The organism is Sphingomonas sp. PP-CC-1A-547, assembly GCF_003610375.1.
Classification (GTDB): domain Bacteria; phylum Pseudomonadota; class Alphaproteobacteria; order Sphingomonadales; family Sphingomonadaceae; genus Sphingomonas.
On sequence record NZ_RAPZ01000012.1, the window covers coordinates 342,465 to 454,721 of the forward strand.

Below are 112,257 nucleotides of genomic sequence, written 5' to 3' on the forward strand. Positions count from 1 at the left end.
TCGACGTGCTGCGCGTGAAGCGGCAGGCCTTCGCGGGCGAGTCGATCGGCGATGCGGCCATGCACGCCACGCAACCGCCGGATCGCAGTGAACAGCCCGAGCGTCCCGCCCCGACTGGCGACGATCAGCTGCGCATAGGCGTTGGCAAGCGCGCCGATGTCGCCGCGCTTCACGTCGGTGACGATCAGAACTTCGGCTTGGCGCGTATAATCGAACGGGCTCTTCGCCTCGAACCGCGCGGCGGGGCGGAGGAGATGCGGCGCGCCGCTCCGAGCTTCGGCCACCTCCCAGTCGCCGCCGCCGGTGAGCGTTGCCGACGTGACGAGCGCACCGTGCGCGGGCTTCAGGACGATCTCGGCGAACGGCCGAGTCGGGTCGAGCCAGTGGCGGTGGAGACCGATATCGAACTCGCGGCCCTCGATACGGTCGACCGCGAGCCAGTCGACGAAATCGCCATCCACCGGCCCGCCGACGCGCGCGAGCAGCGACAGCCAAGACGCCACCGTCTCCGCGCGCCAGCCGATCGAGGCAATCGCGCCTTCGACCCGGGCTCGTGCAGGCGCGTCCATCCAGTCAGGGGCTTCGGCGAGCACGGCTTCAAGCCGGCGGCCGAGCGTGACGAGTGGGCGGACCAGTCCATCCAGCGCGGCGGCGGCGGGGGCTGCGGCCTCGATCAGCGTGGCGTCGGGTTCGGCGAGTTCGGTCTCCAGGCCGTACCCCGCGTCGCCCGGCTGCTCGGCCCGCGCGTAGGTGAGGCCACGGACGGCGGCGAGCAACGTCTCGATCGGCCCGAACGGCGCGCCTTCGCCGAGGCGCTGCAGCCAGCCGTCGGACGCCAGCGCCCCCGCCGCGGTCACCGCATCGCTGATCGCCCTCGCCCCCTGCTCGTCGTAGCTGGCGAGGTCGGAGAGGCGTGCGGCAAGTCCTCGCCTGCGACCGCGACCGCTCGATTCGGGGCCGAGGATCCAGCGGCGCAGTTCGATCGTCTCCGCACCGGTCAGCGCGGTCGCGAACATCGAATCGGCCGCGTCGAAGATGTGATGGCCCTCGTCGAACACGTAGCGCGTCGGTCGGGTAGCGAGTTCGCGCCCTCTCGCGGCATTGACCATCACCAGTGCGTGGTTGGCGATGACGATGTCGGCGTCGGACGACGCGCGGGCAGCGCGCTCGATGAAGCATTTCCGGTAGTGCGGGCAGCCCGCGTACACGCACTCGCCGCGCCGGTCGGTCAGCGCGGTCGAGCCGTTGCGGCGGAACAGCGTCGGCAGCCAGCCGGGCAGGTCGCCGCCGACCATGTCGCCGTCCGCGCTGTAGGCGGCCCAGCGCGCGACGAGGTGCGCGAGGATCGCCGCGCGGCCTGCGAACCCGCCTTGCAGCGCGTCCTCCAGGTTCAGCAGGCAGAGGTAATTCTCGCGGCCTTTCCGCGTGACCACCTTCGCCTTGCGGATCGCCGCGTCGGGGTAAAGGCGAGCGGTTTCCTGCCCAAGCTGGCGTTGCAGCGTCTTGGTATAGGTCGAGATCCATACCGCGCCGCCGGCCTTTTCCGCCCATAGCGAGGCGGGGGCCAAGTAGCCGAGCGTCTTGCCGATCCCGGTCCCCGCCTCGGCGAGGACGAGGTTCGGCGTGTCGCGCATCGCTCGCGGGGCGAAGGCGGCGGTGGCGGCGCCGGCATAGGCGCGCTGGCCTGGACGCTCCTCGGCGCCGTGGCCGGTGAGGTCGACGAGTCGCGCCTCAGCATCGCCCGGCTCGATCGTGACAGTACGTGGCGCAGGTCGCGGCGCGTGCTCCTCCCATTCGGGGAGCGACGAGAACAGCCAGCGCTCGTTGACGGACGGTTTCTTCAGCCGCTCGGCGACGACCGGCGCCCAGGGCCAGCGCAGGCGGAACAGCGATTGCGCCGCCGTCCACGCGCCCTCACGCTCGGGCCAGTCGCCATCGGTAAGCGCCAGCATCGCCTCGGCCGCGCGGAGGAGGAACGGCGCGACCTCCGCGTCCTCGGTCGGCACGTCGAGGCCGGTGACCCGCGCGATCCCCTTCGGCGTCGGCACCGCGAACTGCGCGGGGCGGAGGAACGCGTAGAGTTCGAGCAGGTCGAGCCCCGACAGATCGGGATATCCGAGTCGCTGCCCGACCAGCGGCGCATTGAGCATGATGACCGGCGTATCGGCCGCGATCCGGATCGCCTCGCCCCGCCCGATCGGACGCGCGCCGTCCACATTCGCGATCCAGATGCCGGCATGGCTGGCGTGGAGGGCAGGATAGCGAAGCACCGCGCGACCTTGCTGCAGTGAGAACGAAAGGGCAACCTTTTGTGCCGTGAACTCGCGTATTTGAAGGTGTCGCCGTTAATAAAGCGCCGCCGCCGATCATCCAAATGCAAACAAGGCCACGGACTCCGGCCTGTTACGCAACCGACATGAAGCGCGTGCGTTGCGCCTGTATCGATACCGAACTTTATCTACATCATCTACACCAACAGGGACGATCATCATGCGGAAGTTTCTCATGGCGCTGAGCGCGCTCTCGCTCGCAATTCCCGCGGCTGCCGTGATCCCCACGGGCAAGGCCGAAGCACGCTCGAAGCGCGAATATCGCGGGCATGACCGTCGTTACCGCGCCAAGCGTTGCCGTCATTCGAGCGGCACCACCGGCCTCGTCGCAGGCGGCGTCGGTGGCGCAGTGCTCGGCAATGCGGTCGGCGGCGGCTTGCTCGGCACGCTGGCCGGCGGTGCAGCGGGTGCGCTCGGTGGCCGTGCGGTCGACCGGACGATCACCGCGAAGGATCGTTGCCGCTGAGTCGCGAGCGGCGGTGGGGGTGACGGACACGAATGCACGCGCTAGTCGCGCTGTATCATGACCGACGAACTCCGCACCGCCGCCCTCGAGTCCAAAGCCTGGCCGTACGAGGAGGCGCGTAAACTCCTCAAGCGGTATCCGAACGGCAAGTCGGGCGATCCGGTGCTGTTCGAGACGGGCTATGGACCGTCGGGCCTGCCGCATATCGGCACGTTCAACGAAGTGTTGCGCACGACGATGGTGCGCAACGCTTTTCATGCGCTGAGCGATACGCCGACGCGGTTGATCGCCTTCTCGGACGATATGGACGGTCTCCGGAAAGTCCCGGACAACGTCCCCAACGGCGACATGCTGCGCGAGCATCTTGGCAAGCCGCTGACGCAGATCCCCGATCCGTTCGGCACGCATTCGAGCTTTGCCGCGCATAACAACGCGATTCTCCGCGAATTCCTCGACCGCTACGGCTTCGACTACGAGTTCGCTTCGTCGACCGAATATTACACGGGCGGCCGCTTCGACGAGGCGCTGAAGGGTGTGCTTCGTCACTTCCAGGGCATTCAGGACGTAATGCTGCCGACGCTGCGGGCCGAGCGTCGTGCCACCTATTCGCCGGTGCTGCCGATCTCGCCGACCAGTGGCATCGTGCTACAGGTGCCGATCGAGGTGATCGATGCGGAGACGGGCCTGATCGCGTTCGAAGACGAAGGCCAGCGGATCGAGCAGGGCGTGCTGGGCGGCAAGGCCAAGCTCCAGTGGAAGGTCGACTGGGCGATGCGCTGGGTCGCGCTCGGCGTCGATTACGAGATGGCGGGCAAGGACCTGATCGATTCGGTCACCCAGTCGTCGAAGATCGCACGCGTGCTCGGCGGGCGCCCGCCCGAGGGCTTCAACTACGAGATGTTCCTCGACGAGAATGGCGAGAAGATCTCGAAGTCGAAGGGCAATGGGCTGAGCCTCGAGCAGTGGCTGACCTACGGCCCCGAGGAATCGCTGGCGTTCTACGCGTATCGCGAGCCCAAGAAGGCGAAGTCGCTGCACATGGGAGTGATCCCGCGCGCTGTGGACGAATATTGGCAGTTCCGCGGCAATTACGCGGGCCAGGACCTGAAGCAGCAGCTCGGCAATCCGGTCCATCACATCCACGACGGCAAGCTGCCGACTGGCGAGCTGCCGGTGACGTTCGGGCTGTTGCTCAATCTCGTCGGGGTGATGGGCGATGCGAGCAAGGAGCAGGTCTGGGGCTATCTGGCGAACTATGTGCCCGATGCGTCCGCGACCAAGTATCCCGAGCTCGACCGGCTGATCGGCTATGCGCTGGCCTATAGCCGCGATTTCGTCGCGCCGACGCTGAAGCGCCGCGCGCCCGAGGGTGTCGAGGTCGCGGCGCTGGAACGGCTGGACGCGGAACTCGCCGCGCTGCCGGCGGAGGCGAGCGCGGAGGACATCCAGAACATCGTCTACGAGATCGGCAAGACCGGTGGGTTCGAGAACCTGCGCGACTGGTTCAAGGGGTTGTACGAGACGTTGCTCGGCTCGGAGCAGGGTCCGCGGATGGGGAGCTTCATCGCGCTGTACGGCGTGGCGAACTCGCGGAAGCTGATCGCGGAAGCGCTCGCCCGGTAAGACGACGCGTTCGAAGAAGTACCACCCCGGCGGAGGCCGGGGCCCAGTTGGGGGACGTTCATAACTGGACGCAGAGCGCCGTTACCACGACCTTTTCAACTGGGCCCCGGCCTTCGCCGGGGTGGTGGTTTCAGGTTGGCCGAGCGGCCGTATCGCCTCGACAGCTTAACGAGAACATATTAGCAACAGGTCCGCCTCCCCCGATCCGGAAACCGGCATGTTTCATCGACCACTCGCGCGTCATCGCCTATTCTTCGCGCTCCGCCCGCCACTCCCACTAGCGCGCCAGATTACCGCCGCAGCGTCATGGTTCGAGACCGACAGCGACAAGCTGCGCCCCGAGCATCTGCACGTCACGATCGATATTCTCGACGACCAGGACCGCGTGTCGACGGCGTTGGAGCGCGACCTGAAGGCGATCGGCGATGCGGTCGAGGCGGTGCCGTTCGCGATCGAGTTCGATACCGTGATCGGCAGCGATCGATCCATTGCTCTGCGGCCGCGCCGCAAAAATGCATCCTTCGCCGCCTTGTACCAGCGGATCGCCGTAGCGCGTGAGGCGGCGGGGCTACGCGCCCGCGCTGGCTTTCGCTCGAGTGCTCACATGACGCTCGGCTACCGCGACGGCGCGCCGTTCACGCAAGACATCGCGCCGATCGGCTGGACGGCGGATGCGTTCGTACTGGTCCACAGCCATGTAGGGCGAACGCGACACGACGTGCTCGGCCGCTGGCTGCTCAGCGGCGACGACGATCGACAACTGGCGCTGTTCTGAGCCTTCGAATTTGCCGAACGCGCGAGATCCCGTAGGACCCAGGACGCGATCGGTTGGTTCTGCCCTCGTGACCGCGCACCAAGGAGCGAACATGCGGCTGTTTTTCGACGACGCCCAGCGGACCCATGCACCAGCGTGGGAACTGCATAACGGCGCGTTCACGGCTTATGCGGAGACGCCTGCGCGCGTCGATGCGATCCTGCGCGCGCTCGGTCCGGTCCAGGCGCCAGAGGATCGCGGCGAGGCGCCGATTCTGGCTATCCATCCCGCGCCGTACCTTACCTTTCTAAAGGATGCCGCGCGACTGTGGCGCGAAGCCGGTCGCGAAGGCGATGCGATCCCCTACACCTTCCCGATCCGCGGCCGCCGTCCGCTCGATCTCACCCGGATCGACGCGCTGATCGGCGCGCACAGCTTCGATGCGACCACGCCGATCACCCCCGAGACCTGGGCCGCCTCCTATGGTAGCGCGCAGTCCGCGCTCGCCGCGACGCACGCCGTCCTCGACGGCGACCGTGCCGCGTTTGCGCTGTGCCGCCCGCCCGGCCACCATGCCGGCGCAGACTATTGCGGCGGATATTGCCACCTCAACACCGCCGCGATCGCCGCGCAGGCCGCGCGCGACTCCGGCGTCGCACGCGTCGCCATCCTCGACATCGACTATCACCACGGCAACGGCACGCAGGACATATTCTACACGAGAGGCGACGTGTTCTACGCCTCGGTCCACGCCGATCCCAAGACCGATTACCCATTCTACTGGGGCCATGCCGATGAGATTGGCGAAGGCGAAGGGCTCGGCACAACGCTGAACCTCCCCCTCCCCCACGGCACGCAGATCGATGCATTTCGGGCCGCGCAAACGGCCGCGCTCGACGCGATCGCCGCGTTCGAACCGGGCCTGCTCGTCGTCAGCTTCGGCGCGGACACGTGGGAGGGCGATCCGATCTCGCACTTCAAGTTGACCACGCCAGATTACGCGGTCCTCGCGCGCGATATCGCGGCACGCAACTGGCCGACCGTCATCGTCATGGAAGGGGGCTACGCGGTCGACGCGCTGGGCCACAATGTCGCGAGCTTCCTCGATGGGTTCTGACGCGCGTATCGCGATCGGCACGCCCGCCTATCGTCGGCTGACGCTGGCGATGCTGTTCGCGGGGTTCTCGACCTTCTCGTTGTTGTACTCGGTGCAGCCGTTGCTGCCGCTGTTCGCTGCCCAATTCGGGCTGACCGCGGAGGGCGCGTCGCTGGCGGTGTCGCTGGCGACGGGTCCGCTCGCGATCGGCATATTGTTCGCGGGGTTCGTGTCGGACCGCGTCGGGCGGCGGCCGCTAATGATCGTGGCAATGTTTGCAGCCGGTGCGCTGACGCTGGCAGCGGCGGTCGTGCCGGGTTGGAGCGGATTGCTCGTGTTGCGGTTCCTGACCGGCGTCGCGCTTGCGGGCGTGCCGGCGGTGGCGATGGCCTATGTCGCGGAGGAGGTCGACGCCGGCTCGGTCGGGGCGGCGATGGGGCTGTATATCGCGGGCAGCGCGCTCGGCGGGATGGCGGGGCGACTGGTCGTGAGCGTCGTCGCCGATCTCGAAGGCTGGCGCTGGGCGCTCGCGGCAGTCGGCGTCGCTGGCCTCGCAATGGCGGAGGCATTCCGCCGGCTCGCACCGCTCTCGCGCAATTTCACGCCGAGCGTGGGACGTCCCGGCGCGTTGCTGCGGAGTGCCGGATCGCTGTTCACCGATCGCGCGATGCCGCTGCTGTATCTCGAGGCGTTCCTGTTGATGGGCGTGTTCGTCACGATCTACAATTATGCGGGGTTCCGGTTGATGCGTCCGCCTTACGGCCTCAGCCAGGCGGCGGTCGGCGGGGTCTTCCTGCTGTATGTGCTCGGATCGGTGAGTTCGGCGAAGTTCGGCACGCTGGCGGGACGGCTCGGGCGGCGGAAGGTGTTCTGGATACCGGTCGTGTTGCTGATCGCCGGTGTCGCGTTGACCGCGATGACGCCGCTGGTGCTGGTGATCGCGGGGATCGCGGTGGTGACGATCGGCTTCTTCGGCGCCCATTCGATCGCGAGCGCCTGGGTCGGGCGGCGGGCCCAGGTTGCAGGCGGCGGCGGCTCGCGCGGGCAAGCGGCGGCGTTCTACCTGTTCTTCTACTATATGGGGTCGAGCGTGCTGGGATCGGCCGGCGGGTTTGCGTGGACGCATGCCGGATGGCCGGGGGTCACGGCGTTCTGCCTTTTGCTCGGCGTGGCGGCGCTGGTGATCGGGCTGGTGTTGCGCACGGTGCCCCCACTGATGGTGGAGCCGCCGATGCCGCAGCGGATGCCGGATCCTTGAAGGGCGAATTCTCCCCTCCCTGGAAAGGGAGGGGCTGGGGGTGGATTGGCGAGTGTGAGTCATCAGCCCTGGTATTCGAGGAACCAGACCCACCCCCGCCCCCTCCCTTCCAGGGAGGGGAGAAGAAGTCCGGCTTTGCGCCGACTTGGGAACGGGAACCTGCTCTACCGAGACGCCACGTCGGTCGCGTCGATGGGCGGCATACCCGCCATGCTCTTCGCGACCGCTTCGACCCGCTCCATGACGCGCAAGACGTTGCCGCCCGACAGCTTCGCCAAGTCGCCATCGCTCCACCCCCGCCGCGCCAGTTCGGCGAACAGCAGCGGATAGCCGTCGACGCCCTTCAAGCCGATCGGCCCGGTCCCCTGGATCCCGTCGAAATCTCCGCCGATCCCGACATGATCGTGACCAGCGATCTTCGCGATATGCTCGACATGATCTGCGACCGTCGCGGCGGTGACCTGCGGTTCCGGATGCGCCGCGTCCCACGCCACCAGCGGCGCAGGCGATTTGGCGCCATAGACGTTCGCCGGAACGCCGACCGACTTCGCATAGGCCGAGCGCGCGATGTCCCAGGCACGCCACTCGGCCGACAGGAACGACGGGTAGAAGTTCACCATCACCACGCCGCCGTTCGCGCCGATCGCGCGGAGCAGGTCGTCGGGGATATTCCGCGGCGCATCGGCGATCGCGCGTGCGCTGGAATGCGAGGCGATCACCGGCGCCTTGCTCGCCACCAAAGCCGCCGCCATCGTCGCGTCGGACACGTGCGACACGTCGACAATCATCCCGATCCGGTTTATCTCCGCGACCACCTGCCGCCCGAAGTCGCTCAGTCCGTTCGCACGTGGCGCGTCGGTCGAGCTGTCCGCCCAGTTCAGGCTCTTGCCGTGCGTCAGCGTCATATAGGCGACGCCGAGCGCGCGATATTGGCGCAGCACCGACAGCCGCCCATCGATCTGGTGCCCGCCCTCGACGCCGATGAGCGAGGCGATCCGCCCACCCTTCTCGATCCGCCGGATGTCCGCGGCAGTGGTGGCGAGTTCGAACGTCCCTGGGTTCGCCGCGACGAAGCGGCGGACGATGTCGATTTCCTCCAGCGTCATTTCGACCGCGTGCGGCGCGTCGGCGGGGATGTAGACCGACCAGAACTGGCCGCCGACATGACCTTTGCGCAGGCGGGGAATGTCCGTCTGGAGCGGGTTCGGCAGCCGCGCGGTGTCGGCAGAGAGATCGACCGACTCGACCTTGGCGTCGTGCAGATCGCGGATTTCCCAGGCGAGGTCGTTATGCCCGTCGATCACCGGACTACGCTCCAGCACGCGTTCGACGCGTCGCGATAGGGCAGCGTCGGGGCTCGCCTGCGCGGCCAGCAGCAGGAATGCGGCGATCATGTCTTGGTCCCCCATGGCGTCCACTCCATCCTGAAGGAGGTGTTCGCGCGCGACAAGCCGGGTAAGGCGCTCGCCGAACGTGAGAAGAGGGTCGGAATTGTACACGGGAATGGCCGAACCGGCGCGCGAGGCGGATGGCCGGCTCTCCACCGCGATCGCGATCGCGCGGCTGATCGGGATCATGGGAATCGTCTACGTCCACGCCTGGACCGGACGCACTGCCGAGGAATTGGCGGCAGTGGCGTTCAGTTGGCAGGCGGTGATGCGAACGGTGCTCGGCGAAGTGTTCGGGCGTAGCGCGGTGCCGCTGCTCGGGATGATCTCCGGCTGGCTGGTCGTCTCGACCGCGGCGCGCCAGGGCTACCGCCCATTTCTGCTCGGCAAGGCGCGGACGATCCTGCTGCCGATGGTTCTGTGGAACGCGATCGCGATCCTGCTGGTGGGGGCGGCGGCGACGTTCGGCGATCTGAAGGCGCCGACGCCGACGAGTATCGGTTGGACGCTCAACGAACTGGTGCCGCTCGTGCAGGCGAACGACGTCAACGTGCAGATGCCGTTCCTGCGCGACCTGTTCGTCTGCATGATGCTCGCGCCGGTTCTGGTACGCGCGTCGAGTATCTGGCTGGCAGTGGTCGCGCTGGTGGTGGTCGTGTGGAGCGTGTCCGGGGTGCACATCCCGTTGCTGCTGCGGCCACAGATCCTGCTGTTCTTTACCGCTGGGATCGCCGCGCGGCGCTTTGGCGTGGCGGAGCGTGTGGCGGGGTGGTCGGTCGCCCTGTGCGCGCTGCCGTTTGTGGTAATGATCGCGCCACGGCTGTGGACTGCGTTGCTGGGGAATGCGTTCTTCGATGCGCATCCGCATGTGATGGCGGCGTTCGATATCGTGTTCCGGTTGGCGTCGGCGGTGCTGTTCTGGCGGCTCGCCTGGACGCTGGCGGGAAGCGGCGTCGCGGATCGGTTGCGCGGGATCGAGCGCTACGGGTTCCTCGCATTCTGCGATCACCTGGTGCTGTTGTGGCTGTTCGGGCCGGTGATCGGATTGGCGACCGGCGTGCTGGGGGCGGGGCTGTATCCGGCATATCTGCTGGTCCAGCCGTTGCTGGTGCTCGGCGTCACGATCGTGCTAGGACAGGTGCTGATGGCGCTCTCGCCGACGGTCGCGCGGGTACTCAGTGGCGGGCGGCTGGGAGGATCGGCTTCAGTTACCGCGTGACGGCGGCGGATCGAGCTGGTTCACCCATTCCTGGTTGTGGACGACGGTCGAGCGCACCGGGCGACCAGCGGCGTCGAGCCACGGGCGATAGCGGAAGCGCAATTCGATCAGGCGGCAGGTGGTCGCGTCGAGCACGCCGTTTCCGCTGGAGCGCGTGACCATGCAGTGCGTGACGCTGCCGTCGGTCTCGACGGTGTAGCGCACGCCGACGATCCCGCCCGCACCGATCACCGCCTCGGCATTGGGAAAGTCCTTGTTCTTGAAGCGGCCTTTTAGGAGGCGGGGCCGAGTCTCGTCGCCACCGTCGCCGTCGCCATTTCCGGCGCGCCCGCTACCGGTGCCGTTCCTTTCGCCGCCTGCTCCTGTGCCGGGTCCGGGGATGGGAGCCGCGCCCGTGGTGACGTCGCTGCCAGGGCCTGGTTTCAGCGTGGCGATGACCGGGGGCGGTGGAACGATCGGGAGGATGATCGGCTTGGGAACGACGAGTTCGGTTGCCTTCGAGCGGAGGTTGGCGGGGGAAGCCGCGCCTTCGTGACGGTGGTTGTTCGCTGGGCGGGGGATGATCTTTTCGGGCGGCGGCGGTGGAGGGGCTTTCGGGCTAACCGCGAACGTCTTCAGCGCGTCGGGGATAGCGGTGGGAATGCTGACACCGAGCCCGATGATAAGCGCGTAGCCGATGACGGTGCAGAGTAGCGCGGCGCTGGCGGCGGATATCAGGCGGTCGCGCGGGTTCGAGTGGACGCCGTACATGCTGGGTAGTTGGGGAGGCGCGCGGCGGGCGGCAACTGCGCGTGAGAGCGCGAGAACGATCTCGGTACTTCGGACGTATTCGGGACTTATCCCGCTTCGACAGATGCACCTCCCCGGCGCAGGGCGGGGTTCAAGTGGAAAGGTCGATCTAACGAAGCACCGTCTGTCGTTACCTCCGTTTCCCAATTGGGCCCCGGCCTTCGCCGGGGAGGTGGTCACTTGGGTCAGATAGACCGCGGTTTGTAAGCGTATGGGTTCGGCGTCGGCAGACCTGTGCGTTCGGCAGACGCTAGAACGGGCGGCGCGACCGAAATCACACCGCCCGTTCGTGGCGCGCGACGCGGGAGTAAATCCCGCGTCGTCGGTCGGCGCTGGAGCGCCGCCGGCCGGGCTTGCTGTTGCGCTTGGCTTCGCCTTGCGCAGCGGCTTTGCCTACAGCTTCGCCGTCAACTCCGGCACGATCTTGAACAGATCGCCGACCAGGCCGATGTCCGCGACCTGGAAGATCGGCGCGTCCTCGTCCTTGTTGATCGCGATGATGACCTTCGAGTCCTTCATGCCCGCGAGATGCTGGATCGCGCCGGAGATGCCGACCGCGACATACACTTCCGGCGCGACGATCTTGCCGGTCTGGCCGACCTGATAGTCGTTCGGCGCGTAGCCAGCGTCGACCGCCGCGCGCGAGGCACCGACGCCGGCGCCGAGCTTGTCCGCCAGCGGATCGATCATCGCGTGGAACTGGTCGCTCGAGGCAAGCGCACGGCCGCCCGAGACGATGATCTTCGCGCTGGTCAGCTCGGGACGCTCGTTCTTGGCGATCTCCGAGCCGGCGAAGGTCGACAGACCCTTGTCACCGGTCGATGCGACCGCCTCGATCTCGCCCGAGCCACCCTCGGTCGCGGCCTTGGCGAACGCCGTGCCGCGCACCGTGATGACCTTCTTCGCGTCGGTCGACTGCACCGTTGCGATCGCGTTGCCGGCATAGATCGGCCGCGTGAACGTGTCTTCGCTTTCGACCGACAGGATGTCGCTGATCTGCATGACGTCGAGCAGGGCTGCGACGCGCGGCGCGATGTTCTTGCCGTGCGTGGTCGACGGCGCGACGAACGCATCGTGGCTGGCCATCAACTCGACGATCAGCGGCGCGACGTTCTCCGCCAGCGCATGCGCGAACACAGCGTCGTCCGCGACGTGCACCTTGCCGACGCCGGCGATCTTCGCGGCTTCCGCCGCGACTCCGTCGACGCCCTGGCCGACGACGAGCAGATGGACTTCGCCAAGCTGCGAGGCGGCAGTCACCGCCGACAGCGTGGCATCCTTGACGGCCTGACCGTCATGTTCGACCCAGACGAGCGTCTTCACTTGGCGACTCCCATTTCCTTGAGCTTGCCGACCAGCGCGTCGACATCGACGACCTTGATCCCAGCCGAGCGCTTGGCGGGCTCGACCACCTTCAGCGTGGTCAGGCGCGGCGTCACGTCGACGCCGAAATCGGCCGGCGTCTTCTGCGCCATCGGCTTCGACTTCGCCTTCATGATGTTCGGCAGCGAGGCATAGCGTGGCTCGTTGAGGCGGAGATCGGTGGTGATGATCGCGGGCAGTTTCAGCGTGTCCGTCTCGGCACCGCCATCGACTTCGCGCGTCACGTTGACCGAACCGTCGGCGATCTCGACCTTCGAGGCGAACGTGCCCTGGCCCCAGTTCAGGAGGCCGGCGAGCATCTGCCCGGTCTGGTTGTTGTCGTCGTCGATCGCCTGCTTGCCGAGGATCACGAGGTCGGGCTTCTCCTCCTCGACGATCTTGGCGAGAATCTTGGCGACGCCCAGCGGCTCGACCTTGGTCTCGCTGACGACGAGGATCGCACGGTCGGCACCCATCGCGAGCGCGGTGCGGAGCGTTTCCTGGCTCTTCTGCTCGCCGATCGAGACGACGACGATCTCCGTCACGCCCTTGTCCTTGAGACGGATGGCTTCCTCGACCGCGATCTCGTCGAACGGGTTCATGCTCATCTTGACGTTCGCCAGATCGACGCCCGTTCCGTCCGCCTTCACGCGGGGCTTCACGTTGTAGTCAAGCACGCGCTTGACCGGCACCAGCACCTTCATCGGGGTTCCTTCCAAGGTGAAATCATTCGTTTCGATCACCGTCACAGTATGGCGGCGTTGGCGCGACAGATGGCCGTTTCGAGCCGTTTTCGCAAGTCCGGTATGGAAACATCGCTATGCCGTAGCGTCACGGCGAGATGCCGATCGGACCACCTGCCGAACAGTGTGCGACATCAACGAAAAAGGGCCCGGACGTTTCCGTCCGAGCCCCGCTTTTCGCAGAATCAGTATGCGTCGTCGACAGCGGTTAGGCCGCGACCTTCTGCACCTCTGCGACGATCTTCTTCGCAGCGTCGCCAAGGTCGTTCGCTGGGACGATCGCGAGACCCGAGTTGGCCAGGATCTCCTTGCCCTTCTCGACATTCGTGCCCTCGAGGCGGACGACCAGCGGCACCGACAAGTTCACTTCCTTCGCCGCGGCGACGATGCCGTCGGCGATGATGTCGCACTTCATGATGCCACCGAAGATGTTGACCAGGATGCCCTTCACGTTCGGATCCGCGAGGATGATCTTGAACGCCGCCGTCACCTTCTCCTTATTGGCGCCGCCGCCGACGTCGAGGAAGTTGGCCGGGAACATGCCGTTGAGCTTGATGATGTCCATCGTCGCCATCGCCAGGCCTGCGCCGTTGACCATGCAACCGATGTCGCCGTCGAGCTTGATGTAGGCGAGGTCGTACTTCGACGCCTCGAGCTCGGCGGGATCTTCCTCGGTCTCGTCGCGCAGTTCGAGCAGGTCCTTGTGGCGGAACAGCGCATTGCCGTCGAACGCGACCTTCGCGTCAAGCACCATCAGCTTGCCGTCGTTGGTGACCGCGAGCGGGTTGATCTCGATCTGCTCGGCATCGGTACCCATGAACGCGTCATACAGCTTCGACGCGGTGTTCGCGGCCTGCTTGGCGAGATCACCGGTCAGCTTCAGCGCGGCAGCGACGGCACGGCCGTGATGCGGCATAAAGCCGGTCGCCTGGTCGATGTCGATCGACTGGATCTTCTCGGGCGTGTCGTGCGCGACGGCCTCGATGTCCATGCCGCCTTCGGTCGAGACGACCATCATCACCCGGCCGGTGGTGCGGTTGAGCGTCAGCGCGAGGTAGAATTCCTTGTCGATGTCGACGCCATCGGTGACGTACAGGCGATTGACCTGCTTGCCCGCGTCACCCGTCTGGATCGTGACGAGCGTGTTGCCGAGCATGTCGGTCGCGGCTGCGCGAACCTCGTCCTCGGTCTTGGCGAGGCGGACGCCGCCCTTCGCATCGGGGCCGAGCTCGACGAACTTGCCCTTGCCGCGGCCGCCGGCGTGGATCTGCGCCTTGACGACATAGAGCGGTCCGGGAAGCTTCTTCGAGGCCTCGACGGCCTCCTCGACGGTCAGTGCCGCGAAACCGGCAGGCACGGGGACGCCGAACTTGGCCAGCAGTTCCTTGGCCTGGTATTCATGGATGTTCATCGGGAAGGCTCCACGCAATTTTTAGGAAACTCGGGAATTGGTTGGGCGTAAAGCACAAGGCGGCCAGCAAATCCACCCTTAAGGCATTTGCAGTTGCGTGTCGTTATCAATAGATGGATTTATCGACCGCGAATGGCCTGATCTAAAGCAATTCCTTTGGCGTCGCGCCCCGCCGCCTCTACAGCAGGACCATGGCGATCCGACTCCGCATCATTGCGTTCCGAACCTACTTTGACGGTGCCAATGGTGCATCCGCTCAGTCACGCGCGGCTAAACCTCAAGCGGCCGAATCGTAAGGCGTTTGGAGATTAGTAACCACTTGGGGAGCAGTGTTCCGGACATGACACAGCCCGTCCCCATCCCCCCCGCCGAACCGACCGGCGAGGAGCTCCGTCAGGCGCTACGCAAGGCCGTCAAGATGCGCGCGCATTTGCGCGATCGGGGTCAGACGCGATTCGAGATCGAGGTGACGGATTTGTCGCTCTCGGGCTTTCGTGCGGAGACGAGCTTTACGTTGTGGCCGGGGACGGTGGTGTGGCTGACATTGCCGGGGTTGGCTGCGCTCGAGGCGGTGGTCGCCTGGCGTGACAAGTTCAAATATGGCTGTGCATTCGCCAAGCCGCTGCATCCGGCGGTGTTCGAGCATATTGTGGCACTGAGCCAGCGATAGGCGCGGCTACGTCCGCGCCGATGCGCGAGCGTAGCGATGCGCAATCGCAGGCTCGGCCGGTGGGTCGCCCAAGCGAACCCATCCGATGGCGGCTTTGCCGACCGTAACTTGCCTTAATGCGTTCTCCCGCGAAGGCTGAAGCCCAGCCTGGGTCCCCGCCTTCGCGGGGAAACAACTTTTCTTCAGTCGAACAAGCTCGACACCGACGTTTCATCTGCAATCCGCTTGATCGCTTCACCCAGCAACGGTGCGATCTGGAGATGGCGGATCTTGCCGTGGGCGTCCTTAATCACTTCGTGATTCCCGATCGAATCGGTGATCACCAGTTCACGCAGTTCCGAGCCCTCGACTCGAGCTACCGCACCACCTGACAGCACGCCGTGCGTGACATAGGCCACGACATCCTCCGCCCCCGCTTCCTTCAACGCCGCCGCCGCATTGCACAGCGTGCCCGCCGAATCGACGATATCGTCGACCAGGATGCAAAAGCGCCCCTCGACCTCGCCGATGATGTTCATCACCTCCGACTCGCCCGCGCGCTCGCGACGCTTGTCGACGATCGCGAGCGGGGCGTTGTCGAGTCGCTTGGCGAGCACGCGGGCGCGAACGACGCCGCCGACGTCCGGCGACACGACCATCAGGTTCTTGCCCTTGAACCGTGCCAGAATGTCCGCCGACATCACCGGCGCCGCGTAGAGATTGTCGGTGGGGATATCGAAGAAACCCTGGATCTGGCCGGCATGCAGATCGACCGACAACACGCGGTTGGCGCCCGCGACGGTGATCAAATTGGCGACCAGCTTCGCCGAGATCGGCGTGCGCGGGCCCGGCTTCCGGTCCTGTCGCGCATAGCCCATGTACGGGATCACCGCGGTGATGCGGCGCGCCGACGCACGCTTCAGCGCGTCGATCATGATCAGCAATTCCATGAGATTGTCGTTGGCGGGATAGCCGGTCGACTGGATCACGAACACATCCTCGCCGCGGACGTTCTCGTTGATCTCGACAAAGACCTCCTCGTCGGCAAAGCGCCGCACGCTGACGTCGGTCAGCGGGATCTCGAGATAGGCGGAGATTTCCTGCGCCAGCGGCAGGTTCGAATTGCCGGTCATCAGTTTCATGAAGCTATTTCCCGCTCGATATTCCGCACCCCTTAGGCGCACGAATCGCGTGGTGGAAGGGTTTGCCCGTCGACGCGCCGCTCCGTACAGCGGCAGGATGACCGTGATCACCCGTTTCGCCCCCTCGCCCACCGGCCGGCTGCATGTCGGCAACATCCGCACCGCGCTCCACAACTGGATGTTCGCGCGTGCCAATGGCGGGAAGTTCGTGCTCAGGATCGACGATACCGATCCCGAGCGCAGCGAAGAGCGCTTCATCGACGCGATCCGCGCCGATCTCGACTGGCTCGGGATGACGCCGGATGCGGAGGAACGGCAGTCGGCGCGGTTCGCTCTGTACGAGGCGCGGTTCGCGGCACTGGTTGCGAGCGGGCACGTGTATCCGGCGTACGAGACCACGCAGGAGCTCGACCTGAAGCGGAAGATTCAGGCCGGGCGCGGGTTGCCGCCGATCTACGACCGCGCGGCGCTGGCGTTGGACGACGATGCGCGGGCGAAGCTGGAGGCGGACGGCGTGAAGCCGCATTGGCGGTTCAAGCTCGATCACGACTCGGCGATCGCATGGGACGACCTGATCCGCGGCGCGGCGCATTTCGAGGCGAAGACGATGAGCGACCCGGTGATCCGGCGCGCGGACGGGTCGTGGCTGTATATGCTGCCGTCGGCGATCGACGATGCCGAGATGGGCGTGACGCACGTGGTGCGCGGCGAGGATCACGTGTCCAACACCGCACTCCAGTTGCAGATGTTCGCCGCGCTCGGCGTGACTCCGCCGCAGTTTGCGCATGAGGCATTGCTGACCGGCGCGGAGGGCAAGCTGTCCAAGCGGCTCGGGTCGCTCGGCGTCGATCATTTCCGCGAGGTCGGGATCGAGCCGCAGGCGGTACGCGCGCTGCTCGCGCGGATCGGGACGAGCGATCCGGTCGAGCCGATCGCCGACGCCGCGCCATTGATTGCAGGGTTCGACTTCGCGCGGTTCGGGCGGGCGCCGGCGCGGTTCGACGAGGCGGAACTGGCGGCGTTGAACGCACGGATCCTGCATGCGCTGCCGTTCGAGGCGGTGGCCGAGCGGTTGCCGGAGGGCATGGACGTGGCGGCGTGGGAGGCGGTGCGGCCAAACCTCGTGACGCTGGCGGACGCGGCGGATTGGTGGGGGGTGATCGAGGGGCCGGTGGCTGTCGAGGGCGATATCGACGCCGCGTATCTCGATCAGGCGCTGGTGGCGGCGGGTGAGATCGACTGGTCGAGCGATCCCTGGCACGCGCTGACCGCTCGGTTGAAGACGGAGACGGGACGTAAGGGGAAGGCGCTGTTCCTGCCGTTGCGGCTGGCGTTGACAGGGCGCGATCACGGGCCGGACATGGCGGCGTTGCTGCCGCTGATCGGGCGTGAGCGGGGGCTGGAGCGTTTGGCGGCGCGCTGATTTCGCGTTCCTGAAAATCCGGTCCCCGAGAAAGCATGTTCTCCCGCGAAGGCGGGAGTCCAGCCTGGGCTCCCGCCTTCGCGGGAGAACAAGGAAGGGCGGGCCAACCCGCGAGCAGGTGCCAATAAACGTCCTTTGGCAGCATTTGATAGAATGCCGCACGTAATGAAATGTCTACGACAATAAGACCGCCAAAAGACCTTGTGTGGCCCAGTTGTATTTTGTGAATGCCGCGCGCGAGTGGCACTGGCGTTCGATTAAGTATCCTTCTTGATAGCCGCTATGTTATAATTGGCTATATGATGGACGCCTTCGCGGTCTGCCCATACCACTCCACAAGTATTGTCGTTTCCGATCCATTGCACAGTCATGGCCCGGCTACCGGACTTCAGTACGACCACATCTCCGGCCTTGATGTCTTCCATGCCTATTCTCCTTAAAGACTCACCGTGACGGCGGTAGCAGCGCTCGTCCACCCCCGTAATTCGCGTCCAATGATCTTCACGGACCATTTTGTGCCCGACGCACCGCCTCCAGACCCCTTGCCCCGCAAATGTAATGATGTACCATCGCGTCCGGCGGTACCTATCTCGCCGCCATCCTCGAGGAGATACAAAGGAGACGGTAATGTACGCGGATCGACTGAACCGGACGGGCGGATTCAATCCCGGGAGCCTCGGCGTCGCGCTGGCGATCAACTGCGCGGTGATCGGAGCCTTGTTCTTCGCAGCGCCTAACGTGCTGCCGTTCGTGCCCGACAAACCGCTCGTCACCTACGTGCCGTACACCCCGCCACCGCCGCCCGAGCCGGTGCCGCCCGCCGATCCTCTGATCCGCCAGCAACCGCGCCCCGCCCCGCGTCCCGACGCACCAATTACGGTAGTGCAGATACCGCAAACCGGCTTCACGGTCGCCCCCGATCCGCTGCCCTACACGCCGCCGATCGGAGTCGAAGGTACCGGAACGGGCACCGTCGCGGTCGATCCGCCGAAACTGCCGCCGCTGTTCGTCCAGCCCAGGATCGACCCGCGCTATGCCGCCGAATTCCAGCCGAGCTACCCGTCTGAGGAACGTCGCGCCGAACGCGAGGGTCGCGTCGTGGTGCGCGTACTCGTGGGCATCGACGGTCGCGTGAAACAGGTCGAGCGGGTCAGCGCGACCACCGACGCGTTCTACCGCGCGACGCTGGACCGGGCGCTGGCGAAATGGCGGTTCAAGCCGGCCACACGCGACGGCGTTCCGATCGAAGCATGGCGATCGATGGCGCTGACGTTTGTCCTCCAGAACTAAAGCTTGAGGGGCGCGGGGCTGGCCTAGCTGGCTCCGCCCCCCTATCTTGGCGCGCATGGGCTTTTTCAGTCGTTTCTCGCCGATCGCGGCATATCAGGACCTGCGGCTCTTCTTCAGCCAGCGCCGGCCGTACGAGCTGTTTTTTCTCGTGGCCGCGCTCGGCGTCACCAGTTTCCTGATCTACGCGTTCATGAAGGACTCGTACGTCGAGAAGGAGTACCGTCCGAAGATCATCTACGTCGAGCAATGGCCCGCCGATCGCACCGATGCGCAGATCGAAGCTCAGCAGAAGATCGACGCACCGATCAAGGCCAAGGCGGTCGCCGAGCAGAAGGCCCGCGAGGACGCGCAACGCGAGTCGTTCAAGCGGCTGGACGACAAGCTGAAGGCCATGGGCATCTGACCCAGGCCGACACGCGCTGGATGGGCGCTGCGCTGGCACTCGCCGAACGAGGCCGAGGTCGAACCGCGCCCAACCCCAATGTCGGCTGCGTGATCGTGCTCGAAGGCCGGGTGGTCGGGCGCGGCTGGACGCAGGTTGGCGGACGTCCGCATGCCGAGGCGATGACGCTGGCCGAGGCTGGCGCGGAGGCTCGGGGGGCTACGGCTTACGTGACGCTGGAGCCGTGCGCACATCAGTCTCCGCGCGGGCCTGCATGCAGCGACCTGCTGATCGAGGCAGGCGTTGCGCGTGTCGTTGCCGCGCTCGAAGATCCCGATGCACGAACGGCAGGGCAGGGTTTTGCCCGGCTGGAGGCCGCTGGCATCGCCGTGACGCGCAGCGTTCGCGCGAACGAAGCTAGACGTTCGATGGCCGGCTTTCTCACCCGGCAGGCGCTCGGCCGCCCGCACGTCACCCTGAAGCTTGCAACATCGCTCGACGGCTGCATCGCGATGGCGGACGGATCGAGCCGCTGGATCACCGGCCCGCAAGCCCGCGCCCACGCGCATCTCGAGCGGAGTCGGCACGAAGCGATCCTCGTCGGGCGCGGCACGTATGACGCCGATGCGCCGCGACTCGACGTGCGGCTACCAGGGCTGGAAGCTCGCGGACCGATGCGCGTGCTTTTATCTTCGACCGCTGAAGACCTGCCCGGTTGGACCGTCATCGCTGCGCCGCAGAACGTCGCTACCCTTCCCCGCGTCGACCACATCCTCGTCGAAGGCGGCGCGGCCGTAGCGTCAGCGTTCCTCGCGGCCGATCTGGTCGACCGCATCCTCCTTTACCGCGCCCCGATCCTGATCGGCGGCGGCAAGCCTGCACTCCGCGACATCGGCCTCACAGACCTGGCCCAAGCACATGGTCGGTGGGCGATCGTCGATGCGCGGCAACTTGGCATGGACCGGCTCGAGGTCTACGAGCGCGAACGAAACGAGGCATAATGTTCACCGGAATCGTCACCGACATCGGCACCGTCACAACCGTGGAATCGCCCGGCGATACGCGTGTAGTCGTGAGCACCGCCTATGATACCGCCACCGTTGATCTCGGCGCGTCGATCTCCTGCTCGGGCGTCTGCCTGACCGTCGTGGATAAAGGCCCGAACTGGTTCGCGGTCGACGTCTCCGGCGAGACGATCAGCCGTACCGCCAAGGATCAGTGGACTGAAGGCCGAAAGTTCAACCTCGAACGCGCGATGAAGCTCGGCGACGAACTCGGCGGCCATATCGTCACGGGCCACGTCGACGGCCTCGGCACCGTCGTCGCGCTCGCGGAGGAAGGCGGCTCGCACCGCGTCACCATCCGCGCTGGCGCCGACATCGCGCCGTTCATCGCACCCAAGGGTTCGGTAACGGTCGATGGCGTCTCGCTCACGGTAAACAGCGTCAAAGACATCGATGGGGAGGTCGAATTCGGCCTCAACATCATCCCGCATACCTGGGCGGTCACCACGCTCGGGACGATCCAGATGGGGCAGTCGGTCAATATCGAGATCGATGTCCTCGCCCGCTATCTCCAACGCATGGAGCATTACCGTGTCAAAGCCAGCTGAATTAGCCCGTCTCAAGCACGGCTATCTGTCGAGCCCCGAAGAGATCATCGACGAGGCGCGCAATGGCCGGATGTTCATCCTGGTCGACGACGAGGACCGCGAAAATGAGGGCGATCTCGTCATCCCCGCGCAGATGGCTACCCCTGAGAAGATCAACTTCATGGCGAAGTTCGGTCGCGGCCTGATCTGCCTCGCGCTGACCAGGGAGCGGACCGAGGAACTTGGGCTCGAACTGATGAGCCGCAACAACGGCACTCGTCACGAGACCGCGTTCACCGTGTCCATCGAGGCGCTCGAAGGCGTCACCACCGGCATCTCCGCCGCCGATCGCGCTCGGACGATCGCGGTGGCGGTCGATGCGACCAAGGGCAAGCCGGACATCGTCACCCCCGGCCACGTCTTCCCGCTGGTCGCGCGCGACGGCGGCGTGCTGATCCGCGCCGGCCATACCGAGGCTGCGGTCGACGTCGCGCGGCTCGCCGGGCTCAACCCCTCGGGCGTGATCTGCGAGATCATGAACGAAGACGGCACGATGGCGCGGATGGACGACCTCGTCACCTTCGCGCAGTTCCACAACGTCAAGATCGGCACGATCCGCGACCTGATCGCGTACCGCCGCCGCCACGATCACCTCGTCGAGAAGCGCGCCGAGGCCAAGTTTACCTCCGAATGGGGTGGCGACTGGAGCGCGCTGACATTCTGGAACAAGGCGACCGGCACCGAGCAGGTCGCGCTGGTCAAGGGCAAGATCGACCCCGCCAAGCCGACGCTGGTCCGCATGCACGCGCTGTCGCCGTTCGCGGACATCTTCGGCGAATCGGGCGATCGCGGTCGTATTCTCGCGCGATCGATGCAGATGATCGCGGACGAGGGCGCTGGCGTGATCGTCGTCATCAACCGGCCGCGCAGCAACACCTTCACCTCGGCCGTGATGAAGAAGGCGGGCGCGGAGATCACCCCGGACATGGAGGAACTGCGCGACTACGGCGTCGGCGCGATGATCCTGACCGAACTCGGCGTCCACGACATGGTGCTGATCACCAACACGCATCACACGCTGGTCGGCCTCGACGGCTACGGCCTGTCAATCGTCGGCGAGCGCCCGATCGCCTCCCTGAACACCGAAAAGAGCAACTGATGGCGCATCTCCTTATCGTCGAAGCCCGGTTCTACGATCACCTCAACGACCTGCTGGTCGAAGGCGCGAAGGCCGCGATCGAAGCCGCCGGCCACACGCACGAGACGATCACCGTGCCCGGCGCGCTCGAAGTCCCTGGCGCGATCGCGCTGGCGGCCGAGAGCGAGACGTTCGACGCCTATGTCGCGCTTGGCGTCGTGATCCGCGGCGAGACCTATCATTTCGAGATCGTCGCGGGCGAGAGCGCACGCGGGATCATGCAGCTGACGATGGACGGCTTGGCCGTCGGCAACGGCATCCTGACCACCGAGAACGAGGCGCAGGCGTTGACCCGCGCGAAGCCCACCGAAGGCGACAAGGGCGGTGGCGCGGCGAACGCGGCGCTGGCGATGCTCGCGCTCAAGGACCGCTTCATCGCATGACCGCGCCGGTGCTCCTGACGGAGCGCCTGTTGCTCCGGCCCTTGGGACCGGAGGATGCCGAGGCGTGGTATGCGTTCCACGTCGATCCCGTCACGATGCGCCATCTCGGTGGTGTTCAGTCGCGCAGCGTTGCCTGGCGCGGTCTTTGCGCGATGGCGGGTGCGTGGAGCATTCGCGGCTTCTCGATGTTCGCGGTGACGCTGCGCGATACCGGCGAATGGATCGGCCGCGTCGGCCCGTGGCAGCCCGAAGACTGGCCGGGAACGGAAATCGGCTGGGGACTCGCATCGCAGTTCGCCGGTCGCGGGTTCGCACGCGAGGCGGCGACGGCAACGATCGACTATGCGGTGGATGTGCTCGGCTGGACCGACATCATCCACACCATCGCACCCGACAACGCCGAGTCGATCGCACTCGCGCGGCGGCTCGGGTCGACCAACCGCGGCCCAACGACACTTCCCCCGCCGCTCGAATCGCTGCCGGTAGACGATTGGGGCCAGAGCGCCGCCGACTGGCGGGCGCGGAGAGCAGGCCGTGGGTGACGTGATCAACCTGCGGCTCGTCCGAAAACGGCGGGCTCGTGACGAGGCTTCGTCGACGGCGGATCGGAACCGCAAGCTGTTCGGGCGGACCACGGCGCAGCAGGCTGCGGACGCGGCCGCGAAGACTCGGATCGAGAGGGCGCTCGACGGCGCGAGGCTCGATTCCACCTCCGACACGTTCGAGGAATAACCTCGCCTTCATCCTTCCGACAGCAAGGTCGTCCCGGGGCCCCTTATCTTGGCAGCGTCAGACTGAACCAACGTTCGATTTACGATCCTGACCCGCCACAGGAAGGATCGATCAAGTCTGCGCCCTAGAATTGCGAAAATCGTGATAGCTTTGCCGGAACCGAAGGCAGGTCGGCCGCGCCGCCCGCAACAATCACGGTGCCGATGTCCTTTGAGCAAGTACGTGTCGGTAGTTGTGCGGCATGATGCCTTCCTTGTTCTGCCGCGAAGGCGGGAGCCCAGACTGGATCCCCGCCTTCGCGGGGAAACAAGATTCTCAGGAGTTGAGCCAACTGTCCTCAACTGCCTCACCATAGGAACGTCACGCCCGCCGCGCCGTTATGCCTCCGTAACAAAGGGGCGCTCATGATTTCGGATGCGAATGCGACGTTGTTCGCCAAACTCGGCTTCGCCGCGCGCGGGGTGGTGTATATTCTCGTCGGCTGGTTCGCGGTCGACGCGGCGTTGCGCGGTGGCGAGATCGCCGACAATCAGGGCGCGATCGGGTCGATGGCGGACGAGGCGTTCGGCCCGGTGCTGCTCGCGATCGTCGCCGCGGGCCTGCTCGGCTACGCGGTCTGGCGACTGACGGAGGCCGCAGCGAACCCCGAGCAGATCGGCAGCGACGTCAAGGGCAGCCTCAAGCGGATCGGCCACGTCGTCAGCGGCATCGCGCATCTGATTCTCGCCTGGACAGCCGCCAAGCTCGCGATGAAGACCGGATCGCGCGACGCCGCCGTCTCACCCGGGGACGAGAGTGCGCGCGACTGGACCGCGTTGCTACTCGACCAACCGGCCGGACGTGTTCTGGTCGGCGCCGTCGCAGTCGGCGTACTGGTCGCCGCCTTCCAGCAGGCGCAGAAGGCGTGGCGCGGTGACTTCATCCACGATCTGCGTGGCGACGCTCCCGCGCCCGGTTATGTCTGCACGATGGGGAGGATCGGCTACGGGGCGCGGGCGCTCGTGTTCCTAATCGTCGCCGGGCTGTTCGGATTAGCTGCATGGACCGCGCATGCCAGCGACGCGGGCGGCGTGGCCGAGGCACTGGAACGGCTGCAATCGCAACCGGGCGGCAAGTGGTTGCTCGCGCTGACCGGTATCGGGCTGGCGCTGTTCGGCGCGTACAGTCTGGTCGAGGCGCGCTTCCGCCGGATCCATGTCGACCTGCCGGGTACCGATTAGAGCTTTCTTCTCTCCCATGTCCCCTCCCCGTTAAGGCGGGGGGCCAACGATGGCGTTCGTGTCCTTGGCTCCTGCCCTCGCGGAAGAACGACAATGATAGCCAGCGGCAAAAGATCACGGGTGCATCAGGGGATCGTTAAGCCGCGGACGTTACGGAGATCGTCATGTACACGATCAGCTTCGACGTCCCGACCAAGACACTCAACATCGTCACCGAGGGGTTCTGGTCGGTCGCGACGACGGCGGCGTTCTCGGCAGAGCTGCTCGCTCGGGGATCGGCAGCGCGGCTGTATCACGGCCGGTTCGTCGTGCTCGCCGACCTGCGAAAGGCCGCCATCCAGCCGTTGAAGGTCGTCGATGCGCTGGAGGCGATGATGCCCAAGGCGTTGAAGGTGACGTCCGCACCGATCGCCGCGGTGGTGGCGTCGCATCTGGCCAAGCTTCAGACCGAACGCTATCTGAAGGCCGAGAACTGCCGGACGTTCCTTGATATCGACGAGGCTAAGGCGTGGCTGGCCGGGGATCACCCGCACGCCTGAGTCGCGGTCAGCCTTCGCTGGCCGTTTCCAGCAAAGCCGCCTCGACCTCCTCGACGCTGATACCGAACGCCCCCGCGAGCGCCGACAGCGACGCACCGCGATCCGCCAAGGTCCGTATCCGCTTCGGATCGACGATGGTGGTGTAATTGCGAGTATCGCGCACCTTCTTCGTCTCTTCGCCACTCCGCGCAAGCGCGCCCGAGCGGCGGCGCTTCGAGATCTTCAGCGCCTCGACGTCGTTGGTCGGCGGCGCATCGAGCCGCGCCTTGATCCGCTGATCCTCCTCGATCCGCCGGCTTTCGCGGGCGTGTTCGCGCTCTTGGGACTGGAGATCACGTTGGGCGGCGCGCGATTCGGATCGCTGTTCAGACGCGGCAAGCCGCTCCTTTGCGCGCTGCTCGCGGCCGTTGGCACGCTCCTCCGCGCGTTTTGCGGCCCGGTCGGCGGTACCGGGCATGAGCGGCCCCGTTCCCCTGCCGCCGCTCGGCCAGCCGTCGGTCATTCGATATCCTGTCGTCACCGGTACGCTACCCAGAGCGCGGAAGCGCGCTGCTAGGCCATGGCGTCATCGGTGACCAGGGCCCTGACGATCCTCCCCCTTGTGGGGGAGGATCGAGCGTCTTTCAGCCGTTACGCGTTCACGGTCTCGAGCGCGGGGTAGTCGATGTAGCCCTCGGGGCCCTGGCTGTACCACGTCTTCGCATCGTCCTGTGCGAGCGGTGCGCCGGTGCGCAGGCGCTCGGGCAGGTCGGGGTTCGCGATGAACGTGCGACCGAAGGTGATCGCGTCGGCATTGCCCGAATCGAGCTCGGCCTGCGCTTCTTCGACGGTCGTGTAGTCCGAGTTCACGATCAGCACGCCGTTGAACGCCTTGCGGATCGCCGGGCTGAGCTTCGGCACGTCGGTCTTGCCGAAGGTACCGTCGGGGCCGGGCTCGCGCAGTTCGAGGAACGCGATGCCGAGATCGGACAGCGCCTTGGCAGCGGCAGTGAACAGCGCCTCGGGGTTGCTGTCGTCGACACCCTGCGAATCGCCGTTCGGCGACAGGCGGACGCTGACGCGGTCGGCGCCGGCAACCGAGATCACGCGCTCGGCGACTTCACGCAGTAGGCGGACGCGGTTCTCGATCGAGCCGCCATATTCGTCGGTGCGGAAATTGGCGTTGTCGCGCAGGAACTGGTCGATCAGATAGCCATTCGCCGCGTGAATCTGCACGCCGTCAAAGCCGGCCGCGAGCGCGTTCTTGGTCGCCAGTTCGTAGTCGGCTAGCAGGCGCGGGATCTCGTTGGTATCGAGCGGACGCGCGACCTCGAAATCCTTCTTGCCTTCGAACGTGTGCGCCTGGCCTTCGGTCGCGGTCGCCGACGACGACACGGGCTGCGTTTCGTACACCGACGAGTGGCCCTGGCGACCCATGTGCCACAGCTGCGCGACGATCCGACCGCCGGCGGTGTGAACCGAGTCGGTGACGGGCTTCCAGGCGGCGACCTGCGCATCGGTCCACAAACCCGGCGCGAACGGCCAGCCGAGACCTTCGCGGCTGATGCCGGTGGCTTCCGAGATGATCAGGCCGGCGCTCGCACGCTGCGTGTAATACTCGACCATGATGTCGGACGGCACCGCATCCCTGTCGGCACGCCCGCGGGTGAGCGGCGCCATGATGATGCGGTTCGGCGCTTCGACGGCACCAAGGGTAATCGGATCGAAAAGGCTAGGCATGGGGGCTCCTTATTGGCCTGACGGGCGGAAGATAGGAGGCTACAGGGCGGCATGCATCGCCCCGACCCGCAAAGATTATCTAGCGTGCCCGATACGGCGCACGGTTTGACGCCGGCCGCGCAAAGTGTTGCCGCGCCGGGGCTTATCGCCTTCGCGGCGCTGGTGGTGGCGAACGTTGCGCTAGCGTTCGGGCCGTGGTTCGTGCGTGCGACCGAAGTAGGGCCGGTGGCCGCAGGGTTCTGGCGGCTCACCCTTGCCGTGCCGTTCTTGATCGCCTTGGCGGTCCAGCAGGGCGCGCGGCCGACCCGGTTGAGCCGCGGCGTGTGGATCGGGTTGATCGTCGGCGGCGTATGTTTCGCAGCAGATCTCGGCGCGTGGCATCTCGGCATCCGGCGCACGACGCTCGCCAACGCGACGCTGTTCGGCAACGCGGCGACTCTGATCTTCCCGATCTACGGCTTCCTGATCGCGAAGACGTGGCCGACGCGGACTCAGGGATGGGCGCTGGTACTGGCGGCGACGGGCGCTGCGTTGCTGCTCGGGCGTTCTTATCAGCTCGATGCGAAGAACCTCGTGGGCGACCTGCTCTGCATCCTCGCGGGGCTGCTCTACACGGTCTATTTCATCCTGATGGCGCGCGCGCGGGCGACGCTGGCGCCGCTCTCCGCGCTGACTTTATCGACGCTGGCAGGGATCGTGCCGCTGCTCGTGTTCGCGCTGGCGATGGGCGAGCGGGTGATGCCGACGCAGTGGGGGCCGCTGATCGGGCTCGCTCTGTGCAGCCAGGTGCTCGGCCAGGGGTTGATGATCTATGCGCTCGGCCGCTTCTCGCCGCTGGTGATCGGGATCGCGTTGCTGATCCAGCCGGTGGTCGCGGGCGTGGTCGGCTGGCTGGTGTATGGCGAGCGGCTCGGCGCGGCGGATCTGGTCGGCGTCGTGATGGTGGCGGTCGCGCTGGTGCTCGTCCGCCGGGGACCTCCCCCGGAAGTCCCCCTTGAAGACGCGCTTGATACGCATGATTTTGAACGGCAGGAGACGGTATGACCCAGGACCTTACGCTCGACGAAATCCGCGCAAAGCTCGCCCCCGGCATCGCCGCCAACGCGGCGTTCGACGGCTGGAGCGACGCCGCGCGCGACATGGCCGCGCAGGCCGAGGGGATCGACACCGACATCGCCGCGCTCGCGTTCAAGGACGGTCCAGTCGACATGATCGACGCGTGGTTCGCGCACATCGATGGCGTGATGCTGGCCGCGGTGCCGCCCGAGCGGCTCGCGCTGATGAAGATCCGTGAGAAGATCACCGCGCTGGTCGAGGCACGGCTCGACGCGACATCGATCGATCGCGAGTCGCTGCGGCGCGCGCTGGCGATCCTCGCGCTCCCGCAGAACCTGGCGAAGGCGACACGGCTTGGCTGGCGGACGGTCGACACGATCTGGCGTGCCGCCGGCGACGTCGCGACCGACTATAATTACTATACCAAGCGGACGATCCTGCTCGGCGTGTACGCGTCGACGATCACGGTGTTCCTCGACGACGAAAGCGAAGGTCTGGCGGAAACCCGCGCGTTCCTCGGTCGCCGGATCAACGGGATCATGCAGTTCGAGAAGGCCAAGGCAGGGTTCCTCAAGCGCACCGAACACGGTTTCAGCCTGTCGCGATTCGTCGGCCGCCTGCGCTATCCGACTGCCTGAAGCTTCCAACACTCGGCTAAGTACCTCTGTCTTCTGCTTTTCATTCGGATGGCGAGGCGTCGAGGCGGTCGTAACCAACGACGGTTAGGGCTTCCCTTCCCCGGACGTTACTGATAATCACTCGCATCATGGACACTCGCCCCGATCGTTCCGTCAGCCTCGAAACGCTGCCTCGCAAGCAGCATGGCATCGTTGCCGCGATCGAATGGGCACGACTTGCCGATCCCGAGGCGCGCCGGTTGCGCGAACTGGGCTTCGACGAGGGTGTCGATGTCGAGGTTTTGCACCGCGCGACGCTGGGCCAGGGCCCGATCGCCTGCCGGATCGGCCGGATGACTGTCGCGCTCCGCCGCGCCGTTGCCGGCGCGATCCACGTCTCGCCAATGCCTGCCGCGGCTGAATAATCCTTTAAAATGAACGCAGCACCGCTGGTTGCGCTGGTCGGCAATCCCAATGCCGGCAAAAGCGCGCTGTTCAATGCGCTGACGGGTGCGCGCCAGAAGGTCGGCAATTATCCCGGCGTCACGGTCGAGCGGAAAGTCGGGCGGCTGATGCTCGACGACGGCCGGCCGATCGAACTGGTCGACCTGCCGGGCGCGTACAGCCTCGAACCCTCCTCCCCCGACGAGCGCGTGACTCGCGATGTCGTCACCGGCACGCAGGACGGCGAGCGCCTCCCCGACGCACTGGTCGTCGTCGTCGATGCCGCCAATCTCGACAACCATCTCCGCTTCACGCTCCAGCTGATCGCGCTCGGCCTGCCGGTCGTCGTCGCGCTCAACATGGTCGATCTCGCCGAGCGCGACGGCCTGAAGCTCGATCCCAAGATGCTCGAACGCGAACTCGGCGTGCCGGTGATCCCGACCGTCGCGGTGCGCAAGCGTGGCCTCGATGAGCTGAAGGCGGCGCTGTCCGCCATCGTCGTCAACGGCCCGATGCGCCTGCGGAAGTCGGATGGCAGCGTGCAGGACGACATCGTCACACTACAGCGCCGCGCGCGCCAGATCGCGACGTCTGCGACTGTCTCCGAGACGCAGGTCCGCCGCTGGACGCACATGCTCGACGCGGTCGCGCTGCACCCGGTCGCCGGGCCGATCCTGCTGCTCGCGATCATGTTCCTGATGTTCCAGGCGGTGTTCAGCTGGGCACAGCCGTTTATGGATGCGATCGACGCGGGCTTCACCGCGCTGCAAGGGTTCATCACCGCGGAACTCCCCGATTCGCTGCTCCGCTCGCTGCTGGTCGACGGCGTGATCGCCGGCGTCGGTGCGGTGATCGTGTTCCTGCCGCAGATCCTGATCCTGTTCCTCTTCATCCTCGTGCTCGAGGCGAGCGGCTACATGGTCCGCGCGGCGTTCCTGATGGACCGGGTGATGGCGAGCGTCGGGCTGTCGGGCCGCGCGTTCATCCCGCTGCTGTCGAGCTTCGCCTGCGCGATCCCCGGCATCATGGCGACGCGGACGATCGACGACGAGAAGGACCGCCTGACGACGATCCTGATCGCGCCGCTGATGACGTGCTCCGCGCGGCTGCCGGTCTACACGCTGATCATCGGTGCTTTCATCCCGAACACGCAGGTGCTGCCGTTCGTCGGGTTGCAGGGGCTGGTGATGCTCGGGCTGTACGTGATGGGCATCGTCGGCGCGTTCGTCGCGGCGCTGGTGCTGCGCCGGACGGTCACCAAGGGCGTGTCGTCGGGCTTCATGATGGAGATGCCGAAATACCAGTGGCCGCAGTGGCGCGACGTCGGCATCGGCCTGTGGAGCCGCGCGCAGATCTTCCTGAAGCGCGCCGGCGGGATCATCCTGACCTCGACGATCATCCTGTGGGTGCTGCTGAGCTTCCCCAAGCCTCCAGAGCAGCCCGCTGGCGCGCCCAAGATCTCGGCGGTCGATTATTCGGTCGCCGGGCGCATCGCCAACGGCATCGCGGCGATCTTCGCACCGATCGGCTTCAACCGCGACATCGTCCTCGCGCTGATCCCGGCGATGGCCGCACGCGAAGTTGCGGTCGCCGCGATCGGCACCGTCTATGCGATCGACGATCCCGACAGCAACCAGGGCGGCAAGGCGATGATCGAGAACCTCCGCGGTCGTTGGAGCCTGCCCACCGCGCTCGCCTTCCTGATGTGGTTCGTGTTCGCGCCGCAGTGCATTTCGACGATCGCCGTAACCCGCCGCGAGACAAATGGCTGGAAATGGCCTGCCTTCATGGTTGGCTATTTGTTCGCCGCCGCCTACATCATGGCTGGCATTACATACTGGCTGGCGGTGTTCGCCGGCCTCTGAGGGGCATCATGGCAGGCAGCGTCAACAAGGTCATCATCGTCGGCAATCTGGGGCGCGACCCGGAGAGCAAGGCGTTCCAGAACGGCGGCAAGGTCGTAAATTTGCGCATCGCGACATCGGAGTCCTGGAAGGACAAGATGTCGGGCGAGCGCAAGGAAAAGACCGAATGGCATTCGGTCGCGATCTTCAACGAAGGTCTCGCGAACGTCGCCGAGAAGTATCTCCGCAAGGGTTCGAAGGTCTATATCGAAGGCGCGCTCCAGACCCGGAAGTGGCAGGACGCGCAGGGTCAGGACAAATATTCGACCGAGATCGTGCTGCAGGGCTTCAACAGCGTGCTGACGATGCTCGACGGTCCGAACGGCGGCGCAGGCGGTGGTGCAGGCGGCGGCGGTGGTAGCCGCGGCGGTGGCGACGACTGGGCCGGCGGTGGCGGCGGCAACGACTTCGGCGGTGGTTCGTCGGGCGGCGGCGGCGGTTACGGCGGCGGTGGCGGTGGTCGTGGCGGCAGCGCGCCTTCCGGTGGTGGCGGCGCACGCGGTGGCAGCTTCGGCCAGACCGGCGGCTTCTCGGACGATCTCGACGACGACGTGCCGTTCTGATTGCCGTGACGACGCTGTATTCCGTTCCTAAGACCGCCATGTTCGACGAGGCCGAGCGCTCCCGCGTGATCTCGGCCTACGACGTAGCCGGTGCGCGTGCGAAGGGCCAGCTCGACGATATCGTGGCGTTCGCAGCCGAGCTGTGCGGCGCCCCGGTCGCGTTGCTGAGCCTGGTCGAGGAGGAATATCAGCGTTTCCTGGCGCGGACCGGCTTCGACCTGGAGCAGACTCCGCGCAGCATGTCGTTCTGTGCGCACGCGATGCACCATCACGAAGTGATGGAAGTGCCCGACGCGCAGGCCGATCCGCGTTTCGTCGATAACCCGCTGGTGACGGGCGAGCCGTATGTCCGGTTCTACGCCGGCGCGCCGCTCGTCTCCAGCGAGGGCGTGCCGCTGGGCGCACTCTGCGTGCTTGCGAACGAGCCCCGCGAAGGCCTGACCCGGTTCCAGCGTGACGGCCTCACGCTGCTCGCCAAGGCAGCAATGGGCCGGCTCGACGATCGCCGCACCGCGCGCGAACAGGCGATGGCCGAGGCGGAGGCGCGTCGTACGCTCGAGGCGAGCGACCTCAAGTTCCGCACGCTTGCCGACACCATGCCGCAGATGGTGTGGTCGACGCTGCCCGACGGCTTCCACGATTACTTTAACGCGCGCTGGTACGAGTTCACCGGCACGCCCGTCGGAACGACCGATGGCGAAGGCTGGAACGACATGTTCCATCCCGACGACCAGGATCGCGCCTGGGCGATCTGGCGCCAGTCGCTCGAAACCGGCGAGCCCTACAACATCGAATACCGGCTGCGGCATTTCGACGGCACGTATCGCTGGGTGCTAGGGCGCGCGCTGCCGGTGCGCGACGAAAGCGGTGCGATCCAGCGCTGGTTCGGGACGTGCACCGACATCCACGAACAGAAACTCGCCTATGAAGAGCGCGAGATCATCAGCCAGGAGCTGAGCCACCGCATCAAGAACATCTTCGCGGTGATCGCCGGGCTGATCGCGTTTTCCGCGCGGGGGAAGCCCGAGTTCGCGGGGATCGCGACCGATTTGCGTCACCGGATCAACGCGCTCGGCCGCGCGCACGACTTCGTCCGCCCGCACAGCGCCAACTCGCGTCCGGCTGCCGCGCAGAACAGCCTGCACGGCCTGTTGCAGGAATTGTTCGAACCGTATCAGCGGATCGACGGCGCGCGTATCAGCGTGACGGGCGACGACGTCAGCATCGACGATCGTTCGGCCACGCCGCTTGCTTTGATGTTCCACGAGCTTGCGACCAACGCGACGAAATACGGGGCGCTGGCGACCGAACTCGGCACGGTTCGGATCACTGTCACGGCCAACGACGAGACGGTGGCGCTGAACTGGTGTGAGCAGGGTGGCCCGTCCGTCACGACGCCGACGACGCCAGCGGGCTTCGGCACACAGTTGATCGAGATGAGCGCCGTACGCCAGTTGGGTGGTAGCGTGAGTCGGACTTGGAATAACGAGGGGCTGATCGTCGACCTGACGATCCCGAAAGCTGCGTTCAGCCGTTAGCTACCCGAATCACGTCGTCATGGGCGATAGGATCGTCGTTGCAGGCCAACGCCGCCGCGGCCAAAATCGCTGCGTCGCTGAACGGCTTGCGGATGTACCCGAGGCACTCCGCATCGCCGATCTGCGCAGGGTTGGCAGTCACGAACACGACCTTGACGCCGTAATCCTGCGCCATCCGCTTGGCGATCTCCGGCCCGGTCGGTCCGTCGCGCAGGTTGATGTCTACGAACGCGAAGTTGCAACCCGGCGCCGCCGCGATCGCGCTGTCTCGGTCCGCCGCGATCCCCGCGACGCCGTAACCAGCATCCATCAGAATTCTCTCGAGATCTAGTGCAACGAAAATCTCGTCTTCGACAATGAGGGCGGTCTTGGTCATCGGCGGAGTAACCAGTCGCCCATCGATCGGTTCCGCAATTTTGGTGATTTGGATCAACGGTTCGTCCCGATATGGTCCAACTCTTACAAACGATTACCGTCGCAGCAGGAATACCGCATGCTCGGCGAGCAGGTTGGCACCCCCGGCACCGGTGCGCTTTTCGCCCGACAAGAACCAGGCGTTCTCGACGGTGATCCCACGCGCTTTCACGAAGGCACGGAAATCGTCGATCGTGACGTGATGGATGTTCGGCGTGTCGTACCAGCTCTCGGGCAACTGCCGTGTCACCGGCATCCGCCCGCCCCAGAGCAGCGACAACCGCACGCGCCAGTGTGCGAAATTCGGAAAGCTGACGAAGGCGCGCCGGCCGATCCGCAACAGGTGATCGAGCACGAGATCGGGCGCGCGTGCGGTCTGCAGCGTCTGGCTGAGGATCGCGTAGTCGAAGCTCGCGTCGGGATAGCCGGCGAGGTCGATATCGGCATCGCCCTGGATCACCGACAGGCCGCGCGCGACCGCAGAGGCCACGTTGTGCGCATCGATCTCCAGCCCGCGGGCGTCGACGTCGCGGGTATCGCGCAACGCCGCCATCAGCGCGCCGTCGCCACAGCCGATGTCGAGTACGCGACTGCCCTGCGCGACGTTCTGGGCGATAACGGCCAGGTCGGTGCGCAATGTCTCAGGGGGCGTCATGGCGCGCTCCGCAATTGCTCGGCGAGGCCCGGAGCGAGCCTCTCCATGTATCGATCGGCGCGTACCAGCGGATGAAAACCGAGGTCCGCATACACGCCGTGCGCGTCGGCGGTGACGAGCCCGAACCTGCGCAACCCGGCGAACGACGGATGCTCGAGGAACCAGCTCACCATCCGTCGGCCGAGCCCCTGCCCTCGCGCCGACTCCTCGACCCACACGTCGGCGAGCCACGCGAAGGTGGCGTGATCGGTGATCATCCGCGCAAAGCCGACTTGCGCATCGTCCTGGTACGCACCGAGACAATGCGAGCCTGCGATCGCGCGTTCGACCAGCGTGCGCTCGATCCCCGGCGACCAATAGCTGGTCGCGAGCCATGCGTGGATGCGATCGACCTGCAACCGGCTCGCGTCGTCGGATAGAATGAGCGTCATCGGCCGGCCCTCAGGAAGCCGTCGACCACCCGGTTGAGATCGGGCGCCTTCAGCAGGAACGCGTCGTGGCCATACGGGCTCGACAGCTCGACGAAGCTGACCGGTGCGCCCGCTGCGTTCAAGGCCTGGACGATCGCGCGCGATTCTGCAGTCGGATATAGCCAATCGGTGTCGAAACTGACGAGGCAGAAGCGCGATTTAGTCGCGCGAAACGCATTGGCGAGCAATCCGCCATGTTCCTCGGCGAGATCGAAATAATCCATCGCCCGCGTGATGTAGAGGTACGAGTTCGCGTCGAACCGGTCGGTAAAGGCGAGCCCCTGGTGACGCAGATAGCTCTCGACCTGGAAATCCGCGTCGAACCCGAACGATTTGGCGTCGCGCGCCTGGAGCCGCCGGCCGAACTTCTCGGTCAGCCCTGCCTCCGACAGATAGGTGATGTGCGCCGCCATCCGCGCGACCGCGAGCCCCGCGGTCGGCGCGTCGTCGTCATGATACTCGCCGCCACGCCAGTTCGGATCGGCCATTACCGCCTGCCGTCCCACTTCGTGGAACGCGATGTTCTGCGCCGTATGACGCGCCGTCGAAGCGATCACGACGCACGCCTTCACGCGGTCGGGGAAGGTCGCGGGCCAGCTCAGTGCTTGCATTCCGCCCATCGATCCGCCGACCACTGCGTGGAGCACGCCGACGCCGAGATGATCGAGCAGCATCGCCTGCGCGCGCACCATGTCGCGGATCGTGATGACCGGGAAACTCATCGCCCAGGGGCGTCCGGTCGCCGGGTTGATCGTCGCGGGGCCGGACGTCCCCATGCAACTGCCGAGCACGTTGGCGCAGACGACGAAGTGGCGCGCAGGGTCGATCGGCTTGCCCTCGCCGACCATCCGCGTCCACCAGCCGGGCTTGCCGGTACGCGGGTGGTGCGAGGCGACGTGCTGATCGCCGGTCAGCGCGTGGCAGATCAGGATGGCGTTCGACGCATCGGCGTCGAGCGTGCCGTAGGTCTCGTAGGCGATGTCGACCGGTGACAGCAGGACGCCACCGTCTAGCCGCAGCGGCCCCGGCAATGTGACGCGCCGCGCAAGGCCGAAGCGCTGGTCGGTGTCGTGGCCGATGCTGGGGTCGATGGCAGGCGTTTCGAGCATGCCGCGCGCTACCATAGGGGGCCATCGTCATGCCAGCGCGGTGGTGGTCCCGTGGTGATGCGAAGCGGGCGTTCCTGGATCCTCCCCCGCAAGGGGGAGGTGGCTGGCGCTTGCCAGACGGAGGGGGCGGAAAGGAAACCAGCTGCTCCGTGTCCTCCCCCTCCGTCGCCTTCGGCGCCACCTCCCCCTGGCGGGGGAGGATCGTGAACGCCGTCCTTGCCACGCACAAAGATTGCCACCGCGCCACCGCGCCCGCTATGTCCCGCGGCCATGACAAACATCACGCCCGCCCCTGCGCCGAAGCCCTGGATCCTGGGGATCGCGCCGTACACGCCCGGTCGCTCGACGACCGATGATGGCCGCACGGTGATCAAGCTGTCGTCGAACGAGAACCCGCTCGGCACCAGCCCCGCCGCGAAGGCCGCATTCGACGCTGCCGACCGCACGCTGGAACGCTATCCGGATGCGGGCGCGGTCGAATTGCGCGAGGCGCTGGCGGCGCATTACGACCTCGATCCGGCGCGCGTCATCTACGGCACCGGCTCGGACGAGATCCTACATCTGGTCGCGGGCGCCTATGCGGGCCCCGGCGACGAGATCATCCACGTCCGCTACGGCTTCGCAGTGTACGAGATCGCAACGCGCCGGGTGGGGGCGGAGCCGGTGATCGTCGACGACCGCGACTATGCGACCGACGTCGACGCGATCCTCGCCGCCGTCACCGAGCGCACCCGCGTCGTGTTCGTCGCCAACCCGAACAACCCGACCGGCACCTTCACGCCGCGCGCCGAAATCGCGCGGTTGCATGCCGGGCTGCCGAAGTCTGTGCTGCTGGTGCTCGACCAGGCCTATGCCGAATATCTGTCGCCCGAGGAGGACGATGCCGGCCTCGCACTGGCGATGACCGAGGCGAACGTGCTCGTCACGCGGACCTTCTCGAAGATCCACGGGCTCGCCGCTGAGCGGATCGGCTGGGGCTATGCCTGCGCGCCGATCATCGACGCGATGCACCGCATCCGCGCGCCGTTCAACGTTACGACGGCAGGCCAAGCGGCGGCGGTCGCCGCGATCGGCGACACCGCCTTCGTCGATGCGACGCGCGCGCATAACGACACGTGGCGCGGCTGGTTCGTCGAGCAGATCGCGCAGATGGGCAATGCCGGGCTTCGTGCCGTGCCGTCGAAGGCGAACTTCGTGCTCGTGCTGTTCGAGGGCAGTCTGACCGCCGACGCCGCGTATCACGGGCTGATGGACGCGGGCTACATCGTCCGCTGGCTGCCGGGCCAGGGCCTGCCCAACGCGTTGCGCATCACAATCGGTACCGAGGCAGAAACGCGCGGCGTCACCGCGGCGCTGCGTGCATTGGTCGAAGCCGCCTGATGCTGCCGTTCGCGCGCGTCGCGATCATCGGGCTGGGACTGATCGGCTCGTCGGTAGCGCGCGCGATCCAGGCGACGATGCCGACGGTGCGCGTCACCGGCTACGACGCCGATCCGAACGTGCGCGAGACCGCGGACCGGCTACAGTTCTGCGACGATGTCGCGAGCTCGGCAGGGGCGGCGGTGATCGACGCCGATCTCGTGATCCTGTGCGTGCCGGTCGGCATCATGGGTGAGGTTGCTGCCGAGTTCGCGGCCGAATTGCCGGCGGATGCGGTCGTAAGCGACGTCGGCAGCTGCAAGGCGGAGATCGTCCGCGCGCTGACCGAAGCGCTACCGAACGCAACCGTGATCCCCGCGCACCCGGTCGCAGGCACCGAGCGGAGCGGCCCCGAAGCCGGCTTTGCAACGCTGTTCCGTCACCGCTGGTGCATCGTCACGCCGCCCGAAGGCGCCGACCCGGTCGCGGTCGAGCGCGTCTCCGAATTCTGGCGCAGGCTCGGCGCGCAGGTCGAGACGATGGCGCCCGAGCATCACGACCGCGTGCTCGCCGTCACCAGCCATCTGCCACATCTGATCGCCTACACGATCGTCGGCACCGCGGGCGATTTGGAAGAAGTGACGCAGTCTGAGGTCATCAAATATTCGGCGGGCGGTTTCCGCGACTTCACGCGCATCGCCGCGTCGGACCCGACGATGTGGCGCGACATCTTCCTCAACAACCGCGAGGCGGTGCTGGAAATGTTGCAGCGCTTCTCGGAGGATCTGAGCCATCTCCAGCGGGCGATCCGCTGGGGGGATGGGGATGCGCTGTTCGACCTGTTCACGCGGACTCGGGCGATCCGGCGGAGCATCGTCGAGCAGGGGCAGGACGACGACGTCCAGGATTTCGGGCGTACGCACGGTTGAGCGGCGCTCAACTTACCTAAACGCCACCCCGGCGAAAGCCGGGGCCCAATTGGGTAGGCTCGAGTAACCGCGAGCAACGCACATTAAAAACGTCCCCCAATTGGGCCCCGGCCTTCGCCGGGGTGGTCGACGGTTTGGTCTAGTCCAGCGCGTTCATCGCCGCATGGACTCGCTGCTCCGCCTCTTCGCGCGGCAGGCCCGGCGGCACCACCTCGCCGAACCGGAAAGTGATCACACCCGGCAGCTTCGGCCCCTTTTTCGGCCACACCAGCCCGCTGTCGCACGCGATCGGCACCGTCGGCATCTTCAGCGCACGATACAGCCCGGCAAACCCCGGCTTCAGCGGCGGATGCTCGCCCGGCGATACCCGCGTCCCTTCCGGAAAAATGAGGATCGAGCGTCCGGTCGCCTTCGCCGCGGTCGCCTCGCGCATCATGTTCCGCATCGCCTTGGCCGAAGCCTCGCGGTCGACGACGATCGCGCCGTAGCGCCGTGCCGCCCAGCCCCAGGCCGGGATGTCCGCCAGTTCGCGCTTCAACACGATCGCGGGGCCGTCGAGCAAACGCTGCAACTCGAGCGTCTCGAACATCGCCTGGTGCTTGCATGCGTAGAACGCCGGCTCGGTCGGTCGCGTCCCTTCCACGCGGATATGAACGCCGAGGATCACGCGTGCGCACCAGCGGTGAAAGCGCGTCCAGATCGTCGAATGCACGATTACCGCGCGCGAGCCGAACAGCGCCGAGATCGGCACGGTCACCACGATCGGCACCGAGATCGTGTAGAAAACGAGCATGAACGCCCAGTTGCGCAGCCAGATCATCCGCCAAATCCAATCCACAATGCGATCCGGCGAAGGATCAACTTGTTATATTCGTTGACCAAGGTCCCGAGGCGCGGTGTCCCCGGCACCCCGTCGCCGAGAATCACGACGTTCCTGTCGAGCGCCGCCGCCAGTTCCATTCGGGCGCGCGCGACGTGCCAATCCGAGGTCACCAGCCGCACCGACCGGTATTTGTGCACGCGCACCCACTGCGCGGTTTCCTCGGCGTTCGAGCGCGTATCGACCGCGTCCGCGCCGAGATCGATGCAGCACGCGAACAACGCGGGCGACGTGCGATACTCAAGCGCGAGATCGATCGGCCGCACCCCCGGCGCGACTCCCGTCACGAGCATCCGCTTCGCCTGGTGATCGCGGAGCAGCGCGATGCCGCGATCGATCCGCCCTGCCCCGCCGGTCGGCACGACGATCGCATCCGAGGTGAACCCGTCGAGCGGTTTCGGCAGCAGCAGCATGAACAGCGCGAACCCGAACGCCCAGGCGAGCGCCATGATGCCGAACAGCCGGACGATCACAGGATATGCCTCAGCGCGCGAACGATCGTCACACGGGCGGCGAGCGTGGCGAGGACGACGAACGCGATCGGCAGTATCGCCAGCGCCACCCAGTCGACTCCGCCCAGCGTCACCCCGCCGAGCAGTTCCGAACCCAGTCCGTGCAACCGGATGCCGACGAACGCGACCACCAGCAACGCCGCGACACCGCCGCCGAGTCCGCCGATGGTCGCGTCGAGCGCGATCCGCCGCTGGAACAGCCGCGCGACCTGGAGATCGGTCGAGCCGAGTATGTGCATGACCGCGATCGTCTCGCGGTGCGTCTCCAGCCCCGCGCGCGCGGCCAGCACGACGACCGCGGCGGTCGCGCTTGCCATCAGCAGGACCAGCGCCAGTGCGAGAAACGTCAGCGAGCGCATCACGTCGTTGACCGGCGACATCCAGCTTTCGTGGCGGTCGACGCGGACGATCGGGCTCAGGCGGCGGACACTGGTCGCGACCCGCGTGGCGGCCGACTTGTCCTGGTTGGCGAGGTCGACGTCGATCATCGCGGGCACGGGCAATTGCGGGTCCGCGCCATCGGACCCGAGCCAGGGTTGCAGCAGCCGGGTAAGCTCGGCGCGATCGACCGGTGTCGCGGTCGCGACCGCCGGCATCGTCTTCAACGCAGCCAGCACTCGAGCAGCAACCGCGTTACGGCGGATCGGATCGCCATCGACGACCTGCACCGTCAACCGCCCAACGAGCTGCCGATCCAGCAACCGCGCCGCGCCGGCCGTCGCCAGTCCCAGGGCCGCCGCGAGCATCGTCAGGAACAACATGATCGCCATCACCCACGTCATCGCGCGCAGGCCACCGGCTTCGTCGAGCACGCGGCGTTCGGCCGACGACCGGGCTTTGGTGCCGCGACTCATCATTCGGGCCGCGTCGGTGGATAGCGCAGCGAACCGGTCGGATCGAGCAATCGCCCGCGATCGAGCCGCATCATCTGCGCCCCCGGGATCCGCCCGAGCAGATGGAAGTCATGCGTCGCGACCACCACGGTCGTACCCAGCTTGTTGAGCGATTCGAACAGGTGCAGCAGTCGCTCGGCCATGTCGGGATCGACGTTGCCGGTCGGCTCGTCCGCGACCAGGATCTCGGGGCGCGCGATCACCGCGCGGGCGATCGCGACGCGCTGCTGCTCGCCGCCCGATAGTGTTGCCGGCCGCGCATCCGCACGCTCGGTCAGCCCGACCCAGGCGAGCATCTCGCGCACCGGTTGCTCGATGTCCGCCTCTGGCATCCCCGCCACACGCAACGGCAGCGCGATATTGTCCCAGGTCGACAGATGTGGGACCAGCCGGAAATCCTGGAAGACCACGCCGATCCGCCGCCGAAACCCGGGCAACCGATCGCGCGACAACACCACCGCGTCCTCGCCGAACAGCCGGATCACGCCGCGTGTCGGGCGCTGTGCGAGATAGAGAAGCTTGAGCAGCGAGGTTTTCCCCGCGCCGCTCGCACCGGTCAGGAAATAGAACGCGCCGCTGCGCAGCGTGAAGCTGAGGTCCGCCAGCGTCTCTGGCCCTGCATCAGGGCCCGTGCCGTAGCGAAGCCCGACGTTTTCGAATTGGACGATATTCGCCATGACGTGGTTGCGCCCGCTCTCGCCCGCTTGATGCCCGTGCCAATGCCCGTATCGGCGCTTTCGCATGAAAGCGCGCGCCGCTTCAAGCTTGCCACATATGCGGGCCGCGTGCTTATTCGGCATGAGATACGGTCGCGCTCCGGCGGCCGCTGGTGAAGCGTACCCATGATCCTCCAATGTCCCGAGTGCAGCACGCGCTATCTGGTCCCCGACAGCGCGATCGGGACCGAAGGGCGCACCGTGCGCTGCGCCAGTTGCAAGCATAGCTGGTTCCAGGCCGCCGCACCGGACGTCGAGGATGCGCTGGAGATCCCGGAGCCGACGCCACTCGCCCCCGCACCACCACCGCTCGCCCCGCTGGCGCGGCCGCCGATCGTGGAGCCGGCCGAACGGTTCGCGCCGTTCGCCCCCGCCGCACCGATCGCGCCCGAGCCTGCGGTCTTGGCACCCACATTCGTTCCGCCGGCAACGCCGCAGATCGAGAACCTGCCCGTTCGCCTGCGTCGCAACACGACGCGGCGCTGGACGATCGTCGCGGTGCTGGCCGGGCTGCTGATGCTGATCGCGGCGGGCGCGATCGTGTATCTCGGTGCACCCGGCGTCGCGGCGAAGCTTGGGTTCGGGACCGGCAGCGACGAGACGCCGTTGCGGTTGCGCGACAATCCGATCGAACGGCGCGAGCTCGACAACGGTTCGGAACTGTTCGCGGTGAGCGGCCAGGTGACCAACCCGTCCGACCAGCGCCAGCGCGTGCCCGACATCCGCGCCGAACTCCGCGATGCGCAGGGGCGGCTGGTATACAGCTGGACGATCACCCCGCAGCAGCGAACGCTGGCGCCGGGCGGTGCGATCGATTTCAACTCCGCGACGCTGAACGTGCCCGCGAACTCCAAGCGGCTCGAGTTGAGCTTTGCCGGCGAGGCGACGCGCTAGGCGCGCCGCAAACGCCGACTTACGATCCAGAACCGCGCGCCGTGCAACAGCGCGGCGGTCAGCATCCCCAGCCCGGAGGCATAGACCAGCCCCATCGGCCCCACGCCAGCGCGCACAAGCCACCAGCCCGCGCCACCGGTGACGATGAAATACGCTACGATGCTGTTCACGCCCGCCACGACCTGATCGCCGAGCGAGCGGAGCGCGTAGACCAGTACCACCTGCGCGCCGTCGAACAGGATGAACGGCGCCCACACCGGCAGCATCGCCAGCGCGACCGCATGAGTCGCGGCATCGGCCGGAAACGCCGCGACGATCGGCCCCCGCGCGACGATCAGCACGATCCCGCACACACCCAGCGCGAGCATCGACAGCCCGGTCGCGATCAGCGCGCGCGAGATACCGGCCTTGGGATCCCCCTCGCCCACCGCATTGCCGACACGGACGCCACACGCGGAGCCAAGCCCAAGCGCCAACCCGAACGTGACGTTGTGAACCGAGAACACGATCTGGAACGCGTGCGCGACGTCGTCGCCGAACTGCGTCGACAATGCGATCAGAAGCGAGAAGCCGGCAAGCTCCAGACCGGACGCAACGGCTGGCACGATCCCGAACACCGCCAGCGCCGCGATCCCGGCTGGCACGCCGCGCCATGCGGCCAGATCGATTCGCCGAACGCCGCGTTCCTTTGCGCGCGGCAAGGTCAGCGCCGCGGCGATCATCCCGACCGCCCCCAATCCCGACGCGATCGCGGTGGCCGTCGCTGCCCCGACCGCCCCCATCGCCGGCAGCCCGAGATGACCGCCCGACATCGCCCAGGCGAGCATCGCGTTCAGCGGAAGAATCGACAGATTCACCACCGCGACACGGCGCGGCCGGCTGGCGCCCTCCAGGAAGAAGCTCGCGGCGACGATCATCAACTGCGGCGGATAGGTGAACGCCATGACCCGCACGACCCGCCCGGCCGGCTCGACCAGCGCGGGCGCGACGCCGATCCCGGCGAGCATCGCGTCCGCGAACACGAACATCACGCCGCCGACCACCAGCCCGAGCAGCAGCCCCAGCACCAGTCCTTCGCGAAGTACCTGCCCGGTCCGCGGCAGATCCCCTGCCCCGTCGGCGCGCGCGGTATGAACGAGCACGCCCGACAGCCATGCGAGACCGGTGACGATCGCGATGAACGTCAGCGACCGGCTCGCACCCAGCGCCGCAACCTCATGCGCGCCGACGAGGCCTACGACGATCACGTCGGTGACGTGCAGGATCGTCCAGTTGAGGCTGGTCAGCATCACCGGCCAGGCCAGCGCGAGGATGCGCCGCGTTTCGGCCTGCGTATCGGTCGAGAGAACGGGCACGAGCATTGTTTGCGGTACTGGACGAACGCTTTTTCGCAAAGGGCGTTGCGTAGCGTTCAAACCCTTGCTAGTGGCGCTCGCCTACCAGATGCCGGGTCCGCCCGGTGATGTTTCATGGGCGGCCATGGCGGAACTGGTAGACGCGCAACGTTGAGGTCGTTGTGGGCGAAAGCCCGTGGAAGTTCGAGTCTTCTTGGCCGCACCATTTTTTCAGATTAGCGTAAACACCCCCTTCGAGGGTCCCCCTTTCGCGGCCGTGCGTTGGGCTTGGCGGAGGCATTGCATGAGTTCGATCGACGACACGATCATCGACACGCCCGAGGGCCCGATGACGTTTGCGCAGTGGAAGAAGAAGAACCCGGTCCAGCTGCCCTCGCGCCGGACCAAGGGGAAGAAGCTGCCCAACAAGGTGAAGCTGACCACCGACGAGAAGTAGCAGTGGCTGGGGCTGGAGTGCCCGACCGATAAGCCGACGCGCGCCCCTCCCTGGAAGGGAGGGGTTGGGGATGGGTTGGCTAGCTTGTGTTACTCCGGTTCGGATTTTGCGGAAGCCGACCCACCCCCGGCCCCTCCCTTCCAGGGAGGGGGGAAGATAGCGGAAGCGCTTTTGCCGCTCAGTGCTTCCCCGAACTCACTGCCCCCTGCCTTGCCCGAATCATCCGCGCCTGGAACTTCACGCGCTGCCAGAAGGTCGCGTCATCGAGGCGCCATTGGCGGATCGCCTGAGTCGCCAGCGTCTCGATCAGCGCCTCGCTGGTCGCCGCATCTTGCGCCGCAAACGCCCGTGCGAGGTCCTCGACGCACGGACCGTGGTCGGTGAAGTCGCGCGGCAGCGGCATGGGTATGGGCTGGCTCGGCATCGGCATAGGTCTTTCTCCCTGTAATTAACGTCGACCACCGAACAGCGCGCGCGTGGCGCCACCGATCGTCGTCTGGTCGAACTTCAGCCGCATCGTGACGTACGGTCCCTGCCGCGTGTAGCGGTCGTCCTCGAAATCGCGGTCGCGGTAGCCGGACACATTGTAGCCGGCGCTGATCCACGTGTTCTGCGCGGGCGACACGCCGACCGACGGCCCGCCGCTCCACGACCACGCACCACGCTCCCACGCATGCTGGACCGAACCGCTGACGCCGATGTCGAACCGCGTGCCGACATCCTGGCGCAACTCGAACCCGGTTACGTCGATATACCCGTCATAGGTATCGTCGGCGAAGCGCCCGGCGACGTATTTCGCGCCGTAATACAGCGTCGCCTCGGTGCCGTGGCCAAGCCCTTCGGGGCCGGTGCGATAGTTGACCGCCAGGTTGTTGATGATCCGCGACGTCACCTGATCGCCGCCACCATACGCCGGCACGCCGAGCGAATTGGAGTCCGAGAACCCGGCATCCGCGCTCTCATGCCGCAGCTCGAGCCGTTCGAGCACCGACCAGCGGCTGTCGAGCGGACGCAGCGCGAGCGCGATGTCGGCGGTGGCATAGGTCGCGACCGCACCGGTCTTGTCCGTGATCGTGTACCCCTTGATACTCGACGCGAGCGTCTTGCCCTGCCCCAGCGTGCGCAGGAAGTTGGTGGTGATCCCCCAGCGATCGCCGCTGTCGGCGTTGCGGTATTCCAGGCGCCCGTTCACCGACCAGCGGGCCTGGCGATAGGTCGCCCCCAGCGTCACCGCGGCGTAATCGCCATTGGTCTGGTCCTGCCCGACATAGCCGCCCGAGGTGACCGGCTGGAATGCATTGACCACCGCGCCGTCCGGAATTTGCCCCTTCAGCGTGTTGCTCGCGTCGAGCGTGCCGTCGACGGTCCAGTTCTTGCCAAGCGGCACCGACTGACTGAGCCCGTATTGCGCATAGGTGCGCGCGCCGTTCTCGCCGATCGCCTGCTGGTTGAGCGTGCTCATCAGCTTGGCACCGGTCCAGGGGGCGACGTCGACGCCGAACTGCTTGGTATGCGCGACATAGCCGTCGCCGTTCGCGATTTCGTACCCGCCGATCAAGCGGATGCCGGGCTTGATCCGGTAGGCGAGCTGGATCTGGTGGCGGATCGGGAAGTCGACGCTGTCGCTGTCGCCACCGGGCGCGAACTGCGTCTGGCCGGTGAGCGTCACCGCATTGCCGAACAGCGCCTGCGTGCCGCCAACCGTCAGCAGCCGGCTGTCGCGGTTCTTGCCGTCCATGCCGCGATCCGATGCGAACTGGCCGCCGACGAAGATCGTGCCGGTGTCGCGGCGATATTCGAGGCGGGCCTCGCCGGCGGCGCGCGTGCCCGGGTTGGTCAACTGCTGCTGGTACCAGGCAACCCCGGTCACGCTCAGCCGATCGGTCAGCCGCAGTCGGCCGTCGAGCCCGAATTTGCGCGTGCCTGCCTCGACGAGGTTCTGCTGGCCGACGCCGAACGCGGTATCCTGCTGACGAGCATAGGCGAGCAGGTCGAGCTTGGTGCCGTGGTGATCGACCTCGGCCAGATAGGCGAGGCCCTGGCCAAGTCCGCCGCGACCGCCCTTGGCGATCTCGCCGCGCAGTTCGGTATTGGCGGTGACGTGCGCCTTGATGTCTGCGCCGAGCACGGTGGCCTTGCCGACGGTCTCGTCGCGGATGACCGCAGCGCCGACTTCGACGCGGCCGTTCGCGAGCTTGGTCGCGACGCGCGCAGCGGCCGCCAATTTCGCCGACCTGCCGCCCTCGACCTCGTAGTCAGCGACGATGAAGATCGGATTCAGGTTGCCGTCGCGGCTCAGGATCGGTTGGCGGAAGCGGACCGTGCCCATCGAGGTGTCGATGTCGTAATCGATGTGGCGGGTGAGTTCGGTGCTGGCGACGATCAGTTCGGAGCGGAAGCGATCGCGGGTTTCGAGCCGCAATTTATCGCTGTTCGGCACGATGTTACGCCCCGACAGGCGGTAGGGACCGCTCAGCCCGTTGCCCTGGATTTCGTCGCGCGAATAGAGCGTGTCGGTATGCGCGGCGAACCCGGTCGCACGCACTCGCTTGCCCTCATACGCGGTCTTGATGCCGTTGAGCGTGCGATTGTAGCGCGTCAGCTGCGTATCGGTGAAGCCGGTCTCGAAATCGCCGAACAGCGCGTAGAACTCACGACGCTCGAGCCGCAGGTACAGCTTCCGGCGGGTTGCCGCGTCATAGCCCTGGCGCGAGCCGTCGCCATAGACGGTGTAATAGCGGTCGGGGTCGATCGTGCCGAGCAGCCCGCGGTCGGGATCGTATTTGCGATCGCTGTCATAGGCGATCGTCGCCAGCCACGAGCCCTTGACGCGGCCCTTGGCATAGAAAGCGAGCTGGCCATCGGTGACGACGCTGTTCCGCTGCGACCGCGGCAGGCCCGACTGGCGCTTGCTGAGCATGTCGTAGCCGAGCGAGCCTGCGCCGAACCCGACTACGACCCAATCCTTTTGCGATGCGGCCAGCCAGGCGCGGACTTCGCTGCTGTGGACGATCTTGTCCTCGGTCAGCGAGACGATCGCGTGGACGGCGCCTGCCTGCGTGGTCGGCTGGAGCGCGATGAAGGCCAGACCGTCGTCGCCGACCACCTGCGCGGTAGTGGACGACCGCTCGCGACCGGCAAGCTGCCGGCCCTGTTCGAGTTCGGCCTCGATCGCCGCGGTATAGGGCTGGTCGACGGTGAAGGGGATCAGCGTGCCTGCGCGCACCGGACGGCCGGTCTTGTCGGTCACGCGCACCGCGATCAGCGGGCGGGTCAGGCCGTCGGCGACGAGGCGACTGCTGGCGGCATCGAACACCGCGCGGACCCCGGGCCCGGAGTAATGCACCACCCGGTCGAGCGTCTTCACGACGCTGCCGTCGGCGGCGAGCACGCGTGCCTGGAGGCGATTGTCGCCGTCGATCAACGGGATACCCGTCCAGCGCGAAACGGCGATGTCGGTGCCGTCGCGCTGATCGGTGCCGTCGAACGCGAGCGGCTCGACCTGCTTGCCGTTGATGGTCAGCGCGACTCGCTGGCCGGGCGCGTGCTTGACGACCGCGCGGACGATCGGTGCGCGCGGGTTGTGGTCGGCCTGTGGGAACAGCCAGTCGATGCCGGCCGTCTGATCGTCCGCCAGCCAGTCGCGGCTGCCCGCGGCGACGGCGGCATCGGCGACCGTGACGGGGAGGCCCGCGTCCGCCGACGCAGCCTTGCCGGTCGGCTTGAGCTGGAAGTCGACGCGCTTGAGCAGGCCGCCGTCGCCCTCGACGAAGCGCGAGATCGGGCTGTTGGCCTGGCGCGTGTCGATGTCGCAGGCGACCGGTGCGTGCGTCGCGGGGATGCTCGACGTGTCGATCTGGACGACGTGGCGGCCGGCGCGGACGCCCTCGAAATGGTACAGCCCGTCGCGATCGGTGGAGACGAACGTGCCGTCCTCCATCAACAGGCGGATTCCGGGCACGCCCTTGCGCTTGTCGACCGGATCGCCGCAATTCCCCTCGGTCACGCGGCCGATGATCGTCATCGCGTCGGTGAACAGCAGCGGACGCAAACGGACGGAGGCAGCGGCCTCGTTGCTGGTCACGGTGCCCTGGCCGACAACGCGCGCGCGGTTGAGCGCTTCGCCGGTGGGTGCGCCGGGGGCGATGCTGACGACGTATTTGAGCTCGGTAGACGCACCGGCGGCGAGCACGGGTATGACGAAGTCGAGGCTGCGGCCGTCGGTCGACACGGTCGGCTCGTCACCGCCGCGTGCGGAATTGCGTTCGTAGCGTAGTCCCTTGGGCAGCGTGTCGGCGACATGGAGTCCGCGCGCCGGGACCGAATCGCGGTTGGTGATGCGCAGCAGATACTGGACGAAATCGCCGGGCGCCGCTTCACGTACCGATGCCACCTTGGTCAGCAACAATGTTCCCGCACCGGGGCTGTCGAGCGGGATGTCGGCCGAAAAGGGCTCGGGCGTCGACAGCGTCAGCGATCCACCGAAGCTGGTGTCGTTGAGGATGAACGGCGTGCCCTGCGGATCCTTCAACGCGGCGAGCGTCGCGCGATCGACGGTCGAAGGCGCGGTGTAGGTGCCGGGCGGGGTGACCTTCAGGTAATAGCGGCCGGGTGCGGTGAGCGGGAATCGGTACCGGCCGGTCTCGCCCGGGTACACGCGGCCGCTGGCGTCGGTGACTGCCTCACCCGTGACGACGGTGGAGGGATAGCGGCTGACGCCGTCGTCGCCGAACACGGTGGCAGGCTGGCCGGCCTCGTCGACCAAGGACACGGAAGTGCCGTCGACCAGCGCACCGGTCCGCGAATCGAAGGTGTAGCCGGCCGGATCGATCAGCAGCGACGCCATCGAGGCGAGGCTGTAGCCATCCTCGGCGAAACTCAGCTTGATCGTCGCGCCGCGCATGTTGCGGATGTCGCAGGCGGCGAGTTCGGGATGCTTGCCCGTCGCGCTCGCGGGGATGCCGCCCGCGAAGATGCCGCTGTCGGCCGCGGTCTCGGTGAGCGTAAGCGTCGTGTGGATCTTACCGACATCGACCGCGATGACCGCCGTCTCGCGCACGTCCGGGTCGTGGTTGCCGGCCTGGTTGTCGAGCACCAGGATCATGTCGGCATAGATGTCGATCGCCGCGACCCAGGGCGATTTGGCGAAGGTCGCGGCGTCGATCGGCGCGGGTGTGAACAGGAAACTGGGGGTCGTCTGACACTTGGCGCCGGTCAGTTCGTAATTGGGCGGCGGCAGGTGGAAGGTGAGCGTGGTCGGGCGCTTGGCCCGGTTCACGTCGAGCGAAACCGTATTGGACGGCAACGTGCGTACGCCCGAATCGCTGGCCGCGTCGTCGAACGACAGCGTCGCGGTATTCTGGATACGACCGATCTGAGCGCCGGTCTGGACACCCGTCTGCGCGGTCGCCGGCAGGGTGCCGACGATCAGCCCGAGCAGGAGCGTCAGGAACAGGGCGCAAAGGCGCGAAAGGCGACGGAAGCTGGACATGAAGGGTCCTCTCCCGACGCGCGTCTCCACGCGCCGGGATCGGTCGTTCCTTGTTCGTGAGGAGCGGAGTCTAGGTGGTGGGACTTAGTTGATCGTCACGCGGAAGCTTGCCGCCACCGACGTCCCGCCGAGCAGGGTCGGAATCGTCGCGGTCACCTTCTTCGTGCCGGCATTGTACGAGCCGGTGAACGGAGTCAGCGGGATCGCCGATCCGTCGTCGTTCGCAGGGAAGCCGTTCAGCACGCATGCCCCGCCGACGCCCAGCCCACCGATCGTGATCGATCCCGGCTGATAGGTCGTATTGGCCGGGATGATATCGGTGAGGTTGATGTTGCTCGCAGGCACCAGCAGCGTCGCGTTGTTGACGACCAGGCAATATTGCACGACCGCGCCCGGAATTGCCTTCGGCAGCAACAGGCCGGAGACCGGATCGGAAATCACCACCGACGACTTCGTCACCGTCAGGTTGACGTTGCGCGTCGTGATTTCATAGCCGAGTGCCGCACGGCCATAGCCGTTGCTGGCGATATCGGGACCGAGACCATCCGAATCATTGTCCGCGAAGACCACGTCGACCGCGTTGTCGTCGTTGGCGAGAAGGCTGGGCACCAGGGCCGCGCCCTGCGCCGCCGCATCGCCGCCCGCCGCGACCTGCGCGATCAGCGTGACACCCGCGAGCGAGACCGCCTGGACGTTGGGCACATCCGCGACGATAAACACGATCGCCGATTGATCGGCACCGAGTTCGTTGATGTACGTGGCGGTATCTGCGCCCACGTCATAGGTGCCGTTGCCGTTCGAATCGACGAACACCTTGATGTTGGTCACATCGAAATTGTCGCCGGTGAACAGCCCCTGGATCGGCGTCTGGCTGGTCGACAGCAGGAAATCCTGTATGCCGTTGGTGTTGTTCGTCACCTTGAACGTCAGGACGGCGCCCGCTTGGCCGACCGAGACCTGCGTGTTGGCGGGCTGGTTGGTGGCGACGGTCAGGTTGACCTTGCGATCGACCACGAACGTCGCGGCGTTCGACGTCGCCGATTGCTGGACGCCGTTGACCAGATAGCTCGCCTGCGCGGTGTTGGTGACGGTCGTCCCGGCGGCGGTACCTGCTGGTCCCGGTCCGGTCTGTGCCATGGCGGTACCGGCCGACACGATGGCGGCCGTACCGGCCAGCAGCGTGCGTATTACCCCTTTTGCGTGCATCGTTTAGGTCTTCCTTCTGTGATGGTTTTGGTCGGGTGTGGAGAGAGATTGGCCGATCATTTGAGGACGGCCTGGAACGCGAACTGGCCCTGCGAACCCGCCGCTAACGGGCTCGCGAGGCGCCACCGGACGCTGGTGACATCGTTGGGGCTCGCCGCGCGCGTGCTGCCGTCGGGGCTGCGGACGCGGAGGGTGGCGAGCGAACCGTAAGTCTTGCCGTCGACCGAGACGTCGGGCGCGGGCGAACCGGGATTGGCCGATCGGTAGGCGATCTGGCGCGGCAACGGGTTGTCGAGCACCACGTTCGCCAGCGGCTGCGCGCCGCTGTTGCGATAGGCGAGGACGAAGATCACCTTGTCGCCCGGCGTCACCTTGGTCGGCTTCACCAGCGTAACCCGGGTCGTGCCGTCGGCCGCGGCGCTGCGGGCCTCGACAAGGATGCTGCTGCTGACCTGCAACGGACCGGCAGCCGCGGAGGCTGCGGCGGCCGTGGCGACCAGAACGGCGGCAGTCATTGGACGCGTAATCATGGCTTGGCTCCTCATTGGATCTTGGCTCTGAACTGGACGGTATGGCTGGACCCGGCGGCGACCTGGCCGAGCGCGACGGTGACGCCGGCACCCTGCGCGGCGCTCGGGTCGAAGCGCCCGGCATCGTCGTCGGCGCCATCGCTGAGCGGCGCACCGTCGAGAGACAGGCTACCGGGGACGAACACCGTGCCGACGGGGATCGGGTCGGCGATCCGCGCGCCGGTGACGGCATCGGTGAAGCGCGCCTCCAGCGTGTAGGTGATGACCGCGTCGCGGACCGCGGTCTGCGATCCGTCGGCGGCGCGCACCGACTGGCTCTTGAGCAGCACCGGGCCCGCGAGCGCAGTGCCGAGCGGGACCGAGACGGTGGCGAGTGCGCCGGTCGGTCCGACCACCGCATCGCCGCCGCCATCACCTGCGCTCGGATAGACGTTGCCCGTCGCGCCGGATCCCGTCGTCGAGCGCGCGGTGACGGTCAGCACGGCGTTCGTAGCGCCGCCCTCCGGCGTGGCAACCAGGATCGCGAGCAGCTTGATCGACTGGCCGGGCGCCAATAGCGGCGTCTTGCCATCGACCGGCGCGACGTCCTTGGCAGGATCGTAGAGGCCATCGCCGTCGGTATCGATCACCAGCGTACGCAACACGGCTGCGCCGGGCGATACGGAGGCGGCCAGCACGAACGACTCGGCACCATTGTCGAGATTGGTCAGCGTGAAGGGAATGGCGACCGGCTGCGCGGTGACGACGACCGCGCCCCGGCCGTCGCGGACCAGCGCCACGTCGAGCCGTTCGGCGACGATGATCGTGACCGTGTTGGAACTGGTCGACTGCGCAGCACCATCGGCATCGTACCGCAAGCCCGCGGTATTGACGATCGGCGTACCCGCTGGCGTGCCGATCGGCGTCACTATCGTTGGCGTCTGGGCAAGCAACGGCTGCGGCAATCCCGCGCTCAGTATGCAGGACAGCAGGCAAGGTGCCGCAGCGCGTCGAAACCGCCCGCTCTTTCCTCCATGCTGTGACATCAGACGAATCAATTTTCTTCCCTTCGATGGGGAACAAATTGTCCGAAGCCACTTAATCAAATACTACGAAATCATAATGGGATCATAAAGCCAAACTATGATAGTTAATGTGACAACATCCGTTTTCAGATGATCGTTCGTTACATAACATATCAAAACGGTATCTATCGTCATTGCTGTTCTATTGTTGAGCAATCCAGAACCGTAGTGGCTTTATTTATGCAGATACCGTCGAGACGCAAAAAGACCGGCCAGACGACGTCCCTGGAGAAGACGCGTCATGGCCGGCCGTGACAGGCGTAGTGATCGAGTTAGCCGCGAAGAAGCGCGCGCAGATAGGCCTTCATCTGCTGATCGCCGGTATAGCTCAGCGATATCTCGACGCGCCGCCGGTCGGTCGGGTCGGTGACGCGGTCGATCAGCTTCAATTTGTGGAGATGCTCGATCCAGCGCTGCGACGTGGTGACGGGCGCGTCGGACATGCTGACCAGCGCCTTGATGTTCATCGGCATACGGTCGTCGCGCGATGCGAACAGCGCCAGGAGCATGTCCCAGGCCGGTTCGTGGAACAGCTCGCCAGGCAGGAACTTCCGCCGCAATCGCCGTTGTTCGAGCACGGCATTCGCATGCTCGACGAGCGCGGCATCGTTCGGTTCGTTCCCCGCCGGCACCGGTTCCGCCGCCTTGGCGACGCGTCCGTTGAATTCTTCAGCGACGGCCGACAATTTTGCAGTCAGATCCTTGATCAATTCCACGACGGTTTCGTTTTTCACCAAAGGCTCCCCATTGCCATCGACCCGTTACCATCGATCCCCGATCGGAACCGCCATGCACGCAACCTGTCGCTGCTATCGCACGTCAATCCTCAACCACCCCAGATAAAGGCTGAGACACCCCGCCCCTCGAACTAAACGCCAAAACTTCAGCGCCGTCCTGCCGATTTGTTAAATGCGGAAACGCACGTCAACAAATAGAACTATATCTAGGTATGATATTCAAACTTATTTTATATTAATCAAATCGTTATGGGTCTTATATGCTTGCCAGCTGTCCATTTTGGGTTTGGATGAGAACCACGAACCGGTATAATTATAGCAACGCGCAAGTTGGCGTTGAGGATGCTTTACGGCCAACATATCGCTTCAGACGCGAAACCGATTTGCGACGAACAGATATCGCGCGCGTCCCATAGTCCGATCGAACGTGCCATGCGTTGGGCGTCGATCGCAGGAAAGGGTATCGTGTCCGCTTATCTCAATGCCGTAGGGTCCGCCGTTCCCGGTCACGATATCCACGCGGCGTTCATCGCCTGGGCGCGATCGCGGGTCGATGCCCGTGCCGAGCGCGTGTTCGACCGGATGGCGTCGCGATCGGGGATCGGGCACCGGTGGTCGGTATTGCCGCCGACCGCGGACGGTGGCTCACCGGTCGACGATGCCGGCTTCTACGCCGCCGAGCCGCATCCGGGGACGGCCGCACGAATGACGCTGTACGCGGAGCACGCGCCCGACCTAGCGATCCGCGCGATCGAGGCGTTGCGCGAGAAGGTCGAGGTCGAGGGCATCACGCATCTGGTCGTGGCGAGTTGCACGGGCTTCGTCGCGCCGGGGATCGACCAGATCATCGCGCGTCGGCTTGGCCTTTCATCGAGCGTCGAGCGGCTGCTGATCGGCTTCATGGGCTGTTACGCGGCAATCGTCGCGTTGCGGAGTGCGCGGCATATCGTGCGGTCCGAGCCTGACGCCCGCGTTCTGGTGGTGACGGTCGAGCTTTCCACGCTGCACCTGCAACCGGCCAAAGACATTGAGGCACTGCTGGCGATGCTGCAGTTCGGCGATGGCGCCGCGGCGGCGCTGGTGACGGCGGATGCGACCGGGTTCGCGCTCGAAGCACCGTTCGCCGCGTCGCTGCCGGATAGCGAGCAGCTGATCCGCTGGGACGTCACCGATGCAGGCTTTGCGATGCACTTGTCAGGCGAGGTGCCGGGGCGGATCGCCGCCGCGCTGTCCGACGAGGCGTTTCGCGCGATCGTGAGCGCCGGACAGCCACCCAAATCGATCGACGGCTGGGCGGTCCATGCGGGCGGGCGATCGATCCTGGATGCGGTCGAGCATGCGATGCACCTGAAGCCCGAGGCGCTGGCGGCATCGCGGCAGGTGCTTGCGGACAATGGCAACATGTCGTCGGCGACGTTGATGTTCGTGCTCGAACGATTGCTGGCCGGACCGCCGGTCGCGCACGGCGTGGCGCTGGCGTTCGGGCCTGGGCTGGCGGCGGAGGGCTTCGGATTCCGGAGCGCGGCATGAGCCTCGCTATTCGCAGGCAGGCCGAAGAACTGATGGACGCCGATGACCTCGACGCGGCTACCTATGCGGACGTCGTCGGCGATCTGGCGACGGTCAACACGATGACGATGGCGCGCCGCCCAACGCTCGACTTTCTCGCGCGGGCGACCATGGGGCGGAAAAGCTTCCGGCTGCTCGACGTGGGGTTCGGCGATGGCGACATGCTGCGGCGGATCGCGCGTTGGGCGAAGGCGAAGGGTATCGACGCGGAGCTGGTCGGTGTCGACCTGAACCCGCGCAGCGAAAAGGCGGCGCGGGCGCATGGCGGCGACATCCGCTACGTCACGGGTGACTATGCCGACCTTGCGCATGAGCCCTGGGACGTGATCGTCAGCAGCCTGGTCGCGCATCACATGAGCCACGATCAGCTGATCGCGTTCCTGCGCTTCATGGAAGGACATGCAAGCGCCGGGTGGTTCGTCAACGACCTCCACCGTCACGGCTTCGCGCATTGGGGCTTTCCGGTTCTCGCGACGATCGCACGCTGGCACCCGATCGTGCGCCACGACGGAACGCTGTCGATCGCGCGCAGCTATCGCCCCGACGAATGGCCGCCGCTGCTCTCCGAGGCCGGCATTACCGAGGCGAAGGTCCGCCGCGTCTTTCCGTTCCGGTTATGCGTCGAACGCCTGCGCTGATCGTCGGCGGCGGACTCGCCGGGGCCGCGACCGCGATTCAGCTCGCGCGCGCCGGACTGCCGCATCTGCTCGTCGAGCGATCGCGTAAGACCGGCGATGCGATCTGCGGCGGGTTCCTGAGCTGGCGGACGCTGGAGACGCTCGGGGGGCTGGGGATCGATCCCGACACGCTCAACCCCGAGCGCGTGACGCACGCGCGCATTTTCGCGGGCCATCGCCGGGCCGAAGCCGCCCTGCCCCATCCGGCGGTCTCGGTCACGCGTCGCCGGCTCGATACGGTCCTGCTGGCCGAAGCCGAACGGCTCGGAACGCCGGTCGAACGCGGCGTCACCGTGCGCGAGATCGACGCGACGAGCGCACGGCTCGCAGACGGTGCGACGATCGCGACCGACGCGCTATTCCTCGCGAGCGGCAAGCACGACGTTCGCGGCATGGCGCGCCCCGAGGACGCGCGCGGTGCCGACCCGACCCTGGGGATCCGCGCGAGGATCGCCCCCTCCCCTGCACTGAGCAAATCGCTCGCCGGCGGCATCGAGCTTCATTTGTTCGACCGCGGCTATGCCGGCCTGGCGATGCAGGAGGACGGCACCGCGAACCTCTGCATGGCGGTCCATCGCTCGCGGCTCCAGGCGGCAGGTTCCCCCGCGCAATTGCTCGAAGCCCTCGGTCGAGAGATGCCCGCGCTCGGCGAATGGGTCGCGCTGATCGACCCGAGCGCTCAGATCGATGCGATCGCCAACGTCCCTTATGGCTGGCGCCAACGCACCGGCGTCGACGCGACATTCCGGCTCGGCGACCAGGCCGGCGTCATCCCCTCGCTTGCCGGCGAGGGGATGGGCATCGCGCTGGCCAGCGGCGTCGCAGCCGCGCGCGCCTACGAAAAAGGCGGCCCCGCCTCCGCCGCGCAGTGGCAGGAGACGTTCGCCCGCCGCCTCGCCCGCCCGATCGGGATCGCGGGCATCGTCCGTCGCATCGCCGAAAGCGAACGCGCCGCGTGGCTGCTCCCGTTCATGCGCCCTGCACTGATCCAGGTCATCGCGAACGCAACCAGAATGGGGCAATGTTGAAATCCGTCCCGCCAGCACGACCCGCCAGCAAGAGATGCATGTCCATGGATCAGCTCAATCTTTCCGAGGCCGAATGGCGCAAGCGGCTGAGCCCCGAACAATATCATGTGCTGCGCGAAGGTGGGACCGAGCGCGCGTTCGCGGGTGTGCTGAACGACACCAAGGCCGATGGGGTCTACCGGTGTGCCGCGTGCAGCAACGAGCTGTTCGACAGCGCGGACAAATATGATTCCGGGTCGGGCTGGCCGAGCTTCACCCAGCCGATCCGCCCCGATGCGGTCACCGATCACGCCGATCGCAGCCACGGCATGACGCGTATCGAAACCCGGTGCGCACGCTGCGACAGCCATATGGGGCACGTCTTCCCGGACGGTCCGCCGCCGACCGGGCAGCGTTATTGCATGAACTCGCTCTCGCTCGAATTCCGGCCGCGCAAAGCGAACGTCGCGGCCTGATGTCGCTTGTAGGGCGGGACCATCGCGCGTAATTCTGCGGCCACATGGCTCGTACGCGTTCTGCTCCCCCGTCCCGTCGGTCCCCAACTCCTTCGGCGTCACGCTGGCGGCGGCGGCTGGTCGTCTTTCTTCAGGTCATGGTCGGGATCGGCGTCCTCGCGCTTGGTGCGCTGGCGATCGCGGTCTATATTGCGATGTCGCAGCTGCCCAGTTTTGACAGCCTGAAGTCCTCGCCCAACGGCCAGATGATCCGCGTCCATGCCGCCGACGGCACGGTGATCGTGTCGATGGGGCCGAGCTTCGGCGAGTGGCTGCCTTATGGCCAGATCCCCAAGGTGATGCGCGACGCGACCGTCTCGGTCGAGGATCGCCGCTTCCGCTCGCATATCGGCGTCGATCCGGTCGGCATCGCGCGCTCCGTGAAGGTGCGGTTCGATCGCGGTCACTGGACGCAAGGGGGGTCGACGATCACGCAGCAGCTGGCGCGTACCGTCTTCCTCAACAACCAGAAGAAATTCGGGCGTAAATTCCGCGAGGGCATCCTGGCGTTCGCGCTCGAATGGAAGTTCACCAAGGACCAGATCCTCGAACTCTATCTGAACAAGGTCTATTATGGCGGCGGCGCCTACGGGATCGACGCGGCTTCGCGTAAGTTCTTCGGTCATGGCGCAGATCATCTGAGCTTGGCCGAAGCCGCCGTCATTGCGGGTCTCGTCAAGGCGCCTTCCAACTACTCGCCGACCGCCGATGCCGAGGCCGCGATGGGCCGCGCGGGTGTCGTGCTGGAGACGATGCAGGAAACCGGCGCGATCACCGCGTCCGAGGCTGCCGATGCGGACGTTTCCGGGCTGAAACTCGCGCCCGAGCCCAAGCAGAACAGCGTACGCTATTTTACCGACTGGGCGTTGCCGCAGCTCGATACGCTGATCGACGAGACGACCGAACCGCTCGAAGTCTGGACGACGCTAGACCTGACAATGCAGCGCCAGGCGGACGATGCGATCCGTGCCAATGCCCCTCCCGGAGCGCAGGGCGCGCTGGTCGCGCTCGACCGTGGCGGCGAAGTGCGCGCGATGGTCGGGGGCAAGGATTATGTCTCGTCGATCTACAACCGCGCGACACAGGCGGTCCGCCAGCCGGGCTCGTCGTTCAAGCTGTTCGTGTACCTCGCCGCGCTCGAGGCCGGCCACAAGCCGGAGGACTCGATCGTCGACGAACCCGTCACGATCAACGGCTGGAGCCCACGCAACGATTCGCGGCGCAACTCCGGCGCGGTGTCGTTGCGGACCGCGTTCGCCTATTCGCTGAACACCGTCGCCGCCAAGCTGGGCCAGGAGGTCGGCTTCAACACGGTCGCCGACATGGCGCGGCGGTTCGGCATCACGACGCCGGTCAACACGCATCCGTCGATGGTGCTGGGCACGTCGGAGGTTCGCGTGATCGACATGACGCGCGCGTTCGCGAGCGTCGCTAGCAAGGGCGTCGCGGTGACACCGTACGGGATCACCCGAGTTACCGCCAACGGCCAGACGATCTACACGCACGAAGTCGACCGCAGCCACGTGCTCGTCGCGCCCTATGTCGCCGCCGAGATGACCGACCTGTTGCAGACCGCGGTCAACACCGGCACCGGTCGCGCGGCGCAGATCGGTCGGCCGGTCGCGGGCAAGACCGGCACGACCACCGCGTCGAAGGACGGCTGGTTCCTCGGCTTCTCCAGCGGGATCACCACCGGCGTGTGGATGGGGCGCGACGATGCCAAGCCGATCGCCGGCCTGCACGGGGGCACTGCGCCGGCCAAGGCGTGGGCGGCGTTCATGAAGCCCGCGACCGCCAATCGCCCGATCGAGCAGTTCGATACAAAGGTCACGCTACCCGAATGGCAGCTCGAGCCGGACGAGGAGAGCTATTTCGGGCAGCCCGACAATGGCCAGATGGCGGTCGATGCGGACGGCAATCCGATCGAGCAGGGCCAGCCGCCGGTACCGACCGACTCGCAGACCGGCGACACGATCCCGCGGCCCGATGCGGATCAGCCCGAGGTGGCACCTGCTCCGCCTCAACAGCAGATGAACCAGGACTGGATCGACCGTGTTATCGGGCGCGATCGCCGCGAGCCGTCACCGGCTGGGCGGCAACCGCTTCAACGCGATGTGCCGCGCGATCAGGTGCAGACGCAGCGCTTTCAGAGCGATCAGGAAGAGCGTCCGAACCAGTGAAGTCCCGCGCCGTGCGTGCGTAACCAGACGCGCGCGGGTGTGGGATCTTCGCCGTAGAGTTGCTCGACCAGCGCGTGGAAGACCGGCGCGTGGTTCATGTGGACGCGGTGTGCGACTTCGTGCGCTACGGTGGCGCGGCGCACCCAGCTTGGCGCGAGGATCAGCCGCCAGCTGTAGCGGATGACGCCGCTCGATGCACAACTGCCCCAGCGGCCCTTGGCATCGCCGACCGCGACCTGCGCTACGCTGACCTTCTCCTTGGCGGCGTATTCGGCGGTTTCGGTTTCCAGCACGGCGAGTGCGGTGCGCTTCAGCCAAGCCTCGACGCGACGCGCGATCGTTTCGGAAGGGCCGGACAGCGACAGGACCGAGCCCTCGCGAACCACGGTTCGGCGGCTACCCGGTGTCCACTCGATCGTCAGCGGCTCGTCGGCGACGGTGAGGATCGCACCGGGCACGAACGGGCGCGGCTGGGGGAGCAGCGCGCGTTGTTCGGCGATCCAGCCGGCCTTGTCCTCCGCCCAGGCCAGTGCCTGTTTCAGCGCCGCACGTTTGGGAAGGACGAGACGCGCCCGACCACTCGCGGGATCGATCGACAGACGCGCGCGACGTGCGCGCGGGTGACGGACGATCTCCAGGCCCTCTATCACTGCGTCACAATTCCCGGTCGATCACGTGATATTCGAGCTCGCCGGCCTCATCCTCGCTGATCGTCCAGCCGCGCACCGATTGCTTGGCGCGGTGGACGGCTTCGCGGTCGCCGCAGACGAGGTAATGCCATTCGGGCAGCTGCTCGCCGGCTGCGCGCAGGCGGTAGGCGCAGGTCGACGGCAGCCAGTCGATCCCGCGGACGTTGCCGGTCGTCAGCCGCACGCATTCGGGCACATAGGCGTGGCGGTGGCGGTAATCGGAGCATTGCCCGCTGCGCCGGTCGAGCAGGCGGCACGAGACGTTGGTCGCGACCAGTTCGCCGGTATCCTCGTCCTCGAGCTTGTGGATGCAGCATTTGCCGCAGCCGTCGCACAACGCTTCCCACTGGCCACGGTCGAGCTGGTCGATCGGCGTATCTTCCCAGAAGCGCGCGCTCACCGGGCCCAGCGCTTGATTTCCGTCACCACTGCGTCGGGCCCTTGTTCCTGCGGCAGCAAAGCGAGGGGCTTGCCGTCCGGGTCCATCAGATAGGCTTGGCGCGAGTGGTTTACGAGGTAGCCGCCACCGGGGGAGGCGTCGCCCTTGCTGGAATACACCGCATACTCGGTCTTGATCTTGGCGATCTGCGCGTCGGTGCCGGTGAGGCCGACCATGCGCGGGTGGAACGCGGAGACGAACTGCTTGAGTACCGCAGGCGTATCGCGCGCCGGATCGACGGTCACGAACACCGGCACGATCTTCGCGGCGAGCGCAGGGTCGCTCGCCTCAAGCTTTTTCACCGCGGCGCCGATCGCCTGGACATCCGTCGGACACACATCGGGGCAGAAGGTGTAGCCGAAATACATGATGCGATATTTGCCCGCGAACGCCTGTTCGGTGACGGTCTTCCCGTTCTCGTCCGTCAGCGTGAAGGCGCCACCGATCCGGGCGCCTTCGAGCGGCGGCTTGGCGGGGGGCTGGGATGAGTTGCACGCAGACAGCGTCAAGCCGGGCAGTGCAAGCGCGCAGAGGAGGAAACGGAGGGTCATGGTGCCGCCAGCCTTGATCTGTTCGCTACTGCGGCGCAAGCGTCACCGATATCCAGGACGAACCAAGGAAGTCTCTCGATGCGTATCCGCCTGATGCTCGCCGCTACCCTCCTGACGCCTGCGCTCGCCTGCGTCGCGGCGCCCGCGTTCGCGCAAGGCCAGTCGGAGGGCTACAAGTTCCTGTCCGCGGTGCGCGATGCGAAGAACAACGAGGTGCTGGAGATGCTCGGCAAGCCCGGCAGCAACATCATCAACACGCGCGACGTGACCAGCGGCGAAGGCGCGCTGCACATCGTCATCAAGCGCAGCGACGAGGTGTATCTGCGCTTCCTGCTGCAGAAGGGCGCGGACGCGAATTTGCGCGACGGCAAGGGCAATACGCCGCTGCTGCTCGCGGTGACGCTGGGCCAGACGAACATGATCCCGATCCTGACCGCGGCGGGGGCGAACCCGAACCTGGCCAATTCGGCCGGCGAGACGCCGCTGATCCGCGCGGTGCAGCGTCGCGACGTGGGGATGATCCGGGTGCTGCTGGCCGAGAACGCCGATCCCGACCAGGCGGACATCATGGCGGGCATGTCCGCGCGCGCCTATGCCAAGCAGGATGGGCGCAACCCGATCGTGAGCAAGCTGCTGGAAGATGCGCCGAAAAAGGTGCGCAAGGCGGTTTCGGGCCCGAAGTTCTAGGCTGGAGTGGCGGTCGCCAACGCCGCCAGGACCACGACAGGCTCCCCTCCCTGAAAGGGAGGGGCTGGGGGTGGATAGGCCAGCGTGTGACGCGACCGTAGCGCGATATGGAAACCGACCCACCCCCGCCCCCTCCCTTCCAGGGAGGGGAGGAAGACAGGCGCCCTGGACTCAGAATGCCAACCCGTCGGCGTCCGGGTCCATCTGCGCGATCAGACGACGCGCAGCGCGCCGGGCAAACGCGAGCGTACACCGTTTCCGCACATGCGCCGGCAGCGGCACGGTATGCGCCTCGCGCACGATCGCCGCGTCATAGCGATCCGCGACGATGATCCCCGTCCGCTCCGGCAGGAACGCAGGCCCGTTCAGCGGCCCGACGTCGAACCCGGCCGGAACCGCCCAGAAATACCGGTCGCAATGCCCGAGATAATCGGGCCACTTCCCGTCCCCAAGCAGGTCGGCGCGCGAAACCTTGATCTCGACGATCACGATCTGCCCGCGCGCATCCACCGCCATCAGGTCGGCACGGCGGCCGCCATCTAGGGGCACTTCGGTCATCGCGGTGAGGTCGTGACGCAGCAACATCCGGATCACGCCGCGCGCCACGTCGGCGGCACACATTGCCACATCGGGGGGCGATCCAGGTTTGTCGATGCAGGAGTCCGGCGGCATATCGAGCATGCGCCGGAAATAGAACAATCCGCGAACGAGGCAAGCCTATTCGCGGATCGCTCGATCGCGATCAGCCCGCCTCGCCCTTCAACGGCCGGGCCAGCAGGTCGCCGATGACGTCGCTCACTGGCGCGCCCTCCAGCAGACGGCAGACGGCTTCGGTGATCGGCATGTCGACGCCGACGTCACGCGCCGCCTCGCGCAGGACGGGCGCGGTGAAGGCGCCTTCCGCGACGGTCCGGCGGTCCGCCAGCAGCGTCGCCGCCGAATCGCCGCGCCCCAGCCCGACTCCCAGCGAGAAGTTGCGCGAACTCGTCGAGGAGCAGGTGAGCACGAGATCACCCAACCCCGAAAGCCCCGCCAGCGTCTCCGCCCGCGCACCGCGGGCCAAGCCGAACCGCGTCATCTCGGCGAACCCGCGTGCGATCAACGCCGCGCGGGCGTTCTGGCCGAGCCCTGCCCCCTCGACCACGCCGCAACCGATCGCGAGGACGTTCTTCACCGCGCCGCCGATCTCCGCGCCTGCGACGTCGGTCGAGGCATAGGTCCGGAAATGGCGCGCCGCGAGGCGTGTCGCGAGCCGTTCGCCAAGCGCCGCATCGTCGCAGGCGAGCGTCACCGCGGTCGGCAGTCCGGCAGCGACTTCGTACGCGAAGGTCGGCCCCGAGAGAACGGCGATCGGCGCGCCGGGGTGAACCGCGCGAGCGACCTCGCCGACGAGACGCTTGCTCCCCGCCTCGATCCCCTTCGCGCAGAGCACGAGGGGAATGCGGCCGATCGGGGCGGCGGCGAGGACGCTGCCGACGTGCTGGGCGGGCGCAACGACGAGGATCGCATCCATGTCCGCGAGCGCGGCGAGGTCGTCGGTCGCGCGGATCGTCGGTGACAGCGCGACGCCGCCGAGGAACAGCGTGTTCTCATGGGCGGTGTTGATCGACTCGACCACCGCGCCCTCGCGTGCCCACAGGATCACCTCGCGACCGCCATAGGCTGCGACCTGAGCCAGGGCGGTGCCCCAGGCGCCGCCGCCGATCACGCCGATCTTCATGCCTTCACCCCTGCGCCACGCACCGCTTCGGCATTCGGATCGAGCGGCCAGCGTGGACGCGCGGCGACATCGAGCGGATCGGTAAGGCCCGCGGCGAACCGCTCGGCCCCTGCCCAACCAATCATCGCGGCGTTGTCGGTGCACAGCCACAAGGGCGGCGCGACGAAACGGAGCCCGTGCGCCGTTGCAAGACCCTGCAACGCGGTACGAACCGCCGTGTTGGCCGCGACTCCGCCCGCGACGACGAGCGCGGTGGCACCAAGCGATGTCCGCAGAGCCTTGGTCGTGCGGTCGATCAGGCAGTCCACCACCGCCGCCTGGAACGAGGCGGCGATATCCTCAGGCGAATACTGACCAACGATGCGCGCGACCGCGCTCTTCAGGCCGGCGAACGAGAAATGCGGCTCGGCCGAACCTTTCAGCGGGCGCGGCAGGGGGACGGCCTTGGGATTTCCCAACGCCGCGGCCCGTTCGACGGCAGGACCTCCAGGGAAGCCAAGCCCGAGCAGTTTGGCGGTCTTGTCGAACGCCTCGCCCGCCGCATCGTCGATCGTCGTGGCGAGGCGCCGGTACGCACCGACGCCCTCGACCAGCAGCAACTGGCAATGCCCGCCCGACACGAGCAACAGCAGATAGGGAAACTCCAGGTCCGGGTCCGACAGCCGCGGCGAGAGCGCGTGGCCTTCGAGATGGTTGACCGCGATCAACGGCTTGCCCGCGGCGTGCGCGAGCGCCTTGCCGGTGACGAGCCCGACCATCACCCCGCCAATCAACCCCGGCCCCGCGGTCGCGGCGATCGCGTCGACACCCGCCAGCGTCAGCTTCGCGTCGGCCAGCGCCGCGACGATCAGCGGCTCCAGCGCCTCGACATGCGCGCGCGCGGCGATTTCGGGGACGACGCCGCCGAACGGAGCGTGCGCCGCTTCCTGCCCGAGCAGCCGGTGCGCGAGGACCTGCCGGTCGCCGGTGACGAGCGCGGCGGCGGTTTCGTCGCAGGAGGATTCGATGCCGAGAATGATCATCGCGTGTCTGTATAGGCCTGCGTGAAGCTTGTCGAAGGGGGCCCCTTTCTGCATGGCACGCAGGATGACAGTTTTTCGGCTCGGTACGCGCGGTTCGCCGCTGGCGCTCACCCAGGCAGGCCTGGTCCGCGATGCCCTGTGCGCGGCGCATGGCTGGTCAGCGGACAAGGTCGAGACGGTCGTGATCCGCACCACCGGCGACCGCGTGCAGGATCGCGCGCTCGCCGAGATCGGCGGCAAGGCGCTGTGGACCAGGGAGCTCGACCGCGCGCTGCACAACGGCGATATCGACTGCGCGGTCCATTCGATGAAGGACGTCGAGACGATGCGGCCGCACACGCTGAGGATCGCCGCGATGCTGCCGCGGGCCGACGTACGCGATCGGCTGATCGGAGCGGAGACCTTCGCCGACCTGCGCCCGGGCGCCGTCGTTGGGACGAGTTCGCCGCGACGCCGCGCGCAGATGCTGCGGCTGCGGCCCGACCTGGAGATCGTGCTGATCCGCGGTAACGTCGACACGCGGCTCGGCCGGGTCGCGAGCGGCGAGATGGACGCCACGCTGCTCGCCGCCGCCGGGCTCGATCGCCTTGGACGCGACGACGGCCATGCGATCCCGACCGACATAATGCTGCCCGCGCCGGCGCAGGGCGCGGTCGGGATCGAGGTCCTCGACGGTAGCGCCGCGCATGCGATCGTCGCCGCGATCGACCATGCCGACACCAGCCTGTGCGTGCTGACCGAGCGCGCGTTGCTCGCGAGGCTCGGCGCGGATTGCCACTCTCCTGTCGCGGCGCTCGCGTCGCTGGCGGGGGAGACGCTGACGTTGCGCGCCGAGTTGATCGCCGAGGACGGGACGTGCGACGTCGCCGGATCGATCGAGGGCAGCGTGGGTGAAGACCTGGGCACGATGCTGGCGGTCGACCTTCTCACGCGCGCGCCGGCCAGCGTCCGCGGGTTGTTCGCTGCATGACGTCGCCCCACGCCGTCGTCGTCGTGCGGCCGGAGCCCGGCAATGCGCGGACTGCGGCGGCGCTGCGCGCGCTAGGGCTCGACGTACGGCAGGTTCCGCTGTTCGCCGTGACGCCGGTCGACTGGAGCGTACCCGATCCGGCGGGGTTCGACGGACTGTTGCTCACCAGCGCGAACGCGGTGCGGCATGGCGGTGCAGGACTGGACGCGTTGAAGCGCCTGCCGGTGGTGGCGGTAGGCGCGGCGACGGCGGCGGCAGCGACCGACGCGGGCTTTGCGGTCGCGGTGACCGGGTCGGGCGACGCGCGCGATGCTGTGTCCGAAGCGCGCGATCGCGGCTTTGCGCGACTGCTGCATTTGGCCGGGCGCGATCGTGCCCCGACCGGCGACGGGATCGAGGCCATCACGGTCTACGCGAGCGATGATGTGCCGATCGACGCGACGATGGCGCAGTCGTTCGCCGATACCGTCGTGTTGCTCCACTCCGAACGCGCCGCAATCCGGTTGAAGGATATGCTCGATACGGTGCGCATCGACCGGTCCGGAATCGAGATCGCCGCGATCAGCGCCGCCGTCGCCGAGGCGGCCGGAACCGGCTGGGCTGCCGTCTCGATAGCCCCGCAACCGAGCGATCCCGCGCTCGTCGCACTGGCTGCTGCACGTGCGAACACACGCGCGATTGACCATCCAGTGGATGGCGGGGATAAGCACGCCATGAGCGACTACGTGCCGATCGATCGCCCACGGGCACGCGGACCCAGAATGGGCGTCATCATCGCCCTCACCGCGCTTGCGTTCATCGCCGGACTGGCGCTGATGGCCTATGCCGCGAGGAAGCTGCCCTGGTTCGGCGCCACGGCGTCGACCACCGCTGGCGCACCCGTCGCAGGCCAGAAAGCCGGCGCGAGCAATTCCGGGTATATCCCGTCGCAACCGCTCGGTCCGGATGGCCAGCCGCAGGCGGCCGCTCCGGTCGACACGGCCGTGCTGGCAACCCGCGAGGCGACGCTGGCGGGCCAGCTGACCGCGCTCGAGGCGCGCACCGCAGCGATCACCACCGACGCCGCCGCTGCCGGTGGGCAAGCTACGCGGGCGGAAGGCCTGCTGGTCGCGTTCGCCGCGCGACGTGCGCTCGATCGCGGGGTCGGACTTGGCTATTTGGAGGAGCAATTGCGCCTGCGGTTCGGTCAGGCCCAGCCCCGTGCAACAATGCTGCTGATCCAGTCTGCGCGCCAGCCGGTTACGCTCGAGGATTTGCGCCAGGGCCTCGATGCGATAGCGCCGGACATCACGAGTTCGACCGGTGAGAACTGGCTCGACACGATCCAGCATCAGATCGACTCACTGATAGTGCTGCGCAAGGCGGGAACGCCGTCGCCGATGCCCGCCGACCGCCTCGCGCGCGCGCGGCGACTGCTCGGCGCCGGCCAGGTCGAGGCGGCCCGCGCCGAAGTCGCCCGCCTCCCCGGCGCGGCGCAGGCCGGCAACTGGATCGACGCGGCGCGACGCTATGTCGTCGCCCGCCAAGCGCTCGACCTGATCGAGAACACGGCATTGATCGGCCAGGCGGGACAGCCGCAACCGGCGCCGGTCGTCATGCCAACGCCACAAACGGCAACCGAAACGGACACCGTCCCGGACCCGTCGGGTATCTGAGCTGAACTCGTTTTCGCTGGTGAACAGCGATCTGCGGCCGATGGCCTTGCATTGAGCTGTCCGAAGACACAACGGCGAGACCGTTCGATCTCTTCCGATTACAGGATAGCTGCGTACGGGCGGATCGTCCCGGGAACACCCACGGGGTCACGCACTGAAGTCGGCGGTGTGTTTCGCTCTACGACTGTCCGGAACGGACTTTGCGTGATCCGGCCTTAACTTCCTCAACGTGCCCAGTGGGACAGCCGTTCTGTAGAGGAGGTCAACGCTCAATAGCGCCGACCCCTGTCTTTCCTACCACAACACGCCGCGGACCGGCTGCAACGGCTCCGGTGCCTCGTCGCCGATCGCCTGGAGCAGGTCGATCTCGATCGTTCGGCACATTGCGTTCAACGGGACATCGTGGATCGTGTCCGCGAACGGATCGACCAGGTCGTCACCGATCTGCAGCACAGCAAGGAACATCAACCCGGCAATCGTCGAACCGATCGGCGTCGCGAACCCAAGCGTCTCGACCAAGCCGATCGGCAGCAGGATGCAGAACAGCCGCGTGAAGATGCTGGGGAAGAAGCGATACTGGTTTGGCAGCGGCGTATTCTTGATGCGCTCCATGCCACCCTGTGCGTTGGCGATATCGACGAGGATCGCCTCGAACTGCGTCTGCTGGATGGTGTCGATCCAGCCGTTGCGGCGCGCGATATCGATTCGGCGGCCGGTGCCGTCGAGCAGGCCGTTGGCGATATTGGTGCGATCGAGCGCGAACGACGCCTCTTCCTTCGACAGGAAGCGCAACACCTCGGGCGGTGCGGGCTGCTTGCGCAACTGACAGCGCAACGCATTCACATACGCGATCTGGCGGAGCACGATCGTCCGCTTCATATCGTGGCCCTCGGGCTCCGGCAGCATGTTGCGCGCCATTCGCGCCAAATTGCGCGAGGCGTTGATCATCAGGCCCCACAGCCCGCGGCTTTCCCACCAGCGCTGATACGCGGAGTTGTCACGGAAGCCGAGGAACAGCGCCAGCGCGGTACCGAACAGCGTCAGAGGCAGGGCCGGCGCATGAAACGGCAGGACGTAATAGGTGATCGTGACGACGACGTCCCAGACGAAAAGGCCCAACAGCGGCCGCCAGACCTCGCTCAAAATTTGACTGAGGCGCGGTGTTGCAGTGACGATCAAACGAAAGCTCCCTTGTTAACAGGGCTTTTAATGCGCGAAGAGACGTTTCGCTGCAATGCAGCGACGATCAGCCGGCCCGCTTAGCCGCCAACGAGCGACTGATCGCGTAGTCCGCGCCAGATCTTCAGCGCCTGGACGGTTTCTACAACGTCGTGGACGCGCAGGATCTGGACGCCGGTCTCGGCGCCCTTGAGTGCCAGCGCGAGCGAACCAGCGAGGCGCTGGTCGACCGGCGCTTCGTTCGATAGCGCGCCGATCAGACGCTTGCGGCTGGCGCCGAGCATGATCGGGCAGCCGAGCCCGTGGAAGATCGCCAGACCGTTGAGCAGCGCGAGGTTCTCGGCGAGCGTCTTGCCGAAGCCGATGCCGGGATCGACCATGATTCGCGACCGGTCGACGCCACCCGCGACGACGGCGGCGATTCGGGTTTCGAGCCAGTCGAACACGTCGGTCAGGACATTGGTGTAGCCGCCGTTCCCGTGACCGCCTTTCTTGGGGTCGGGCGAATGCATCAGGACGACCGGGCAGCCGCTTTTTGCGACGACGTCCAGCGCGCGGTCGTCCCACAGAAGCGCGGCGACGTCGTTGACGATGTGCGCGCCGGCAGCGAGCGTCGCCTCCATGACCGCAGCCTTGCGGGTGTCGATCGAGACGATCGCGCCGGCGCGGGCGAGGCGTTCGACGACGGGGACGAGCCGCGCGATCTCGTCGCCTTCCCAGACCGCCGGAGCGCCGGGACGGGTCGATTCGCCGCCGACGTCGATCAGCGTCGCGCCGGCGGCGGCCATGTCGATGCCGGCTCCGGCGGCAGCGGCGGGGTCATCGACGTGCTTGCCGCCGTCGGAGAAGCTGTCGGGGGTGACGTTGAGGATGCCGGCGACGATCGGCTGGTCGAAACGAAGCGTGCGTTCGCCGAGTTGAAGTGCGGCGCGGGGGCTGGTGATGGCGGCGTGGAGGTGCGCGGCACGCTCGCCGAGCGTGGCGACGTCGGCGACGTCGGCGACGGGGATCGTGCGGCGGGTGCGGCCTTCGATCACTTCGTACGCGGCGAACCACTGCATGCCGCCCGCCAGGCGCGCGACGCTGTTGTCTTCGTGGCCGATCGGGGTGTCGACGAACTGGACGGGGCGGAGGTGGATCATCGTTCTCCTGCTCCCGTCCCTGAAAGGGAGGGGCGGGGGTGGGTCGGCCGGTTGGTTTACGTATCGCCCGCCAAGCAGCCAACCCACCCCCAGCCCCTCCCTTTCAGGGAGGGGGCAAGAAGGTCAGATCGTGTTCGCGAGCAGATACGTCTGGCGGAGGTCGTCGATCGGCTTGAGCCCCTTGTCGCTTTCGTAGTGCCAGAAACTCCAGCCGTTGCAGGCGGGGGCGTTCTGGAGGGTCGAGCCGAGCTTGTGGATCGAGCCGATCGTGCCGCAGTCGCTGAGCAGCGAACCGTCCGCGCGGATGGTCGCGCGCCAGCGGCGCTTCGAGTCGGTCAGGACTGCGCCGGGAGCGAGATACGCGTTTTCGACCAGCACGCCGAACGCGACCTTGGGCTGCGTGCGGGGGCTCATCATCGTCGCGAGTGCCGATTCGTCGAGCGGCAGCGCCGCCTCGATCCGCTCCTGCGCGGCTTCGATGTAGTCGCCTTCGCGGTCGATGCCGATCCAGCTGCGGCCGAGACGCTTGGCCACCGCGCCGGTGGTGCCGGTGCCGAAGAACGGATCGAGCACGACGTCGCCGGGCTTCGTGCACGCCAGAAGGATGCGGTAGAGCAGTGCTTCGGGCTTCTGCGTCGGATGCACCTTGGTGCCGTTCTTCTTCAGCCGCTCGGCGCCGCCGCAGGTGGGGAATTCCCAGTCGCTGCGCATCTGGAGCTCGTCGTTGAGCGTCTTCATCGCGCGGTAGTTGAAGTGGTATTTCGCCTTTTCGCCCTTCGAAGCCCAGATCAGCGTCTCGTGCGCGTTGGTAAAGCGGGTGCCGCGGAAGTTCGGCATCGGGTTGGTCTTGCGCCAGACGATGTCGTTGAGGATCCAGTAGCCGAGATCCTGCACCGCCGCGCCGACGCGGAAGATGTTGTGGTAGCTGCCGATGACCCAGAGCGCGCCGTCGTCCTTGAGGATGCGGCGTGCTTCCTTGAGCCAAGCGCGGGTGAAGCGGTCGTACGCGGCGAAGGTGTCGAACTTGTCCCAGTCGTCGGTGACCGCGTCGACGTGGCTGCCGTCGGGGCGATAGAGTTCGCCACCGAGCTGGAGGTTGTAGGGCGGGTCGGCGAAGATCATGTCGATGGAATTCGACGGGAGCGCCTTCATGTGCTCGATGCAGTCGCCGCGCAGGATCTGGTCGAGTGGAAGGACGGCTTGAACCGCCGGCTCCACTGTCTTCTTCGCACGCGGCCGTGCGATCGTGTCGATCAAACCCATGTTTTCCGCCCCTTATCGGCACCCATAGCGGCGGAATTGTCCGACTCCGTCAAGCAAACATTCGTTAACGGCGTTTCGGTGCGATTCCGTCGCTGCGACCAATCGAGTCGCCATTGCCCAGATGTTGAGTCGTGGGAGACTCGCGGCTCAAGCCCTTGGGGTGTGGCGCGAAAGACTCAGCTCGTCGTTTCCTGTGCGAAAAGTCCCTCGCGCGCCAGATAGGCGGCGGCGACCGGCGCGAAACTGCGGCGGTGAATCGGCGTGGGGCCGTGATCGCGCAGCGCCTTCATGTGGTGCGCGCAGCCGTAACCCTTGTTCGAATGCCAGTTATATTCGGGATGCACGTCCGCCGCGGCGATCATGATGAGATCGCGCGTGTGCTTGGCGACGATCGAGGCGGCGGCGATCGACAGCGATTTCGCGTCGCCGCCCACGAGGGGCGTGGCGGGGTAGGTCCAGCGGGGCAAGCGGTTGCCGTCGACGAGGACGTGGCCGGGGGCCTGGCCGAGTTCGACCGCCAGCGCGTCGACCGCGAGCGTCATCGCCTTCATCGTCGCCCAATAGATGTTGAGCGTGTCGATCTCTTCCGGCTGGACGATGCCGATGCCGACGATCGCGCAACCTTTGAGGCGGGCGCAGAGCCGTTCTCGCTCGGAGGCGGAGAGCTTCTTCGAATCGTCGATACCGCGGGGGACGCCTTTTGCGGGCAGGATCACGGCGGCGGCGACGACCGGTCCGGCGAGCGGACCGCGGCCGGCTTCGTCGACACCGGCGACGGGGCCGATGCAGAGCTTTTCGTGTTTCATGCCGGGCATTGGCGGTCTTTCAACTGGTCGAACGGGCTGGCGCCGAGTGCGTGGCCCATCGGGCCGTGGCCTGCGCCTAGCCCCGGTGCGTTGGCAAGCGCGGCGCGGACGAACGCGATGGCGCGCTCGATTGCGGCGTCGAGTGGCAGGCCTTGGGCAAGCCCGGTCGCAATGCCGCTGGCGAGTGTGCAGCCGGTGCCGTGCGCGTGGCGGGTTTCGATGCGCGGGTTGGTCCAGCGCGTTTCGCCGGCGTCGGTGACGAGGCGGTCGGTGATGTGGTGGCCTTCGGCGTGGCCGCCTTTTATGAGGACGGCCGGGCCTAGTGCGCGGATTGCTTGCTCGCCACCGAGGGCTGCGAGTTCGGGGAGGTTGGGGGTTACTAGCGTGGCGACCCGCATGAGGCGGGTGAAGGCTGCGATCGTGTCGCTGTCCGCCAGGACGGAGCCGGAGGTGGCGATCATCACCGGGTCGAAGATGATGGGGAGTCTGCTCCCCTCCCGGGAAGGGAGGGGTTGGGGGTCGGTTGGCTTGCGGCTGGTGTCGCGCTCACCCAGCGGCCTACCCACCCCCGGCCCCTCCCTTTCAGGGAGGGGGGAAAGACGCTCTAGATATGCAGCGACGGCGTTGGCGGTGTCGGCCGAGCCGATCATGCCGATCTTTATCGCATCCACACCGATGTCCGAGACGACGGACTCGATCTGCGCGAGGACCATGTCGGTGGGGATCTGGTGGACCGCCTGCACGCCGAGCGTGTTCTGTGCGGTGATCGCGGTAACGACCGTCATTGCGTGGCCTCCGAGCATGGTTACCGTCTTGATATCCGCCTGGATTCCTGCGCCGCCGCCGGAGTCGGAGCCGGCTATTATGAGCACCCGCGCTGTCATAAAGTGTCCCAGATCGGGGCGAAGTGCACGAAGTGCAGACGCTGGCGCGGGTCTGCACTTTGCCTGAGGCGGGGTTGGACTGGGGATGCCGGACTGGGGTTGGCGCGGTTGGCGGTCATGGGATCGGCCATGGCATGATCGGTCGGATGTAGGACAGGGGTGTGCCTCGCTTCACCACCCCGGCGGAGGCCGGGGCCCAATTGGTAGACGTTGCTGACTGAGGTTTGCGTTCCGTTACTTCGGCCTTCCCAATTGGGCCCCGGCCTTCGCCGGGGTGGTAGAAGTGGTTAGGTGGTGCTTGCCCGACCCGCGCCTAGTGCCGCCTGCCCGCTGCCGGCTTTTGCGGCGGCGCCTCGCCCAGCCTCGTCGGGCGGTCGAGCAATTCGCCGCCGCAGTTGGGACAGCGCTCGTCGAGAGCATCGGCACACTCCGCGCAGAAAGTGCATTCGAACGAGCAGATGAATGCGCCCGGCGCGTCGGCGGGAAGGTCGGTGGTGCAGCGTTCGCAGGTGGGGCGCATCTCGAGCATCAGGCGGCAGCCTTCCGGACGGCGTCGCAGATGCGGTCGACGACACGCTCGACCTGTGCCGGGTCGTCGCCTTCCGCCATCACGCGGATCACCGGTTCGGTGCCCGATGGACGGATGACCAGACGGCCGTTGCCAGCGAGCTCCGCCTCAGCCTGCGCGATCACCGCCTTTACGGCATCGTCATCGAGCGGCTTGCCACCGGCGAAACGGACGTTCTTTAGCAACTGCGGCAGCGGTTCGAACCGGTGCAGCACTTCGCTCGCCAGTGCACCCGAACGCTTCACCTCCGCCAGGATCTGCAGTGCTGCGACCAATCCATCGCCGGTCGTCGCATAGTCCGACAGGATGATGTGCCCCGACTGCTCGCCGCCGACATTGTAGCCGCTCGAGCGCATCTTCTCGAGCACGTGGCGGTCGCCGACCTTGGTCCGGACGAGGCCGAGGCCCTGCGCCGCGAGGTGGCGCTCCAGGCCCAGGTTCGACATCACCGTCGCGACGAGGCCACCGCCCGCAAGCCGCCCCTGCCGCGCCCAGCTTGCCGCGATCGTCGCCATCAGTTGGTCGCCGTCGACGATGGTGCCGGTCTCATCGACGACGATTAGCCGGTCCGCGTCACCGTCGAGCGCGATGCCGATGTCCGCGCCGCTCGCGACGACCGTCTCGGCGAGCGTCTGCGGGGCGGTCGAGCCGACGCCGTCGTTGATGTTGGTACCGTTGGGGGTGACGCCGATCGCGACGACGTCCGCACCTAGTTCCCACAGCGCCGACGGTGCGACCTTGTAGGCGGCGCCGTTCGCGCAATCGATCACGACCCGCATGCCGTCGAGGCGAAGATTCTCGGGGAAGGTCGATTTGGCGAAGTGGATGTACCGGCCCTGTGCGTCGTCGATACGGCGCGCGCGGCCGATCTGGCTCGACGGTACGAGCGGGATGTCGCCGTCGATCAGCGCCTCGATCGCTTCCTCCGCTTCGTCCGACAGCTTGTAGCCGTCTGGACCGAACAGCTTGATGCCGTTGTCGGCGTAGGCGTTATGGCTAGCAGAGATCATGACACCGATATCGGCGCGCATCGAATGGGTGAGCATCGCGACCGCGGGTGTCGGCATCGGCCCGACCATGACGACGTCCATGCCGACGCTGGTGAACCCTGCAACCAGTGCGGATTCGAGCATGTATCCCGATAACCGCGTGTCCTTGCCGATCACCACGCGGTGGCGGTGATCGCCGCGCAGGAAGTATGCGCCGGCGGCCATACCGACCTTCATCGCCATCTCTGCGGTCATCGGCGAGATGTTGGTGGCGCCACGAATGCCATCGGTGCCGAAATATTTCCTTGCCATCACACGTGCTTTCCGTCCGGTATCGGGGTTTGCACCGTTGATAGCGCGGTAAACCACGAAGGGCGAGCATGTCGCAGGCTACACGGATCCTGATCGCCCTCATCGGCGGCATCGCGATCGGCATCCTCGCCGCCGCGCTCGCGCCGTCCCAGGCGATCGCGGTCACCGCGGTGACGCAGCCGATCGGCTCGGCGTGGCTGCACGGGCTGCAGATGGTGATCGTGCCGTTGATCGTGTCGCTGCTCGTCACGGGAATCGGCGCGACGGCCGAGGCGGCACGCGCGGGACGGATCACGATCCGCGCGCTGGTCATGATGGTCGCGATCCTGTGGGCGGTGACGATCATGTCCGCACTGGTGACGCCGTTGCTGCTCGAAGCGTGGCCGTTGCCCGCTGGGCTCGCGGGCGCACTGCGCACCGCGCTGACGACCACCGCGCCGGTTGGGTCGGTGCCGGGGATCGGTGCGTTCTTCGATACGATCGTGCCGACCAACGTCGTCGCGGCGGCGGCGGGGGACGCGTTCCTGCCGCTGACCGTGTTCGCGCTGGCGTTCGCGTTCGCGGTCACGCAATTGCCCGAAGCGCAGCGCAGTATCCTGACCGGGTTTTTCCAGGCGGTCGTCGACGCCCTGCTGATCGTGATCGGCTGGGTGTTGAAGCTCGCGCCGATCGGCATCTTCGCGCTCGCCTACGGGGTCGGCGCGCGGACCGGCACCGCGGCGTTCGGTGCGCTGGTGCACTACATCGTCTGCGTATCGGCGATCGGCGTGGTCGTGCTGATCGCGGCGTATCCGGTCGGGATGATCGGCGGACGCGTGCGGTTCGGGCGCTTTGCGCGCGCGGTCGCGCCCGCGCAGGCGGTGGCGATCAGCACGCAGTCGTCACTCGCCTCGCTGCCGGCGATGCTGAAGGGCTCGGTCGAGCTCGGCGCAGCGCCAGCGACAGCCGGGATCGTGCTGCCGCTGGCGGTCGCGGTGTTCCGGGCGACGAGTCCGGCGATGAACCTCGCAGTGGCGCTCTACGTCGCGCATCTGGTCGGCGTACCGATCGGGCCGGGGCAGTTGGCGGCAGGGATCGCAACCGCGGCGATCACGACGATGGGTTCGGTGTCGCTGCCGGGTACGGTGAGCTTCATCGCCTCGGTCGCGCCGGTCGCGATCGCGATGGGCGTACCGATCGAGGCGTTGGGGCTGTTCATCGCAGTCGAGACCGTGCCCGACCTGTTTCGTACCGTCGGGAACGTGACGATGGACACCGCCGTCACCATCTCCGTTTCAGCCCGCAGTGGCTCACAGGAGATTCCGCATGAAGTATCGCACGCTCGGCCCTGATTTCGAGGTTTCCGCGCTGGGTCTCGGCTGCATGCCGATGGCCGGCATCGGCAAGGGCATGTACGGCGAGGCGGACCCGCAAGAGAGCATCGCCACGATCCACCGCGCGATCGAGCTGGGCGTGACACTGTTCGATACCGCCGAAATCTATGGCCCGCTGGTCAACGAGGAACTGATCGGCAAGGCGATCCGGGGCAAGCGCGATGGCGTCGTGATCGCGACCAAATTCGGCTTCCGCTATGACGAGAACGGGATGACCGGGGTGGACTCGACGCCGGCCAATGTGCGGCGGGCGTGCGAGGGGTCGCTGAAGCGGCTCGGGGTCGAGACGATCGACCTGCTGTACCAGCACCGGGTCGATCCCGGCGTGCCGATCGAGGATACGGTCGGGGCGATGGGCGACCTCGTACGCGAGGGCAAGGTGCGGCATCTCGGGTTGTCGGAGGCTGGGCTCGAGACGATCCGGCGGGCGGCGGCGACGCATCCGATCGCGGCTTTACAGAGCGAGTATTCGCTTTGGGAGCGGGATGTGGAGGACGAGATCCTGCCGCTGTGTCGCGAGTTGGGGATCGGGTTCGTGCCGTATTCGCCGCTGGGGCGCGGGTTTTTGACGGGGCAGATCACGGCGCGGTCGGATCTCCCCGAGGGCGACTATCGGCGCAACGATCCGCGGTATTCGGAGGAGAACTTCGCTAAGAACATGGAGATGGTCGCGGTGGTGAAGGCGATTGCCGAGGCGCATGGAACTTCGCCTGCGCAGGTCGCGCTCGCGTGGTTGCTGGCGCAAGGCGACGACATCGTGCCGATCCCGGGGTCGAAGCGTCGGGTTACGCTGGAGGACAGCATGAAGGCGGCGGATGTGACGCTGAGTGCGGACGATCTGGCGAAGCTGGATGCGGCGGCGCCTCGGGGTGGGACTGCCGGGCCGCGGTACGGCGAGAAGGCGATGTCGATGACGCGGATCTGACTGCTCCCCTCCCGCTTGCGGGAGGGGTCGAGGGAGGGCCTGACCCAATAAACCGGACGCCAGTACGTACGTCGCACCCTCCCCTAACCCCTCCCGCGAGCGGGAGGGGAACACGTTGCCTACTGAACCCCGTGCATCCACTTCTTGATCAGCGGCGAGATCAGCAGCAGCACGACGCCGATGCCGGCCGAGACCAGACCGATGGTCCAGAACACGCCGGCATAGGTGTCGAGGCTCACCTTCAGGTTCGTCACCTGGCCACCGACCGTCTCGACGCTCGCCACCTGCGCGACGACGCCGGCGACATATTGCGCGACCGAGATCGACAGGAACCAGACGCCCATCATCAGCCCGACGACGCGTGCGATCGACAGCTTGGTGATCATGCTGAGACCGACCGGCGAGATGCAGAGCTCGGCGAACGAGTGGATGAAATACAGCCCGGCGAGCCACCAGATCGCGACCTTGAACGAAGGCCCGACCATGCTCGCGCCCCAGACGAGGAACAGGAAGCCGACGCCGACGCCGATCAGCGCGATGCCGAACTTGACGGGGATCGACGGTTCCAGGCCCTTGGCGGCGAGCTTGGTCCACAGGATCGACATCACCGGCGCCAGCGCGACGATGAAGAACGCGTTGAAGAACTGGGTCTGGCCGGCGGAGATGCTGAAGAGGCCGAACACGCTGAGGTCGGTGTTGCGATCCGCGAACAGCGTCAGCGACGAGCCGGCCTGCTCGAACAGCGTCCAGAACACGACGTTGAACACGATCAGCACCATCGCGGCGAGCATCATCTGGAACTCGCGACGCTCGCCGTTGATGAACGACCAGATCAGGATGCCGGGCACCGCGATCAGGAACGTGCCGAACAGCAATTTGCCCATCAGCGACAGCGAGGCGATGTAGCCGACGATCCCGGAGCCCGGCACCGGCGGCACGGCGTTCATCAGGTTGACGAACAGCAGGTAGAAGATCGGGATACCGAGCAGCGCGAGCGCATAGATGCCGAGCGCACGATCGGGACCCGTGCGGACCGGGGGCTCGCCGTAGCCGTTGAGCTTGCCGCCATCGAACTGGATCAGCGTCCACGAGGCGAGCATGCCGATCGCGGCGAGGCCGAAGCCTGCCCACCAGCCGACCGCGACCGCGAGGAACGGGCAGAGCAGCTGCGAGAACAGCGAGCCGAGGTTGATCCCCATGTAGAAGATCGTGAACCCGGCATCGCGGCGCTTGTCGCCCTGCGCGTAGAGTTCGCCGACCATCGTCGAGATGTTGGGCTTGAAGAAGCCGTTGCCGACCGAGATCATGCAGAGCGCGAGCAGCATGATCGTGACGTAGAAGCTGCTGCGTTCCGCGCCCGATTCGAAGCCGCCCTTCTCGACCGTCCGCGCGGTCGAGCCGTCGGGGGCGAGCAGCGAGACGGTGCCGTCGTCGTTACCCTTGATCTTCAGCTTGTTCGCGCCGTCGACGAGATAGCGGACTTCGCTGTCCGCCTGGTCGACGACTTCGATCGCGTAACGCTGGTTGGCGATCGTCGCGTACGGCTTGGCGGTCTCGCCGCCGAAGCAGAGCAGCAGATAGCCGAGCGCCATGATGATCGCGCCGAATTTCACCGCGCGCTTGGAGCCGAGATACTGATCAGCGAGATAGCCGCCGACCAGCGGGGTCAGGTACACCAGCGCGGTATAGCCGCCGTAGAGCCCGGTCGCCTCGCGATCGCCGAACACGAAATGCTTGGTGAGGTACAGCGTGAGCAGCGCGCGCATGCCGTAATAGCCGAATCGCTCCCACGCTTCGGTGGTGAACAGCCGGGCGAGCTGGCGGGGATGCCCGAACCAGGTTTCGCCGGACGCCGGGTTGATATGGGTGATGTCCGGCTCTCGCGGGGTATCCGCGGTCGGGGTGTCCACCATTCTTACGCTCCCTGATACTCGTCTTGGCCGCCGTCGAACGCGGGGCCGTTATGGCGCGCAACCTAGCGGCAAAGCTCGGCCTGTAAATATCGCACAGCAGGGCTTATCTTCCGGAACATGCTCAACGACCGCTCCACGCCGCTCTCGCTGCTCGCCACCCGCCGCTCGGGAAAGCCGCGCGACCTGATCGCACCCGGGCCCGATTCCTACCAGCTGGCGACGATCCTCGAGATCGCGGCACGGACGCCCGACCACGGCAAGCTCGCGCCGTGGCGGTTCGTCGTCGTGGGTGACGAACACCGCGCGGCGCTGTCGTCGCTGATTACGGATGCGTATCTGGCGGAACGGCCCTCGGCTTCGCGGACCGAACTCGAGTCGCTCGACCAGTTCGCGCATCAGGCGCCGACGCTGGTGGTCGTGCTGTCGTCGCCGAAGGAGAGCAAGATTCCGCTGTGGGAACAGGAGCTTTCGGCGGGGGCGGCATGCATGAACCTGCTTCACGCGGTGCATGCGGAAGGGTTTGCGGGGGGCTGGCTGACGGGATGGCCGGCCTATTCGGACTTGGTGCGCGATGCGTTCGGGACGGCGGCGGAGCGGATCGCGGGGTTCATGTTCATCGGCACGCCGTCGCGCGCGCTCGACGAACGGCCTCGCCCGGATATGGCACGGCTCGTAAGCCATTGGGAATCCTGAGCCTCGACTTTCCGCCAGATTGCTGTATTAGAACAGCATGACAGCGCTCAGCAGCGACGACAGCCCCGTATATATCCGCCTTCGCAGCACGATCGCCGCGGGAATTTTGCGTGGCGACTATCGTGCGGGCGATCAGCTGCCGTCGGTCCGTGCGTTCGCCGCCGAGCAGGGGGCGAACCCGCTGACGGTCGCCAAGGCGTATCAGAGTTTTCAGGACGACGGGTATGTCGAGGTGCGGCGCGGGGTCGGGATGTTCGTGATGCCGGGTGCGGCGGAGGCTTTGCGGGTGGCGGAGCGCGAGAACTTCGTGACGACGCAGTGGCCGCGGATCCTGGGGCATATCGACCTGCTGGGGTTGGATGCGCATGATCTTTTGGAGCGCGAGCGGGCCTGAGCCGCTGCGAGCGATTTCCTTCGCCTCCCCTGCCCCTTGCGTTTGTCCTCACCCTCTCTCGTTCGTGCTCCCCCCCGTTCGTCCTGAGTAGTCATCGAGCAGGCGCGAAGCGGCGTATCGAGAGGACGTATCGAAGGACAGGTTGGCGCGTGGAACCCATGCTTCGATACGCACCCTCGATACGCTGCTGACGCAGCTACTCGGTCGCTACTCAGCACGAACGGAAGGGGGGATGGCGCGGCGGTACGAGGTGCGAAATCCGAGGTTCGGTTCTGCGCGACGTTTAGAACAATCCCAGCGCCGCGACATCCTCCACACTCAGGTCGATCCCGAACAACAGGCTCATGCGGATACGGTACACGCGCGGATCGGTGATCTCGCCGACCGTGGTGTCGGTGCCCGAACGCCGGCGGTAGTTGCGGCCGATCAGCGACGCGAAGCCGTTCGGGAGGACGATGCTGGCGATCGGGGTGTGGGTGAAGCGACTGGACGGCGCGGTCGAGGTCCAGTGGTTCGACAGTGCGAGATCCGCATCGAACACTTGCGCGAGCGTGAAGCTGTATTGCGGCTGGAATCCTCCCGTCTCGCCGCGACCGTCGGTGGTCATCGGATCGCCGTCGCGGAGCAGCATCCAGCCTTGTTCGGTCGCTTCGAGGCGGAAGCGGGCGCCGTCAGGGGCGGTTGCCTCGGCGCCGTCGGCGAGCGGGAGGACGGGCGTGTAGCTGCCGCCGAAGCCGGTGTCGGCGATCCAGTCCTGGCCGTCGATCGTCACCAGCGCGAAGGTGTGGGTGAGCGGCGGCACGTCGCTTGCGGCGATCCACACGCGGGCCAGCAACGGGCGGGCGGTGAAGCCGAGTTCCGCGAGGGCGTCGAGGAACAGCCGGTTGTGCTCGAAACAATAGCCGCCGCGCCGTGCGGTGACGAGTTTGACGAAGACCGATGTGCTGTCGATTGCGATGCCGCGGCCGAGGACGACGTCGAGATCCTCGAACGGAATCGAGAGACGGTGCGCGTGCTGGATGCGGCCGAGACCGATCGAGTCGAGCGTGGGCCGCGCGGGCATCGCGACACGGAGGAGATAGGCGTCGAGGTCGAACATCGGTCGGGCTTTCAGAGATTTGCTGTTCCCCATACCGTCCGTTGGGCGGGGGCGTCGAGTGCGGGGACCTGATGTTGCACGTGACGCAGTGCCCCCTCCCCCCGTTCGTGCTGAGGGCAGTCGAAGCACCTTCGCGTGGGCGCATGCCCTTCGACTACGCTCAGGGCGAACGGGAAAAGGGGCGCCATCCCCGCTTGCTCCGTCACCCGGGGCCTGTTCCGGGGACCGTTCCGCGTTCTATTTCCCCCGGATCTGCGGAACGGTAAATGCTGGAACGAGCCCGGCATGACGGCGTGGTTTGGAGCTATCGCGACCAGTGGTGCCCCCGCGATCCTCCCCCGCCAGGGGGAGGTGGCTGGCGCTTGCCAGACGGAGGGGGCGGAAGGGCAAGTTTCGTTGCGTGTTCCTCCCCCTCCGTCACCTTCGGTGCCACCTCCCCCTTGCGGGGGAGGATTGCGAAGGCCGTCGTGTCGACACGGAAGGGAGGAAGAACGTCGCCATCGTCACCCCGTCATCCTTGGCTCGACCCAGGATCCAGAGAAAAGAGCGTTGCGGTGCTTGGCTCTGGATCCTGACTTTCGTCAGGACGACGATGTCGCGTTCGATCAGGCCGCGAACAGGTCCGCTTCGATCGAGTAGAGCACCGCTGCGCTGGCGTTCGCGGCCGCATTTAACCCCATTGCCTCGGGGACGATCTGGTCGAGGTAGAAGCGCACCGCCGCGGTCTTCATCCGGCCGAAATCGTCGGTGCCGGCAACCTCGCCCTGCCGCTCCATCAGCCAGCCACAGGTGGCGACCGACAGCATCGTCAAGAAGGGATAGCTCGCGGCGAGCTTGTCGTCGGCGTCCGCGGTGGCGAGCTTACGCCCGATCGCTTCGCAGGCGTCGACCAGCGTCAGGAGTCGCTCGTCCTTCGCTTCCGCACGGATGTCGGCGATCAGCGTGGCGAACGCGCCGCCGTTGTCGAGGCCGAGTTTCCGCCCGACCAGATCCGCCGCCTGGATGCCGTTGGTGCCCTCGTAGATCGGCGTGATGCGGGCATCGCGGAAATACTGCGCGGCGCCGGTTTCCTCGACATAGCCCATCCCGCCGTGGACCTGGATGCCGAGCGACGCGACTTCGTTGCCGAGATCGGTGCCGTGCGCCTTGGCGAGCGGCGTGACGAGTTCGAGGCGGTTGCGCGCGGCATGGTCGCCGAGATTGGCGCGATCGACCTGCCCGGCCGCGTAATAGACGAGCGCGCGTGCCGCCTGCGTCTGTGCCTTCATCCGCATCAGCATGCGGCGAACATCGGGATGCTCGACGATCTTGACCGAGTCCTTGTTCGGCGAGCCTGCGCGCGCCGACTGGACGCGGTCGAGCGCATAGGCGACCGCGCCCTGCGTCGCGCCCTCGGCGACCTGGACGCCCTGGAGACCGACGTTCAACCGCGCGTTGTTCATCATCGTGAACATGGCGCGGATGCCGCCGAGCTCCGCGCCGATCAACTCGCCGATGCAATCGTCGTTGTCGCCGAAGCTCAAGACGCAGGTCGGCGAGGCGTGGAGGCCCATCTTGTGCTCGATCGAGACGACGCGGACGTCGTTGAACTCGCCCGGCGTGCCGTCTTCTTCGAGGCGGTACTTGGGGACGAGGAACAGCGAGATGCCCTTCGTGCCGGCCGGCGCGCCAGGGGTCCGCGCGAGGACGAGGTGGACGATGTTCGGCGCCATGTCGTGATCGCCGAACGAGATGTAGATCTTGGTGCCCTTGATGCTCCACTTGCCGTCACCCAGCGGGGTAGCCGTTGCACGCAATGCACCAACGTCGGAGCCGGCCTGCGGCTCGGTGAGGTTCATCGTGCCGGTCCATTCGCCGGTCGCGAGATGGGGGAGGTAGAGCGCCTGCTGCTCAGGGGAGCCGTGATGCTGGAGCGCCTCGATCGCGCCGACGGTCAGCGTCGGGCAGAGCGCGAAGCCCATGTTGGCGGAGCCGAGCGTGTCGAGCACCGCGGTCTGGATCGCGAACGGCAGGCCCTGCCCGCCCCATTCCTCCTCGACGCCGATTCCGCCCCAGCCGCCCTCGACATAATCCTTGTACGCCTGCGCGAAACCGTCGGGCATGACCACGCCACGGTCAGTCCACTTCGCGCCGACGGTGTCGCCGGTCCGGTTGAGCGGGGCCCATTCGCCGGCAGCCAACTGCCCGACGCCTTCGAGGACCGCGTCGACGACGTCGTCGCTGGCGGCGGCATAGCGTTCGGTCGCGGCGATCTCGCCGATCCGCACGACATGGTCGAGCACGAAACGCTGTTCGGTGGTTGCTGGAGTGAAGGCCATCGCATCCTCTTATCGCTACGGTTTGGACCCGCTATACGCCTGTGGAATGACCCGTCCACACCCTCGGATTTTACCCTACGGCACGGCCGCGATCGCCGAAGCCGCCGCGCTCATTCGCGACGGGGGGATCGTCGCGGTGCCGACCGAGACGGTGTACGGGCTGGCGGCGGACGCAACGAATGCGGAGGCGGTGGCGCGGATTTATGCGGCGAAGGGGCGGCCGAGTTTCAATCCGTTGATCGTGCATGTGGCGGACCTGGCGGCGGCGGAGCGGATCGCGGTGTTCGATGCGGATGCGTTGGCGCTGGCGGCGGCGTTCTGGCCGGGGCCGCTGACGTTGGTGCTGCCGGTGCGGGGGGATTCGGGGATCGCTTCGCTAGTGACGGCGGGGTTGGATACGATCGCGATCCGGGTGCCGCGGCATCGAGCTATGCAGGGGTTGATTGCGGCGTCGGGGCGGCCTTTGGCGGCGCCTTCGGCCAATGCGAGCGGGGGGATCAGCCCGACTTGCGCTGCGCATGTTGCGGGGAGCTTGGGGGGGAACGTGCCGCTGATCCTCGACGATGGGGCTACCGAGGCGGGATTGGAGTCGACGATCGTGGCCGGGCTGACGGTGCTGCGACCGGGGCCGGTTACGGCGGAGGCGATCGTGACGCACCTCCAACACCCCCCCGGTGAACGGCACCCCCCCGGCGGAGGCCGGGGCCCAATTGGAACGTCGGATGTAACCGGGCACGACCTGCGTCATGACCGTCCCCCAATTGGGCCCCGGCCTTCGCCGGGGGGGATTGAGAGTGGGGTGACGGCGCCGGGGCAGCTTGAGAGCCATTACGCGCCAAGCAAGTTGCTCAGGCTGAATGCGACCGAGACAGGGTCTGATGAGTGGCTGATTGGTTTCGGCGATGTGGCAGGCGACGTGTCGCTCTCCGCGTCTGGAAACCTTGTCGAAGCCGCGGCGAGGTTGTTCGACCTGCTCCATGCAGCGGACGCAAACGATCACCCAAGGATCGCCATCGCGCCAATCCCATCTAAAGGCATTGGTGAAGCGATCAACGACCGCTTGCGCCGTGCCGCTCACCGATAATCCGTCCCCCCGCGGAGGCGGGGTCCAGAAGCCAAGTTGGACTGCGGTATTTAGCTGGGCCCCCGCGTCCGCGGGGGAACAGCATTGTCAATGTTACGCGTTCACCGCCGCCTTCGAACGCGCCGCGAAGCTCTTACGGAGCTTCTGCAGCTTGGGCGGGATCACCGCCATGCAATACGGGTTCGATCGGCCCGACGTTTCCCAGTAATCCTGGTGGTAGCCCTCGGCCTCGTACCACGTGTCCATCGGCTCGATCGTCGTGACGATCGGCTTGGGCGAGTCGGCCTGCGCGCGCTCGAGCGCCGCTTCCATCTCCGCCTTCTGTGCATCGTCCGCGGGGAACATTGCCGAGCGATACTGCGTGCCGACGTCGTTGCCCTGCCGGTTCAGCGTCGTCGCGTCGTGCGTAGCGAAGAAGATGTCGAGCAGGTCGGCGAGCTTCAGCTGTTCCGGATCGAACCCGATGCGGATCGCCTCGGCATGGCCAGTGTCGCCGCCGCAAACCTGTTTGTACGTCGGATCAGGGACATGCCCGCCGATATACCCGCTCTCGGCCGACTCCACGCCGATCACGTCCTTGAACACAGCCTCGGTGCACCAGAAGCAGCCGCCGGCCAGCGTTACATAATCCGTCATAACGATCTCCTTTCCGCCAATGTAGGAAGTCGCTACCCCGCAACAAAGAGGAGACGCGCGTGATTGACGGTAAGGTTATGGTGACTGGCGGGGCCGGCTATATCGGCAGCCACGCGGTGTTGGCGTTGCTCGATGCGGGTTATGACGTCGTCGTGCTCGACAATCTGGTCACGGGATTCGACTGGGCGGTCGATCCCCGCGCCGCGCTGGTCGAGGCGAACGTTGCCGACGATGCGAAGGTCCGCGCGGCGATCCGCGAGCATAGCGTCCGGGCGATCATGCACTTCGCCGGCTCCGTCGTGGTGCCCGAGTCGGTCAGTGATCCGCTCAAATATTACCGCAACAACACCGCCGCCAGCCGTGCGCTGATCGAGAGCGCGGTGGTCGAGGGCGTGGCCCACTTCATCTTCTCGTCGACCGCCGCAACCTATGGCACGCCCGAGAAGGTGCCGGTGGCCGAGGGCGATCCGACCGTGCCGATCAACCCCTACGGCATGTCGAAGCTGATGACCGAGGCGATGCTGCGCGATGTCGCGGCGGCGCACCCGATGAACTATGCAGCGCTGCGCTACTTCAACGTCGCCGGCGCCGATCCGCAGGGGCGCAGCGGCCAATCGACGGTCGGCGCGACGCACCTGATCAAGATCGCGGTCGAGGCCGCGACCGGCAAGCGCGACGCGGTCGGCGTCTACGGCACCGACTTCGCCACGCCCGACGGTACCGGTGTGCGCGATTATATCCACGTCACTGACCTCGCCGCCGCGCATGTCGCCGCGTTGGAAGTCCTGGTCGCGGACCCCGGCAAGAGCCACACGCTCAACGCGGGCTATGGCAAGGGATTCTCGGTGCTCGAGGTGCTCGATGCGGTCAACAAGGTTACCAACCGGACGATCGAGCGTCGCCTGGAAGGGCGTCGCGCGGGCGATCCGGCGATGCTGATCTCGGACAATCGCGCGATCCTCGAGACGCTCGACTGGACGCCGCGCCACGCCGATCTCGACGGCATCGTCCGCGACGCGCTGGCATGGGAGCGCGCGCTCGCCGAGAAGGGCCGCTAGGACGCGGACGGATCGGCGGGCGGGGTGCCGAACGCGTGGCGCTCGCCGCCGATCGCCCGTCGCGCGCGAGCGGTCGCGAGCCACCAGGCGAGCGCCCAGAGCGTGCCAAAGCTCCACCCGGCCAGCACGTCGCTCGGCCAGTGGACGCCGAGATACACCCGGCTGCACCCGATCGCACCGACCAGCAGGATCGCGACGACCAGCAGATACGCTCGGGTCGCACGATCCCGAGTCACCTGCGAGGCGAGACCGGCGAGCGTGAGATAGACGATCGCGCTGTTCGCGGAATGCCCGCTCGGGAAGCTCATATGCGTGACCGTGACAAGGTGCGCGACGATGTCGGGGCGCGGGCGGGCGACCTGCAGCTTGACGAGTTCGACCACGATATTGCCGGTGACGCTGGCCGCGACCATGGCGGCGGCGGTCAGCCAGAGGCGCTGGACGATCAGCAGGCCGGCGGCGACCACCAGGACGATCGTCAGGACGATGCCGCCGCCGAGCGCGGTGACGTCGGCCGCGACCTTGGGTAGCCATGACGGCCCGCCCCACGCGCGCAGGCCGAGGATGATCGATCGGTCGAACGCGAACGGCCAGTGATCGACCGCGAGACCGACGAGGAGGATGAGGGCAAACCCAATAGCTGCGACCGATGCGCCCGCGAGAATCGCCGGGACATGCCGCCGCCTGCTCGGCGCAATGCCCGAAGCATCGATGGTGGGTCCGCCGGGGCTCGAACCCGGGACCTCTCGATTAAAAGTCGCTTGCTCTACCAACTGAGCTACGGACCCCCGCCATCGTGGACCGCGCACCTAATCGCGTGGCCGCTTTCGGTCAACCGATTGCGCCAATTGCCGTATCGTTCTGCCGGTCAGCGGATCGCGCCATTGCGGGATCAGGCTGGCGAGGGGGCCAAGGACGAAGCTGCGGGTGTGGAACGCGGCGTGCGGAACGGTGAGCCCGGGCGACGACCATGCGCCGCCGGACCAGAGGATGATGTCGAGGTCGATCACGCGGCTGCCCCAGCGGCGTCCGGGGCGACGGCCGAACGCGCGCTCGATCCGTTTGAGGCGGACCAGCAGCGCGGCGGGGTCCTCCTGCGTTTCGATCAGCGCGACGGCGTTGGCATAACGCCGGTTCGATGGGCCGAGCGGTGCGCTGGCGACGGTCGGTGATCGTGCGACGACATTGCCGAGAGCCTCCAGCGCGGCGGCGATCTCGCGTTCTGGGGCGCCATGGCGGCCACGTCGGTTGGAGCCGAGCGCGATCGCGTAGACACTCGCGGCCTGCGCGATCGGCGGGAGCAGGGTTGCAGGCGACATTTGGTCCGCCTAGCGCAATCCCATGGATTCCACACCTTACGCTTCCGAGCTTCCCGAAACCGTCGAAGAGACCGGCGACGGCGACGTTACGACCGTCTTCGCGCCTGTCTCCGCCTTGCCAGAGATCGAGCCGCCGCATGACTGCCCGCTCTGCCCTCGCCTCGTCGCCGTGCGCGAGCAGCTTCGGGCCGAGTTCCCGACCTGGTGGAACGCGCCGGTCCCTGCCTTTGGCGATCCTGCTGCTTGGCTCGGCATCATCGGCCTCGCGCCGGGGAAGCATGGCGCGAACCGCACGGGCCGCGCGTTCACCGGCGATTATTCAGGGCAGTTCCTGTACGAGACGCTTGGGCGGTTCGGGCTTGCGACCGGGACTTATGGTGCGAAGGCCGAGGACGGGCTGGCGCTGGACGGCGCGATCATCCTCAACGCGGTGAAGTGCCTGCCGCCCGAGAACAAGCCGACGCCGGAGGAAATCCGCACCTGCCGGCCGTTCCTCGAGACGCAGGCGGATGCGGTGCCGACCGCGCGGGTGTTCGTGGCATTGGGGCATATCGCGCATCAGTCGGCGGTGAAGATGCTTGGCGGGCGCTTGCCCAAGGCGCGCTTCGCACATGGCGCGGAGCATGTGATGCCCGACGGCCGCATCCTGATCGATAGCTTCCATTGCTCGCGCTACAACGTGAATACGGGTGTGCTGACGGCGGAAATGTTCGACGCGGTGTTTGCGCGGGCGCTGGAGTTACGTGGGGCGGTTTGAAACGCTCACCTAATTCCGGCCCGCACCACGGTCAGTGCCTCTCGCGGTAGAACAGACGCGTTTTTCCGGTGGAGGCCGGGGTCCAGTTGGTGAGATCGTCGTGACAGAGCGCTGCCGCTGATGAGCGGCAGATCGCCTGTCTCAGATCTTGAGACCCTGCAAAAGCTTCGGGAGGTCACCCGATTCACCCCGCGCCTCGGCCATGAAGCGGTCCTTGAGCGGCGGGATCGCGTTGACGGCGCTGATGCCGAACCGGCGGACCGCGCTGGCAGTCTTGCCGGGAAGGCCGAACAGGCGAGTGAGCGTGTCGGTGGCCGCCGCGGTCATGAACGTGTCGAGTCCGCGCCAGCGCTGGTAGCGCGCGAGCAAGGCAGCGTCGCCGAGATCAAGCCCGAGCCGCTTGCCCTCGACGAGCACTTCGGCGAGCGTCGCGACGTCGCGGAAGCCGAGGTTGAGCCCTTGGCCAGCGATCGGGTGGATGCCGTGGCCGGCGTCGCCGACCAGCGCGAGCCGCGTGTCGGTGATCCGCGCAGCGTGGTGGAAGCCGAGCGGATAGGACGAGCGTGGCGTCGCCATCGACAGCGTGCCGAGGAAACCGCCCATGCTCTTTTCCGCTTCCGCCAGGAACGCGCGGTCGCCGAGCTTGAGCATACCGGGGGCGTTCTTCGCGTCGACCGTCCAGACGATCGCCGAGCGATGGCCATCGGCATCATCCGGCAGCGGAAGCAGCGCGAACGGGCCGCTCGCATAGAAGATCTCGTACGCGACGTCCTCGTGAGACCGTTCGTGGTGGAACGCGGCGATGATCGCGGTGTGCTCGTACGACCAGCGGGCGATCGTGATCCCGGCGGCCTCGCGCGTCGGCGAATTGCGGCCCTCCGCGGCGATCAACAGCGGCGCGCGAATGACGTCGCCCGAGTCCAGCGTGGCGGTGACGCCCGATTCGGTGCGGTCGACCGTCGTCGCGCGCGTCTGCATGCGGAGGTCGACATGCGGCGCGGCGGTCGCAGCGTCGAACAGCGTGCGACGGAGCAGCTTGTTCTCGTACATCGTGCCGAGCGCGCCATCGTCGGCGTCGGGGACGAAATCGAGCGCGCCGGGTTCCAGCCCATCGCTGACGCGGATCTGGCGGATCGCACAGCCCTGCCCCGCCAGCGTCGCGCCGATGCCGATCGCGTCGAGCATGCGGTGGCTCGCGCTCGCCACTGCGGAAGCGCGGCCGTCGAAGCCGGGCGCCAGCGTCACCGCGGGGTCGGCGGGGTCGATCACGATCGTCGAGATGCCGTGCACGTCGAGCGCCACGGCGAGCGTCGCGCCGACCAGCCCGCCACCGAGGATGATTACATCTGTGTCCATGGCGCCCGCTGTATCCCGCCAGCCGGTCGCTGCCAACGACGTTCCCGACGCGGTTTAACCCGTGTTGCAGCGCGGTTATCTTGACGTTGACGCTGCCGGGGACGATGCGTTTCTCTATTGTAGAGAATCTGGAGAATACGGGTCATGGCCAGCCGCGCGCAGCCAGCCTTGTGGCGTGAGACGGTGAAGGCGGGTGCCGTCCGCAGCGGCGCGCTGATCGCGGCGATCGCGTTGTTCGTCGGCACGCTGCTGATGGCGCTGGCGCTGGCGAGCTATCACCCGAGCGACCCCGCGCTCAACACCGCATCGGGCGGCGACCCCGCCAATTTGGTCGGGCTGCCGGGTGCGTGGTTCGCGGATATCGCGCTCACGCTGTTCGGGCCGGCGGTCGCGCTGTTGCTGCCGATCGGACCGATTCTGGGCATGCGACTGTGGCGCGACGCGCCGCTCGGGCATTGGCTGCGGATGGTACGCGGGGCGGCGATCGGCGTCGCGCTGATGGCGAGCGCACTGGCATTCGTATCGGGCACATCGGTGCTGGCGCTTCCCGCCGGATGGGGCGGCGTGATCGGCCTGTCGGTCTCCAGCGCGGTGCATTGGGCGTTGAGCTTCATCGGCCAGCCGGTCGCCGAACTCTGGTCCGCGCGCGCAATCGGGCTGGTCGCGGCAATTGCGGGTGCGATCGTTTGGGGCAAGAGCATCGAGATCGATCTCGGCGAGCGCAAATGGCGTCTTCCCCGCCGCAATCGCACCGAAGCACTCGGCTATGATGGCTTTGCGGAGATCGACGAGGACGACGACGAGCCGCTGACGTTGACCCGGAAACCGGTCGAGCCGCGTGCCGTCGCCGAGCCCGACCCGCGCCCTGCCCCGGTGATCGCGGATCGCGAGAATGCGCCGTCGCAGGCCAAGCCCAAGGAACGCCAGTCGTCGCTCGACCTGCGCGATAACTTCACCTTGCCGAGTCTCGACCTGCTGACCCCGTCGCCGCCGAGCCAAGGCAATGTGATCGACAAGGCCGGGCTCGAACGCAACGCCCGCCTGCTGGAGAACGTGCTCGACGACTTCCACGTCAAGGGATCGATTATCGAGGTCCGGCCGGGCCCGGTCGTGACGATGTACGAGCTGGAGCCAGCGCCCGGCATCAAGGCGAGCCGCGTGATCGCACTGGCCGACGATATCGCGCGCAACATGTCCGCGATTTCCGCGCGCGTCGCCGTGATCCCGGGGCGCAACGTGATCGGCATCGAGCTGCCGAATGCGCGGCGCGAGGCGGTGAGCTTGCACGAACTCGTCGGCAGCCAGACGTTCGAGGACCAGTCGGCGCAGTTGCCGATCATCCTCGGCAAGAACATCGCGGGCGATTCGGTGATCGCCGATCTCGCGCCGATGCCGCATCTGCTGGTCGCGGGCACGACCGGCTCGGGCAAGTCGGTCGGGCTGAACAGCATGATCTTGTCGCTGCTCTACAAGCTGACGCCGAACCAGTGCCGGATGATCATGATCGATCCGAAGATGCTCGAACTGAGCATGTACGACGACATTCCGCACCTGTTGTCGCCGGTCGTCACCGATCCCGCCAAGGCGGTGCGCGCGCTGAAATGGGCGGTCGAGACGATGGAGGATCGCTATCGCCAGATGTCCTCCGTGGGCGTGCGTAGCCTCGCGGGCTTTAACGACAAGGTGCGCGGCGCGAAGGCCAAGGGGCAGCCGCTCGGGCGGAAGGTCCAGACCGGCTATCATCCCGACACCGGCGCGCCGATGTACGAGGAGGAGAAGCTCGAATACGACGTGTTGCCGCAGATCGTGGTGATCGTCGACGAGCTCGCCGATCTGATGATGACCGCGGGCAAGGAGGTCGAATTCCTCATCCAGCGGCTCGCGCAGAAGGCCCGCGCGGCCGGCATCCACCTGATCATGGCGACGCAACGGCCCTCGGTCGACGTCATCACCGGCGTCATCAAGGCCAATCTGCCGACGCGGATCAGCTTTCATGTGACGTCGAAGATCGATTCGCGCACCATCCTCGGCGAGCAGGGCGCCGAGCAGCTGCTGGGCAAGGGCGACATGCTCTACATGCCCGGTGGCAAGGGCATCGTCCGCGTCCACGGCCCGTTCGTGACCGATGACGAAGTGCGGCTGGTGGCGGATCACTGGCGCTCGCAGGGGCTGCCGGATTACATCTCCTCCGTCACCGAGGAGCCCGAGGAGAGCTTCGCGCTGGAGGGCTCGCCGACCGGCGAGGATTCGGCGGAGGACCAGCAATATCGCCAGGCGATCCAGCTGGTCTGCGAGTCGCAGAAGGCATCGACCTCGTGGCTCCAGCGCCAGTTGCGGATCGGCTACAACTCCGCCGCGCGGTTGATCGAGCGGATGGAGAAGGACGGCATCGTCGGCCGCCCGGATCATGTCGGCCGCCGCGAAGTGCTGCGCGATACCGAGGGGCATGCGATCTAAGGTCGGATTCGATCCTCCCCCGCCAGGGGGAGGTGGCACCGCAGGTGACGGAGGGGGAGGGCACGGAACGATGGCGATTCCTGTCCGCCCCCCTCCGTCTGGCAAGTGCCAGCCACCTCCCCCTGGCGGGGGAGGATTCTTGGAACTTCCGCTTACGATTTAGCGAGGGTTTCGATCAGCCGACGCCCGGTATACTGGGTTGATACAAGTTACGGAAAACAGGTGGGCGTAATGGGGTATCGGCGGTTCTGTGCAGCGGCAGCGTTGACGCTCGCAATACCCGGTCAGGTCTCCGCGCAGGATACCGCCAAGCAGACCCCCGGCAGCAGCGCGACCGACACGCAGCACCGCCCGCGCTCCGGCGTGCGCCGTGACAGCGATCTCTCACCCTCTGCGCTGACCGCCGATACGCAGCGTACACCGCCCCCCGGCCTGTTCGCCGACTGGTTCGATATCCGCAAACGACTGGCCGATCGCGGTATTGGGCTCAGCGCACGCTATGCCTCGGAAAGCGCGTATAATTTTTCCGGCGGCGGCCGGAAGCTGCTGCGCGAAACCGGCCAGTTCGACGTCGGCGTGCTGCTCGATCTCGACAAGGTCGTCGGCCTCAGAGGCGGTGCGTTCCAGGCGACCGTCACCTACCGCCGCGGCCGCGATCTGGGTGCGGACGCCAATCTCGGCGTGCTGCAACAGGTGCAGGAAGTGTACGGCCGCGGGCAGACCGTCCGGCTGACGCAATTCTGGTACGAGCAGATGCTCGGCGAAAAGCTCGAACTGAAGATCGGCCGGACCAATCCGGGCGAGGATTTCGCGTCCTTCTCGTGCTATTTCCAGAACCTCAGCTTCTGCGGTGCGCCGCCGGGCAATCTGAACGGCGATTACTGGCAGAACTGGCCGATCAGCCAATGGGGCGCGCGGTTGCGCTACGACGTCAACGACCACCTGACACTGAAGACCGCCGCCTACGAAGTGAACCCGCGCAACCTCGATAACGACTTCGTGATCGGCCATTTCCACGGCGCGACCGGCGCGCTGATCCCGGTCGAGGCCGAATGGCGGCGCGGCGACGATGACGGTCGAGTCGGCGCGTACAAGGTCGGCGGCTGGGTCAACACCTCGAACGGCGACGACGTGTTCTACGATGTGAACCGTCGGCCGATCGCGATCACCGGGCTCGAACCGCTCCGCCGCAACGCACGCTACGGCGTGTATCTCAACATCCAGCAGCAGATCACCGGCACGTCTAAGGACGGCAAGTCGGTCACCGGGCTCAGCGTGTTCCTCAACGCGACGCAGGCAGATCGCGCGACGTCGACCACCGACAACCAGATCGCCGCCGGGCTGTTCTACAAGGGGCTGGTGCCGTGGCGGCCGAACGACATCCTTGGCTTCGGCGTGGCGCGGACCAACGTGAACGGGCGCGTGGCGAAGGGCCAGGAGCTCGATCCGGCGCGGCCCGCGGTGCAGGATGCCGAATACGCGTCGGAGATCTATTACAGCGTCCACCCCACCAAGTGGCTGGAACTGCGCCCGAACGTTCAGTGGGTTCACAACCCCGGCGGCGTACACGACGCCAACGACGTCGCGGTGCTCGGCCTGAAGGGCGCGATTACGCTGTAGTCCGCGCGCTCTGACGGAACCCGCCGAATTCAGTGGCGGTTCAAGCGCGGGCGGGCAACGGTCGCGCCTTGAGGAGATTTCGATGTTCAATACCCGCCCCGCGGTGATCGCGACGATCGCCGCTTTGTCCGTCGCCGCCGTGCCCGCGCCGATCGCCGCGCAGGCGACCGGCGATCTCGCGGCCGTGCAGAAGCACCTGCAATCGGTCGAGACGATGACCGCGAATTTCTCGCAGGCTGACCGCAACGGCAAGGTGCTGACCGGCGTGCTGACGCTCAAGAAGCCCGGCAAGCTGCGTTTCCAGTATGAGAAGGGCGTGCCAATCCTGATCGTCGCGGAGGGCGGCGCGCTGACTTTCATCGATTATTCGGTGAAGCAGGTGCAGCGCTGGCCGATCAAGAACTCGCCGCTGGGCGTGCTGCTCGATCCGACCCGCGACATCACGCGCTATGCGAAACTCGTCCCCGGCTACGATCAGCGGATCGTGTCGGTCGAGGCGAACGATCCCAAGCACCCGGAATACGGCCGCATCACGCTGGTGTTCGTCCGCAACGCGAGCGCGCCGGGCGGGTTGATGCTGCAGGGCTGGGTCGCGCTCGATAGCCAGAACAACCGCACGACGATCCGCCTGACCAACCAGAAGTTCGGCGAAGCGGTCAGCGACAACAGCTTCCGCTGGAACGATCCGCGCCGTACGGGTGTAAGAAAATAACATAAAATTCGTGTCATTCATGCAAGCGACAGGTTCGGCCTCCTAGAGAGTGGCTCGCGGATGTGGGGCATTCGGGATTTTTCCCCCTGTTGCCCGGATGGTTTCCTCACCTCTCGCCTGCGTGACGAACGCTGAGTCGGCCCTCGCTCCATGCCCCCGGAGCGGGGGTCATTTCATGTGAAGGGCGGCGCGCAAAAGCATTTTGCAAGACTCGCCCAAGCACGGCCGACGGGCCCCTGTTCTTTCAGGGCCCGGTCGACGACAGCGGCTTTGCCGATGGCGCCTTCTACCTTCTTCAAGACCTTGCGCGCTTCCTTGTCCCCACCCCCCCGCAACGCTACATCGCGGCGGTGAAGATCGTCTCCTGGAACATCAACTCGGTCCGTTTCCGGATCGCCATCGTCGAACAGTTTCTGCGCGACGAGCAGCCCGATATCCTGTGTCTGCAGGAGACCAAGGTCATCGACGGCGACTTCCCGCTGGAGGCGTTCCGCGCGCTTGGCTACGAACACATCGTCCTGCACGGCCAGCGCATGCACCACGGCGTCGCGATCCTGAGCCGAGTCCCAATCGTCGAGGACGACCGCTTCGACTGGCAGGCGAACAGCGAGGCGCGCCACATCGGCGTCCGGCTGGAGAACGGTGTACGGCTCGAAAACGTCTACGTCCCAGCCGGCGGCGATGTCCCGAACCGCGAGGTGAACCCCAAGTTCGGCCAGAAACTCGACTTCATCGAGCGCATGACGACCTGGTCCGAAACCCTCCCCGGCCCCACCATCCTGGTCGGCGACTTCAACATCGCGCCGCTCGAATCCGACGTATGGAGCCATAAGCAGTTGCTCGACGTCGTCAGCCACACTCCCATCGAGGTCGAGGCGCTCGGCAAGTTGCAGGCGGCAGGCGACTGGGTGGATCTCGGCCGCCGCTTCCACCCTGCCCCCGCCCGCCTGTTTACCTGGTGGAGCTACCGCGCGAAGGATTGGGCCGCTTCGGATCGCGGCCGTCGGCTCGATCACATGTGGGCGACCGGTGCCGCCGCCGAAGCTGCGGTGTCGCACCACGTCTACGAACGCTGCCGAAGCTGGCTCAAGCCGTCCGACCACGTCCCGATCATGACCGAGTTCGCGTTTTGAGTAATCCTCGCGCAGCGGCACGCGCGGTCGATGCGCTCAGGCGCGGCTGGCCGATCGCGATCGACGGGCTGGTGCTGCTCGCGGTCGAGACGGCGGATGCCGAGCGGTTGGCGGCGTTCGATCCCGAAGCGAATGGCGGCGTGCTGATCTCGTCGGGGCGTGCGGCAACGTTGAAGCTCGCGAACCAGCGCGCAGCGGCGGATCCGACCGAGCCCGTGCTCGTCGATCGCGCGCCCTGGATCGACTTCGCCGCCGCGACCGCGCTGGCCGATCCACAGTTCGACCTAGCCACCCCCCTCAAGGGTCCGTTCCAGACGCTCCCGCTCGCCGATCCGGACGCGGCGGCAGCTGCCTTGCGCCTTGCCCGGATCGCGGGATTGCTGCCGGCGTTCTTCCTCGGCACGGGCGAACCCGAGGTCCGCATCGCCCGCGCAGATATAGACGCACACGAGGACGCGAACCGCCTGACACTCGCCGCACGCGCACGGCTTCCCGTCGAGGGCGCGGAGGATGCGGAGATCGTCGCCTTCCGCAGCCCCGAAAGCGCGGACGAGCATATCGCGCTGCTGATCGGCCAGCCCAACGGCCAGCCGCCGCTCGTCCGCCTCCACAGCGAGTGCCTGACGGGTGACGTGCTCGGCAGCCTCAAATGCGATTGCGGACCCCAGCTGCACGCCGCGATCCACGCGATCCAGCATGGTGGCTGGGGGATCCTGCTGTATCTGCGGCAGGAAGGTCGCGGGATCGGGCTGGTCAACAAGCTTCGCGCCTATGCGTTGCAGGACCAGGGGTTCGACACGGTCGATGCGAACACGCGGCTCGGCTTTGCAGTCGATGCGCGCGATTTCGGGGTGGCGGCGCGGATGCTGACACTGCTCGGCCAGCGCGAAATACGGTTGCTGACCAACAACCCCGCCAAGGTCGCCGGGCTCGAAGCGGCGGGCGTGACGGTGATCGAACGCGTGCCGCATTTCCTCCCCTCGAACCCGCACAACGCGCAGTATCTCGCGACCAAGCGCGACCGCACGGGGCATCAGTTCTGACCGAGATCCCACCCTCACGGCGCCTGATCGTGGTGTTCGGCGCGGCGGTTCGTCCCGATGGCAGCCCGAGCCCCACGCTCGCCCGCCGCATCGCGTTCGCAGCGGCGGCCGCGGCGCGCTACGTCGATGCGGACCTGTTCTGCTCGGGCGCGAAGGGCACGCACGGACCTTCCGAAGCGTCGGTGATGGCGGATGTGTTGGCCGAGACGGTCGATCGTTCGCGGATCCATCTCGACGAGGCGAGCGTGGATACGTTGCAGAGCGTCGTGGCTGCGGCCGCGTTCGCGCGCGCGGGCCAATATGCGCAGTGCATGATCTGCACCGACGGCTATCATCAGCCGCGCATCCGCATGCTGTTCGCGATGCTGGGCATGCCCGCGAGTGCGATCCACGTGCCGCATGGCGGGAGCCGGCGGTACCAGCTCAAGATGCGGTCGCGGGAAGCGGCGGCGATCCCGTATGATCTGGTCGCGGGGATCGGTGCGATCTGGCGGCGGAAGCGGAGTTAGCGGTTCTCCTGCGAACGCAGGAGCCCAGGGTACCGAGCCCAGTCCGTGGTTACCCTGGATTCCTGCATTCGCAGGAAAACGGGTTGTGGTGCCAATCCCCTCTCCGTCACCCCGGACTTGTTCCGGGGTCCACCGTGCCGCGTATCAACGGCGGATGGTCATGCGGAACGGTGGATGCCGGAACAAGCCCGGCATGACGGCGGGAACGGTCAGTTCGTCCCGATCAACTGCGCCACGTCGTCGAAGCTCTCCGCCAGCGCGTCGACACCGATCGCCTTAAGCCGAGCACCATGCTCCGCATTGCAATGCGACCCCGCCGACAAGCCGATGACGTAGCCCCCCGACGCCACCGCCCCAGTCGCCCCCACCGGCGAATCCTCGAGGATCGCCGTCCGCGCGATATCGACCCCAAGTTGCCGCGCCCCGAACAGATACAGATCAGGCGCCGGCTTGCCGTTCGTCACATGCTCACGCCCGCTATAGAGACGGTCGCCGAACGCATCGCGCAGGCCGATATGCTCCAGATGCCGCGCGATCCAAGCTACCGGGCTCGAAGACACAATCGCCTTGGGCAAATCGACAGGGAGCGAGCGGACGAACGCCACCGCGCCTTCGATCGCGTCGACGCCAGCCGCCATCGCACGCTCGTCCTCGGCCTTCCGCGCGGCGTAGAACTCCTCGGGGAGCGGCCGGTCGATCCAGCGCTCGATCGCATCGATAAACTGCGGCCCGGCGAGCCCCATGAAATTCGCCATCGAATCTTCGGCGCTGGTCGGGTGCCCCGCGGCGGTAAGCCATTCGGCGATGTGGCGGTTGCCGACGGCTTCGCTGTCGATCAGCACGCCGTCGAAATCGAATAGCAGCGCGTCGAACCGAACCGGTATGCTCATGCGTCCGTCCCCCGCGCGCCGAACAGCGCGCTGCCGATGCGGACATGAGTCGCGCCGATCGTCACGGCTGTTTCGAAGTCGTCGGACATGCCCATGCTGAGGCCAGTCAGCCCGTGATCGCGCGCGAGCTTTGCCAACAGCGCGAAATACGGCGCCGGTTCGATGTCAGCGGGCGGCAGGCACGTCAGCCCGGCGATCGGCAGGCCGGCAGCACGCGCCTGCTCCACCAGCGCGGGCAGGTCGGCGATCGCGCAGCCACCCTTTTGCGGTTCGTCGCCAATGTTGACCTGGAGGAAACAGTCCGGCCGACGATCGCTCGCCGCTATCGCCTTCCCCAGCGCGGTGACCAGCGACGGGCGATCGACCGCATGAATGCAGTCGAACAGCGCCACCGCCTCGGCCGCCTTGTTCGACTGAAGCTGGCCGATCAGATGCAGTTCGACGTCGGGATATGTCTCGCGCAACGCCGGCCATTTCTCGGACGCTTCCTGCACACGGTTTTCGCCGAATACCCGCTGGCCTTCGACGAGCAGCGGTTCGATCGCCTCGACCGGATGCGTCTTGGAGACCGCGATCAGCGTCACGTCGTCCGCACGGCGGTCGGCGATCTCGGCGGCCTTGGCAATCCGGCTGCGGATGGCCTGTAATTTGGTGGTGTCGTCAGCAATCATGCGGCGCGCTATAGGCAGCGGCGTGGCCCGTCGTAACCCCATTCCCGCGCGCTGGCTGATGACGGACGAGCGGATGGGCGACGCCCTATGGCCGGTGCTGACGCGGTTGCCGCCGGGATCCGGCGTGGTGTTTCGGCATTACGCTACGACTGCGCGGGAACGCCGTGCGCTGCTGCGGCGGGTGAAGCGCATCGCGCAAGCGCGCCGGCTAGTCGTCGTGGTGGCCGGAAAGCCTGTGATCGCGGCCGACGGTGTGCATGGTCGAGGAAAGACTCACGGGATCAGAACCTGGCCAGCACATTCAAGACACGAGGCCTTGGCTGGCAAGCGCGCTGGGGCTGCTGCCCTGTTCGTGTCGCCGATCCACGTCACCCGATCACACCAGGGTGCAGCCGGGATCGGTCCGGCACAGGCTCTGCGGATCGGACGCGGACTCGGGATACCAATGATCGCGCTAGGCGGAATGACCGAGTCGCGCTGGCGGCAAATCCGGCGATTCGGCTTCCACGGCTGGGCCGCGATCGATGCCTGGATCCGTTAACTGCTAAGCGAGAACGAACGTCCCGACCCCGTCATCCCAGCGGAAGCTGGGATCTTACATTGGGGCCCGCGTCACCCGCATCGAGGAATACCTCAGCTTCCGCTAGGGTGACGGCGAAGACAAGCAGCATCGAACTCTATCCCTGAAGGAAAAGCGGCGCGGTAAGGTCACCCGACCGTTCAAAAACTCCAGCAAAGTACCACTTTGCTGGATGCTTAGAACCGGAAGGCGGTGCCCAGATACACGGCCTGGCTGTCGCGACGGTCGTCATCGACCTTCACGAAGCGCTCGCGATCCGACCGATACCGCACGCCAGCCGTCACTGCGAGGCTGCGCGTCAAGGCGTAGGACCCGCCAAGATCGACCGAATAGCTCGGCGCATCCTCGACGAGGCGCGGTGCGCTCGACAGCGGGCGATCCGCCGCAGCCTTCACCGTCCCGCTGAAGCGCTTGGCGCTATAGCTCACTGCCAAGTCAGCCGCCTCACGCCCACCCGGCATCACGCCGAGATCGAGCTTGTTCACGTCACCCGAGATCGCGAACCGCTTCCAGCCGACCGACATGCCGAGATTATACGCGATTGGCGCAATACCGACGGTTGGCGTGGTCGAAGCCAAGCTGGCCGTGTTGGCGACACCGCGGTTGGTCTGCGCACGGACCGCAACGGTCACCGCGCGGTTATCCTGGCGCGTTTCGGCAGGCGTAAAGCGGAAGCTGCCCGCATCGAAGCCACCGCGCGCGAACATCGCGGCAAGGCGGGGGTCGGCGGCAGCGGGCGTGAACGATCCGATACCGCGAACCGCGGCGACGTTATGCTTGGCGATCCGGGCGGGCTGTTCGCTGGCGCCGAAGGCAGGCGCGACGATTGCGGCGGTGGCGACAAGCGCCCCGGCAACCACCCCAACTATTCCCCCACGCGTCATCACAACGAATCTGTCCTTCGAATCCCGTAATCGGATCCTGTTAAACCGCATCTAACATGAATTGATCCACAGCAAAGGCCGCAGAACCGCCCATTCCCACCCTTCGTCGCCGAATTGTCGGACAGTGTTGCAATCAGCACACAGCTCGACGCGATAGCGCTACCGAATCGGCTGCTCTCCCAGTCGGGCCAGCCCCCCGCGCATACGCTCGTCGCGCATGCGGGCGTCTGCTTGCGGGCACGCGGGCTCGCCTGTAGAGCAAGGGCTGATTTTCTTGCCAGGATGATGCCCATGTTCCGCCGCTCGCGTATCGCAGTCGTGCTGTTTGCCCTGCCTCTCGTCGCTTGCGGCGGCGGATCGGCGCGTCCCAAGGCGGATCTCGCCGCGTCGAAGATCACGACGATCGGCGTGAACAGCTATCTGTGGCGCGCGAGCCTCGACACGCTCGGCTTCATGCCGCTGCTGCAGACCGATTCCAACGGCGGCGTGATCGTCACCGACTGGTACATCAACCCGCAGACCCCGACCGAGCGCATGAAGGTCACCGTCTCGATCCTCGACCAGGATCTGCGCGCCGATGCGCTGCGCGTCGCCGCCCTGCGCGAAGTGAACCGCAACGGCCAGTGGGTCTCGTCGCCGGTGCAGGCCGCGACCACGCAGAAGCTCGAGGACATCATCCTGACCAAGGCCCGCGACCTGCGCCGCGCCTCGATCGCGGGCTGAGGACTGATATAATGGCGTCGCGTTTCAATGCGTTGAAGGCGGACGCGGCGTGGCAGAAGGTCTGGGACGAGCGCAAGACGTTCGCCGCCGACGATCTGTCGATCAAGCCGCGCTCGTACGTGCTCGAGATGTTCCCCTATCCGTCGGGGCGCATCCACATGGGGCATGTCCGGAACTACACGATGGGCGACGTGCTCGCGCGGTTCCGTCGGATGAAGGGCATGGAAGTGCTCCATCCGATGGGCTGGGACGCGTTCGGCATGCCTGCCGAAAACGCGGCGATGGAAAAGGGCGTGCATCCGGGCAATTGGACGCGCGCCAACATCGCGACGATGAAGGCGCAGCTGAAGCGGCTGGGCTTCGCGCTCGACTGGACGCGCGAACTGGCGACGTGCGAGCCTGAATATTACGGCCACGAGCAGGCGCTGTTCCTCGACCTGTTCGCGGCGGGCCTCGTGTACCGCAAGGAATCGGCGGTAAACTGGGATCCGGTCGACATGACCGTGCTCGCCAACGAGCAGGTGATCGACGGTCGCGGCTGGCGCTCGGGCGCGCTGGTCGAGCGGCGCAAGCTGTCGCAGTGGTTCCTGAAGATTACCGACTTCGCCGACGAACTGGTCGACGGGTTGGGCGCGCTCGAACATTGGCCCGACAAGGTCAAGCTGATGCAGGAAAACTGGATCGGCCGTAGCCAGGGCCTGCAGTTCAAGTTCAACCTCACTGCTCCCCTCCCGCTTGCGGGAGGGGTCGGGGGAGGGCCTGATACGAACGCGGCGGCAGCGTCCGAGGATGCCTCCCCTCCCCTAACCCCTCCCGCAAGCGGAAGGGGAATTGAGTCGGTCGAGGTCTTCACCACGCGTCCCGACACGATGTTCGGCTCCAGCTTCGTCGCAGTCGCCGCGGATCACCCGATCGCGCGCGCCATCGCCGAGACGAACCCCGACGCCGCGGCCTTCATCGAACTATGCAAGCGCGGCGGCACCACCGCGGCCGAACTCGACACGCAGGAAAAGCTCGGCTTCGACACCGGCATCCGCGCGGTGCATCCGCTTGACAAGACGTGGCACCTCCCCGTCTACATCGCGAACTTCGTGCTGATGGAATACGGCACCGGCGCGGTGTTCGGCGTCCCCGCGCATGACCAGCGCGATCTCGATTTCGCGCGCAAATACGACCTGCCCGTCAAGCGCGTCGTCAGCGAAGGCGATGACGAGGCCCCCGTGTTCGTCGGCGACACCGCCTGGACCGGCGCCGGCACTATCGTGAACTCACACTTCCTCGACGGCATGGACATCGAGGACGCCAAGCGCGTCGTGATCGAGCGTGCCGAGGGCGAAGGCTGGGGTAAGGGCACGACCGTGTTCCGCCTGCGCGACTGGGGCGTCAGCCGCCAGCGCTACTGGGGCACGCCGATCCCGATCATCCACTGCGACGCGTGCGGCGCAGTGCCGGTGCCCAAGGACCAGCTGCCGATCGTCCTGCCCGAGGACGTCAGCTTCGACGTTCCCGGCAACCCGCTCGATCGCCATCCGACCTGGAAGCACGTCCCCTGCCCGTCCTGCGCAGGCCCTGCCCGGCGCGAGACCGATACGCTCGACACCTTCGTCGACTCGTCCTGGTATTTCATCCGCTTCGCCAGCCAGCCGGACGCCAAGCCGTTCGACCGGACGGGCGCGGAGAAGTGGCTGCCGGTCAACCAGTATATCGGCGGCGTCGAGCACGCGATCCTGCATCTGCTCTACGCCCGCTTCTGGACGCGCGCGCTGAAGCATATCGGCATGCTCGACATCGCCGAGCCGTTCGCCGGGCTGTTCACGCAAGGCATGGTCACGCACGAGACGTATAGTCGAGGTGACGCCGGCGACGCGCAGCCGGAGGCCGACACCGACGACGACGATTCGAGCGACGCACCGGTGAAGACGAAGTGGCTGTCTCCCGACGAGGTCCGCAAGACCGATGCAGGGTATATCGAGATCGCGACCGGCGGCCCCGTGACGGTCGGTCGCGTGACGAAGATGTCGAAATCGAAGAAGAACACCGTCGATCCCGAGCCGATCGTCGACCAGTATGGCGCCGACGCGGTGCGCTGGTTCGTGCTCTCCGACTCGCCCCCCGAACGCGATCTCCCCTGGAGCGAGTCCGGCATCGAAGGCGCGTGGCGGTTCGTCCAGCGTCTCTGGCGCCTGATCGAGTCGGACGATGCGGCAAAGGCCGAGGGCGACGACATCGCCTTGCGCAAACTCTGCCACCGCACGACTGTCGGTATCGAGAGCGATATCAATGCCTTGCAGTTCAACAAGGCGGTCGCGCGGCTCTACAGCTTGTGCAGCGCGATCGAGAAAGCAGCGCCTTCCGCAGACCGCGAACAGGCGATCCGCACGCTGCTGCTGCTCGTCAGCCCGATGGTCCCGCACGTCGCCGAGGAAGCATGGGCGACCGCGGGCAATGACGGCCTGATCGCCGACGCGGCGTGGCCGATCGTCGATCCGGCGATGCTGGTCGACGACGAAGTCACGATCGCGGTGCAGGTCAACGGCAAGCTCCGCGACACGCTCGTCTTCCCCAAGGGCGCACCGAAGGACGAGGTCGAAGCCGCCGCGCTCGCCTCCGAGAAGATCGTCCGCCTGCTCGAGGGCAAGCCGCCCCGGAAAGTGATCGTCGTGCCCGACCGTCTCGTGAACATCGTCGCATGAAGCGGCTTGCGATCCTCAGTGCGCTGGTGCTGGCGCCCATGGTGTCCGGTTGCGGCCTGCATCCGCTCTATGCGGGCGGCAGCAGCGGACCGGTCGCCGGTGCGCTCGGCCAGGTCGAGATCGCGCCGATCGCGGGCAAGAACGGCTGGCTGATGGCCACCGCGCTGCGCGATCGCCTGCCCTCGAACGGCGCACCCGCGCTCTACCGGATCGACATCCGCCTCGACGACACGATCAGCGGTCTCGGCGTCCGCACCGACGACAGCGTCTCGCGCGAACGCCGCACGTTGCGCGCGCGCTATCAACTCGTCCGGATCGGCGACAATTCTGTGCTGCTCGACGCGACTGCCGGCTCCGACGCCGGCATCGACGTCGTCCGCTCCGAATATGCGACGATCGCGGCCGAGAATACCGCGCTCGAACGCCTGTCGCAGATCGTCGCCGACCAGATCGTCGCGCGCGTTGCGCTGTATGCGCGCAACACGCCTGCGGTCGCCGCGGCGCAGGCCACTCCGCCCGCCAAGTGAAGGCCAGCGCCGGCCAGATCCGCGGTGCGCTTGCCAAGCCGGGCGGCGACATCCGCCTGTACCTGCTCCACGGCCCCGACGAAGCCGGCGCAAGCGACCTCGCCCGCGTGCTCGCCAAGGCGATGGGCGCGGATGCCGAACGCGTCGATCTCGACGGCTCGACGCTGAAAGGCGCCCCCGGCCGGCTGACCGACGAAGCCGCCTCGCTATCGTTGTTCGCCGGGGCCCGGTTCGTCCGCGTCGCGTCGGCCGGCGAGGAAAGCCTCGAAGCCTTCACCAACCTCCTGGCGGCCGAACGCGTCGGCAACCCCGTCGTCGCCATCGCCCCCACCGTCAAATCCACCGCCAAGATCGTCAAGCTCGCGATCGACTCCCCGCGCGCGATGGCGTTCGCCTGCTACGCCCCGACCGCACAGGACGCCGAACGCCTCGCGACGACGATCGCCAACGAGAACGGCCTCCGCCCCGCCCCCGGCGTCGCCCGCCGCCTTGTCGATACGACCGGTGGCGACCGCGCCGTCATTTCGCGCGAGATCGAGAAGCTTGCGTTGTATCTCGACGCCGCCCCCGATCGCCCTGCCGACCTCGATCACCACGCACTCGATGCAGTCGGCGCGGACCTCGGCGATGCGGAAATGAGCCGCGCGATCGATGCGGTGATCGAAGGCCGGGTCGACGATCTCGGTGCCGAACTCGCCGTGCTCGAAGAAGCCGGCACCTCGCCGATCCCCTGGCTCCGCCAACTCGTCCGCCGCCTGATTGCGCTGGCCGACATGCGCGGCGAAATCGACCGCGGCGAAGCGGTCGATGCGGTCATGAAACGCCACCGCGTATTCTTCAAGGAAGAGGCCAGCACCGCGCGGTCATTGCGCCGCTGGTCACCGGTAATGCTCGCCACCGCAATCCAGCGCGTCCGGACCGCCGAGCGCGCGATCATGGCGTCCGGGAATGCCGGCGGTGTGGTGGCAGAGGCAGCGGTGGTGGCGCTATCCCAAGCGATCGCACGGCGAAACTAACGCATCCGAAACCACATTCGCGTCTGCGTCTGCCTCAGCCTCCGCTTCCCTCTTCCCGCCCCCCACCTTCCGTCATCCCGGCGCACGCCGGGACCCATGGATAGGGTGCAATCACTAACGAAACGGACCGCAACCGTGGGTCCCGGCTTCCGCCGGGATGACGGAAATAGTGATCCTCCCTCCCCCTTCGCCCGCTCGTCCTGAGCGAAGTCGAAGGATGGTCCGGAACACAGGTGCTTCGACTTCGCTCAACACGAACGGAGCGCGTGATTAGATCGCCCCACCCGTCAGCCGCTGGCAAACCATATCGAGCTGGTCCAACGTCGAGTAATTCAACGTCAACGTCCCGCCCGTCTCAGTATGCGCCACCCGGACCTGCAACCCCAACAAGTCCGCCAACTGCCGCTCCAACGCAGCGATATCCGCATCCGGCACCCGAGGCTCGGACGACCCACCACCGCCACGGCTCCGCCCAGGCTTCGCATCGCGCGCCAGCTTCTCGGTCTCGCGCACGGACAGCCCCCGCGACACGACCTGGTCCGCCAGCGACTCCACGTCGGGCGACCCGAGCAACGCCCGAGCATGCCCCATCGACAGCGATCCATCGACCACCTGCGACTGCACCTGCGCCGGCAGCTCCAGCAACCGCAGCAGGTTGGCCACATGACTCCGCGACTTGTGGACGATCTTGGCGAGCACCTCCTGCGTGTGGCCATACTCCCCCGCCAGCCGCTGATACGCTTGAGCCTCTTCGATCGCGTTGAGATCCTCGCGCTGGATGTTCTCGATCAGCGCGATCTCGAGCGTCTCGGCGTCGTCGAAGTCGCGAACGACGACCGGCACCTCGTGCAGCCGCGCACGCTGCGCCGCCCGCCAGCGCCGCTCGCCCGCGACGATCTGGAAGTCATGCCCGTGCGGCCGCACCACGATCGGCTGGATCAGCCCCCGCGAGGCGATCGACGCGGCCAGCTCGTCGAGCATCGCCTCGTCGAAGTGCCGACGCGGCTGATCGGGATGCGGCGACAGCGAACTGACCGGCAACATTCGCACACCCGACGATTGCTGCGCCGCACCATGGGCCGATACCGGCGTCTCGCGCGCCATCTCGCCGAGCAGCGCGTTGAGGCCCCTGCCCAGCCCCGGCCGGCCGCGTTTGTTACCGTCGCTCATGCCGCAACCTGCGCAGTTGCCGGAAGCCGCCCGATAAGCTCACGCGCCAGCGCAATATACGCCTGCGACCCCGAACACCGGTGATCGTAGATCAACGCCGGTAATCCGTGACTAGGCGCCTCCGACAGCCGCACGTTGCGCGGGATCACCGTCTCGAACACCACTTTGCCGAGAACCGCGCGAACATCCGCGGAGACCTGGTCGGTGAGCCGGTTCCGCCGATCGAACATCGTCAGCGCCACCCCCAGGATCGACAGACCCGGATTGAACCGCTGGCGAATCCGCTCGACCGTACTCAACAACTGCGACAACCCCTCAAGCGCGAAAAACTCGCATTGCAGCGGCACGAGCAGCGAGTCCGCCGCGACCATCGCGTTGATCGTCAGCAGCCCGAGAGACGGCGGACAATCGATCAGCGCGATGTCCCATGGCCCCTGCGCCGCCTTCACCGCGCGATCGAGCCGGTGCGTACGCGCATCGAAATCGACCAGCTCGATCTCCGCGCCGGACAGGTCGACCGTTGCCGGCACGATATCGAGCCGCGGCACACGCGTATGCACCACCGCTTCCTCGATCGACGTCTCACCGACCAGCACGTCATAGCTCGACCGCTCGCGCTGCGAATGGCCGATGCCGAGCCCGGTCGACGCGTTGCCCTGCGGATCGAGATCGACCAGCAGCACACGCATCCCCGTCGCCGCGAGCGCTGTCGCGAGGTTGATGGCGCTGGTGGTCTTGCCCACCCCACCCTTTTGATTGGCGACCGCGATGGTGATCATCGCGCGCTTACCCGATCCAGAACCACGATCGACGACTCCGGGTTCGTGACGCTTTGTTCCACGTGGAACATAAACCGCCAATGCTGCTTGAGCGCGGCCAGCTCCTCCTCGTCGAAACGCCCCCGAGGAAGCAACCACCGCGTCTCCGTTGTGGCGCAGTGCGCCGCGCCACGCAAAAGGTTTTGCAACGACGCAACCGCACGAGCGGAAATGATCGAAGCGTCGGCCGCGGCATTCTCAACCTTGGAGGCATGAACGCGCACCTGTTCGCCGAGGCCAAGCCGAGCGACACACAACTGGAGGAAGTCCGCACGACGACGCCGGGGCTCGACCAGATCGACCGGCCCCTCGCGAACCAGTGCTACGACCATGCCGGGAAACCCCCCACCGGTGCCAATGTCGAGCCAACGCTGCGCCGACGTATCCGCGCCCGCAAGCGCAACCAACTGGAGCGAATCCACCACATGCCGATCCCAGATCGTCGGGATAGTCGACGGCGCGATCAAATTCTGATGCGGCGCTTCCTCGACGACCATCGCCACGAACGCGCTCAGGCGCTCGGTCGCCTCCGCCCCGAACCGCTCGGTCGTCCAGCTCTGCGCTTCGTCTTCGGTCATGCTGGCACTCGTTTCGTATGCAATAATACCGCGGACAACGCCGCCGGGGTGATCCCCCGCACTCGCGCCGCCGCCGCAAGCGAGGTCGGCCGCGCTGCGCTCAGGCGATCGATCATCTCGTTCGAAAGGCCCGGCACACGATCATAAGCAAGGTCCTCCGGCAAACGGATCGCCTCGTCAGCCCGCAACCGCGCGACTTCCTGCGCCTGCCGCTCGATATACGGAGCGTAGCGCGCGTCCTCTAACACTTCGTCAACGACCGCGGTCGGGATGCCCATCGCTGCGTCCGGCGCGACATGCGAGAGCGTCACGCCCTCAAACCTGAGCCAGTCGAACGCAGTCCGCCGCGCACCATCCCGACCGATCGCAACGCCCTGATCAGCCACGTGGGTCGCGGTCTGCTCCCCGTCGAGCGCTGAGCGGAAACGAGCACGATCCTTGGCCAGCGCATGCTGATGCGCCAACCGCTCGGGTCCAAGACACCCAGCCGCCTCCGCAATTCCACCCAGTCGTGTCTCGGCATTATCCGCGCGCAACGACAACCGGAACTCCGCTCGCGCCGTGAGCATCCGATACGGCTCGGTCACACCCTGCAGCGTTAGGTCGTCGATCATCACCCCAAGATAACTCGACGCACGATCCAAAATCACCGGCGCCAGATCGCACGCATACGCCGCCGCGTTGAGCCCAGCGACGAGCCCCTGCCCCGCCGCTTCCTCATACCCGGTCGTGCCATTGATCTGACCCGCGCAGAACACCCCCTCGATCGCACCAAGCGCCAACCGCGTATCGAGCGCCCGCGGATCGATGTAATCATACTCGACCGCATAACCCGGCATGGTCATCGCCACGCGCTCGAGCCCGGGAATGCTCGCCAGCATCGCCGCCTGAACCTCGAACGGCAGCGACGTCGACAGCCCGTTCGGATACACCGTCGCATCGTCGAGCCCCTCGGGTTCCAGGAAAACCTGGTGCCCGTCGCGGTCGCCGAACCGATGTACCTTATCCTCGATCGACGGACAGTAACGCGGCCCCACCGCCTCTATCGCACCGGTGAACAGCGGCGACCGGTGGAACGCCTCGCGAATGATTGCATGCGTCCGATCGGTCGTCCGCGTGATGGCACAGGCGATCTGCGGGAGCGGACGCGCGCGAGTCATCGGCGACATCGTCCAGGGATCGAGGTCAGACGGCTGCTCGGCGAGTGCGCCCCAGTCGATCGTCCGCCCATCGAGCCGCGGTGGCGTCCCCGTCTTCAGCCGCGCAATCGGCAGGTCCCGCGCGCGCAACTGGTCCGCAAGTGGCTTGGCCGCCCGCTCGCCAATTCGCCCCCCTTCCTCGCGATCGTCACCGCGGAAGATCCGTCCGCCCAGGAACGTGCCGGTCGCCAGCACGACCGCTCGTGCCGCCACGATCGCGCCATCCGCCAGCACGACACCCGCCACACGATCGCCGTCAAAATGCAACGCCGTCGCCTCGCCCTCGACGATCGACAGTCCTTCCGTGGCCGCAAGCATCGCCTGGATCGCACCGGAATAGAGACGCCGATCGGCCTGGATCCGAGGCCCCTGCACCGCCGAACCCTTGCTCCGATTGAGCATGCGATAGTGGATCGCGGCGGCATCGGCCGCGCGACCGATCAGCCCGTCGAACGCGTCGACCTCGCGAACCATGTGCCCCTTACCGAGCCCACCGATCGCCGGATTGCACGACATCGCGCCAATATGCGCCGCGTCGAACAACACGAGCGCGGTACGCGCGCCCCTCCGCGCCGCCGCGGATGCGGCTTCGGTTCCGGCATGGCCACCGCCAACCACCACTACATCGAACATGTAACGGCCGTAGAACGCCACGACCGACGCGTCAAAGATGTTCCACGTGGAACATCACTTCCCGATGCAGAAACGCCCGAACAGCGCGTCGAGCATCTCCCCGGTCGCATCGAGCCCAAGCACGCCAGCAAGAATCGCGCGAGCCTGTCGAAGGTGTTCGGCGACGATAAGCGCGTCCGAGCTTCGATACCGAAGAGCCTCGACCGCCGCAGCGCACTGCCGGCGCTGGTGCTGCTTCAATGCGATCTCATCGCCACGCGGCAGCATCGCAATCGCTCGCCGATGCAGTTCACCCCAAAGAGCATCAAGCGATCCCCGGTCGTTTTGCGACACCGCCAATGTCCGACCGGAGGGCAGTTCTCCCCGCCCCGGCAGATCCGCGCGCGCATGAATCCAGATCGCATCGGCGCGGGGCGGCGCGGTATCGGCCAGCCACATCACGATGTCCGCTGCGGCGAGCGCACCTTCCGCACGCGTGACGCCGATCGCCTCGATCGGGTCGAGCGTGTCGATCAAACCCGCGGTATCGGTCAGCACATAGGCGACACCATTCCGCGTCACCGGAACGTCGATACGGTCACGCGTCGTTCCCGAGATGGGCGAGACGATCGCCGCGTCCCGCTCGCCGAGCAGGTTGAGCAACGTCGACTTGCCGCTATTCGGCGGACCGCCGATGACCACGCGCAGCCCGTCCTTGAGCCGCTCGACCGGCGGGGCGTCGACCACCGCCTCGATCTGCGCGGCGAGCGTATCGATCTCCGAGACGATCGCGTCGAACGCCGCCGTATCGCTCGCGACGTCGTCCTCGTCGGCGAAGTCGAGCATCGCCTCGATCCGCGCAGACAGCATCGCGACCGAGTCCATCCAGCCGCGGACGGCCCGGCTCACCTGCCCCTCCGCCGCCGTCATCGCCGCGACACGCTGGCTCTCCGTCTCGGCTTCGAGAAGATCGGCGAGCCCCTCCGCCTCGGTCAGGTCGATGCGGCCATTGGTCAGCGCGCGACGCGTGAACTCCCCCGGCTCGGCGTGCTGCAAACCGGGCATCCCCGACAAGGCACGCTCCACCGCCGCAATCACCGCCCGACCACCGTGGCAATGAAACTCGACCAGGTCTTCGCCAGTCGCCGTCGCGGGTCCCGGAAACGCGATCACCAGCGCGCGATCGAGCAACGCCCCATCGCTGTCCCGCAGTCCCCGGAGGCTGGCATGGCGCGGCACCGGCAATGGTCCCGCCAGCGCCTCGGCCGCAGCAAACGCCTGAGGCCCGCTCACCCGAACGACGGCAATCGCCGCTGGCGGTCGTCCGCTCGATACCGCGAAAATCGTTTTCACGGGAAACTCAGCCGCTTTTCGTCGCGCTGTCGAACAGGCGCTTCCACATCGCCATTCCCGCCTCGCCCATCGGCTGCCAGCCGCGCATCATCGATTCGAGCATCTCCGGCTTCATCTGGCCGTCCGGAATCGCTTCCATCATCATCGCGATATAGCGATCGTGGATCGGCGTCAGGTCGGGCAGCCCGACCGCGCGACGCGCTTCTTCGGGCGTGCATTCGATCTCGATATTCATCTTCATGTGACGCACCCTCGATGACGCTTGAGCGGTCCATCGCGGCGCTGCATAGCGGGGGAATGTATGCGCGCGATGCCGCCTCGATCGCAACGCCTATCGGTCTGGTCCGCGTGACCGGCACCGGGGACCGGATCGACGCGATCGATATCGGCGTGGAGGATGGTTCGACCAGCGATGCCACCGCGATCCTGGAAGCACTCCGCCAGATCGACGCGTATTTCGCCGGACGGCTGACCGTGTTCGACCTGCCCCTCGCGCTCTCCCCTACCCCGCGTGGTGCCGACCTTCGCCAGGCGATCGTCGACATCGCCTACGGCACGACGGCCAGCTACGGCGCACTCGCCAAGGCGATCGGCTCCAGCCCGCGCGCGATCGGCCAGGCGTGCGCACGCAATCCTTTTCCGATCATCGTCCCCTGCCACCGAATCCTTGGAGCCGGCGGAGCGCTTGGTGCGTACTCCGCGGGGGAAGGCCCGATCACCAAATCCCGGCTACTCGACCATGAGCGGCCGCCAGGAGGACTGTTATGACGAACACTACCAAGATCGCCACGCTCACGAGCGATGGCGAATTCACCGCGTATCGCGCGACCCCGGCAGGGACGCCGAAGGCCGCGATCGTCGTGATCCAGGAGATCTTCGGCGTGAACGCAGGGATCCGCCGCAAGTGCGATACGCTAGCCGAGGCCGGCTATCTCGCAATCGCACCCGACCTGTTCTGGCGGCTGGAGCCGGGCATCGAGCTCGATCCCGACATCAAGCCCGAGATGGACCGTGCGCTCGGATTGATGGGTCAGTTCGACCAGGATAAGGGCATCGCCGATATCGAAGCGACAATCCGTGCGGCGCGCGTCGAACTCGGCGACGACGCCAAGGTCGGCGTGGTCGGCTACTGCCTCGGCGGACGCCTCGCGTTCATGACCGCGGCACGGACCGACGTTGATGCGAGCGTCGGCTATTACGGAGTCGGGATCGACGGCCTGCTGGCTGAAAAGCACGCGATCGCACACCCGGTGCTGCTGCACGTGCCGGAAGAGGATCACTTCGTCGACAAGGCCGCGCAGGCGGCGATGCACGCCGGGCTCGACGATCACCCGAAGGTGACGATCTACGATTATGCTGGCGAGGACCACGGCTTCGCGACCGAGTTCGGCGAGCGTCGCTCGGATGCGTCTGCCAAGCTGGCGGATGAGCGAACGGCGAAGTTCTTCGCGGAGAATTTGGGCTAACCATGCCCTCCCCGTCACTCCTGTTCCGGGGTGACGGGGTGCTGACAACAGACATGAAAAAGGCCTCGCCGGACGATCCCGACGAGGCCTTTTCTTATCCCAACTGCCCCCGCGATCAGCGCAGCAGCGAGATGATCCCGAGCGTCTCGCCGGTGCCGACCCAGCCTTCGTAGATCATCTTCAGCGCGACCACGAGGATCACCGCGAGGCCGATATACGCGATCCAGCGATACTTGTTGATGACGCGCGCGATGTAGTTCGCCGCCAGACCCATCATCGCGACCGACAGCAGCAGGCCGATGACGAGGATGCCGGGATGCTCGCGCGCCGCGCCTGCGACGGCCAGAACGTTGTCGAGGCTCATCGAGACGTCGGCGACAGCCACGGCCCAAGCGGCGCTCGCAAAGCCCTTCGAGGAGCGGATACCCGATCGCTCGTCGCCCTCGATCTCCTCGGAGCCCGCATTCTCCGCGCCCTCGCGGATTTCACGCCAGAACTTCCAGCTGACCCAGAGCAGCAACAGGCCGCCCGCAAAGATCAGCCCGACGATCCCCATCAGCCACGTCACGATCAACGCGAAGAAGATCCGCAGGACGAGCGCGGCGCCGATGCCGATGAGGATGACCTTCTTGCGCTGGTCGGCAGGGAGGCCAGCGGCGAGTGCGCCGACGACGATCGCGTTGTCGCCCGCGAGGACGAGGTCGATCATCAGGACCGATCCGAACGCGGCGAGCGCCTTCGGGTCGCCCAGGTTGGAGAAGTCGGCGACGATATGCTGCCAGATCTCCAGCGGCGAGCCGGGGCCTGCGGCTCCCGATGCGGCGGTGGCCAGCATGGCGATGATACTCAAGATGTCAGCTCCCGGTGACGTGGGTCACCAGCGGCGAGCGATGGTGACGGTTTACGTAGGTTTAATAGCAAAGCGGCACGCGAAAGCCATGCTCTCGCGTGCCGCTTTGGTGTGCTTGGCCGGACATGGGCAAAGCCCATGTCGTCGGTCGGGGCCCTGCCCCGCCGGCCGGATCGATGCGAGTCCCGCTGCAGCGTGCAGCGGGCCGCATTCGATCACTGATTCATGGAATCGAAGAAATTCTCGTTGGTCTTCGAATCCTTCATCTTGTCGAGCAGGAACTCCATCGCGTCGATCGTGCCCATCTGCATCAGGATGCGGCGCAGGACCCACATCTTGGAGAGCTTGGCCTTGTCGACCAGCAGCTCTTCCTTGCGCGTGCCCGACTTGCCGACGTCGAGCGCCGGGAAGATGCGCTTGTCCGCGACCTTGCGATCGAGCACGATCTCCGAGTTGCCGGTGCCCTTGAACTCCTCGAAGATCACCTCGTCCATGCGGCTGCCGGTATCGATCAGTGCGGTCGCA

The 112,257-nt window shown here is 66.6% G+C and carries 112 protein-coding genes and 2 tRNA genes (2 of these 114 running past the window's edge); 57 read left to right on the forward strand and 57 right to left on the reverse strand.

Annotated elements, in window-relative coordinates; genetic code table 11:
* Positions 1-2,270: the 5' portion of an ATP-dependent DNA helicase gene (locus C8J39_RS12540; RefSeq protein WP_120300764.1), read on the reverse strand. 430 nt of this gene lie to the left of the window's left edge; 2,270 of the gene's 2,700 nt are visible here — the first part of the coding sequence; the start codon lies at positions 2,268-2,270; the stop codon falls past the left edge of the window.
* Positions 2,271-2,490: 220 nt separating this feature from the next.
* On the opposite strand from C8J39_RS12540, the gene C8J39_RS12545 reads away from it, so the two are divergent.
* The 5 genes from C8J39_RS12545 to C8J39_RS12565 all read left to right on the forward strand — a co-directional run bounded on the left by C8J39_RS12545 (position 2,491) and on the right by C8J39_RS12565 (position 7,527).
* Entirely contained in the window at positions 2,491-2,796 is a 306-nt protein-coding gene (locus C8J39_RS12545; protein WP_056053958.1) for a hypothetical protein, read from the forward strand.
* Positions 2,797-2,853: 57 nt separating this feature from the next.
* On the forward strand, positions 2,854-4,419 hold the full coding sequence (locus tag C8J39_RS12550) for a lysine--tRNA ligase (RefSeq protein WP_120300765.1): 1,566 nt from the start codon (positions 2,854-2,856) through the stop codon (positions 4,417-4,419).
* A 217-nt stretch (positions 4,420-4,636) separates the two neighbouring features.
* On the forward strand, positions 4,637-5,194 hold the full coding sequence (locus tag C8J39_RS12555) for a 2'-5' RNA ligase family protein (RefSeq protein ID WP_120300766.1): 558 nt from the start codon (positions 4,637-4,639) through the stop codon (positions 5,192-5,194).
* A gap of 91 nt (positions 5,195-5,285) precedes the next feature.
* Positions 5,286-6,290, forward strand: coding sequence for a histone deacetylase family protein (locus C8J39_RS12560; RefSeq protein ID WP_120300951.1), 1,005 nt, complete (start codon positions 5,286-5,288; stop codon positions 6,288-6,290).
* Positions 6,280-7,527, forward strand: a complete 1,248-nt coding sequence (locus C8J39_RS12565; protein ID WP_120300767.1) for an MFS transporter — start codon at positions 6,280-6,282, stop codon at positions 7,525-7,527. The genes C8J39_RS12560 and C8J39_RS12565 overlap by 11 nt, the downstream gene beginning before the upstream one ends.
* 164 nt (positions 7,528-7,691) lie before the next feature.
* Here the strand turns inward: C8J39_RS12565 and C8J39_RS12570 are convergent, their stop codons facing one another.
* On the reverse strand, positions 7,692-8,921 hold the full coding sequence (locus tag C8J39_RS12570) for a dipeptidase (protein WP_120300952.1): 1,230 nt from the start codon (positions 8,919-8,921) through the stop codon (positions 7,692-7,694).
* Between the two features lie 109 nt (positions 8,922-9,030).
* Here C8J39_RS12570 and C8J39_RS12575 point away from each other — a divergent pair, with 109 nt between their 5' ends.
* The gene (locus tag C8J39_RS12575) at positions 9,031-10,134 is read left to right on the forward strand and encodes an acyltransferase family protein (RefSeq protein WP_120300768.1); all 1,104 of its coding nucleotides are present in this window, start codon (positions 9,031-9,033) and stop codon (positions 10,132-10,134) included.
* On the opposite strand, the gene C8J39_RS12580 is transcribed toward C8J39_RS12575, so the two are convergent.
* From C8J39_RS12580 to sucC, 4 genes are all read right to left on the reverse strand, one after another.
* On the reverse strand, positions 10,120-10,884 hold the full coding sequence (locus tag C8J39_RS12580) for an energy transducer TonB (RefSeq protein WP_120300769.1): 765 nt from the start codon (positions 10,882-10,884) through the stop codon (positions 10,120-10,122). The genes C8J39_RS12575 and C8J39_RS12580 overlap by 15 nt on opposite strands.
* A 432-nt stretch (positions 10,885-11,316) precedes the next feature.
* Positions 11,317-12,246, reverse strand: coding sequence for an electron transfer flavoprotein subunit alpha/FixB family protein (locus tag C8J39_RS12585; RefSeq protein WP_120300770.1), 930 nt, complete (start codon positions 12,244-12,246; stop codon positions 11,317-11,319).
* Positions 12,243-12,989 (reverse strand): electron transfer flavoprotein subunit beta/FixA family protein, encoded by a 747-nt coding sequence (locus C8J39_RS12590; protein ID WP_120300771.1) that lies wholly within the window; start codon positions 12,987-12,989, stop codon positions 12,243-12,245. Before C8J39_RS12590 ends, C8J39_RS12585 begins: the two co-directional genes overlap by 4 nt.
* A gap of 247 nt (positions 12,990-13,236) precedes the next feature.
* Complete coding sequence (gene sucC / locus C8J39_RS12595; RefSeq protein WP_056053980.1) at positions 13,237-14,439, reverse strand: ADP-forming succinate--CoA ligase subunit beta; 1,203 nt, start codon at positions 14,437-14,439, stop codon at positions 13,237-13,239.
* Positions 14,440-14,779: 340 nt separating this feature from the next.
* Between sucC and C8J39_RS12600 the strand changes: the two genes are divergently transcribed.
* Entirely contained in the window at positions 14,780-15,109 is a 330-nt protein-coding gene (locus tag C8J39_RS12600) for a PilZ domain-containing protein (protein WP_056064110.1), read from the forward strand.
* 182 nt (positions 15,110-15,291) lie between these two features.
* Here the strand turns inward: C8J39_RS12600 and C8J39_RS12605 are convergent, their stop codons facing one another.
* Entirely contained in the window at positions 15,292-16,230 is a 939-nt protein-coding gene (locus C8J39_RS12605) for a ribose-phosphate pyrophosphokinase (RefSeq protein WP_056064113.1), read from the reverse strand.
* Positions 16,231-16,327: 97 nt separating this feature from the next.
* Between C8J39_RS12605 and gltX the strand changes: the two genes are divergently transcribed.
* Entirely contained in the window at positions 16,328-17,653 is a 1,326-nt protein-coding gene (gene gltX, locus C8J39_RS12610; protein ID WP_120300772.1) for a glutamate--tRNA ligase, read from the forward strand.
* 257 nt (positions 17,654-17,910) lie between these two features.
* On the opposite strand, the gene C8J39_RS12615 is transcribed toward gltX, so the two are convergent.
* Positions 17,911-18,078 (reverse strand): DUF2158 domain-containing protein, encoded by a 168-nt coding sequence (locus tag C8J39_RS12615; protein WP_165895196.1) that lies wholly within the window; start codon positions 18,076-18,078, stop codon positions 17,911-17,913.
* Positions 18,079-18,280: 202 nt separating this feature from the next.
* On the opposite strand from C8J39_RS12615, the gene C8J39_RS12620 reads away from it, so the two are divergent.
* The 10 genes from C8J39_RS12620 to C8J39_RS12665 all read left to right on the forward strand — a co-directional run bounded on the left by C8J39_RS12620 (position 18,281) and on the right by C8J39_RS12665 (position 24,988).
* Positions 18,281-18,943 (forward strand): TonB family protein, encoded by a 663-nt coding sequence (locus C8J39_RS12620; RefSeq protein WP_120300774.1) that lies wholly within the window; start codon positions 18,281-18,283, stop codon positions 18,941-18,943.
* Positions 18,944-18,998: 55 nt separating this feature from the next.
* Positions 18,999-19,346: a hypothetical protein gene (locus tag C8J39_RS12625; protein WP_056064121.1), complete on the forward strand. Its 348-nt coding sequence runs from the start codon at positions 18,999-19,001 to the stop codon at positions 19,344-19,346.
* 20 nt (positions 19,347-19,366) lie between these two features.
* Entirely contained in the window at positions 19,367-20,326 is a 960-nt protein-coding gene (ribD, locus tag C8J39_RS12630) for a bifunctional diaminohydroxyphosphoribosylaminopyrimidine deaminase/5-amino-6-(5-phosphoribosylamino)uracil reductase RibD (RefSeq protein WP_183037992.1), read from the forward strand.
* Positions 20,326-20,937, forward strand: coding sequence for a riboflavin synthase (locus C8J39_RS12635; protein ID WP_120300775.1), 612 nt, complete (start codon positions 20,326-20,328; stop codon positions 20,935-20,937). The genes ribD and C8J39_RS12635 overlap by 1 nt, the downstream gene beginning before the upstream one ends.
* A complete protein-coding gene (gene ribB / locus C8J39_RS12640) occupies positions 20,921-22,075 on the forward strand; it encodes a 3,4-dihydroxy-2-butanone-4-phosphate synthase (RefSeq protein ID WP_136188794.1) in 1,155 nt (384 codons plus the stop codon). The genes C8J39_RS12635 and ribB overlap by 17 nt, the downstream gene beginning before the upstream one ends.
* Positions 22,075-22,497, forward strand: a complete 423-nt coding sequence (gene ribH, locus C8J39_RS12645) for a 6,7-dimethyl-8-ribityllumazine synthase (protein WP_120300777.1) — start codon at positions 22,075-22,077, stop codon at positions 22,495-22,497. Before ribB ends, ribH begins: the two co-directional genes overlap by 1 nt.
* Positions 22,494-23,039 carry a GNAT family N-acetyltransferase gene (locus C8J39_RS12650; RefSeq protein WP_120300778.1) on the forward strand — a complete coding sequence of 182 codons (546 nt, stop codon included), beginning with the start codon at positions 22,494-22,496 and terminating at the stop codon, positions 23,037-23,039. Before ribH ends, C8J39_RS12650 begins: the two co-directional genes overlap by 4 nt.
* Entirely contained in the window at positions 23,032-23,229 is a 198-nt protein-coding gene (locus C8J39_RS12655) for a DUF4169 family protein (RefSeq protein WP_120300779.1), read from the forward strand. The genes C8J39_RS12650 and C8J39_RS12655 overlap by 8 nt, the downstream gene beginning before the upstream one ends.
* A 404-nt stretch (positions 23,230-23,633) precedes the next feature.
* Complete coding sequence (locus C8J39_RS12660; RefSeq protein ID WP_120300780.1) at positions 23,634-24,449, forward strand: DUF1206 domain-containing protein; 816 nt, start codon at positions 23,634-23,636, stop codon at positions 24,447-24,449.
* A gap of 164 nt (positions 24,450-24,613) precedes the next feature.
* Positions 24,614-24,988 carry a hypothetical protein gene (locus C8J39_RS12665; protein WP_120300781.1) on the forward strand — a complete coding sequence of 125 codons (375 nt, stop codon included), beginning with the start codon at positions 24,614-24,616 and terminating at the stop codon, positions 24,986-24,988.
* 7 nt (positions 24,989-24,995) lie between these two features.
* Here the strand turns inward: C8J39_RS12665 and C8J39_RS12670 are convergent, their stop codons facing one another.
* Together C8J39_RS12670 and C8J39_RS12675 are read right to left on the reverse strand one after the other, a co-directional pair.
* Positions 24,996-25,490 (reverse strand): hypothetical protein, encoded by a 495-nt coding sequence (locus C8J39_RS12670; protein WP_243649976.1) that lies wholly within the window; start codon positions 25,488-25,490, stop codon positions 24,996-24,998.
* 128 nt (positions 25,491-25,618) lie between these two features.
* The gene (locus C8J39_RS12675; RefSeq protein WP_120300782.1) at positions 25,619-26,707 is read right to left on the reverse strand and encodes an alkene reductase; all 1,089 of its coding nucleotides are present in this window, start codon (positions 26,705-26,707) and stop codon (positions 25,619-25,621) included.
* Positions 26,708-26,758: 51 nt separating this feature from the next.
* Between C8J39_RS12675 and C8J39_RS12680 the strand changes: the two genes are divergently transcribed.
* The 6 genes from C8J39_RS12680 to C8J39_RS12705 all read left to right on the forward strand — a co-directional run bounded on the left by C8J39_RS12680 (position 26,759) and on the right by C8J39_RS12705 (position 32,829).
* Positions 26,759-27,751 carry a DMT family transporter gene (locus C8J39_RS12680; protein ID WP_120300783.1) on the forward strand — a complete coding sequence of 331 codons (993 nt, stop codon included), beginning with the start codon at positions 26,759-26,761 and terminating at the stop codon, positions 27,749-27,751.
* Positions 27,748-28,401 (forward strand): COQ9 family protein, encoded by a 654-nt coding sequence (locus C8J39_RS12685; RefSeq protein WP_120300784.1) that lies wholly within the window; start codon positions 27,748-27,750, stop codon positions 28,399-28,401. Before C8J39_RS12680 ends, C8J39_RS12685 begins: the two co-directional genes overlap by 4 nt.
* A 128-nt stretch (positions 28,402-28,529) precedes the next feature.
* On the forward strand, positions 28,530-28,805 hold the full coding sequence (locus tag C8J39_RS12690; RefSeq protein WP_056487822.1) for a FeoA family protein: 276 nt from the start codon (positions 28,530-28,532) through the stop codon (positions 28,803-28,805).
* Positions 28,806-28,814: 9 nt separating this feature from the next.
* Positions 28,815-30,689 (forward strand): ferrous iron transporter B, encoded by a 1,875-nt coding sequence (locus C8J39_RS12695; protein ID WP_120300785.1) that lies wholly within the window; start codon positions 28,815-28,817, stop codon positions 30,687-30,689.
* A gap of 8 nt (positions 30,690-30,697) precedes the next feature.
* Complete coding sequence (gene ssb, locus C8J39_RS12700; RefSeq protein WP_120300786.1) at positions 30,698-31,291, forward strand: single-stranded DNA-binding protein; 594 nt, start codon at positions 30,698-30,700, stop codon at positions 31,289-31,291.
* 38 nt (positions 31,292-31,329) lie between these two features.
* Entirely contained in the window at positions 31,330-32,829 is a 1,500-nt protein-coding gene (locus tag C8J39_RS12705; protein WP_120300787.1) for a sensor histidine kinase, read from the forward strand.
* Here C8J39_RS12705 and C8J39_RS12710 read toward each other — a convergent pair.
* The 4 genes from C8J39_RS12710 to C8J39_RS12725 all read right to left on the reverse strand — a co-directional run bounded on the left by C8J39_RS12710 (position 32,819) and on the right by C8J39_RS12725 (position 35,477).
* Positions 32,819-33,205, reverse strand: coding sequence for a response regulator (locus C8J39_RS12710; RefSeq protein WP_120300955.1), 387 nt, complete (start codon positions 33,203-33,205; stop codon positions 32,819-32,821). The two genes, C8J39_RS12705 and C8J39_RS12710, sit on opposite strands and share 11 nt — an antisense overlap.
* A gap of 93 nt (positions 33,206-33,298) precedes the next feature.
* The gene (gene metW, locus C8J39_RS12715; protein WP_120300788.1) at positions 33,299-33,898 is read right to left on the reverse strand and encodes a methionine biosynthesis protein MetW; all 600 of its coding nucleotides are present in this window, start codon (positions 33,896-33,898) and stop codon (positions 33,299-33,301) included.
* Positions 33,895-34,329, reverse strand: coding sequence for a GNAT family N-acetyltransferase (locus tag C8J39_RS12720; RefSeq protein WP_120300789.1), 435 nt, complete (start codon positions 34,327-34,329; stop codon positions 33,895-33,897). Before C8J39_RS12720 ends, metW begins: the two co-directional genes overlap by 4 nt.
* Complete coding sequence (locus C8J39_RS12725; RefSeq protein WP_120300956.1) at positions 34,326-35,477, reverse strand: homoserine O-acetyltransferase; 1,152 nt, start codon at positions 35,475-35,477, stop codon at positions 34,326-34,328. Before C8J39_RS12725 ends, C8J39_RS12720 begins: the two co-directional genes overlap by 4 nt.
* A gap of 270 nt (positions 35,478-35,747) precedes the next feature.
* Here C8J39_RS12725 and hisC point away from each other — a divergent pair, with 270 nt between their 5' ends.
* A complete protein-coding gene (gene hisC, locus C8J39_RS12730; RefSeq protein WP_120300790.1) occupies positions 35,748-36,857 on the forward strand; it encodes a histidinol-phosphate transaminase in 1,110 nt (369 codons plus the stop codon).
* The gene (locus C8J39_RS12735) at positions 36,857-37,765 is read left to right on the forward strand and encodes a prephenate/arogenate dehydrogenase family protein (protein WP_120300791.1); all 909 of its coding nucleotides are present in this window, start codon (positions 36,857-36,859) and stop codon (positions 37,763-37,765) included. The genes hisC and C8J39_RS12735 overlap by 1 nt, the downstream gene beginning before the upstream one ends.
* Positions 37,766-37,904: 139 nt before the next feature.
* On the opposite strand, the gene C8J39_RS12740 is transcribed toward C8J39_RS12735, so the two are convergent.
* Genes C8J39_RS12740 through ftsE form a run of 4 tightly spaced genes read right to left on the reverse strand, consistent with a single transcriptional unit; the run spans position 37,905 to position 40,727 of the window.
* On the reverse strand, positions 37,905-38,585 hold the full coding sequence (locus tag C8J39_RS12740; protein ID WP_120300792.1) for a 1-acyl-sn-glycerol-3-phosphate acyltransferase: 681 nt from the start codon (positions 38,583-38,585) through the stop codon (positions 37,905-37,907).
* Positions 38,582-39,118: a YdcF family protein gene (locus C8J39_RS12745; RefSeq protein WP_120300793.1), complete on the reverse strand. Its 537-nt coding sequence runs from the start codon at positions 39,116-39,118 to the stop codon at positions 38,582-38,584. Before C8J39_RS12745 ends, C8J39_RS12740 begins: the two co-directional genes overlap by 4 nt.
* Entirely contained in the window at positions 39,115-40,014 is a 900-nt protein-coding gene (locus C8J39_RS12750) for an ABC transporter permease (protein WP_310793825.1), read from the reverse strand. The genes C8J39_RS12745 and C8J39_RS12750 overlap by 4 nt, the downstream gene beginning before the upstream one ends.
* Positions 40,011-40,727 (reverse strand): cell division ATP-binding protein FtsE, encoded by a 717-nt coding sequence (gene ftsE / locus C8J39_RS12755; protein ID WP_056064191.1) that lies wholly within the window; start codon positions 40,725-40,727, stop codon positions 40,011-40,013. The genes C8J39_RS12750 and ftsE overlap by 4 nt, the downstream gene beginning before the upstream one ends.
* A gap of 165 nt (positions 40,728-40,892) precedes the next feature.
* Here ftsE and C8J39_RS12760 point away from each other — a divergent pair, with 165 nt between their 5' ends.
* Positions 40,893-41,660, forward strand: coding sequence for an MJ0042-type zinc finger domain-containing protein (locus C8J39_RS12760; protein WP_120300795.1), 768 nt, complete (start codon positions 40,893-40,895; stop codon positions 41,658-41,660).
* Here C8J39_RS12760 and C8J39_RS12765 read toward each other — a convergent pair.
* Entirely contained in the window at positions 41,657-43,021 is a 1,365-nt protein-coding gene (locus C8J39_RS12765; RefSeq protein ID WP_259457545.1) for an MATE family efflux transporter, read from the reverse strand. The two genes, C8J39_RS12760 and C8J39_RS12765, sit on opposite strands and share 4 nt — an antisense overlap.
* Positions 43,022-43,133: 112 nt before the next feature.
* Here C8J39_RS12765 and C8J39_RS12770 point away from each other — a divergent pair.
* Positions 43,134-43,220: transfer RNA gene (locus C8J39_RS12770), tRNA-Leu, on the forward strand.
* A gap of 78 nt (positions 43,221-43,298) precedes the next feature.
* On the forward strand, positions 43,299-43,451 hold the full coding sequence (locus C8J39_RS18805; RefSeq protein WP_165886441.1) for a hypothetical protein: 153 nt from the start codon (positions 43,299-43,301) through the stop codon (positions 43,449-43,451).
* Positions 43,452-43,629: 178 nt separating this feature from the next.
* Here the strand turns inward: C8J39_RS18805 and C8J39_RS12775 are convergent, their stop codons facing one another.
* From C8J39_RS12775 to C8J39_RS12800, 6 genes are all read right to left on the reverse strand, one after another.
* Positions 43,630-43,881, reverse strand: coding sequence for a hypothetical protein (locus tag C8J39_RS12775; RefSeq protein ID WP_120300796.1), 252 nt, complete (start codon positions 43,879-43,881; stop codon positions 43,630-43,632).
* A gap of 18 nt (positions 43,882-43,899) precedes the next feature.
* Positions 43,900-48,942, reverse strand: coding sequence for a DUF11 domain-containing protein (locus C8J39_RS12780; protein WP_243649973.1), 5,043 nt, complete (start codon positions 48,940-48,942; stop codon positions 43,900-43,902).
* Positions 48,943-49,026: 84 nt separating this feature from the next.
* Entirely contained in the window at positions 49,027-50,148 is a 1,122-nt protein-coding gene (locus C8J39_RS12785) for a DUF11 domain-containing protein (RefSeq protein ID WP_120300797.1), read from the reverse strand.
* 56 nt (positions 50,149-50,204) lie between these two features.
* Positions 50,205-50,678: a DUF11 domain-containing protein gene (locus C8J39_RS12790; protein ID WP_056064208.1), complete on the reverse strand. Its 474-nt coding sequence runs from the start codon at positions 50,676-50,678 to the stop codon at positions 50,205-50,207.
* Between the two features lie 11 nt (positions 50,679-50,689).
* Positions 50,690-51,586 (reverse strand): hypothetical protein, encoded by an 897-nt coding sequence (locus tag C8J39_RS12795; RefSeq protein ID WP_183037994.1) that lies wholly within the window; start codon positions 51,584-51,586, stop codon positions 50,690-50,692.
* A gap of 428 nt (positions 51,587-52,014) precedes the next feature.
* A complete protein-coding gene (locus C8J39_RS12800; RefSeq protein ID WP_056064771.1) occupies positions 52,015-52,476 on the reverse strand; it encodes a hypothetical protein in 462 nt (153 codons plus the stop codon).
* A gap of 468 nt (positions 52,477-52,944) precedes the next feature.
* Here C8J39_RS12800 and C8J39_RS12805 point away from each other — a divergent pair, with 468 nt between their 5' ends.
* From C8J39_RS12805 to C8J39_RS12825, 5 genes are read left to right on the forward strand one after another with little or no spacing between them, the layout of a single operon-like run.
* On the forward strand, positions 52,945-54,009 hold the full coding sequence (locus C8J39_RS12805) for a type III polyketide synthase (RefSeq protein ID WP_243649972.1): 1,065 nt from the start codon (positions 52,945-52,947) through the stop codon (positions 54,007-54,009).
* Positions 54,006-54,686 (forward strand): methyltransferase domain-containing protein, encoded by a 681-nt coding sequence (locus tag C8J39_RS12810; RefSeq protein WP_120300800.1) that lies wholly within the window; start codon positions 54,006-54,008, stop codon positions 54,684-54,686. Before C8J39_RS12805 ends, C8J39_RS12810 begins: the two co-directional genes overlap by 4 nt.
* On the forward strand, positions 54,665-55,753 hold the full coding sequence (locus tag C8J39_RS12815; protein ID WP_120300801.1) for an NAD(P)/FAD-dependent oxidoreductase: 1,089 nt from the start codon (positions 54,665-54,667) through the stop codon (positions 55,751-55,753). The genes C8J39_RS12810 and C8J39_RS12815 overlap by 22 nt, the downstream gene beginning before the upstream one ends.
* 44 nt (positions 55,754-55,797) lie before the next feature.
* Entirely contained in the window at positions 55,798-56,208 is a 411-nt protein-coding gene (gene msrB, locus C8J39_RS12820) for a peptide-methionine (R)-S-oxide reductase MsrB (protein ID WP_120300802.1), read from the forward strand.
* A 44-nt stretch (positions 56,209-56,252) separates the two neighbouring features.
* Positions 56,253-58,427, forward strand: a complete 2,175-nt coding sequence (locus tag C8J39_RS12825) for a transglycosylase domain-containing protein (protein WP_120300803.1) — start codon at positions 56,253-56,255, stop codon at positions 58,425-58,427.
* Here C8J39_RS12825 and C8J39_RS12830 read toward each other — a convergent pair.
* From C8J39_RS12830 to C8J39_RS12840, 3 genes are read right to left on the reverse strand one after another with little or no spacing between them, the layout of a single operon-like run.
* Positions 58,403-59,077, reverse strand: a complete 675-nt coding sequence (locus C8J39_RS12830; RefSeq protein ID WP_120300804.1) for a M48 family metallopeptidase — start codon at positions 59,075-59,077, stop codon at positions 58,403-58,405. The two genes, C8J39_RS12825 and C8J39_RS12830, sit on opposite strands and share 25 nt — an antisense overlap.
* 4 nt (positions 59,078-59,081) lie before the next feature.
* A complete protein-coding gene (locus C8J39_RS12835; RefSeq protein WP_133020171.1) occupies positions 59,082-59,516 on the reverse strand; it encodes a YcgN family cysteine cluster protein in 435 nt (144 codons plus the stop codon).
* Positions 59,513-60,106, reverse strand: coding sequence for an SCO family protein (locus C8J39_RS12840; protein WP_120300959.1), 594 nt, complete (start codon positions 60,104-60,106; stop codon positions 59,513-59,515). Before C8J39_RS12840 ends, C8J39_RS12835 begins: the two co-directional genes overlap by 4 nt.
* Positions 60,107-60,184: 78 nt before the next feature.
* On the opposite strand from C8J39_RS12840, the gene C8J39_RS12845 reads away from it, so the two are divergent.
* Positions 60,185-60,793, forward strand: a complete 609-nt coding sequence (locus C8J39_RS12845; RefSeq protein WP_243649970.1) for an ankyrin repeat domain-containing protein — start codon at positions 60,185-60,187, stop codon at positions 60,791-60,793.
* A 171-nt stretch (positions 60,794-60,964) separates the two neighbouring features.
* Here C8J39_RS12845 and C8J39_RS12850 read toward each other — a convergent pair whose 3' ends face one another.
* The 3 genes from C8J39_RS12850 to tsaD all read right to left on the reverse strand — a co-directional run bounded on the left by C8J39_RS12850 (position 60,965) and on the right by tsaD (position 63,535).
* Positions 60,965-61,474 carry an MmcB family DNA repair protein gene (locus C8J39_RS12850; protein WP_120300961.1) on the reverse strand — a complete coding sequence of 170 codons (510 nt, stop codon included), beginning with the start codon at positions 61,472-61,474 and terminating at the stop codon, positions 60,965-60,967.
* Between the two features lie 61 nt (positions 61,475-61,535).
* Positions 61,536-62,513 carry an NAD(P)H-dependent glycerol-3-phosphate dehydrogenase gene (locus tag C8J39_RS12855; RefSeq protein ID WP_120300805.1) on the reverse strand — a complete coding sequence of 326 codons (978 nt, stop codon included), beginning with the start codon at positions 62,511-62,513 and terminating at the stop codon, positions 61,536-61,538.
* Positions 62,510-63,535, reverse strand: a complete 1,026-nt coding sequence (gene tsaD / locus C8J39_RS12860) for a tRNA (adenosine(37)-N6)-threonylcarbamoyltransferase complex transferase subunit TsaD (RefSeq protein ID WP_120300806.1) — start codon at positions 63,533-63,535, stop codon at positions 62,510-62,512. The genes C8J39_RS12855 and tsaD overlap by 4 nt, the downstream gene beginning before the upstream one ends.
* Positions 63,536-63,599: 64 nt before the next feature.
* Here tsaD and hemC point away from each other — a divergent pair, with 64 nt between their 5' ends.
* The gene (gene hemC / locus C8J39_RS12865) at positions 63,600-64,505 is read left to right on the forward strand and encodes a hydroxymethylbilane synthase (protein ID WP_120300807.1); all 906 of its coding nucleotides are present in this window, start codon (positions 63,600-63,602) and stop codon (positions 64,503-64,505) included.
* Positions 64,502-66,160, forward strand: a complete 1,659-nt coding sequence (locus tag C8J39_RS19100; RefSeq protein WP_243649968.1) for a uroporphyrinogen-III synthase — start codon at positions 64,502-64,504, stop codon at positions 66,158-66,160. Before hemC ends, C8J39_RS19100 begins: the two co-directional genes overlap by 4 nt.
* A gap of 294 nt (positions 66,161-66,454) precedes the next feature.
* On the opposite strand, the gene C8J39_RS12875 is transcribed toward C8J39_RS19100, so the two are convergent.
* From C8J39_RS12875 to glmM, 7 genes are all read right to left on the reverse strand, one after another.
* Positions 66,455-67,339: a bestrophin family protein gene (locus C8J39_RS12875; RefSeq protein ID WP_056064245.1), complete on the reverse strand. Its 885-nt coding sequence runs from the start codon at positions 67,337-67,339 to the stop codon at positions 66,455-66,457.
* Positions 67,340-67,419: 80 nt separating this feature from the next.
* Complete coding sequence (folP, locus tag C8J39_RS12880; RefSeq protein ID WP_120300808.1) at positions 67,420-68,481, reverse strand: dihydropteroate synthase; 1,062 nt, start codon at positions 68,479-68,481, stop codon at positions 67,420-67,422.
* Positions 68,482-68,604: 123 nt separating this feature from the next.
* On the reverse strand, positions 68,605-69,744 hold the full coding sequence (locus C8J39_RS12885) for a site-specific DNA-methyltransferase (RefSeq protein WP_120300809.1): 1,140 nt from the start codon (positions 69,742-69,744) through the stop codon (positions 68,605-68,607).
* A 176-nt stretch (positions 69,745-69,920) separates the two neighbouring features.
* On the reverse strand, positions 69,921-70,559 hold the full coding sequence (locus tag C8J39_RS12890) for a ribonuclease HII (RefSeq protein ID WP_120300810.1): 639 nt from the start codon (positions 70,557-70,559) through the stop codon (positions 69,921-69,923).
* Positions 70,547-71,434, reverse strand: a complete 888-nt coding sequence (locus C8J39_RS12895; protein WP_120300811.1) for a bifunctional hydroxymethylpyrimidine kinase/phosphomethylpyrimidine kinase — start codon at positions 71,432-71,434, stop codon at positions 70,547-70,549. Before C8J39_RS12895 ends, C8J39_RS12890 begins: the two co-directional genes overlap by 13 nt.
* Before the next feature lie 313 nt (positions 71,435-71,747).
* Positions 71,748-71,963, reverse strand: coding sequence for a DUF1272 domain-containing protein (locus C8J39_RS12900; protein WP_120300812.1), 216 nt, complete (start codon positions 71,961-71,963; stop codon positions 71,748-71,750).
* Entirely contained in the window at positions 71,963-73,303 is a 1,341-nt protein-coding gene (gene glmM / locus C8J39_RS12905) for a phosphoglucosamine mutase (protein WP_120300813.1), read from the reverse strand. Before glmM ends, C8J39_RS12900 begins: the two co-directional genes overlap by 1 nt.
* 68 nt (positions 73,304-73,371) lie before the next feature.
* Between glmM and C8J39_RS12910 the strand changes: the two genes are divergently transcribed.
* Positions 73,372-74,634: a dicarboxylate/amino acid:cation symporter gene (locus tag C8J39_RS12910; protein ID WP_120300814.1), complete on the forward strand. Its 1,263-nt coding sequence runs from the start codon at positions 73,372-73,374 to the stop codon at positions 74,632-74,634.
* Positions 74,609-75,601 carry an aldo/keto reductase gene (locus tag C8J39_RS12915; RefSeq protein WP_120300815.1) on the forward strand — a complete coding sequence of 331 codons (993 nt, stop codon included), beginning with the start codon at positions 74,609-74,611 and terminating at the stop codon, positions 75,599-75,601. The genes C8J39_RS12910 and C8J39_RS12915 overlap by 26 nt, the downstream gene beginning before the upstream one ends.
* Before the next feature lie 119 nt (positions 75,602-75,720).
* Here the strand turns inward: C8J39_RS12915 and C8J39_RS12920 are convergent, their stop codons facing one another.
* Positions 75,721-77,514: a peptide MFS transporter gene (locus C8J39_RS12920; protein WP_056487721.1), complete on the reverse strand. Its 1,794-nt coding sequence runs from the start codon at positions 77,512-77,514 to the stop codon at positions 75,721-75,723.
* A gap of 117 nt (positions 77,515-77,631) precedes the next feature.
* Here C8J39_RS12920 and C8J39_RS12925 point away from each other — a divergent pair, with 117 nt between their 5' ends.
* Both C8J39_RS12925 and C8J39_RS12930 read left to right on the forward strand, forming a co-directional pair.
* A complete protein-coding gene (locus C8J39_RS12925) occupies positions 77,632-78,207 on the forward strand; it encodes a nitroreductase (RefSeq protein WP_120300816.1) in 576 nt (191 codons plus the stop codon).
* 37 nt (positions 78,208-78,244) lie between these two features.
* Positions 78,245-78,601, forward strand: a complete 357-nt coding sequence (locus C8J39_RS12930; protein WP_056053547.1) for a GntR family transcriptional regulator — start codon at positions 78,245-78,247, stop codon at positions 78,599-78,601.
* 283 nt (positions 78,602-78,884) lie between these two features.
* Here C8J39_RS12930 and C8J39_RS12935 read toward each other — a convergent pair whose 3' ends face one another.
* The gene (locus C8J39_RS12935; RefSeq protein ID WP_120300817.1) at positions 78,885-79,700 is read right to left on the reverse strand and encodes an arylamine N-acetyltransferase; all 816 of its coding nucleotides are present in this window, start codon (positions 79,698-79,700) and stop codon (positions 78,885-78,887) included.
* A gap of 605 nt (positions 79,701-80,305) precedes the next feature.
* Positions 80,306-82,018: an acyl-CoA dehydrogenase gene (locus C8J39_RS12940; protein WP_120300818.1), complete on the reverse strand. Its 1,713-nt coding sequence runs from the start codon at positions 82,016-82,018 to the stop codon at positions 80,306-80,308.
* Positions 82,019-82,064: 46 nt separating this feature from the next.
* Between C8J39_RS12940 and C8J39_RS12945 the strand changes: the two genes are divergently transcribed.
* Positions 82,065-83,102, forward strand: a complete 1,038-nt coding sequence (locus tag C8J39_RS12945; protein ID WP_120300819.1) for an L-threonylcarbamoyladenylate synthase — start codon at positions 82,065-82,067, stop codon at positions 83,100-83,102.
* A 93-nt stretch (positions 83,103-83,195) separates the two neighbouring features.
* On the opposite strand, the gene msrA is transcribed toward C8J39_RS12945, so the two are convergent.
* Positions 83,196-83,738, reverse strand: coding sequence for a peptide-methionine (S)-S-oxide reductase MsrA (gene msrA, locus C8J39_RS12950; RefSeq protein WP_120300820.1), 543 nt, complete (start codon positions 83,736-83,738; stop codon positions 83,196-83,198).
* A gap of 59 nt (positions 83,739-83,797) precedes the next feature.
* Here msrA and galE point away from each other — a divergent pair, with 59 nt between their 5' ends.
* Positions 83,798-84,796, forward strand: a complete 999-nt coding sequence (gene galE / locus C8J39_RS12955) for a UDP-glucose 4-epimerase GalE (RefSeq protein ID WP_120300821.1) — start codon at positions 83,798-83,800, stop codon at positions 84,794-84,796.
* Here galE and C8J39_RS12960 read toward each other — a convergent pair.
* From C8J39_RS12960 to folK, 3 genes are all read right to left on the reverse strand, one after another.
* Positions 84,793-85,263 (reverse strand): phosphatase PAP2 family protein, encoded by a 471-nt coding sequence (locus C8J39_RS12960; RefSeq protein WP_120300822.1) that lies wholly within the window; start codon positions 85,261-85,263, stop codon positions 84,793-84,795. The genes galE and C8J39_RS12960 overlap by 4 nt on opposite strands.
* A gap of 245 nt (positions 85,264-85,508) precedes the next feature.
* Positions 85,509-85,584: transfer RNA gene (locus tag C8J39_RS12965), tRNA-Lys, on the reverse strand.
* 21 nt (positions 85,585-85,605) lie between these two features.
* On the reverse strand, positions 85,606-86,115 hold the full coding sequence (gene folK / locus C8J39_RS12970; protein ID WP_120300823.1) for a 2-amino-4-hydroxy-6-hydroxymethyldihydropteridine diphosphokinase: 510 nt from the start codon (positions 86,113-86,115) through the stop codon (positions 85,606-85,608).
* 22 nt (positions 86,116-86,137) lie between these two features.
* Between folK and C8J39_RS12975 the strand changes: the two genes are divergently transcribed.
* Positions 86,138-86,872: a uracil-DNA glycosylase gene (locus tag C8J39_RS12975; protein ID WP_120300824.1), complete on the forward strand. Its 735-nt coding sequence runs from the start codon at positions 86,138-86,140 to the stop codon at positions 86,870-86,872.
* Positions 86,873-87,013: 141 nt separating this feature from the next.
* Here C8J39_RS12975 and C8J39_RS12980 read toward each other — a convergent pair whose 3' ends face one another.
* The gene (locus C8J39_RS12980) at positions 87,014-88,228 is read right to left on the reverse strand and encodes a UbiH/UbiF/VisC/COQ6 family ubiquinone biosynthesis hydroxylase (RefSeq protein WP_120300825.1); all 1,215 of its coding nucleotides are present in this window, start codon (positions 88,226-88,228) and stop codon (positions 87,014-87,016) included.
* Between the two features lie 144 nt (positions 88,229-88,372).
* Here C8J39_RS12980 and C8J39_RS12985 point away from each other — a divergent pair, with 144 nt between their 5' ends.
* From C8J39_RS12985 to C8J39_RS13010, 6 genes are all read left to right on the forward strand, one after another.
* Positions 88,373-90,685, forward strand: a complete 2,313-nt coding sequence (locus tag C8J39_RS12985; RefSeq protein WP_120300826.1) for a DNA translocase FtsK — start codon at positions 88,373-88,375, stop codon at positions 90,683-90,685.
* A 231-nt stretch (positions 90,686-90,916) separates the two neighbouring features.
* The gene (locus C8J39_RS12990) at positions 90,917-92,305 is read left to right on the forward strand and encodes a carbohydrate porin (RefSeq protein WP_120300827.1); all 1,389 of its coding nucleotides are present in this window, start codon (positions 90,917-90,919) and stop codon (positions 92,303-92,305) included.
* A gap of 82 nt (positions 92,306-92,387) precedes the next feature.
* Positions 92,388-93,017, forward strand: a complete 630-nt coding sequence (locus C8J39_RS12995) for an outer membrane lipoprotein carrier protein LolA (RefSeq protein WP_093398192.1) — start codon at positions 92,388-92,390, stop codon at positions 93,015-93,017.
* A gap of 350 nt (positions 93,018-93,367) precedes the next feature.
* Positions 93,368-94,150: an exodeoxyribonuclease III gene (locus C8J39_RS13000; RefSeq protein ID WP_120300828.1), complete on the forward strand. Its 783-nt coding sequence runs from the start codon at positions 93,368-93,370 to the stop codon at positions 94,148-94,150.
* Positions 94,147-95,193 (forward strand): GTP cyclohydrolase II, encoded by a 1,047-nt coding sequence (ribA, locus tag C8J39_RS13005; RefSeq protein ID WP_120300829.1) that lies wholly within the window; start codon positions 94,147-94,149, stop codon positions 95,191-95,193. The genes C8J39_RS13000 and ribA overlap by 4 nt, the downstream gene beginning before the upstream one ends.
* Positions 95,194-95,222: 29 nt before the next feature.
* Positions 95,223-95,702, forward strand: coding sequence for a YdcF family protein (locus C8J39_RS13010; protein ID WP_165895195.1), 480 nt, complete (start codon positions 95,223-95,225; stop codon positions 95,700-95,702).
* A gap of 209 nt (positions 95,703-95,911) precedes the next feature.
* Here C8J39_RS13010 and C8J39_RS13015 read toward each other — a convergent pair whose 3' ends face one another.
* A complete protein-coding gene (locus tag C8J39_RS13015; protein WP_120300830.1) occupies positions 95,912-96,592 on the reverse strand; it encodes an HAD family phosphatase in 681 nt (226 codons plus the stop codon).
* Positions 96,589-97,263, reverse strand: a complete 675-nt coding sequence (locus tag C8J39_RS13020) for a YggS family pyridoxal phosphate-dependent enzyme (protein ID WP_120300831.1) — start codon at positions 97,261-97,263, stop codon at positions 96,589-96,591. Before C8J39_RS13020 ends, C8J39_RS13015 begins: the two co-directional genes overlap by 4 nt.
* A gap of 22 nt (positions 97,264-97,285) precedes the next feature.
* On the opposite strand from C8J39_RS13020, the gene C8J39_RS13025 reads away from it, so the two are divergent.
* Positions 97,286-97,804, forward strand: coding sequence for a thiamine phosphate synthase (locus C8J39_RS13025; RefSeq protein ID WP_243649967.1), 519 nt, complete (start codon positions 97,286-97,288; stop codon positions 97,802-97,804).
* 215 nt (positions 97,805-98,019) lie between these two features.
* Here the strand turns inward: C8J39_RS13025 and C8J39_RS13030 are convergent, their stop codons facing one another.
* Positions 98,020-98,727: a hypothetical protein gene (locus tag C8J39_RS13030; protein WP_183037995.1), complete on the reverse strand. Its 708-nt coding sequence runs from the start codon at positions 98,725-98,727 to the stop codon at positions 98,020-98,022.
* Positions 98,728-99,018: 291 nt separating this feature from the next.
* Here C8J39_RS13030 and C8J39_RS13035 point away from each other — a divergent pair, with 291 nt between their 5' ends.
* From C8J39_RS13035 to holA, 4 genes are read left to right on the forward strand one after another with little or no spacing between them, the layout of a single operon-like run.
* Positions 99,019-99,450 (forward strand): DUF3576 domain-containing protein, encoded by a 432-nt coding sequence (locus C8J39_RS13035; RefSeq protein WP_056053843.1) that lies wholly within the window; start codon positions 99,019-99,021, stop codon positions 99,448-99,450.
* An 11-nt stretch (positions 99,451-99,461) separates the two neighbouring features.
* Positions 99,462-102,143: a leucine--tRNA ligase gene (leuS, locus tag C8J39_RS13040; protein WP_120300833.1), complete on the forward strand. Its 2,682-nt coding sequence runs from the start codon at positions 99,462-99,464 to the stop codon at positions 102,141-102,143.
* A complete protein-coding gene (gene lptE / locus C8J39_RS13045) occupies positions 102,140-102,670 on the forward strand; it encodes an LPS assembly lipoprotein LptE (protein WP_120300834.1) in 531 nt (176 codons plus the stop codon). The genes leuS and lptE overlap by 4 nt, the downstream gene beginning before the upstream one ends.
* The gene (gene holA / locus C8J39_RS13050; RefSeq protein WP_120300835.1) at positions 102,667-103,686 is read left to right on the forward strand and encodes a DNA polymerase III subunit delta; all 1,020 of its coding nucleotides are present in this window, start codon (positions 102,667-102,669) and stop codon (positions 103,684-103,686) included. Before lptE ends, holA begins: the two co-directional genes overlap by 4 nt.
* A gap of 270 nt (positions 103,687-103,956) precedes the next feature.
* Here holA and C8J39_RS13055 read toward each other — a convergent pair whose 3' ends face one another.
* Genes C8J39_RS13055 through C8J39_RS13080 form a run of 6 tightly spaced genes read right to left on the reverse strand, consistent with a single transcriptional unit; the run spans position 103,957 to position 109,657 of the window.
* Complete coding sequence (locus tag C8J39_RS13055) at positions 103,957-104,856, reverse strand: ParB/RepB/Spo0J family partition protein (protein ID WP_120300836.1); 900 nt, start codon at positions 104,854-104,856, stop codon at positions 103,957-103,959.
* Positions 104,853-105,635: a ParA family protein gene (locus C8J39_RS13060; protein ID WP_056487592.1), complete on the reverse strand. Its 783-nt coding sequence runs from the start codon at positions 105,633-105,635 to the stop codon at positions 104,853-104,855. The genes C8J39_RS13055 and C8J39_RS13060 overlap by 4 nt, the downstream gene beginning before the upstream one ends.
* Positions 105,632-106,252, reverse strand: a complete 621-nt coding sequence (rsmG, locus tag C8J39_RS13065) for a 16S rRNA (guanine(527)-N(7))-methyltransferase RsmG (protein ID WP_120300837.1) — start codon at positions 106,250-106,252, stop codon at positions 105,632-105,634. The genes C8J39_RS13060 and rsmG overlap by 4 nt, the downstream gene beginning before the upstream one ends.
* Positions 106,249-108,084, reverse strand: a complete 1,836-nt coding sequence (mnmG, locus tag C8J39_RS13070) for a tRNA uridine-5-carboxymethylaminomethyl(34) synthesis enzyme MnmG (RefSeq protein ID WP_120300838.1) — start codon at positions 108,082-108,084, stop codon at positions 106,249-106,251. Before mnmG ends, rsmG begins: the two co-directional genes overlap by 4 nt.
* Before the next feature lie 54 nt (positions 108,085-108,138).
* Positions 108,139-109,416, reverse strand: a complete 1,278-nt coding sequence (mnmE, locus tag C8J39_RS13075; protein ID WP_120300839.1) for a tRNA uridine-5-carboxymethylaminomethyl(34) synthesis GTPase MnmE — start codon at positions 109,414-109,416, stop codon at positions 108,139-108,141.
* Between the two features lie 7 nt (positions 109,417-109,423).
* Positions 109,424-109,657, reverse strand: a complete 234-nt coding sequence (locus C8J39_RS13080; protein WP_056053820.1) for a DUF6489 family protein — start codon at positions 109,655-109,657, stop codon at positions 109,424-109,426.
* 56 nt (positions 109,658-109,713) lie between these two features.
* Between C8J39_RS13080 and C8J39_RS13085 the strand changes: the two genes are divergently transcribed.
* Both C8J39_RS13085 and C8J39_RS13090 read left to right on the forward strand, forming a co-directional pair.
* Positions 109,714-110,184, forward strand: coding sequence for a methylated-DNA--[protein]-cysteine S-methyltransferase (locus C8J39_RS13085; protein ID WP_120300840.1), 471 nt, complete (start codon positions 109,714-109,716; stop codon positions 110,182-110,184).
* Complete coding sequence (locus C8J39_RS13090) at positions 110,181-110,882, forward strand: dienelactone hydrolase family protein (protein ID WP_120300841.1); 702 nt, start codon at positions 110,181-110,183, stop codon at positions 110,880-110,882. The genes C8J39_RS13085 and C8J39_RS13090 overlap by 4 nt, the downstream gene beginning before the upstream one ends.
* A 115-nt stretch (positions 110,883-110,997) precedes the next feature.
* Here the strand turns inward: C8J39_RS13090 and C8J39_RS13095 are convergent, their stop codons facing one another.
* Together C8J39_RS13095 and rho are read right to left on the reverse strand one after the other, a co-directional pair.
* Positions 110,998-111,717: a TerC family protein gene (locus C8J39_RS13095; RefSeq protein ID WP_183038001.1), complete on the reverse strand. Its 720-nt coding sequence runs from the start codon at positions 111,715-111,717 to the stop codon at positions 110,998-111,000.
* 230 nt (positions 111,718-111,947) lie between these two features.
* A protein-coding gene (rho, locus tag C8J39_RS13100) for a transcription termination factor Rho (protein ID WP_031395107.1) crosses the window boundary here: on the reverse strand, positions 111,948-112,257 show its end. It continues 947 nt past the right edge of the window; the window shows 310 of its 1,257 coding nt (coding positions 948-1,257); the start codon falls outside the window, past its right edge — the gene reads right to left on this strand; it ends in the stop codon at positions 111,948-111,950.

Coding starts and splice junctions, on each gene's coding strand:
- C8J39_RS12545 (WP_056053958.1), top strand. CDS start 2,491: ATGCGGAAGTTTCTCATGGCGCTGAGCGCGCTCTCGCTCGCAATTCCC.
- C8J39_RS12550 (WP_120300765.1), top strand. CDS start 2,854: ATGACCGACGAACTCCGCACCGCCGCCCTCGAGTCCAAAGCCTGGCCG.
- C8J39_RS12555 (WP_120300766.1), top strand. CDS start 4,637: ATGTTTCATCGACCACTCGCGCGTCATCGCCTATTCTTCGCGCTCCGC.
- C8J39_RS12560 (WP_120300951.1), top strand. CDS start 5,286: ATGCGGCTGTTTTTCGACGACGCCCAGCGGACCCATGCACCAGCGTGG.
- C8J39_RS12565 (WP_120300767.1), top strand. CDS start 6,280: ATGGGTTCTGACGCGCGTATCGCGATCGGCACGCCCGCCTATCGTCGG.
- C8J39_RS12570 (WP_120300952.1), bottom strand. CDS start 8,921: ATGATCGCCGCATTCCTGCTGCTGGCCGCGCAGGCGAGCCCCGACGCT.
- C8J39_RS12575 (WP_120300768.1), top strand. CDS start 9,031: ATGGCCGAACCGGCGCGCGAGGCGGATGGCCGGCTCTCCACCGCGATC.
- C8J39_RS12580 (WP_120300769.1), bottom strand. CDS start 10,884: ATGTACGGCGTCCACTCGAACCCGCGCGACCGCCTGATATCCGCCGCC.
- C8J39_RS12590 (WP_120300771.1), bottom strand. CDS start 12,989: ATGAAGGTGCTGGTGCCGGTCAAGCGCGTGCTTGACTACAACGTGAAG.
- sucC (WP_056053980.1), bottom strand. CDS start 14,439: ATGAACATCCATGAATACCAGGCCAAGGAACTGCTGGCCAAGTTCGGC.
- C8J39_RS12600 (WP_056064110.1), top strand. CDS start 14,780: ATGACACAGCCCGTCCCCATCCCCCCCGCCGAACCGACCGGCGAGGAG.
- C8J39_RS12605 (WP_056064113.1), bottom strand. CDS start 16,230: ATGAAACTGATGACCGGCAATTCGAACCTGCCGCTGGCGCAGGAAATC.
- gltX (WP_120300772.1), top strand. CDS start 16,328: ATGACCGTGATCACCCGTTTCGCCCCCTCGCCCACCGGCCGGCTGCAT.
- C8J39_RS12615 (WP_165895196.1), bottom strand. CDS start 18,078: ATGGAAGACATCAAGGCCGGAGATGTGGTCGTACTGAAGTCCGGTAGC.
- C8J39_RS12620 (WP_120300774.1), top strand. CDS start 18,281: ATGTACGCGGATCGACTGAACCGGACGGGCGGATTCAATCCCGGGAGC.
- C8J39_RS12625 (WP_056064121.1), top strand. CDS start 18,999: ATGGGCTTTTTCAGTCGTTTCTCGCCGATCGCGGCATATCAGGACCTG.
- ribD (WP_183037992.1), top strand. CDS start 19,367: ATGGGCGCTGCGCTGGCACTCGCCGAACGAGGCCGAGGTCGAACCGCG.
- C8J39_RS12635 (WP_120300775.1), top strand. CDS start 20,326: ATGTTCACCGGAATCGTCACCGACATCGGCACCGTCACAACCGTGGAA.
- ribH (WP_120300777.1), top strand. CDS start 22,075: ATGGCGCATCTCCTTATCGTCGAAGCCCGGTTCTACGATCACCTCAAC.
- C8J39_RS12650 (WP_120300778.1), top strand. CDS start 22,494: ATGACCGCGCCGGTGCTCCTGACGGAGCGCCTGTTGCTCCGGCCCTTG.
- C8J39_RS12660 (WP_120300780.1), top strand. CDS start 23,634: ATGATTTCGGATGCGAATGCGACGTTGTTCGCCAAACTCGGCTTCGCC.
- C8J39_RS12665 (WP_120300781.1), top strand. CDS start 24,614: ATGTACACGATCAGCTTCGACGTCCCGACCAAGACACTCAACATCGTC.
- C8J39_RS12670 (WP_243649976.1), bottom strand. CDS start 25,490: ATGACCGACGGCTGGCCGAGCGGCGGCAGGGGAACGGGGCCGCTCATG.
- C8J39_RS12675 (WP_120300782.1), bottom strand. CDS start 26,707: ATGCCTAGCCTTTTCGATCCGATTACCCTTGGTGCCGTCGAAGCGCCG.
- C8J39_RS12680 (WP_120300783.1), top strand. CDS start 26,759: ATGCATCGCCCCGACCCGCAAAGATTATCTAGCGTGCCCGATACGGCG.
- C8J39_RS12685 (WP_120300784.1), top strand. CDS start 27,748: ATGACCCAGGACCTTACGCTCGACGAAATCCGCGCAAAGCTCGCCCCC.
- C8J39_RS12690 (WP_056487822.1), top strand. CDS start 28,530: ATGGACACTCGCCCCGATCGTTCCGTCAGCCTCGAAACGCTGCCTCGC.
- C8J39_RS12695 (WP_120300785.1), top strand. CDS start 28,815: ATGAACGCAGCACCGCTGGTTGCGCTGGTCGGCAATCCCAATGCCGGC.
- ssb (WP_120300786.1), top strand. CDS start 30,698: ATGGCAGGCAGCGTCAACAAGGTCATCATCGTCGGCAATCTGGGGCGC.
- C8J39_RS12705 (WP_120300787.1), top strand. CDS start 31,330: ATGTTCGACGAGGCCGAGCGCTCCCGCGTGATCTCGGCCTACGACGTA.
- C8J39_RS12710 (WP_120300955.1), bottom strand. CDS start 33,205: ATGACCAAGACCGCCCTCATTGTCGAAGACGAGATTTTCGTTGCACTA.
- metW (WP_120300788.1), bottom strand. CDS start 33,898: ATGACGCCCCCTGAGACATTGCGCACCGACCTGGCCGTTATCGCCCAG.
- C8J39_RS12720 (WP_120300789.1), bottom strand. CDS start 34,329: ATGACGCTCATTCTATCCGACGACGCGAGCCGGTTGCAGGTCGATCGC.
- C8J39_RS12725 (WP_120300956.1), bottom strand. CDS start 35,477: ATGCTCGAAACGCCTGCCATCGACCCCAGCATCGGCCACGACACCGAC.
- hisC (WP_120300790.1), top strand. CDS start 35,748: ATGACAAACATCACGCCCGCCCCTGCGCCGAAGCCCTGGATCCTGGGG.
- C8J39_RS12735 (WP_120300791.1), top strand. CDS start 36,857: ATGCTGCCGTTCGCGCGCGTCGCGATCATCGGGCTGGGACTGATCGGC.
- C8J39_RS12740 (WP_120300792.1), bottom strand. CDS start 38,585: ATGATCTGGCTGCGCAACTGGGCGTTCATGCTCGTTTTCTACACGATC.
- C8J39_RS12750 (WP_310793825.1), bottom strand. CDS start 40,014: ATGATGAGTCGCGGCACCAAAGCCCGGTCGTCGGCCGAACGCCGCGTG.
- ftsE (WP_056064191.1), bottom strand. CDS start 40,727: ATGGCGAATATCGTCCAATTCGAAAACGTCGGGCTTCGCTACGGCACG.
- C8J39_RS12760 (WP_120300795.1), top strand. CDS start 40,893: ATGATCCTCCAATGTCCCGAGTGCAGCACGCGCTATCTGGTCCCCGAC.
- C8J39_RS12765 (WP_259457545.1), bottom strand. CDS start 43,021: ATGCTCGTGCCCGTTCTCTCGACCGATACGCAGGCCGAAACGCGGCGC.
- C8J39_RS18805 (WP_165886441.1), top strand. CDS start 43,299: ATGAGTTCGATCGACGACACGATCATCGACACGCCCGAGGGCCCGATG.
- C8J39_RS12775 (WP_120300796.1), bottom strand. CDS start 43,881: ATGCCGATGCCGAGCCAGCCCATACCCATGCCGCTGCCGCGCGACTTC.
- C8J39_RS12780 (WP_243649973.1), bottom strand. CDS start 48,942: ATGTCCAGCTTCCGTCGCCTTTCGCGCCTTTGCGCCCTGTTCCTGACG.
- C8J39_RS12785 (WP_120300797.1), bottom strand. CDS start 50,148: ATGCACGCAAAAGGGGTAATACGCACGCTGCTGGCCGGTACGGCCGCC.
- C8J39_RS12790 (WP_056064208.1), bottom strand. CDS start 50,678: ATGATTACGCGTCCAATGACTGCCGCCGTTCTGGTCGCCACGGCCGCC.
- C8J39_RS12810 (WP_120300800.1), top strand. CDS start 54,006: ATGAGCCTCGCTATTCGCAGGCAGGCCGAAGAACTGATGGACGCCGAT.
- C8J39_RS12815 (WP_120300801.1), top strand. CDS start 54,665: ATGCGTCGAACGCCTGCGCTGATCGTCGGCGGCGGACTCGCCGGGGCC.
- msrB (WP_120300802.1), top strand. CDS start 55,798: ATGGATCAGCTCAATCTTTCCGAGGCCGAATGGCGCAAGCGGCTGAGC.
- C8J39_RS12825 (WP_120300803.1), top strand. CDS start 56,253: ATGGCTCGTACGCGTTCTGCTCCCCCGTCCCGTCGGTCCCCAACTCCT.
- C8J39_RS12840 (WP_120300959.1), bottom strand. CDS start 60,106: ATGACCCTCCGTTTCCTCCTCTGCGCGCTTGCACTGCCCGGCTTGACG.
- C8J39_RS12845 (WP_243649970.1), top strand. CDS start 60,185: ATGCGTATCCGCCTGATGCTCGCCGCTACCCTCCTGACGCCTGCGCTC.
- C8J39_RS12850 (WP_120300961.1), bottom strand. CDS start 61,474: ATGCTCGATATGCCGCCGGACTCCTGCATCGACAAACCTGGATCGCCC.
- C8J39_RS12855 (WP_120300805.1), bottom strand. CDS start 62,513: ATGAAGATCGGCGTGATCGGCGGCGGCGCCTGGGGCACCGCCCTGGCT.
- tsaD (WP_120300806.1), bottom strand. CDS start 63,535: ATGATCATTCTCGGCATCGAATCCTCCTGCGACGAAACCGCCGCCGCG.
- hemC (WP_120300807.1), top strand. CDS start 63,600: ATGACAGTTTTTCGGCTCGGTACGCGCGGTTCGCCGCTGGCGCTCACC.
- C8J39_RS19100 (WP_243649968.1), top strand. CDS start 64,502: ATGACGTCGCCCCACGCCGTCGTCGTCGTGCGGCCGGAGCCCGGCAAT.
- folP (WP_120300808.1), bottom strand. CDS start 68,481: ATGATCCACCTCCGCCCCGTCCAGTTCGTCGACACCCCGATCGGCCAC.
- C8J39_RS12885 (WP_120300809.1), bottom strand. CDS start 69,744: ATGGGTTTGATCGACACGATCGCACGGCCGCGTGCGAAGAAGACAGTG.
- C8J39_RS12890 (WP_120300810.1), bottom strand. CDS start 70,559: ATGCCCGGCATGAAACACGAAAAGCTCTGCATCGGCCCCGTCGCCGGT.
- C8J39_RS12895 (WP_120300811.1), bottom strand. CDS start 71,434: ATGACAGCGCGGGTGCTCATAATAGCCGGCTCCGACTCCGGCGGCGGC.
- C8J39_RS12900 (WP_120300812.1), bottom strand. CDS start 71,963: ATGCTCGAGATGCGCCCCACCTGCGAACGCTGCACCACCGACCTTCCC.
- glmM (WP_120300813.1), bottom strand. CDS start 73,303: ATGGCAAGGAAATATTTCGGCACCGATGGCATTCGTGGCGCCACCAAC.
- C8J39_RS12910 (WP_120300814.1), top strand. CDS start 73,372: ATGTCGCAGGCTACACGGATCCTGATCGCCCTCATCGGCGGCATCGCG.
- C8J39_RS12915 (WP_120300815.1), top strand. CDS start 74,609: ATGAAGTATCGCACGCTCGGCCCTGATTTCGAGGTTTCCGCGCTGGGT.
- C8J39_RS12920 (WP_056487721.1), bottom strand. CDS start 77,514: ATGGTGGACACCCCGACCGCGGATACCCCGCGAGAGCCGGACATCACC.
- C8J39_RS12925 (WP_120300816.1), top strand. CDS start 77,632: ATGCTCAACGACCGCTCCACGCCGCTCTCGCTGCTCGCCACCCGCCGC.
- C8J39_RS12930 (WP_056053547.1), top strand. CDS start 78,245: ATGACAGCGCTCAGCAGCGACGACAGCCCCGTATATATCCGCCTTCGC.
- C8J39_RS12935 (WP_120300817.1), bottom strand. CDS start 79,700: ATGTTCGACCTCGACGCCTATCTCCTCCGTGTCGCGATGCCCGCGCGG.
- C8J39_RS12940 (WP_120300818.1), bottom strand. CDS start 82,018: ATGGCCTTCACTCCAGCAACCACCGAACAGCGTTTCGTGCTCGACCAT.
- C8J39_RS12945 (WP_120300819.1), top strand. CDS start 82,065: ATGACCCGTCCACACCCTCGGATTTTACCCTACGGCACGGCCGCGATC.
- msrA (WP_120300820.1), bottom strand. CDS start 83,738: ATGACGGATTATGTAACGCTGGCCGGCGGCTGCTTCTGGTGCACCGAG.
- folK (WP_120300823.1), bottom strand. CDS start 86,115: ATGTCGCCTGCAACCCTGCTCCCGCCGATCGCGCAGGCCGCGAGTGTC.
- C8J39_RS12975 (WP_120300824.1), top strand. CDS start 86,138: ATGGATTCCACACCTTACGCTTCCGAGCTTCCCGAAACCGTCGAAGAG.
- C8J39_RS12980 (WP_120300825.1), bottom strand. CDS start 88,228: ATGGACACAGATGTAATCATCCTCGGTGGCGGGCTGGTCGGCGCGACG.
- C8J39_RS12985 (WP_120300826.1), top strand. CDS start 88,373: ATGGCCAGCCGCGCGCAGCCAGCCTTGTGGCGTGAGACGGTGAAGGCG.
- C8J39_RS12990 (WP_120300827.1), top strand. CDS start 90,917: ATGGGGTATCGGCGGTTCTGTGCAGCGGCAGCGTTGACGCTCGCAATA.
- C8J39_RS12995 (WP_093398192.1), top strand. CDS start 92,388: ATGTTCAATACCCGCCCCGCGGTGATCGCGACGATCGCCGCTTTGTCC.
- C8J39_RS13015 (WP_120300830.1), bottom strand. CDS start 96,592: ATGAGCATACCGGTTCGGTTCGACGCGCTGCTATTCGATTTCGACGGC.
- C8J39_RS13020 (WP_120300831.1), bottom strand. CDS start 97,263: ATGATTGCTGACGACACCACCAAATTACAGGCCATCCGCAGCCGGATT.
- C8J39_RS13030 (WP_183037995.1), bottom strand. CDS start 98,727: ATGACGCGTGGGGGAATAGTTGGGGTGGTTGCCGGGGCGCTTGTCGCC.
- C8J39_RS13035 (WP_056053843.1), top strand. CDS start 99,019: ATGTTCCGCCGCTCGCGTATCGCAGTCGTGCTGTTTGCCCTGCCTCTC.
- leuS (WP_120300833.1), top strand. CDS start 99,462: ATGGCGTCGCGTTTCAATGCGTTGAAGGCGGACGCGGCGTGGCAGAAG.
- lptE (WP_120300834.1), top strand. CDS start 102,140: ATGAAGCGGCTTGCGATCCTCAGTGCGCTGGTGCTGGCGCCCATGGTG.
- C8J39_RS13055 (WP_120300836.1), bottom strand. CDS start 104,856: ATGAGCGACGGTAACAAACGCGGCCGGCCGGGGCTGGGCAGGGGCCTC.
- C8J39_RS13060 (WP_056487592.1), bottom strand. CDS start 105,635: ATGATCACCATCGCGGTCGCCAATCAAAAGGGTGGGGTGGGCAAGACC.
- rsmG (WP_120300837.1), bottom strand. CDS start 106,252: ATGACCGAAGACGAAGCGCAGAGCTGGACGACCGAGCGGTTCGGGGCG.
- mnmG (WP_120300838.1), bottom strand. CDS start 108,084: ATGTTCGATGTAGTGGTGGTTGGCGGTGGCCATGCCGGAACCGAAGCC.
- C8J39_RS13080 (WP_056053820.1), bottom strand. CDS start 109,657: ATGAAGATGAATATCGAGATCGAATGCACGCCCGAAGAAGCGCGTCGC.
- C8J39_RS13085 (WP_120300840.1), top strand. CDS start 109,714: ATGTATGCGCGCGATGCCGCCTCGATCGCAACGCCTATCGGTCTGGTC.
- C8J39_RS13090 (WP_120300841.1), top strand. CDS start 110,181: ATGACGAACACTACCAAGATCGCCACGCTCACGAGCGATGGCGAATTC.
- C8J39_RS13095 (WP_183038001.1), bottom strand. CDS start 111,717: ATGCTGGCCACCGCCGCATCGGGAGCCGCAGGCCCCGGCTCGCCGCTG.